The sequence below is a fragment of the Bradyrhizobium sp. CB1717 genome (assembly GCF_029714325.1).
In the GTDB taxonomy this organism is placed as follows: domain Bacteria; phylum Pseudomonadota; class Alphaproteobacteria; order Rhizobiales; family Xanthobacteraceae; genus Bradyrhizobium.
In genome coordinates this window covers 5,094,669-5,209,139 of record NZ_CP121666.1, presented here as the reverse complement: position 1 = coordinate 5,209,139, position 114,471 = coordinate 5,094,669, and the positions used below count along the sequence as shown (strand labels likewise).

104 protein-coding genes and 3 tRNA genes (2 of these 107 running past the window's edge) are annotated in these 114,471 nt (G+C 64.1%); 70 read left to right on the top strand and 37 right to left on the bottom strand.

The features are described from left to right. Positions 1-1,012 carry the 3' portion of an acetyl/propionyl/methylcrotonyl-CoA carboxylase subunit alpha gene (locus QA649_RS24735; RefSeq protein ID WP_283019484.1) on the top strand. 992 nt of this gene lie to the left of the window's left edge, so only the last 1,012 of its 2,004 coding nucleotides appear in the window; its start codon lies off the left edge, out of view; it ends in the stop codon at positions 1,010-1,012. Between the two features lies 1 nt (position 1,013). After that, positions 1,014-1,925, top strand: coding sequence for a hydroxymethylglutaryl-CoA lyase (locus QA649_RS24730; protein WP_283019483.1), 912 nt, complete (start codon positions 1,014-1,016; stop codon positions 1,923-1,925). Positions 1,926-2,131: 206 nt separating this feature from the next. Here the strand turns inward: QA649_RS24730 and QA649_RS24725 are convergent, their stop codons facing one another. The 4 genes from QA649_RS24725 to QA649_RS24710 all read right to left on the bottom strand — a co-directional run bounded on the left by QA649_RS24725 (position 2,132) and on the right by QA649_RS24710 (position 6,029). After that, positions 2,132-3,058, bottom strand: a complete 927-nt coding sequence (locus tag QA649_RS24725; RefSeq protein ID WP_283019482.1) for a dihydrodipicolinate synthase family protein — start codon at positions 3,056-3,058, stop codon at positions 2,132-2,134. A gap of 74 nt (positions 3,059-3,132) precedes the next feature. Beyond that, on the bottom strand, positions 3,133-4,116 hold the full coding sequence (locus QA649_RS24720) for a TRAP transporter substrate-binding protein (RefSeq protein ID WP_283019481.1): 984 nt from the start codon (positions 4,114-4,116) through the stop codon (positions 3,133-3,135). 24 nt (positions 4,117-4,140) lie between these two features. Continuing rightward, the gene (locus QA649_RS24715) at positions 4,141-5,406 is read right to left on the bottom strand and encodes a TRAP transporter large permease (RefSeq protein WP_283019480.1); all 1,266 of its coding nucleotides are present in this window, start codon (positions 5,404-5,406) and stop codon (positions 4,141-4,143) included. Continuing rightward, on the bottom strand, positions 5,406-6,029 hold the full coding sequence (locus QA649_RS24710; RefSeq protein ID WP_283019479.1) for a TRAP transporter small permease: 624 nt from the start codon (positions 6,027-6,029) through the stop codon (positions 5,406-5,408). The genes QA649_RS24715 and QA649_RS24710 overlap by 1 nt, the downstream gene beginning before the upstream one ends. Before the next feature lie 197 nt (positions 6,030-6,226). Between QA649_RS24710 and QA649_RS24705 the strand changes: the two genes are divergently transcribed. After that, positions 6,227-6,907 carry a GntR family transcriptional regulator gene (locus tag QA649_RS24705; protein WP_283019478.1) on the top strand — a complete coding sequence of 227 codons (681 nt, stop codon included), beginning with the start codon at positions 6,227-6,229 and terminating at the stop codon, positions 6,905-6,907. A 114-nt stretch (positions 6,908-7,021) separates the two neighbouring features. Here QA649_RS24705 and QA649_RS24700 read toward each other — a convergent pair whose 3' ends face one another. Genes QA649_RS24700 through dctP form a run of 3 tightly spaced genes read right to left on the bottom strand, consistent with a single transcriptional unit; the run spans position 7,022 to position 9,950 of the window. After that, complete coding sequence (locus QA649_RS24700; RefSeq protein WP_283019477.1) at positions 7,022-8,380, bottom strand: TRAP transporter large permease; 1,359 nt, start codon at positions 8,378-8,380, stop codon at positions 7,022-7,024. After that, positions 8,377-8,931, bottom strand: a complete 555-nt coding sequence (locus QA649_RS24695) for a TRAP transporter small permease (protein ID WP_283019476.1) — start codon at positions 8,929-8,931, stop codon at positions 8,377-8,379. Before QA649_RS24695 ends, QA649_RS24700 begins: the two co-directional genes overlap by 4 nt. Next, the gene (gene dctP / locus QA649_RS24690; RefSeq protein ID WP_283019475.1) at positions 8,928-9,950 is read right to left on the bottom strand and encodes a TRAP transporter substrate-binding protein DctP; all 1,023 of its coding nucleotides are present in this window, start codon (positions 9,948-9,950) and stop codon (positions 8,928-8,930) included. Before dctP ends, QA649_RS24695 begins: the two co-directional genes overlap by 4 nt. Positions 9,951-10,292: 342 nt before the next feature. Here dctP and QA649_RS24685 point away from each other — a divergent pair, with 342 nt between their 5' ends. Further along, complete coding sequence (locus tag QA649_RS24685; protein ID WP_130367076.1) at positions 10,293-10,535, top strand: pentapeptide MXKDX repeat protein; 243 nt, start codon at positions 10,293-10,295, stop codon at positions 10,533-10,535. Between the two features lie 124 nt (positions 10,536-10,659). On the opposite strand, the gene QA649_RS24680 is transcribed toward QA649_RS24685, so the two are convergent. Next, entirely contained in the window at positions 10,660-11,007 is a 348-nt protein-coding gene (locus QA649_RS24680; RefSeq protein ID WP_283019474.1) for a DUF6481 family protein, read from the bottom strand. Between the two features lie 267 nt (positions 11,008-11,274). Here QA649_RS24680 and QA649_RS24675 point away from each other — a divergent pair, with 267 nt between their 5' ends. The 3 genes from QA649_RS24675 to QA649_RS24665 all read left to right on the top strand — a co-directional run bounded on the left by QA649_RS24675 (position 11,275) and on the right by QA649_RS24665 (position 12,792). Beyond that, the gene (locus tag QA649_RS24675; RefSeq protein ID WP_283019473.1) at positions 11,275-11,511 is read left to right on the top strand and encodes a hypothetical protein; all 237 of its coding nucleotides are present in this window, start codon (positions 11,275-11,277) and stop codon (positions 11,509-11,511) included. A gap of 76 nt (positions 11,512-11,587) precedes the next feature. Beyond that, on the top strand, positions 11,588-11,812 hold the full coding sequence (locus QA649_RS24670) for a hypothetical protein (RefSeq protein ID WP_283019472.1): 225 nt from the start codon (positions 11,588-11,590) through the stop codon (positions 11,810-11,812). Positions 11,813-12,009: 197 nt separating this feature from the next. Further along, positions 12,010-12,792, top strand: coding sequence for a hypothetical protein (locus QA649_RS24665; protein ID WP_283019471.1), 783 nt, complete (start codon positions 12,010-12,012; stop codon positions 12,790-12,792). 103 nt (positions 12,793-12,895) lie between these two features. On the opposite strand, the gene QA649_RS24660 is transcribed toward QA649_RS24665, so the two are convergent. Both QA649_RS24660 and QA649_RS24655 read right to left on the bottom strand, forming a co-directional pair. Further along, positions 12,896-13,057: a hypothetical protein gene (locus tag QA649_RS24660; protein ID WP_283019470.1), complete on the bottom strand. Its 162-nt coding sequence runs from the start codon at positions 13,055-13,057 to the stop codon at positions 12,896-12,898. Positions 13,058-13,632: 575 nt separating this feature from the next. Next, positions 13,633-13,860, bottom strand: coding sequence for a DUF2171 domain-containing protein (locus QA649_RS24655; RefSeq protein ID WP_283019469.1), 228 nt, complete (start codon positions 13,858-13,860; stop codon positions 13,633-13,635). Positions 13,861-13,983: 123 nt separating this feature from the next. Between QA649_RS24655 and QA649_RS24650 the strand changes: the two genes are divergently transcribed. Continuing rightward, positions 13,984-15,267 (top strand): hypothetical protein, encoded by a 1,284-nt coding sequence (locus QA649_RS24650; RefSeq protein WP_283019468.1) that lies wholly within the window; start codon positions 13,984-13,986, stop codon positions 15,265-15,267. A gap of 23 nt (positions 15,268-15,290) precedes the next feature. On the opposite strand, the gene QA649_RS24645 is transcribed toward QA649_RS24650, so the two are convergent. Next, positions 15,291-15,527, bottom strand: coding sequence for a hypothetical protein (locus QA649_RS24645; RefSeq protein ID WP_283019467.1), 237 nt, complete (start codon positions 15,525-15,527; stop codon positions 15,291-15,293). 853 nt (positions 15,528-16,380) lie between these two features. On the opposite strand from QA649_RS24645, the gene QA649_RS24640 reads away from it, so the two are divergent. The 3 genes from QA649_RS24640 to QA649_RS24630 are packed head-to-tail and all read left to right on the top strand — an operon-like array spanning position 16,381 to position 17,952. Then, positions 16,381-16,632 (top strand): hypothetical protein, encoded by a 252-nt coding sequence (locus tag QA649_RS24640; protein WP_283019466.1) that lies wholly within the window; start codon positions 16,381-16,383, stop codon positions 16,630-16,632. A gap of 2 nt (positions 16,633-16,634) precedes the next feature. Next, positions 16,635-17,342: a hypothetical protein gene (locus QA649_RS24635; protein WP_283019465.1), complete on the top strand. Its 708-nt coding sequence runs from the start codon at positions 16,635-16,637 to the stop codon at positions 17,340-17,342. Positions 17,343-17,349: 7 nt separating this feature from the next. Further along, on the top strand, positions 17,350-17,952 hold the full coding sequence (locus QA649_RS24630) for a hypothetical protein (protein ID WP_283019464.1): 603 nt from the start codon (positions 17,350-17,352) through the stop codon (positions 17,950-17,952). Positions 17,953-17,984: 32 nt separating this feature from the next. On the opposite strand, the gene QA649_RS24625 is transcribed toward QA649_RS24630, so the two are convergent. The 5 genes from QA649_RS24625 to QA649_RS24605 form a co-directional block, all read right to left on the bottom strand. Next, positions 17,985-19,352 (bottom strand): hypothetical protein, encoded by a 1,368-nt coding sequence (locus QA649_RS24625; RefSeq protein WP_283019463.1) that lies wholly within the window; start codon positions 19,350-19,352, stop codon positions 17,985-17,987. A gap of 498 nt (positions 19,353-19,850) precedes the next feature. Then, entirely contained in the window at positions 19,851-20,249 is a 399-nt protein-coding gene (locus QA649_RS24620; RefSeq protein WP_283019462.1) for a hypothetical protein, read from the bottom strand. A 53-nt stretch (positions 20,250-20,302) separates the two neighbouring features. Next, positions 20,303-20,707, bottom strand: coding sequence for a hypothetical protein (locus tag QA649_RS24615; RefSeq protein ID WP_283019461.1), 405 nt, complete (start codon positions 20,705-20,707; stop codon positions 20,303-20,305). A 268-nt stretch (positions 20,708-20,975) separates the two neighbouring features. Then, complete coding sequence (locus QA649_RS24610) at positions 20,976-22,358, bottom strand: AAA family ATPase (protein ID WP_283019460.1); 1,383 nt, start codon at positions 22,356-22,358, stop codon at positions 20,976-20,978. Then, positions 22,355-22,780, bottom strand: coding sequence for a hypothetical protein (locus QA649_RS24605; RefSeq protein ID WP_283019459.1), 426 nt, complete (start codon positions 22,778-22,780; stop codon positions 22,355-22,357). Before QA649_RS24605 ends, QA649_RS24610 begins: the two co-directional genes overlap by 4 nt. A gap of 141 nt (positions 22,781-22,921) precedes the next feature. Here QA649_RS24605 and QA649_RS24600 point away from each other — a divergent pair, with 141 nt between their 5' ends. From QA649_RS24600 to QA649_RS24575, 6 genes are all read left to right on the top strand, one after another. Continuing rightward, positions 22,922-23,386, top strand: coding sequence for a hypothetical protein (locus QA649_RS24600; RefSeq protein ID WP_283019458.1), 465 nt, complete (start codon positions 22,922-22,924; stop codon positions 23,384-23,386). Next, entirely contained in the window at positions 23,386-24,801 is a 1,416-nt protein-coding gene (locus QA649_RS24595; protein ID WP_283019457.1) for a phage portal protein, read from the top strand. Before QA649_RS24600 ends, QA649_RS24595 begins: the two co-directional genes overlap by 1 nt. After that, the gene (locus QA649_RS24590; protein WP_283019456.1) at positions 24,794-26,563 is read left to right on the top strand and encodes an HK97 family phage prohead protease; all 1,770 of its coding nucleotides are present in this window, start codon (positions 24,794-24,796) and stop codon (positions 26,561-26,563) included. Before QA649_RS24595 ends, QA649_RS24590 begins: the two co-directional genes overlap by 8 nt. Beyond that, positions 26,563-26,781, top strand: coding sequence for a hypothetical protein (locus QA649_RS24585; protein ID WP_283019455.1), 219 nt, complete (start codon positions 26,563-26,565; stop codon positions 26,779-26,781). The genes QA649_RS24590 and QA649_RS24585 overlap by 1 nt, the downstream gene beginning before the upstream one ends. A gap of 139 nt (positions 26,782-26,920) precedes the next feature. Next, positions 26,921-27,181 (top strand): hypothetical protein, encoded by a 261-nt coding sequence (locus QA649_RS24580; protein ID WP_283019454.1) that lies wholly within the window; start codon positions 26,921-26,923, stop codon positions 27,179-27,181. After that, positions 27,178-28,206: a tyrosine-type recombinase/integrase gene (locus tag QA649_RS24575; RefSeq protein WP_283019453.1), complete on the top strand. Its 1,029-nt coding sequence runs from the start codon at positions 27,178-27,180 to the stop codon at positions 28,204-28,206. Before QA649_RS24580 ends, QA649_RS24575 begins: the two co-directional genes overlap by 4 nt. 64 nt (positions 28,207-28,270) lie before the next feature. Here QA649_RS24575 and QA649_RS24570 read toward each other — a convergent pair. Further along, positions 28,271-28,347 (bottom strand) — tRNA-Arg (locus tag QA649_RS24570). 404 nt (positions 28,348-28,751) lie between these two features. On the opposite strand from QA649_RS24570, the gene QA649_RS24565 reads away from it, so the two are divergent. The 6 genes from QA649_RS24565 (at position 28,752) to QA649_RS24540 (ending at position 39,924) form a co-directional block, all read left to right on the top strand. Then, positions 28,752-33,956: an alpha-2-macroglobulin gene (locus tag QA649_RS24565; RefSeq protein WP_283019452.1), complete on the top strand. Its 5,205-nt coding sequence runs from the start codon at positions 28,752-28,754 to the stop codon at positions 33,954-33,956. A 128-nt stretch (positions 33,957-34,084) separates the two neighbouring features. Next, complete coding sequence (pbpC, locus tag QA649_RS24560; RefSeq protein ID WP_283019451.1) at positions 34,085-36,145, top strand: penicillin-binding protein 1C; 2,061 nt, start codon at positions 34,085-34,087, stop codon at positions 36,143-36,145. Positions 36,146-36,195: 50 nt separating this feature from the next. Further along, positions 36,196-37,938: a glycosyltransferase family 39 protein gene (locus QA649_RS24555; protein ID WP_283019450.1), complete on the top strand. Its 1,743-nt coding sequence runs from the start codon at positions 36,196-36,198 to the stop codon at positions 37,936-37,938. A gap of 1 nt (position 37,939) precedes the next feature. Next, complete coding sequence (locus QA649_RS24550) at positions 37,940-38,785, top strand: phosphatase PAP2 family protein (protein ID WP_283019449.1); 846 nt, start codon at positions 37,940-37,942, stop codon at positions 38,783-38,785. Between the two features lie 66 nt (positions 38,786-38,851). Further along, positions 38,852-39,589 (top strand): glycosyltransferase family 2 protein, encoded by a 738-nt coding sequence (locus QA649_RS24545; protein ID WP_283019448.1) that lies wholly within the window; start codon positions 38,852-38,854, stop codon positions 39,587-39,589. After that, positions 39,586-39,924, top strand: coding sequence for a lipid-A-disaccharide synthase N-terminal domain-containing protein (locus tag QA649_RS24540; RefSeq protein ID WP_018641850.1), 339 nt, complete (start codon positions 39,586-39,588; stop codon positions 39,922-39,924). The genes QA649_RS24545 and QA649_RS24540 overlap by 4 nt, the downstream gene beginning before the upstream one ends. A gap of 9 nt (positions 39,925-39,933) precedes the next feature. Here QA649_RS24540 and QA649_RS24535 read toward each other — a convergent pair whose 3' ends face one another. Next, positions 39,934-41,625 carry a Na/Pi cotransporter family protein gene (locus QA649_RS24535; RefSeq protein WP_283019447.1) on the bottom strand — a complete coding sequence of 564 codons (1,692 nt, stop codon included), beginning with the start codon at positions 41,623-41,625 and terminating at the stop codon, positions 39,934-39,936. Positions 41,626-41,758: 133 nt separating this feature from the next. Next, entirely contained in the window at positions 41,759-42,943 is a 1,185-nt protein-coding gene (gene metC, locus QA649_RS24530; protein ID WP_283019446.1) for a cystathionine beta-lyase, read from the bottom strand. 380 nt (positions 42,944-43,323) lie between these two features. Between metC and QA649_RS24525 the strand changes: the two genes are divergently transcribed. From QA649_RS24525 to QA649_RS24490, 8 genes are all read left to right on the top strand, one after another. Further along, complete coding sequence (locus tag QA649_RS24525) at positions 43,324-44,340, top strand: amino acid ABC transporter substrate-binding protein (protein WP_283019445.1); 1,017 nt, start codon at positions 43,324-43,326, stop codon at positions 44,338-44,340. 21 nt (positions 44,341-44,361) lie between these two features. After that, entirely contained in the window at positions 44,362-45,567 is a 1,206-nt protein-coding gene (locus QA649_RS24520) for an ABC transporter permease subunit (RefSeq protein WP_283019444.1), read from the top strand. Beyond that, positions 45,564-47,084, top strand: a complete 1,521-nt coding sequence (locus QA649_RS24515; protein ID WP_283019443.1) for an amino acid ABC transporter permease — start codon at positions 45,564-45,566, stop codon at positions 47,082-47,084. The genes QA649_RS24520 and QA649_RS24515 overlap by 4 nt, the downstream gene beginning before the upstream one ends. An 11-nt stretch (positions 47,085-47,095) precedes the next feature. Further along, a complete protein-coding gene (locus QA649_RS24510; RefSeq protein ID WP_018641857.1) occupies positions 47,096-47,833 on the top strand; it encodes an amino acid ABC transporter ATP-binding protein in 738 nt (245 codons plus the stop codon). A gap of 100 nt (positions 47,834-47,933) precedes the next feature. Beyond that, positions 47,934-50,174, top strand: coding sequence for a tetratricopeptide repeat protein (locus QA649_RS24505; protein WP_283019442.1), 2,241 nt, complete (start codon positions 47,934-47,936; stop codon positions 50,172-50,174). Between the two features lie 131 nt (positions 50,175-50,305). Beyond that, positions 50,306-52,543, top strand: a complete 2,238-nt coding sequence (locus tag QA649_RS24500; RefSeq protein ID WP_283019441.1) for a tetratricopeptide repeat protein — start codon at positions 50,306-50,308, stop codon at positions 52,541-52,543. After that, the gene (locus QA649_RS24495) at positions 52,540-54,774 is read left to right on the top strand and encodes a tetratricopeptide repeat protein (protein ID WP_283019440.1); all 2,235 of its coding nucleotides are present in this window, start codon (positions 52,540-52,542) and stop codon (positions 54,772-54,774) included. Before QA649_RS24500 ends, QA649_RS24495 begins: the two co-directional genes overlap by 4 nt. Before the next feature lie 137 nt (positions 54,775-54,911). Next, on the top strand, positions 54,912-55,445 hold the full coding sequence (locus tag QA649_RS24490; RefSeq protein ID WP_283019439.1) for a DUF805 domain-containing protein: 534 nt from the start codon (positions 54,912-54,914) through the stop codon (positions 55,443-55,445). Positions 55,446-55,458: 13 nt separating this feature from the next. On the opposite strand, the gene QA649_RS24485 is transcribed toward QA649_RS24490, so the two are convergent. After that, positions 55,459-56,493: a cysteine synthase A gene (locus QA649_RS24485; RefSeq protein WP_283019438.1), complete on the bottom strand. Its 1,035-nt coding sequence runs from the start codon at positions 56,491-56,493 to the stop codon at positions 55,459-55,461. Positions 56,494-57,215: 722 nt separating this feature from the next. Here QA649_RS24485 and QA649_RS24480 point away from each other — a divergent pair. The 7 genes from QA649_RS24480 (at position 57,216) to QA649_RS24450 (ending at position 67,653) form a co-directional block, all read left to right on the top strand. After that, positions 57,216-58,700, top strand: coding sequence for an efflux transporter outer membrane subunit (locus QA649_RS24480; protein ID WP_283019437.1), 1,485 nt, complete (start codon positions 57,216-57,218; stop codon positions 58,698-58,700). After that, on the top strand, positions 58,690-60,093 hold the full coding sequence (locus tag QA649_RS24475) for an efflux RND transporter periplasmic adaptor subunit (protein WP_283019436.1): 1,404 nt from the start codon (positions 58,690-58,692) through the stop codon (positions 60,091-60,093). Before QA649_RS24480 ends, QA649_RS24475 begins: the two co-directional genes overlap by 11 nt. Positions 60,094-60,129: 36 nt before the next feature. Next, complete coding sequence (locus QA649_RS24470) at positions 60,130-63,279, top strand: efflux RND transporter permease subunit (protein WP_283019435.1); 3,150 nt, start codon at positions 60,130-60,132, stop codon at positions 63,277-63,279. Then, positions 63,279-66,386 carry an efflux RND transporter permease subunit gene (locus QA649_RS24465; protein ID WP_283019434.1) on the top strand — a complete coding sequence of 1,036 codons (3,108 nt, stop codon included), beginning with the start codon at positions 63,279-63,281 and terminating at the stop codon, positions 66,384-66,386. The genes QA649_RS24470 and QA649_RS24465 overlap by 1 nt, the downstream gene beginning before the upstream one ends. Positions 66,387-66,427: 41 nt before the next feature. Then, positions 66,428-67,162 (top strand): tRNA-uridine aminocarboxypropyltransferase, encoded by a 735-nt coding sequence (locus QA649_RS24460; RefSeq protein ID WP_283019433.1) that lies wholly within the window; start codon positions 66,428-66,430, stop codon positions 67,160-67,162. Between the two features lie 94 nt (positions 67,163-67,256). Beyond that, positions 67,257-67,330, top strand: a tRNA-Cys gene (locus QA649_RS24455). Between the two features lie 176 nt (positions 67,331-67,506). Then, positions 67,507-67,653, top strand: coding sequence for a hypothetical protein (locus QA649_RS24450; RefSeq protein ID WP_018641868.1), 147 nt, complete (start codon positions 67,507-67,509; stop codon positions 67,651-67,653). A gap of 81 nt (positions 67,654-67,734) precedes the next feature. Here the strand turns inward: QA649_RS24450 and QA649_RS24445 are convergent, their stop codons facing one another. Then, positions 67,735-67,929 carry a hypothetical protein gene (locus tag QA649_RS24445; RefSeq protein WP_018641869.1) on the bottom strand — a complete coding sequence of 65 codons (195 nt, stop codon included), beginning with the start codon at positions 67,927-67,929 and terminating at the stop codon, positions 67,735-67,737. A gap of 263 nt (positions 67,930-68,192) precedes the next feature. Between QA649_RS24445 and QA649_RS24440 the strand changes: the two genes are divergently transcribed. The 11 genes from QA649_RS24440 to QA649_RS24390 all read left to right on the top strand — a co-directional run bounded on the left by QA649_RS24440 (position 68,193) and on the right by QA649_RS24390 (position 80,286). Beyond that, positions 68,193-68,456: a hypothetical protein gene (locus QA649_RS24440; RefSeq protein WP_283019432.1), complete on the top strand. Its 264-nt coding sequence runs from the start codon at positions 68,193-68,195 to the stop codon at positions 68,454-68,456. A gap of 573 nt (positions 68,457-69,029) precedes the next feature. Further along, positions 69,030-70,193, top strand: coding sequence for a PspA/IM30 family protein (locus QA649_RS24435; RefSeq protein WP_283019431.1), 1,164 nt, complete (start codon positions 69,030-69,032; stop codon positions 70,191-70,193). A 10-nt stretch (positions 70,194-70,203) separates the two neighbouring features. Further along, positions 70,204-70,866 (top strand): OB-fold-containig protein, encoded by a 663-nt coding sequence (locus QA649_RS24430; RefSeq protein ID WP_283019430.1) that lies wholly within the window; start codon positions 70,204-70,206, stop codon positions 70,864-70,866. Between the two features lie 20 nt (positions 70,867-70,886). Continuing rightward, positions 70,887-72,581 (top strand): flotillin domain-containing protein, encoded by a 1,695-nt coding sequence (locus QA649_RS24425; RefSeq protein ID WP_018641877.1) that lies wholly within the window; start codon positions 70,887-70,889, stop codon positions 72,579-72,581. A gap of 213 nt (positions 72,582-72,794) precedes the next feature. Beyond that, on the top strand, positions 72,795-73,163 hold the full coding sequence (locus QA649_RS24420; RefSeq protein WP_283019429.1) for a hypothetical protein: 369 nt from the start codon (positions 72,795-72,797) through the stop codon (positions 73,161-73,163). A gap of 135 nt (positions 73,164-73,298) precedes the next feature. Continuing rightward, a tRNA-Asn gene (locus QA649_RS24415) sits at positions 73,299-73,373 on the top strand. A 224-nt stretch (positions 73,374-73,597) separates the two neighbouring features. After that, positions 73,598-73,777 carry a hypothetical protein gene (locus tag QA649_RS24410; RefSeq protein ID WP_018641879.1) on the top strand — a complete coding sequence of 60 codons (180 nt, stop codon included), beginning with the start codon at positions 73,598-73,600 and terminating at the stop codon, positions 73,775-73,777. A gap of 141 nt (positions 73,778-73,918) precedes the next feature. After that, positions 73,919-74,581 (top strand): protein-L-isoaspartate O-methyltransferase, encoded by a 663-nt coding sequence (locus tag QA649_RS24405; RefSeq protein ID WP_283019428.1) that lies wholly within the window; start codon positions 73,919-73,921, stop codon positions 74,579-74,581. Between the two features lie 207 nt (positions 74,582-74,788). After that, on the top strand, positions 74,789-76,174 hold the full coding sequence (locus tag QA649_RS24400; RefSeq protein ID WP_283019427.1) for a TolC family outer membrane protein: 1,386 nt from the start codon (positions 74,789-74,791) through the stop codon (positions 76,172-76,174). 302 nt (positions 76,175-76,476) lie between these two features. Next, on the top strand, positions 76,477-77,256 hold the full coding sequence (locus QA649_RS24395) for a DUF2497 domain-containing protein (RefSeq protein WP_283019426.1): 780 nt from the start codon (positions 76,477-76,479) through the stop codon (positions 77,254-77,256). 153 nt (positions 77,257-77,409) lie between these two features. Continuing rightward, positions 77,410-80,286 (top strand): valine--tRNA ligase, encoded by a 2,877-nt coding sequence (locus QA649_RS24390; protein ID WP_283019425.1) that lies wholly within the window; start codon positions 77,410-77,412, stop codon positions 80,284-80,286. An 89-nt stretch (positions 80,287-80,375) separates the two neighbouring features. Here the strand turns inward: QA649_RS24390 and QA649_RS24385 are convergent, their stop codons facing one another. After that, on the bottom strand, positions 80,376-80,978 hold the full coding sequence (locus QA649_RS24385; RefSeq protein WP_283019424.1) for a DNA-3-methyladenine glycosylase: 603 nt from the start codon (positions 80,976-80,978) through the stop codon (positions 80,376-80,378). Between the two features lie 130 nt (positions 80,979-81,108). Here QA649_RS24385 and lipA point away from each other — a divergent pair, with 130 nt between their 5' ends. After that, positions 81,109-82,065, top strand: a complete 957-nt coding sequence (gene lipA, locus QA649_RS24380; protein WP_283019423.1) for a lipoyl synthase — start codon at positions 81,109-81,111, stop codon at positions 82,063-82,065. 6 nt (positions 82,066-82,071) lie between these two features. Next, positions 82,072-82,554: an SRPBCC family protein gene (locus QA649_RS24375; RefSeq protein ID WP_283019422.1), complete on the top strand. Its 483-nt coding sequence runs from the start codon at positions 82,072-82,074 to the stop codon at positions 82,552-82,554. A gap of 129 nt (positions 82,555-82,683) precedes the next feature. On the opposite strand, the gene QA649_RS24370 is transcribed toward QA649_RS24375, so the two are convergent. The 6 genes from QA649_RS24370 to QA649_RS24345 are packed head-to-tail and all read right to left on the bottom strand — an operon-like array spanning position 82,684 to position 87,834. Then, positions 82,684-83,499, bottom strand: a complete 816-nt coding sequence (locus QA649_RS24370; protein WP_283019421.1) for a c-type cytochrome — start codon at positions 83,497-83,499, stop codon at positions 82,684-82,686. Further along, complete coding sequence (locus QA649_RS24365; RefSeq protein WP_283019420.1) at positions 83,499-85,121, bottom strand: b(o/a)3-type cytochrome-c oxidase subunit 1; 1,623 nt, start codon at positions 85,119-85,121, stop codon at positions 83,499-83,501. The genes QA649_RS24370 and QA649_RS24365 overlap by 1 nt, the downstream gene beginning before the upstream one ends. Then, positions 85,108-85,683 (bottom strand): cytochrome C oxidase subunit II, encoded by a 576-nt coding sequence (locus QA649_RS24360; protein WP_283019419.1) that lies wholly within the window; start codon positions 85,681-85,683, stop codon positions 85,108-85,110. Before QA649_RS24360 ends, QA649_RS24365 begins: the two co-directional genes overlap by 14 nt. Next, complete coding sequence (locus QA649_RS24355; RefSeq protein ID WP_198964245.1) at positions 85,680-85,856, bottom strand: hypothetical protein; 177 nt, start codon at positions 85,854-85,856, stop codon at positions 85,680-85,682. The genes QA649_RS24360 and QA649_RS24355 overlap by 4 nt, the downstream gene beginning before the upstream one ends. 8 nt (positions 85,857-85,864) lie before the next feature. After that, on the bottom strand, positions 85,865-87,115 hold the full coding sequence (locus QA649_RS24350) for a cytochrome c (protein WP_283019418.1): 1,251 nt from the start codon (positions 87,113-87,115) through the stop codon (positions 85,865-85,867). An 11-nt stretch (positions 87,116-87,126) separates the two neighbouring features. Next, complete coding sequence (locus QA649_RS24345; protein WP_283019417.1) at positions 87,127-87,834, bottom strand: c-type cytochrome; 708 nt, start codon at positions 87,832-87,834, stop codon at positions 87,127-87,129. Positions 87,835-88,821: 987 nt separating this feature from the next. Here QA649_RS24345 and QA649_RS24340 point away from each other — a divergent pair. Then, entirely contained in the window at positions 88,822-89,001 is a 180-nt protein-coding gene (locus QA649_RS24340; RefSeq protein ID WP_018641893.1) for a hypothetical protein, read from the top strand. 87 nt (positions 89,002-89,088) lie between these two features. On the opposite strand, the gene QA649_RS24335 is transcribed toward QA649_RS24340, so the two are convergent. Further along, on the bottom strand, positions 89,089-89,697 hold the full coding sequence (locus QA649_RS24335) for a CinA family protein (protein WP_018641894.1): 609 nt from the start codon (positions 89,695-89,697) through the stop codon (positions 89,089-89,091). Positions 89,698-89,700: 3 nt separating this feature from the next. Next, the gene (locus tag QA649_RS24330) at positions 89,701-90,882 is read right to left on the bottom strand and encodes a bifunctional 2-C-methyl-D-erythritol 4-phosphate cytidylyltransferase/2-C-methyl-D-erythritol 2,4-cyclodiphosphate synthase (RefSeq protein ID WP_283019416.1); all 1,182 of its coding nucleotides are present in this window, start codon (positions 90,880-90,882) and stop codon (positions 89,701-89,703) included. A gap of 277 nt (positions 90,883-91,159) precedes the next feature. On the opposite strand from QA649_RS24330, the gene dusB reads away from it, so the two are divergent. Genes dusB through ntrC form a run of 3 tightly spaced genes read left to right on the top strand, consistent with a single transcriptional unit; the run spans position 91,160 to position 94,785 of the window. Continuing rightward, the gene (gene dusB, locus QA649_RS24325; protein WP_283026090.1) at positions 91,160-92,161 is read left to right on the top strand and encodes a tRNA dihydrouridine synthase DusB; all 1,002 of its coding nucleotides are present in this window, start codon (positions 91,160-91,162) and stop codon (positions 92,159-92,161) included. After that, entirely contained in the window at positions 92,158-93,333 is a 1,176-nt protein-coding gene (locus QA649_RS24320; protein ID WP_283019415.1) for a nitrogen regulation protein NR(II), read from the top strand. The genes dusB and QA649_RS24320 overlap by 4 nt, the downstream gene beginning before the upstream one ends. Before the next feature lie 9 nt (positions 93,334-93,342). Next, positions 93,343-94,785 carry a nitrogen regulation protein NR(I) gene (gene ntrC, locus QA649_RS24315; RefSeq protein ID WP_283019414.1) on the top strand — a complete coding sequence of 481 codons (1,443 nt, stop codon included), beginning with the start codon at positions 93,343-93,345 and terminating at the stop codon, positions 94,783-94,785. A 169-nt stretch (positions 94,786-94,954) separates the two neighbouring features. On the opposite strand, the gene QA649_RS24310 is transcribed toward ntrC, so the two are convergent. Beyond that, a complete protein-coding gene (locus tag QA649_RS24310; RefSeq protein WP_260423979.1) occupies positions 94,955-95,101 on the bottom strand; it encodes a hypothetical protein in 147 nt (48 codons plus the stop codon). Between the two features lie 349 nt (positions 95,102-95,450). Here QA649_RS24310 and QA649_RS24305 point away from each other — a divergent pair, with 349 nt between their 5' ends. Beyond that, positions 95,451-96,524, top strand: coding sequence for an AI-2E family transporter (locus tag QA649_RS24305; RefSeq protein ID WP_283026089.1), 1,074 nt, complete (start codon positions 95,451-95,453; stop codon positions 96,522-96,524). Between the two features lie 26 nt (positions 96,525-96,550). Then, a complete protein-coding gene (locus QA649_RS24300) occupies positions 96,551-97,003 on the top strand; it encodes a potassium channel family protein (RefSeq protein ID WP_283019413.1) in 453 nt (150 codons plus the stop codon). Between the two features lie 9 nt (positions 97,004-97,012). On the opposite strand, the gene QA649_RS24295 is transcribed toward QA649_RS24300, so the two are convergent. Beyond that, positions 97,013-97,696: a helix-turn-helix domain-containing protein gene (locus tag QA649_RS24295; protein ID WP_283019412.1), complete on the bottom strand. Its 684-nt coding sequence runs from the start codon at positions 97,694-97,696 to the stop codon at positions 97,013-97,015. 304 nt (positions 97,697-98,000) lie between these two features. On the opposite strand from QA649_RS24295, the gene QA649_RS24290 reads away from it, so the two are divergent. Together QA649_RS24290 and QA649_RS24285 are read left to right on the top strand one after the other, a co-directional pair. Continuing rightward, positions 98,001-98,624 carry a response regulator transcription factor gene (locus tag QA649_RS24290; RefSeq protein WP_283019411.1) on the top strand — a complete coding sequence of 208 codons (624 nt, stop codon included), beginning with the start codon at positions 98,001-98,003 and terminating at the stop codon, positions 98,622-98,624. Positions 98,625-98,811: 187 nt separating this feature from the next. Then, positions 98,812-99,123 carry a response regulator gene (locus QA649_RS24285; protein ID WP_349254029.1) on the top strand — a complete coding sequence of 104 codons (312 nt, stop codon included), beginning with the start codon at positions 98,812-98,814 and terminating at the stop codon, positions 99,121-99,123. Between the two features lie 14 nt (positions 99,124-99,137). Here QA649_RS24285 and QA649_RS24280 read toward each other — a convergent pair whose 3' ends face one another. From QA649_RS24280 to QA649_RS24270, 3 genes are read right to left on the bottom strand one after another with little or no spacing between them, the layout of a single operon-like run. Further along, positions 99,138-99,722: an invasion associated locus B family protein gene (locus tag QA649_RS24280; protein ID WP_283019410.1), complete on the bottom strand. Its 585-nt coding sequence runs from the start codon at positions 99,720-99,722 to the stop codon at positions 99,138-99,140. A gap of 22 nt (positions 99,723-99,744) precedes the next feature. Then, positions 99,745-100,632: a dienelactone hydrolase family protein gene (locus tag QA649_RS24275; RefSeq protein ID WP_283019409.1), complete on the bottom strand. Its 888-nt coding sequence runs from the start codon at positions 100,630-100,632 to the stop codon at positions 99,745-99,747. A gap of 10 nt (positions 100,633-100,642) precedes the next feature. Then, positions 100,643-100,858, bottom strand: coding sequence for a hypothetical protein (locus QA649_RS24270; protein WP_283019408.1), 216 nt, complete (start codon positions 100,856-100,858; stop codon positions 100,643-100,645). A gap of 268 nt (positions 100,859-101,126) precedes the next feature. Between QA649_RS24270 and QA649_RS24265 the strand changes: the two genes are divergently transcribed. Further along, positions 101,127-101,561: a hypothetical protein gene (locus QA649_RS24265; RefSeq protein WP_283019407.1), complete on the top strand. Its 435-nt coding sequence runs from the start codon at positions 101,127-101,129 to the stop codon at positions 101,559-101,561. A 72-nt stretch (positions 101,562-101,633) separates the two neighbouring features. On the opposite strand, the gene ppk2 is transcribed toward QA649_RS24265, so the two are convergent. Beyond that, the gene (gene ppk2 / locus QA649_RS24260) at positions 101,634-102,434 is read right to left on the bottom strand and encodes a polyphosphate kinase 2 (RefSeq protein WP_283019406.1); all 801 of its coding nucleotides are present in this window, start codon (positions 102,432-102,434) and stop codon (positions 101,634-101,636) included. A 24-nt stretch (positions 102,435-102,458) separates the two neighbouring features. Then, positions 102,459-102,914, bottom strand: coding sequence for a hypothetical protein (locus QA649_RS24255; RefSeq protein ID WP_283019405.1), 456 nt, complete (start codon positions 102,912-102,914; stop codon positions 102,459-102,461). 160 nt (positions 102,915-103,074) lie between these two features. Between QA649_RS24255 and QA649_RS24250 the strand changes: the two genes are divergently transcribed. The 10 genes from QA649_RS24250 to QA649_RS24205 all read left to right on the top strand — a co-directional run. Beyond that, positions 103,075-103,497, top strand: a complete 423-nt coding sequence (locus QA649_RS24250; protein ID WP_283026087.1) for a hypothetical protein — start codon at positions 103,075-103,077, stop codon at positions 103,495-103,497. After that, positions 103,490-104,722, top strand: a complete 1,233-nt coding sequence (locus QA649_RS24245) for an HlyD family secretion protein (protein ID WP_283019404.1) — start codon at positions 103,490-103,492, stop codon at positions 104,720-104,722. The genes QA649_RS24250 and QA649_RS24245 overlap by 8 nt, the downstream gene beginning before the upstream one ends. Positions 104,723-104,745: 23 nt before the next feature. Next, positions 104,746-105,156 (top strand): hypothetical protein, encoded by a 411-nt coding sequence (locus tag QA649_RS24240; RefSeq protein ID WP_283019403.1) that lies wholly within the window; start codon positions 104,746-104,748, stop codon positions 105,154-105,156. A 237-nt stretch (positions 105,157-105,393) separates the two neighbouring features. Then, complete coding sequence (locus tag QA649_RS24235; RefSeq protein ID WP_283019402.1) at positions 105,394-107,271, top strand: HAMP domain-containing sensor histidine kinase; 1,878 nt, start codon at positions 105,394-105,396, stop codon at positions 107,269-107,271. A 109-nt stretch (positions 107,272-107,380) separates the two neighbouring features. Next, on the top strand, positions 107,381-108,376 hold the full coding sequence (locus QA649_RS24230) for an ABC transporter substrate-binding protein (protein ID WP_283019401.1): 996 nt from the start codon (positions 107,381-107,383) through the stop codon (positions 108,374-108,376). Between the two features lie 115 nt (positions 108,377-108,491). After that, complete coding sequence (locus tag QA649_RS24225; RefSeq protein WP_283019400.1) at positions 108,492-110,180, top strand: DUF3300 domain-containing protein; 1,689 nt, start codon at positions 108,492-108,494, stop codon at positions 110,178-110,180. Then, a complete protein-coding gene (locus QA649_RS24220; protein WP_283019399.1) occupies positions 110,177-111,097 on the top strand; it encodes a DUF2950 domain-containing protein in 921 nt (306 codons plus the stop codon). Before QA649_RS24225 ends, QA649_RS24220 begins: the two co-directional genes overlap by 4 nt. Next, positions 111,081-111,545, top strand: a complete 465-nt coding sequence (locus tag QA649_RS24215; RefSeq protein ID WP_283019398.1) for a hypothetical protein — start codon at positions 111,081-111,083, stop codon at positions 111,543-111,545. Before QA649_RS24220 ends, QA649_RS24215 begins: the two co-directional genes overlap by 17 nt. Before the next feature lie 198 nt (positions 111,546-111,743). After that, positions 111,744-114,176, top strand: a complete 2,433-nt coding sequence (locus QA649_RS24210; RefSeq protein ID WP_283019397.1) for a PAS domain-containing sensor histidine kinase — start codon at positions 111,744-111,746, stop codon at positions 114,174-114,176. A gap of 17 nt (positions 114,177-114,193) precedes the next feature. After that, on the top strand, positions 114,194-114,471 hold the 5' end (the start) of the coding sequence (locus tag QA649_RS24205) for a sigma-54 dependent transcriptional regulator (RefSeq protein ID WP_232957050.1). The gene runs 1,093 nt beyond the window's last position; 278 of the gene's 1,371 nt are visible here — the first part of the coding sequence; the start codon lies at positions 114,194-114,196; its stop codon lies beyond the right edge, outside the window.

Here is a 114,471-nt window from a genome sequence, read left to right as displayed (position 1 = left end):
GCAGGACGAGATCAAGCTCAACGGACACGCGATCGAAGCGCGCGTCTACGCGGAAAATCCCACCAAGAACTTCATGCCGTCGGTCGGAAAGATCTCGACCTGGCGCCTGCCGGCGGAGACCGGGGGCTTGCGCATCGATGCCGGCTATCGCGAGGGCGATATAGTCTCGCCTTACTACGATGCGATGCTGGCAAAGACGATTGCCTGGGCGCCGACCCGGGACGTTGCGATCGACCGCCTCAACCGCGGCCTCGAAGAGTCCGATGTCCGCGGCATCGTCACCAATATCCCGTTCCTGTCGGCGCTGATCACGCACCCGAAGGTGCGCGCGAATGCGATCGACACCGGCTTCATCGAGCGCGAGCTGGCGGTGCTGACCTCAGCGGCGCCTGCGCCCGGCGAGCTCGAGCTCTGCGCAGCGGTGGCAGCAATCGTCAACGAGGAGCGGCAAGCCGCGCAGGACGAGGCGAACTCTCCGTGGCAGACCTTTGGCTGGCAGCCGGTCGGCCGCCGCCAGCGCAACTTTGCCTTCCGCGTCGGCCATGGTCCGGAACAAAAGATTACGCTGAACTACGGCAGCGGGCCGTCCACCCTGATGATCGGCGAGCGCGAGCTGGCGTTCACGATCGCGGCGAAGGACGGCGGCTTCGATCTCACGCTCGACGGGGTGAAATCGAGCGTGGCGGCCGTGATCAGCGGCCATGAGCTGTATTTGCGTACACGCAACGGCCGCTTCGACCTGCACTGGGTCGATCAGTTCGGCGGCGAGAGCGAGGAGCATGTCGGCGAGGACAAGATCGCGGCACCCTTGCCGGGCACAGTCGTCGCCGTGCTGGCCGAGGAGGGCGCCAAGCTCGATAAGGGCGCGCCGATCCTCACGCTGGAAGTGATGAAGATGGAGCAGACGCTGCGGGCGCCCTATGCCGGCGTGCTCAAATCCATCAAGTGCAAGGTCGGCGATATCGTGCAGGAGGGCGTCGAGCTCGCCGTGGTCGAACCTTCGGGAGACTGACATGAGCGACCAGGTCCGCATCATCGAGATGGGGCCGCGCGACGGCCTCCAGAACGAGAAGACGCCCGTCAGCGTCGAGGCCCGCATCGCCTTCATCGAGGCGCTGGTCGGGGCTGGCCTCGATACTGTCGAGGTCGGCGCGTTTGTCTCGCCCAAGGCGATCCCGCAAATGGCGAGCTCCGATGCCGTGCTGCGGGGCGTCAACCACATCAAGGGCGCCGAATTCCACGTGCTGGTGCCGAACGAGAAGGGCTATGACGCCGCGCGCACCGCCGGCGCCAAAGTCGTTTCTGTATTCGCTGCTGCCTCGGAAGGCTTTTCGCGCGCCAATATCAACTGCACGGTCGCGGAGTCCATCGAACGGTTCAAGCCGGTGCTGGCGCGCGCCAAGGCCGATGGCGTGAAGGTGCGCGGCTATATCTCCTGCGTGCTGGGCTGCCCATTCGACGGTGAGATCAAGCCGAAGGCCGTCGCCGATCTCGCGAGCACGCTGTGGGATCTCGGCTGCTACGAGATCTCGCTCGGCGATACCATCGGCGTCGGCACGCCTGATAAGGCGAAAGACATGTTGCGTGCGGTCAGCGCCAACATCCCGCCCGCAAAACTCGCGATGCATTTCCACGACACCTACGGCCAGGCGCTCGCCAACCTCTACGCAGGGATGGAGGAGGGCGTCCGCGTCATCGACGCCGCCGCCGGCGGGCTCGGCGGCTGTCCCTACGCGCCGGGCGCGACCGGCAATGTCGCGACCGAGGATGTCGTCTACATGCTCGAAGGCATGGGCGTCAGGACCGGCGTGGATATGGCGAAGCTGCTGTCGGCGACGAACGCGATGAGCGGCGTGCTGGGCAAGCCGCCGGTGAGCCGCGTGGCGTCCGCGTTGAATGCGAAGAAGAAGCGGGCGGCCTCCTAGTTCTCCGTCATTGCGAGCGGAGCGAGGCAATCCAGAGTCTTCCCATTGAGGCAGTCTGGATTGCTTCGTCGCTGCGCTCCTCGCAATGACGGCTGGGGTAGCTCTCGTAGGGTGGGCAAAGGCGCGAAGCGCCGTGCCCACCATCTTTCGCAATCATTGGCAGGTGGTGGGCACGCTTCGCTTTGCCCACCCTACGAGACCTGCCGTCAGGCCGCCTTCAGCCCGACATCGGGCAGCTGCGGCCGGTTCTTCAGCGCCTTGGCCATCATGGCCTCGACCTCGGCCTTCTCCTGCGGCAGCAGTGCGAGGCGCGGCGGGCGGGTCAGCGCGGTGCCGCGGCCCATGATGTGCTCGCACAGCTTGATGCACTGGACGAGGTCCGGGCGGGCATCGAGATGCAAGAGCGGCATGAACCATTCGTAGAGCGGCATGGCCTCGGCCAGGCGGCCGGCCTTGGCCAGGCGGAACAGCGTCTCGCCCTCGCGCGGGAAGGCGTTCGACATGCCGGAGACCCAGCCCACGGCACCCATGGCGACGCTCTCGACGATGACGTCGTCGAGCCCTGCAAACAGCACGAAGCGGTCGCCGACCATGTTCCTGGTGTCGATGAAGCGGCGGGTGTCGCCAGAGGAGTCCTTGAAACAGACCACGGTCTCGACGTCGGCGAGCGAGGCCAGGATGTCGGGGGTGACGTCGTTCTTGTAGATCGGTGGATTGTTGTAGAGCATCACGGGCAGGTCGGTCGCGCTGGCAACGGCACGGAAATGCGCGGCGGTCTCGTGCGGCTTGGACGAATAGACCAGGGCCGGCATCACCATCACGCCGTCGATGCCGACACGTGCGGCTTCCTTCGCCGTCTCGACCGCGAAGGCCGTGGTGAACTCGGCGATGCCGCAAAGCACGGGCACGCGGCCGGCAGCGACCGACTTCGCGGCTTCCATGATCGCGACCTTCTCCTTGCGCTCGAGCGAGGTGTTCTCGCCGACCGAGCCGCAGACGATCAGGCCGGAGACGCCGTCGCGGATCAATCCGTCCATCACCTTGGCGGTTGCGTCGATATTGAGCGACAGGTCGTCGTTGAATTGCGTGGTGACGGCCGGGAAGACGCCTTCCCAGGAAACGCGGCGGCTCATTTATTTGACTCCAAGTGAATAGGCCGGCGGGGGGCTGGGGCCGCCGGCTGTGGTGAAGAGGATGGCTGATGAGGTCAGAGCGTGGCGCCGACCTTGCGCAGCTCGGCGAGAACCGGTGCCTTGGGCAGCCAGATCTTGTCGAACTCGGCGATGACGGCCTCGGTGTCGCCGGCTGGGACCTGACGGATCGGGATCGGCGCGTTCTTGAAGTTCTCGATCAGCGCCGGCTCGTTGCCGGCGAGCTCGTCGATCTGCGCGTCCAGCGTCGCCTTGATCGTCTTGGTGATCAGCTCGCGGTCGGCCGCGGGGAGCGACTGCCAGACCCGGCCGGAGACGACCGCGGCCATTGGCATGAAGACCGCGTTCATCTGGAGAATGACCTTGGACACCTTGTCGAAGCGCTGGTTCCAGGAGAATTCGAGATCGGCCTCGAGACCGTCAACCTGGCCGTTGGCCATAGCGTCGAACACCTGCGGCGTCGGGATCGGCGTCGGCGCTGCGCCCAGCGAGGAATAGAAATCGCGATAGACGGGGGTCGGGTTAATGCGCAGCTTCATGCCCTTGATGTCGGCGAGCGTATTCAGGTCCTTGGACGAGAACACCGCGCGCATGCCGGTGATGCCCCAGCCGAGGCCGATCGTGCCGGTCTCCTGCGGCAGCACCTCGAACAGTTTGACGGCGGCCGGATGCCGCACGAATTTCGCCACCGCCGGCGTCGAGCGGACGATGTAGGGCGCGTTGATCGCCGCGATGTGCGGCACGCGCGAACCGAGCTCGGCGGCCTGGATGAAGCCCATGTCGAGCGCACCGGACTGCAATTGCTGCATCATGGCGGGCTCGTTGCCGAGCTGGCCGGAGTGGAACACGGTCAGCGTCAGGCGGCCGTTGGTGGCGGCCTTGAGCTCATCGCCGAATTTAAGCGCGGCCTTGTTCCAGGAATGGCCGTTGGGCGTGATCAGTCCGAGGCGAAATTCCTTGGCCTGGGCAAGCGCCAGCGACGGCGCGAACACCGATGCGGCGGCACTGGCGGCGAGAAAGCGGCGGCGTGAAAGCGGCATGGTCGGGCTTCCTTTTGGATGGGCCTATTTGACGAGGATCAGCGAGAGCGAGGGGTAGAGCGAGAGCAGCACCAGGAGGACGCAGGAGATGACGAAGAACGGCAGCGTCACCATGAACATCTTGCCGGGCTTGGCGCCGGTGACCGCGGCCGCGACGAAGAAGCAGAGCCCGACCGGTGGCGACAAAAGCCCCAGCACGAGGTTGATCACCACCACGACGCCGAAATGGCGGGGATCGATGTGATAGACGTCGGTCGCAACCGGCAGCAGGATCGGCACCGTCATGATCAGGCCGGGAATGCCGTCGATGACAGTGCCGATGATCAGCAGGATGACGTTGCAGATCAGCATGAAGCTGATCGGGTCCTTGGCGGCGGACTGGATCCAGCCGGCGGTTTCCTGCGGCACCTTGCCGAAGATCAGGACCCAGGAGAACACAGCCGCAGCTGCGACCAGGAACAGCACGATCGCCGAATAGATGCCACTGCGCAGCATCATCTGCGGCAGCTGCGAGAACTCGAACTCCTTGGTCCAGTATTTTCCGACCAGTGCAGCAGCGACCGCGCCGACCGCTGCGGATTCGGTCGCGTTGGCGAGGCCGCTCAGGATCGTGCCGACGATGACGATCGGGATCAGCAGCGTCGGCGACGTCCGCAGGATCGTCATGATCCGCTGGCGCGGCGTCTGATAGTCCGCGCGAGGATAGTTGTAGACGTATCCCATCAGCGCGATGACGAGGCAGAACATCACGGTGAGGATGACGCCCGGCACGATGCCGGCGATCAGCATGTCGCTGACCGAGACCTGCGCCAGCACGCTGTAGACGACGAACATCACCGAGGGCGGGATGATCGGGCCGAGCATGCCGCCATAGGCGGTGAGGCCAGCCGCAAAGGTCTTGTCGTAGCCCTTCTTCTCCATTTCCGGCACCATGATCTGGGCCATGATCGCGACCTGCGCCGTGGCGGAGCCCAGGATCGAGGAGATGAACATGTTGGCGAGGATGTTGACGTAGGCGAGCCCGCCCTTGAGCGAGCCGATGAAGGCCATCGCCATGTCGACGATCCGCCGCGTGATGCCGCCGCCGTTCATGATCTCGCCGATCAGGATGAACAGCGGAATCGCGATCAGGCCGTAGCTGTCGACCCCGCCGAACAACTGGAGCGGATAGGACTGGAATAGCACGGGATTGCCTGAGGCGGCGATGTAGACGAGGCCGGCAAGGCACAGGCAGAGCCCGATCGGCACGCCGACCAGCATGATCGCGACGAAGGCGGCGGACGTGACCATCAGTTGACCCCGTCGAGCTCGGAGAGTTGAAAACCTTTCGGCGGCGTGCGCGGCACCAGCTCGAGATCTTCGAGGAGATTGGCGAGGCCGTGCACGGTCATCGAGACCGCGAAGATCGGCAGCGTCAGATAGAGGACCCAGGTCGGCCAGTTCAGCGTCTGGGTGTGCTCGGTGTAGAGGAAGTTGAAGGTTTCGGCCGCGAGCTTGCGCCCGTCGAACCCGGCGCGTGCAAGCCCGACCGGGTCCATCCAGAGCACGCAGGTGATGGTCAGGGCGACGCCGAACACGACGACCAGACTGGTCGAGATCACCTTGGCGACCTTCTGGTGCTGCGGCGAAAGCCGCTCCGTCAGCATCGTCACTGCGAAGTCGAGCCGCAGCCGCGTCATCGCGGAGGCACCGACGAAGGTCAGCCAGACCACGCAATAGACCGCGGATTCATCGATCCAGTAGATCGGGAAACGCGCGTAGCGGGTGACGACGTTCACCAGGATCAATCCGGTGAGCAGATACATCAGGCCCATCAGCGCGATGCGCTCGACGGCGAGCAGGGCGCTCGACATCCGGACGATCGCACGCCGGAGGCTGAGCGCGCGCGTGGCCGGCATCGTCTGCTCGATCATGAAGAGGCCCCAACCCCGAAGATTTGTCGTGCGATTGCCAAATGTATAATTTATACAATTTGGGAGTCAAACGAAGATTGCGGTCAAATCGGCGGCAGGACGCGCTTTCGCTGGGCACCGGCTTTTGCAGGACACGTCAACATGCAAGAGAGGGACCGATTCGGCCGAATGAGTCGGGAAGGATGACGGAAGGTCAGATGAAACAGCCTCTGAAGCATCGCACCCTGTCGGCGGCGATCGTCGACCAGCTCCGGCAGGCGATCCTCGACGGCACCTATCCGGCGGGATCGCAGCTGCGCCAGGACGCGCTTGGGGATGCCTATGGCGTCAGCCGCATCCCGGTGCGCGAGGCGTTGTTTCAGCTCGAGGCGGAAGGTCTGGTGCGGATCGTTCCGCAGAAGGGCGCCATCGTCTCCGAGCTGTCGCTGGACGAAATCAACGACGTGTTCGACCTGCGCCGCATTTTGGAGCCGCGCCTCCTGGCGCAATCGGCACCGCATTTCTCCGCGGACGATTTCGACGCACTCGACGACATCCACAGGCAATTCGAAAAGGCCATCAAGGCCAAGAATGTCAGCGACTGGGGCCAGCTCAACGCCGACTTCCATTTGGCGCTCTATATGCACGCCCCGCAGCCGCGCACCCGCGCGATTGTGCTGTCATTGCTCCAGACCAGCGACCGCTACACGCGCCTTCAGCTCTCCAACACCAAGGCGATGGGGACGGCCGAAAAGGAGCACGCCCATCTGATTGCGCTGTGCCGCGCGCAGAAGGTCGAGGAGGCCTGCCGCTTCCTGGAGCGGCACATCGAAGCCGTGCGCAAGGACCTGTTGCAGGTGGTGGCGATCGCGCCGAAGGGGCGGCGGAAGAGCGAGTAGGGTGGGTTAGTCCGTAGGATGGGTAGAGCGCAGCGAAACCCATCAATTCCGTCCGCGCGGGGAGACGATGGGTTTCGCTGCGCTCTACCCATCCTACGGCAGTTTTGATTGTCGCTACCTGCTCCCGTCCGGCCCCATCACGAGGTCCGGCAGCCAGGTTGAAATCCCCGGCACGAAGCACAGCAGCAGCACCGCGAGCATCATCAAGAGCACGAAAGGCAGCGTGCCCCAGATCACCTCGCGCAGGGGGATATCAGGCGCGACGTTGCGGATGACGAAGATGTTGAGGCCGACCGGCGGATGGATCAGGCCCATCTCCATCACGATGGTCATGACGACGCCGAACCAGATGATGTCGAAATTCGCCGCGCGGAGCGGCGGCAGGATGATCGGCGCCGTCATCAGGATGATCGAGACCGGCGGCAGGAAGAAGCCGAGCACGACCACCATGACGAGGATCGCGAACAAGAGCTCCCAGCGCGGCAGATGCATCGCGACGATGGATTCGGCGACCGATTGCGAGATGTGCAGATAGCTCATCACGTAGGAATAGAGCAGCGACATGCCGATGATCATCATCAGCATGGTCGATTCCCGGATCGTCGATTTCATGATGGGCGCAAGGTCGCTCGGCCGCCACACGCTGTAGATCGCGGCGATCAGCGCCAGCGCAAGCAGACCGCCGAGGCCCGCGGTTTCCGACGGCGTGGCATAGCCGCCATAGAGCGCGATCATGACGCCGGTGAGCAGCAGCACGAACGGGATCACCCGCGGCAGCACGCTGAAGCGTTCGGCCAGCGTGTACTCGTCGCGAGTCAGGATCGCAGCCTCGGGGCCGCCGTTCTTGTAGATCGCTTCAGCCGCCTTGTACTCCTGGCGGAAGCGGATCACGGCATAGGCGCCGAACAGGGTGACCAGCAGCAGGCCGGGTCCGATGCCGGCGAGGAACAGCCGTCCGAGCGACTTTTCCGCGGCGACCGCGAACAGGATCATGGTGATGGACGGCGGCAGCAGGATGCCGAGCGTGCCGCCGGCGGCGATGATCCCTGCGGCAAAGCCGCCGGAATAGCCGCGCTTGCGCATTTCGGGGATGCCGGCCGAACCGATCGCCGAGCAGGTCGCCGGCGAGGAGCCCGCCATCGCCGCGAACAGCGCGCAGGCAAACACATTGGCGACGCCGAGCCCGCCGGGGACGCGATGCAGCCAGGCATGCAGCGCCGAATAGAGATCCTGGCCGGCGCGCGACTTGCCGATCGCCGCGCCCTTCAGGATGAAGAGCGGGATCGACAGCAGCGTGATCGAGGCCATTTCCTCGTAGACGTTCTGCGTCACCGTATCGAGCGAGGCCGCGGGCATGTAGATGCCCATGAACACGACTGCGACGGCGCCCAAGGCAAAAGCTATGGGCATGCCCGAGAACATGATGACCAGTGTCGCGATGCCGTAGGCAAGGCCGATCCCGAACACGCTCATGGCCGCCGGCCTCCAGTAAAGGGCAGCGCGAGCTGCACGAGAATCTGGACGCAGAGCAGGCTCATGCCGAGCGCCATCAGCGAATAGGGAATGGCGAGCGGCGGCGACCACATCGAGTTCGAGACCTGACCATCGACATAGGCCTCGTGGGCCAGCGTCCAGGATTTCCAGGTGAAGAAAGCGCAGAACAGGAACGTCGCGGCGTCGACCAGCCAGAGCCGGACCCTGTTGGCGAGTGGCGAGAGCAGGCCGACAAAGGCCTCGATGCCGATATGGCCGCGGTTCTGCTGCACATAGGCGGCCGTCATGAAGGTGGCGCCGACCAAAAGGAACACGGCGGCCTCGTCCTGCCAGTAGTTCGCGGCCTTGAACAACGCGCGGCTGAGCACGCTGTAGCTCAGGATGGCGCAGGCTGCGACCAGCGCGATCGCGGCGAACACGACGATGATGCTGTTGAGGACAGCGAGACCGCGATCGATCGCCGCCGCGGGGCCCGACCCAGCGGCTGCGCTCGTCTGATCGTCACGATCCGGAAGCGGACCGTGGCTCATGCCGCAACGTCGGTGGCAAGCTTGAGCAGGTTGGCCGAGGTCGCGGTCTTGGCGCCGTAATCCTTCCAGGCGGTGTCACGAGCGATGTCGCGCCACTTGCCGACGGTCGCGGCATCGAGCACCGAGACCTTGGCGCCGGCCTTCTCGTAGACCTTGGCAACCTCGACGTCGTCATCCTGCGCGCCCTTGCGGCCGAAGGCCTCGAGTTCCTGACCCACGGCGAGCAGGACGTCCTGCTGGTTCTTCGGCAGCTTGTCGAAGATCGCCTTCGACATCATCAAGGGCTCGAGCATGAACCAGTAGGAGGCGCCGGCGCCCGATGTCAGCGACTTTGCGACCTCTTCGAGGCGGAACGAGATCAGGCTGGTCGAGGAGGTGATGCCGGCATCGCACGCGCCGGTCTGCATTGCCGCGTAGATTTCGTTCGAGGGCACCGAGAGCACCGAGGCGCCGGCGGTCTGCAACACCATGTCCATCTCGCGCGAGCCGCCGCGCACCTTCATGCCCTTGGCATCTTCCGGAGCGACGAGCGGCTTGGAGCGGCTGGCGACGCCGCCGGCCTGCCAGACCCAGGTGAGCAGGATGATGCCCTTGTCGGCGAGGAAGTCGGTCAGTGCCTTGCCGACCGGCTCTTTCTTCCAGCGCTGGCCCTGGTCGTAGGTGGTGACGAGGCCCGGCATCAGGCCGATATTGGTCTCCGGCAGTTCGCCGCCGGCGTAGGGCATCGGATAGAGCGAGATGTCGAGCGCGCCCTTGCGCATCGCGGAGAACTGCGCGTTGGTCTTGATCAGCGAGGAGTTCGGATAGATCTCGGCGGCGATGTCGCCATTGCTGCGTTTGCTGACTTCAGCGGCGAACATGCGGCAGAGACGGTCGCGGAAATCGCCCTTGTCGATGGTGCCTCCAGGGAATTGATGCGAGATCTTCAATGTGGTGGCGGCATGCGCGGTCCCGGTACCGAAGCGCAAGATGGCGGGTGCAGCGACGGCGGTCGCGATCAGATGGCGGCGCGTAATCATGGTGTGATCCCCTTGAACGTTTCTTTGGACGGTTTTTGTTGGTGTGATTTGGATCGGGTCTTGTCAGACCGGCTTCAGGCCCATCCTAGCCGGTCTTTCACCCAATGTTCTCTCATCTGATAGTTCGAGACCGAATGCCGCGGCAAGTGCCGGCCGTGCTGCGCTGCACACTTGCCGTCCTGCTGCTCCGGATGGAAGCCCGATACCGCAGACGCGATTGCGGCGAATGCGCGGCCTGGAGAAATTTATCGGCAAGGCCGTAACAACTCCGCTGCTCGATCCGTCGAGATCAATTAGCGGCGTTCGTCGCTGACAAACACCATCTCGAAGGGAAGATGATCCATGACCATTCGTACCCGTATCGCGCTCGGCGTCTCGGCTGCCGTTCTCTCGCTTGGCCTCGCGCTGTCGCCGGCCGCTTTTGCCCAGGACAAGATGGGCAAGGATGACGGCATGATGAAAAAGGACACGATGTCAAAGGACGGCATGAAGAAGGATGCCATGTCCAAGGACGACGGCATGAAGAAGGATCACATGTCGAAGGACGGGATGAAGAAAGACGACGGGATGATGAAGAAGAACTGATCTTCCGTCGTCACCGGCGCGCGTGCGAAAGGCAGACGCACGCTCGAACGTTCGGGGCGGTCATGCGTGCCGCCCCGAAAAGTGATGTCCCAGTTCAAATTCAAATGAACGTGAGCTGCGAAGGTTACTTCCGCTTGGCCTTGCGGGCCGCGTAGCGCGCGTCGCGCTTGGCCTTCTGCTCGGCTTCGAGTTCAGCCTGTCTGGCGACCGCTTCCTCAGCCTCGCGGGCGATGCGCGCGGCTTCGGCGGCCTTGGCTTCTTCCTCGATACGCTTCTGCTCGGCCTTTTCCGCCTCGCGCGCGGTCTTTGCCTCGGCGCGCTTGGCCGCGAGTGCCTCGCGCTCGGCGCGGCGAGCCGCGACCGCGGGATCATCGGGCCCCGGCTGCGACTTGAATTTGTTCAAAAGATTTTTGCGTGCGTCCTGCGCCGCCTTTTGCCGGTCTGCGAAGCCGGGTTCCCTGAATCCACTCATCGACGAGCCTTGTCTTCCTCGCTTTCGATCCTACATCACTGCCTGTTGGTACGTCGGCTGGGCATAGCAGGCGCAACGCGACGCAGAAGCGTGTACATCGGCGCGCGTCGCGAAGCCACCCATAATCGCAGCCGATCAGGTAGACGAAAAATCGCTCCCCCGACGATCTCTCGTAGCCCCGAAAAACTGCCGAATTGTGATGTCCCTCATAGTGGGCGCCCTGACGCAACGCCTAGCGTCCGCCCCAATACGAGACGGAGCACGGGCATGACCATCTTTCGGCTGGGCCTCAAGGCGCTCGCGCTCATCCTCGTGGTGGCAGCGCTGGCGGGTGCCGCATTGCTGTTTGCCCGTCCACAACCGGTTGAGAACGCAGTTCTGGGCGCCGACTGGGAATGCAGCCAGACCGCCTTCGTGCTCACGACCTGCGCACCGCGGGCCCGCGAGGCAATCCCGGCGGTCGAAACCTTGCGCAAGGATGCGATCCGCCAGACCCGGGGCTGAGCCGGAAGGGCTGGCCAGGATGTGACGCCACGTCGCAGAGGTGATAAAGCCGGCTCAACCGTGCGATCAGGTTGTCATGTCGAGCCCCACCTCCAAGCCCGAACCGGGCGAGAAGCCCAAATCCCCGCAAAGACCGCAACCGGGCGACAACCGCCGCGGCGCCATTGCCGGCCTGATCATCGCGCTTCTGATCCTCGGAATCGGCTGGTGGCTCGCCCGCGATCTCACCTCGGCCAGCAAGATGCAGGATTGCCTGATGTCGGGGCGGAGCAATTGCAACGTCATCGAACCGGCGCGCTAGCGGCGCTCCGGCACGACTCGTCGCAGCCCTTTGGGGCCGAAAAATTGCCGTGATCTTAACCATTTGTAACGGGACTTGGCCGATCACTTGGCCGATCAAGCAGGTCAGTTATGTCAGCCGGCATCACCCCGGCGCGAGGCGAATCGTCTATCGCGCGCGGGACCACGGCAAGCGAGAGAGTAGGGGGTCATGCACGCATGAGTGCGTCCAGCCGCAAGACAATCATCATTCCCTTGGTTTCGGCCATGTCTTTGCTCGCGCTCTCGGCGCAGGCACAGGAAGCCAGGCCGCCCAGGGACGCGAGCCCGCCACCGGCCGGGCAGGGCGCCGGCGCGCCGCCCCAGACCAATCAGAACATGCGCAAGGGCCCTCCGCCGCAGCAGGCGGCCCGGCCCGCGCAGCAGCCCGGCGGCCAGCCTCACGCTGGCGGCCCCGGTCCCGGCCCGTACCATGCCGGCGGACCGCCGCCCGGCCGCAGCTACGCGCGTGGCCCCGCACCGGCGCGCGACTGGGGCGGACATGCCTATCGCGGCAACCTCGCCTGGGATGGCGGGCGCTGGCGCCACGAAGTCCATAACGGCCGCTCCGGCTGGTGGTGGGACGTCGGCGGCGTCTGGTACTATTATCCGCAGCGGATGGCCGGTCCGCCCGGCTACATCTCGGAGGAGTATTACGACGATGTGCCGGTGGCCTATGCCCCGGCGCCGCCTCCGGTCGCTTACGAGCCGCCACCTCCGCCGCCGCCGGCCGATCCCGGCGCAAGCGCGCTGGGCGGTGCCATTGTCGGCGGCGTGCTCGGCGGCCTGATCTCGGGTAACGCCACGGGTGCAGCCGCAGGCGCGGTGATCGGCGGCGCCACCGGCGCGATCGCCGGCGCAACGGCAGCCTCGCGCCCCGGCTACTACGTGGCCGAGGGCAATTGCTACTACCGCTATCCAAACGGGCAGTATGTGCAGGCCGATCCGCGCGCGTGCTACTAAGCTTCTGCGCAGGATCTGAAACCGAAGAGGCGGGCGAAAGGCCCGCCTTTTTGTTTGCCGGTCGATCCAGTTGCGCGCGGACGAGGGCTGATCGCCTGCCGTGTCAGGACACCAGCCAATTGAAGAATGCCATCGCGCCCCAGACCAGGCCTGCGATCCAGGCCAGCGTCACGAGACCGATCGCCGCAAGGCACGCGATGCCGAACAGGTCGGACCTCTGTCGTTGTGTCGGAACCCTGGCCTCGGCGGTTGCTTCCTGTGTCATGACGACCTCCCACGCCGTCTCGCGCTCCCTTGGCAGCGCTCCCTTGGCAGCGCTGAAGTGCTGTTTAGCGCGAGAGGCCGTGCGCAGGCTGTGACGCAATTCACAGATCGGAATGAAGCCGCCTCCGTTGACTGGCGCCGGAGAGCGTCTGAAACCGCGAGTGCAACTTCTCTGGTGCCACAATCAAAGCGTGTTTGAATCGCTCATAGCAACGTCGGTCCTCCGCAATCATACGGACGAAATTGCCACGCACTTGTCCAGATCGAGCGGCTAAAATCGGACTCATGTGCAACAAGTACGACCCGCAGCACGAAGCCGAGGCCGCAATGAAGCGCGCCGCAGCGGCCGAAGGCGCCGATCGGCAACGACTGATCGAGCTCGCCATCGCCTGGCATCAGCTTGCCCGCGAGCGGCGCGACGATGAGCCGACGGAATAGCGGTCGCGCGATCAGCGCTACGGCAATTCCATATTAACAATTGCGCAGCGCTGATTTTCGCGGTCGCGATTCGTGCTTTGCGAACGAAGCGGAGTCGGACCGTGAACAAACAAAAGCTCCGAAGGCGCGTTGGTGCTGTCACGCAGCTTCCGACTTCGGGACCGCGTCGGCATTGACCGAAAGCTTGACGGTATCGCCCTCGACCGCGCCGATATATTTCGTATCGATGTAGTGGTGGTGGTCCTCGTGACCCGGCGGGCTGTCCTTGCGGGTCAGCTTGATCCGGTTGCCCTCGAGACGGTCGACGGTGCCGACATGCACACCGTCCTTGCCGATGATTTTCATGTGTTCCCTGATTTTCGGCATGATGTCCTCCTTTCGCAGTCTCAACGATGCAGACGGCTGTTCGTTGCTCCGCGTAGCGCGCCGCAGTTTGGACCCCAAAGGCGCGCCGGACGTTGAAGGAGAGTTGCAGCTGACAAGCGTGGTATGGAGACCATCGAGGCCTATCTGGAGCGCAAGCACAGGGAGATCGGGCTGCTGAATGGCTGCCTGAGCAACCCGCAGCGCCTGGCGTGCCCGCGCACGGCGGACGAGGTCATCAGGACCAAATTCCAGCTGACCGCCGCGCTGCGCGCCGAACATTCGTTGCAGGACTGGAAGGCGACGGAGACATCCTGGTCGGCCACGGCGTCTCCGACCAGCGGTCCGTTCACATTCAGCTACGACTATCAGCGCGCGGATCTGAAGGTGAACGGTCCCTCGTTCTATGATCGCGAGCCCGGATGCAGCAGCGAGACGATCTATACCGCCTCCGGCATGGCTGCGATCTCGGCGCTGCTGTTTGCCGCCACCCGGATCGTCGCCGGGGCTGAGATCCGGGTTTTGCCGGGCTCCTACGGCGAGACGCTGGAGCTGATCGAGCGCTTCGTCCCGGAACTGCGGCTCATCACGTTGAGCTTGCCGTCGTCCAATGTCTTGGCTGGCGCCGGCGCGCCACGAATCCTTCTGCTGGATTCCTGCGTCTCGGCCGGCGCGTTCGAAGCAGCGCTACGCTGCGATGGTTCTGGTCTCGATCTCCTGATCTTCGACACGACATGCTTTGCCGGCCGGTCCGGTCGTATCCGGCGTGTCTTGCGCTGGGCAAGGCGAAGCGGAATTCCCGTCGTGATGGTGCGAAGCCATACCAAGCTGGATTCGCTCGGGGCGGAATACGGCCGGCTCGGCTCCGCGGTGTTCGTCCGCTGGAGCGAGGAGGGCGCGCCGACGAATGGCGCAATGGCCGAACGCCTCGCAGCGGAGACGCGCGATGCCGTCCGCCTTCTCGGCGGCGCGGCGCTGCCGGCACATTTCCCTCCGTTTGTTGGTACGGCGGATTATTGGGCCTTAACGAAGCGGCGCGTCGCAGCCATCTTGCGCAATGGCCGCCATGCGGCCCGACTTTTCTCACGTGAGCTGGCCTCGCTCTCGGCCGAGCTCCACTTCACCCACGGCCTCTACGTCACGCTCCGCAGCAGGCGTCCCCTCGATGAAGCCGGCGCGCGGCAGGCCGCTGACGCGATGAGCCGCGATCTCGGCCGCGACGGCTTCCCGATCCGCCACGCCGGAAGCTTCGGCTTCGACTTCGCCGCGACCGAATGGTTTCACAATGCGACCACGGACGAGTACAGCGTCCGGGTTGCGGTGCCGGATCTGCCGACCGAGCTGTGGAATGATCTGGCGGCGGCGATTGCGGGGTGGTGGCGGACGCACCAGACACCGGGCCGGGGATGATGTGCGGGCCGCCGCAGCATGGATCAATCGATCGCCAGGCACTGCTCCAGGGGCTGCTTTTCCGGGAGCGGCCTGTCGTGATTGCCTCGCGACCACGCTTGAACGGCGAAGGCCAGCTCATGCTGGCGCGCCACCGCGTCCGTAATGGATGCCCGCGCCGTCTCGACGCGCTTTACGATCGCGCCAGTGTTCACGTCGACGCCAGCGTCAATTGCCAAAAATGATATCGCGATCACGGCCACCGCAGATGCGATGGCCATTCTCGTCCACTCGGACAGTGGCATCGGAGTCCTTCTCGGGCGCACGTCGCCCGGCGCATAGATAGGACCGATGCGCCCGGTTCAAAGGCCCGGTGCGGGGTTACCCACGCGTTCGTGATGAGAAGGAGCGAAAGGTTCTGACGCTCAGCTTAGCTCGTTGAGGATGGCGACGACGTCCAACGGCCGATCCGGGAAAAAGTGGCAATCGCCGAATCAACCTTGGTAAGATGCTGGGGGACTGCCACGCCGGTGTTGGGCTCCAGCTCAGCGGACAGGATCAACGAGAAGTAGTTTTGGAAGAAGTTTTTGAGGGATCTCGGATAGTGGATAACGAAAACCTTGAGGCGCGCGTCGCGCATCTGGAAGGGCAGCTATATCGGTTGTTGGTTGCCCTCTGCTGCGCGCTCAGCACCATTCTTGTACTCATCTTCTACAATAGGCACCCGTACTTCAGCGAAGAGGACCTCGGCGCCCTGGTAACGCGAGTAGTCGGCACTGCAACGTCAGCTTTCGTCGTGGGATGGCCGATCGTTAGATGGGTTGTCGGCAAGAAGTCTGAATAGACTTTGTGGCGCTTGCGAATGCACGCCGAGGCTGGAGATGCGAATGAAGACCTTCTCCTCATTGCGGAGAAGTATCTGCAAAGTGTGTGTGGCCCGTCTGACGCGGGGGTTGCAAGAGAAGAACGTCCATCTTTTTGAAAACACTGGCGATCCCGGCAGGACAAATACTGGCTGCAAATTCAATAGGATACAGTGGCTAACCTAGCTTATGGTGCCACTGGCCTAGTTTAAGTTTTCAGCCCAGTGGATAACCGTCTACTCTGAGATCGTCTGATGGGGGGAGGGACGAGATGTCGATCTATGACCCGTTGAGGGACAAGCTCGCGGCTAACACCTCCGCGTCCCTCAAGATGACCTTCGCCGAGATCGAAATGCTGATCGGCCGCTCGCTCCCGAAATCAGCCTATGAGTATGATGCATGGTGGGCGAACGAAGACCCCGACGATACCAATCATAGCCACAGCCGTGCGTGGACAGTTCCGGGGTATCGAGCCGAACCAAATCGGTTGCAGCGGACGGTAACCTTTCGACGCAGGGGATAACATTGTCCGCTGCGAACCCATATCGACGACATTTAATATTGTTGATCGCTTTAGCCGGTCTTGCGGGATTGGTAACTGCCACCGCGCTGATATTAAGCCTTGGCATTGGCGGGCCGATAAGCACGGCCTTGATTGGTCTGATAAGTACGATTGTGGGCAGTGCTATTAGCTTCGGCGCCGTGACGGTTCACGATGCTAGGCGTCAAGAGGAAGAGATCAAAGCTATGAGAGCAAGTCTCTACGCCGAAATCGTCGATCGAGTTGCACGCTGCGCGAATGACTACATCGAACCGTGGCGAGGTTGGGGAACGAGAAAGATCGTTGGTGAAGACGCCAAATTCCTTCCGTCGCTTCCGCTCGTGTTGCCCGCCGTGGCAGGAAAGGTTGGATTGCTCGATGCCGAGGTACTGCTGGCAGTGACGCAATTTTACTTCCGTCTCTCTGTCCTACGGGACGCAATCGAACTGGTTTCAAATGACCCCGATACCAGTGAAGCCATCCGATTGAACCGCGTTAATATGATCCAAAAGCGATTTCTCAGTTGCTTCGACCCTGCGCTGCGTTCACTGAAACTGCTTGAAGTACCTGGCTGGCAGCAATTCGATCTCGAAGCCGCCAAGGTATATCCTCATTTAAAGAAAGAGGCGGGCAGCTTCCGTGAAATCCTCGAACGATTTGCTGCTTTAGCGGCATCGGAAAACATCGTCTGAAAAGCCAATGATCTCTCAAAAAGGGTTGGATCAACGCCGCACTAGCTTTATCCCCACTTGGGCAAGCCTGCGGTCAATCGGTAACTCTCGTGCCGTACAGGCTTCTGTCGCCTTTCCGGTCATCGGCTATCTAGTTCTTCTCAGCTCACAATTCACGTCTATTTTTGATGGCGGGTTGATCGGCGGCGTGCAACACCATCAAGAGGCGGATTGGTGGAGCCGCATGTGGTCGCTCAAATTGTACTTCGTATATTTCGGGCTCTTGTTTCTAGGGGTCGGATCAGCGCTTTATCAATATCGCTGCCCGCGTCAGATAAAGAAACATGGCGACTGGGAGGACTATGTCCGCGTTGATGGGCCAGCAATGACCCGCTCCTATATCAAGGCAATCGGCGAGATGATGGGCCTCGAATTGATTGGTGCTCAGAGCTTGAGTTGGGAGGAGGCAGAAAAAGCCCAAACCTTGCGTCTGCACTATGCAATGCTGTCCGCCGAAGCCAAATACAGTCGCCTAGCCGTGGCATTTTTCTTTTTCTACGGACTGGGTCTGCTTACCGTTCCATCACTTATGACCGTCATTAAGATCACGGCTCAATTCTTTCGCAACTAAGCGGATCACGTCCCCACCTTGTTCGACTATTCTCATGAAGCGGGTGCTACGATCAGTTCTGCGATGTCTTGCAGCGAACCCATCTCGAATTTGAACGGCTGCAAAGGTGGAGGCGAAGACCGCGTGATGACAACCCGAAATTCCCACTGATACGCAAAACGGAAGTGCTTTGCGCATTGAATAGCCAAATCTTTAACGGTAGCGAATTCGGCTGGATCGTCTAGGACTGAAAGCGGATCGTAATAGTACGCCGGCACAAGACGTACGCTCTGCGCACCTGACACCTGCGCCGCCACACCTTTCGCAAATCTCTTAATGAAGCTGTCTGGATCGTTTATCGCAAGGCAAGCATCACTCTCGAAGTCCATAAATAACCGATAATCGTAGACGGAAGCGCAGCGCCAACAATAATAATCGCTGGTAGAAAACTCGATCTTTTGCCCGTCACGATACCAACTCATTATGAGTTCGTTATCCTGACGCGCCGCGCCATCCGCGCTTGCGAAATACGATGCTGGCCTGACCAGCAGTTCACCTCGTTCATATAACGCGCGCATATGTTCGGCTCTGCCAAACTTGAAGAGCATCTTGGGTTGGTTGAAATAGCTCTCACGTGAGTGCTGCGAAGCATTCACCCAGTCGGGGCGACGGCACCAACTTTCATCAGCCAAGCGCTTTATTTTTTCCACCGGAGTTGCAGATTTTTCATTTAGCAATCCCCTGATATGCAGTTCTTCGCCCAACTCAACATAGAGGCGCACAAAGTCGATGTTTCGCGTTGCAACGTGCATTCCATTTCGTCTCGGCAGTATTAAGGTGTACTTGCCGTCATCGCGAAGCGTTATGACATTCGCCATCACGTCCTTCACTCGTTGATCGAGCTCGTCTTTGCTCAATCCTTGCATGTAGCGGTTGGTGCGGTAGTTATATCTCTGTATCTCCAATATCGCGCTCACGCTTACTCCATGAGGAAAGTGGAGTAAGCGGTCGGGCTTTCCCATACTTATGGGCGTGAACAATCTCAGTAACGTTGCAAGCTGCCCACGCAGTTTCAGCGCTTCTTCGACTGGGATTACTAAGTCGGCCCATTCCACCACGCTCGTGGCGCACTGGATCATGAGGTGCTTTCCGTCCAACACCATTCCATGCGCCTTGGTCAACTGAGCGAGCAGGGGCAAGGGTTCGTAGACCACTGGATGTTCATTCGAGCTCGGCGAGATCGAATGATGAGGTATGCGAGAAAGCCAATCCGTGACCTTCAACGCCTCGACGACAGGCATTCTCAGGTCGGCATGGTCGATTGTGTCGGTGGCACACTGAATGACAAGGTCGTTAGCGTTCAACGTTACACCGTGGACCTTGGTCAGTTGGGCCAGTCGGGGCATTAGTTGGTAGGCCATGAAGTGTCCTAACAGCGTAGAGGTGACCCGACGCGCAAACTACCAGTTGCCTGCGTTACTTCGTTCAGCGAAGCTAATAGTTGATGGCTGGAGGAAACGATTATGCACAACTTTGCGAGCTACATGGCGAAGAGCCAATTGCTGACGCTGGCAACGCTCGTTCTGATGGCCGTACCTTTTTTCTACCAGCCTTGGTACTTTGCTGTGGCTATCGCGATTGGAGTGCTAGTCGCATCTTGGATCGTACGCGCCGTATTCATGTCTATCGAGGCGAGAGGGACGCATCGCGGCTCGGGTCCTGCCAACTAGGCCAGTGCGGATCGCGCCTGCGCCCCCGCTGTGAACAGACCCAGCTTCCCCCTAGGAGTTGGTATAAAATTACAAAAATTCAGGCAATGCGATAATTATGTTGCTGCGGGTCTAAGCCGTTATCGGACGTGCTGATACCCAGCGCGCAAGGCGACCCCGCATTGCTCCCCCCTACAGGACCCACGATGATCACACCCACGTCCCGATCAACTGAAATAAGAACCCTGCCAGCAGCAAGTAAAAGCCCGTCCTCCCCTCGAAGAAGAGTTGGGTTCGTATCCACATCCGGATCGGAGTGTCCGGATTGTCGATTATCCGCCGCGTAATGTGGGATGGCGGACCGAAGGGGTACTTTTCGTCGTCACCGTACCGGCTAAGGATTTCGTCGAACAGGCCGCTGATATGAAGCTGCACGACGCCGCTAACGTCAAACAAAAGCCCCGCGCTGTTGACCCATTTTCCGCGAATATCTGGCAATGCAAGACCAAATCCGATCGCCAAACAAACGAACGCAGATAACAGCAGAATAACAAGCAGGACGCGGTACTCAAATCGGAGCACGTCTCGCGTCCGATATTGATACTCCACCCACAACTTCCTAAGCATACACGGCCCCCGAATGAGTTCACGCTTGCGGTGTACTAGCGAGGCAGAAGTCGTCTGATCTTCGCGACGTTCGCCTTGATGGCGGCATTCTGTTCACGTGGGCTAGCGAGCTTTTTGGTGCGAATGAGATGGAGGACGGCCTTTGCCTTGTTTGCAAAGCGCTCGACTTCCTGAATGGTCTTTCCCTCAGATCGACTGGCGACAATCATGGCCTTAAGGCCAAAGTACCGGGTCAGGAACTTCCGGTGCTGGATGATGAAATCGAGTTGGTCCCCAGTCCCGCTCACACCGACTGCATAGCGCGGTCCCGGCATCGGAAAAACACCGAGGATGTCGCCCTTGGCTTTTACGTATTTGAGGTGCTTCGAGGTGAACTCGCGAATGGTGCCGCTCTTGCCGGTAGAGCCCGGTCCGGTCACGCAGATGATGGTCAAAGCCATGGTCAGGTTTCCAAAATAGCTAAAATAGAGGGGCAAGCGTATCAAAGCCGCTGGTACGTGCAAGCCGCAGGCTGATGTGGCGCGAGCACGCGTCTAATGCTGACCTTCATCCCGACGCCCCCAATCTGCTCCAGTCATTCCGACCCCCGATCTGCTGCTCCAGCTCCAGTTATCCCTAAAGGGATATAACTGGAGCAGAGCAGGTCAGGTGTTCCAGTTGCTCCACTGCTGCTCCAGTCAACTGGAGCAACTGGAGCAGCCAGCCTAGTCAATCGTCGGCCACCTCGATGAACTTCTTCATCTGCCGGTTCTCGGCCTGCTTCTCGACCTCGATCAAAGCGCCAGTCTCCCGCCAAGTCTTGATCAGCGCGACAACCTTGGCCCGGTCTTTCTTGTCGGCAAGGCTGAGGCCCAACGTCTTCGCAATCGAAATGCCGACCCAGCTATTCGCCCGTTGATTGGCCCGCCATTGGCTTGCTCTGATCGCCTGAGCGCACCGCTCGAAGTCCGACGCCGTGACGCCGGCCAGCAAGTCAGGCCACTCCCAGCGGGTCGCCACGCCGATGTCATCGCCCTTGAGATCGCCGAACGAGTTACCGCCGAGCCGGCTCAGAGGGTTGTTGTCCACATCGGTCGAAACCAGCTTGAACCAGTCCCGCTTGTCGGCCGGCTTGGTCAGGTTGGCCTTGTCGGCATAGGACGAGAAGTAGGATCGATGATGATCGACGCCCGCGTTTTTCGCCTCGGCCTCGGTCATCCGGTTGAGCACGCGGACCGAGCGGCAACCGTCCGTCAGCGCGACGCCGCCCCGCGCGCTCTGCACCGTGACCTCTTGCTCGCCCTTCCGAACATGGTGGACAAGCTCAACGGCACAATTGGCTCGATCGGCGACCTTGCCCCATTCCTTCACGACCAGATCGATGGCGTTGTTGTCATTTTCCGGGACCTTGTGAGACGAGATGAACGGATCGACGATCACAACGTCGATGCCGCGTTCCTTGATCTCGGCGATCAGGGCGTCAACGACGGGCGTGCAGATCACGGTGTCGCGGCCTTCCGTCTTGGCGATCACAAGAGGCCGGTCACGGCCATGATTAACGAACAGCCGGTCGCCGATATCATTTTCCGTCAATTCGAAGTGCTTGGCGGTGGCTTGAATGCGACGCGTCGTCTCCATGGCGGGGTCTTCGAGGTTGAAATACCAGACCCGGAGCTGTTCGGAAGTAGTGCCGAGCAACGCCTGACCTGAGACCATCGCGAGCGCGTCAGTGATGATGAGCGATGATTTGCCGAGCCCGCCCGGCGCAACCGTCGCGCTGACATATTCGCGGATGAGGTGCTTGCCATAGAGAAATTCGCGCATCGGAATGTGCTCCGGTTGCGTCCACTTGTACGGCGTCGCACGCATCTGGCCGCGCGACATCACCTCCGAAATCTCAAGCGTGATGCGCGCGTCGGCGATCATCTTGCGGATTTCGGCTGGCGTGTTGCGGCGAAACGACATGCAGAACTTCAGAATGTCGTCATCAGTTTCATGCTCTTGAATAAGCTCTTCGATCACACGTGCCATTTCGTTTCCCCGGATGATCATTGTCATCCGACGATTGAGTTGAGCTAGAAACTTCTTGTCTGCGGTGACGATCTCGCTCATTTGCGGACCTCGCGCAGCAAGCGCTCCACGTCGCGATAGTTGATGCCGATGTACGCGCTGATCGGCGCGTGGCCTTTGTCAACCAGACCATACTCATCGAAGATGGGAACGATGTTGAAGCCCATCTCGGACGCCGCGACCAGAACCGCGCCGCGCGAGATATAGCCACGGCGGCCCAAGCGCTCGATATCATGCTTGAGCCAGCAAATAGTCAGGCGCTGGTCGGGCGGCACAGTGCGGATCGGGCGGCAACGAGCAAAGATCGATTTGACGATCTCCACTTGGCTGCGCTGGACGTCGTCGGGGATGGGGTCGCCGAAGTCCTCGGTCGAAAACCCAGCCGAACAAGCCCAGTAGTCGCCGATTTTCACCGGCCCGGTGGTGGACAGGGTCGCGCTACGGACATAAGCTGTTGTTTCCACTTTGATTTCCCTTCAATCGCTCCCGCCCGTTCGGTCTGCCAACCGAGCGGGCGCTCGTTTACGTGTACTTGACACGTATTCGAATATCCGGTTACGTGTCAACTAAACGTATTAAATTCTAGGCAGGCCATGAAAATCAAAATGCACGACAAGCGCTTCACATCGGCCGAAGTGACGGCCGCTGCTGGCTGCTCGGAAGCCGCGCTGCGCCAGTGGCGCAATCGCTACAACTTCCTCGGCGGTACTGTGTCCGGCGACATGAAGGTCAAGAAGTTTTCCATTTTGGACGCCTGCGTCGTGCGCGGCGTGAAGCTTTTGACTGACTGTGGCGTCACCGCCCCCATTGCAATTGAGATTGCCCATCATCCGATGATGGGGGTGGGCGTCTTGCTTCGCTCTCACTTGGAGAAGATGGAGAACATCCCGGCGCTTCTCGTCGTCAAGCGGGGCAAAACTACGTCAGAGGTTGAGCAATTCACGTTCGCGCTTAGCAATCCCAACAAGCTGGCTGCTCAGATTGCTGACAGCAACGGCATCATGATCGTGTTCGATTTGAAGGCGATCAACCAGCATGTGCTCGACTTCTTTAACGTGGAAATCGAGTGATGCGAAAAGCGAGCATCATCACCCGCGCCCGCAAGGCCTTCCGCGCCCTCATCCGCAGCGCGTCCGGCTATGACGCGGCCAGCGGCAGCGGTCGCTGGCCGCACAGCTATGCGCTATCCGCGCCGATCTCGCAGCAGCTCGCGGCGAGCCGCGTTGCCGCCCGCAAGATCGGCCATCAGTCTCAGAACAATGCCCTGATCGCGAGCATCATCCAGCACGCGGTGACAGCCATCGTCGGTGATGGCCCGTCCGTTCGCTCGGTGCATCCCGATCCCGAGATCGCGGCGCAGCTCCATGCGGCTTGGAACAAATTTTTCGCCGATTGCTCAGTCGAAGGCGGGATGTCTCTCGGTGGCTACCTGTCTCGCAAGGCGCGCGCCTTCTTTGTCGATGGTGAGAGCTTTACGAAGCTGATCGTCGATCCCGACGCCATGCGTTTGAAGTTGCAGCTCTTGTCGGCTGATCAGGTGGACAGCGCGAAAACGCTCCCGTCGTTCGGCATGACGGGCGACACGCCCAACATTGTTGCGGGCGTGGAATTCGACGACGCCGGCCGTCGCGCGGCTTACTGGGTTCTCCCGACGCCGCCCGACAGCCCGTGGGCGTCCGTGGCGCCTCCGGTCCGCGTGCTGACGCAGGACATTTGTCACGTTTTTGAACCGCAGTGGCCGGGCGTCCCGCGCGGTATCAGCCCGCTGACGGCCGTGGCTGGCCTCGCGCGCGAACTCGACGACGCTCTCGATGCGTCGATCGTGAAGCTGAAGACGACTGCCGTGCTGACCGCGTTCATCCGCGATCCCGAAGGCTACATGCTGAAAGATCACCCGCTGCTTCCGATGCTGGAGCCCGGCGCGATCATGCGCTTGCCGGAAGGCGCGGACGTCCAGTTTTCACCGACCTCGGACATGGCGTCGCTCAGCGAGGTGTTGACCCATATCGAGCGCATGATCTGTAGCGGCGCTGGCGTCCCCGCCTTCTTTGCGACGGGCGATTACGGCAGCGTGAACTACTCGGCCGGCAAGCTCGCGCTGGCGTCGTTCCAGCGTCGTATCAAGGCCATTCAACAAAATCATCTGGTCGCGCAATTGCTGATCCCGATCTGGGATCGCATCGTGTTGTTGGAAGTGTTGTCCGGCCGCATGCGCGCGCCGGACTATGAGAGCAATCCCGAACGCTATGCCGCGTCGTTCTTGTTCCCCGGCTGGCCTGCCATCGACGAATTGAAGGCCGCCAAGGCCAACACGCTGGCCGTCGCGGCAAAGCTGCGCTCTCGCGCCGACATCATCGCCGAGCAGGGCCGCGACATCGCCGATGTCGATGCCGAGATCGCGGCCGATCCCTACGCCGATGACGATCTGTCTTCGGATGCCACCAACATCGCTAATCAACCTGACACGGAGACGCAGAATGCGTAACTCGACTGCCCTTCTGCTGCGCGAGAGCGCAGTTGACCTTACCCGCCGCGACGCGATCCCGCGTCCGCGCACTTTTGACCCCGAGGCGTTGACCATCGACGCCGTCATCGCATCGACCACGCCGGTTCGGCGCCGTGATGCGCGTGGCGACTTCATGGAAATTCTCGATCCGTCGGGCCTCGACCTCGGGGTCACCCGTGGTGCGTCGGTTCTCGATAGCCACCAGCAGGGCGGCATCGACAACGTGCTCGGCACGATTGACGACGTCTGGATCGAAGGCAGCGAGGTGATTGCGCGCCTTCGCTTCTCGTCGCGTCCGGAAGTCGCGCCCGTGGTGACGGACGTGCGCAACGGCATCCTGCGCAATCTCTCGGTCGGCTATCAGGTCGATGAGTGGCGTGCCGGCAAGGACGCCAGCGGCCAGCGCACCATGACGGCGGTCCGGTGGTCCGTCCGGGAAGCGAGCTTCGTCGCCGTGCCGGCCGATCCTACTGCTCGCACCCGTGCCGCCAACGATGACCGCGCCATTGTGGAGCTTGGCCGCCGCGCTGGTATCGCGACGGACCGGGTCAATGCTCTGATCGAATGCGGCGCGAGCATCGACGATGCACGCCGCGCTTTTCTCAATGACATGCTCGACCGTTCTGTGACGGTTCGCAGCGTTGGAACCATGAACATGCACAACGCCAATACACTCGATAACCCGGAAATCTTCCAGCGCGCCGCCGCTGAAGCCATGTACGCGCGGATCGCGCCGAATTTCACTCCGGCGCCGCAGGCGCGGCCGTACGTCGGCATGTCCTGTGCCGATATCGCGCGCGAATGCCTGCATCGCGCTGGCATCTCGACCATGGGCATGACTGCCCCTTCGCTGATTACCCGCGCGTTGCAGACGACCTCGGATTATCCGGCCTTGCTGGCGAACCTGATGAACAAGTCGCTCCGGGATGCCTACGCGGTCGCCCCGAGCGGCATTCGCCGCATTGCCCGTGAGACGACGGCGCCTGATTTCCGGGCGAAGTCTCGCATTCAGATCGACCATTCCGGCTTCACGCTGGCGCCGGTTCTCGAAGGCGGCGAATTCCAGCGCGGTTACTTTGTTGACACTGCCGAAAGCTATGCCGTCTCGACCTATGGCAAGGTTTTCGCGATCAGCCGTCAGGCGCTGATCAATGACGATCTCGGCGGTCTCGGCGACGTGACCCGCCGTCTCGGTCTTGCGGCAGCGGAATTCGAGAATGAAAAGCTCGCCAACCTGTTGCAGGCGAACTCCGGCAACGGTCCGACCATGTCGGACAACGTCGCTCTGTTCAATGCGGCACACGGCAACGTCGCCAGCGTCGCGGCTGCTCCCAACGTGACCTCGCTGTCGGCCGCGCGGCTGCTGATGCGTTCGCAGACCGGCCCCGGCGGCGGCATCATCTCGGCCGTACCTGCCTTCCTGCTTGTGCCGAGCGCTCTTGAGACGGTTGCCGACCAGTTGGCCGTTACGACTAACCCGATCACGTTCGACGATGTGAACCCGTTCACGAAGCTGACGCCGATTGTCGAGCCGCGCCTGACGAGTGCTACGCGCTGGTATCTCGCCGCCGATCCGGCGCTGCTGCCGTGCATCGAGTACGCTTATCTGGCTGGCGCGCCCGGTCCGCAGATCGAAACCCGCGTCGGCTTCGATGTGGATGGCGTCGAGACCAAGGTTCGCTTGGACTTTGGCTGCGGCATCATCGAGCACCGTGGTCTGGTCACCAACGCGGGCGCCTGATGATGGCTGATTTCGCGACATTGCGGGCGCAGCTCGATACACTCAAACGGGCGTATCGCTCCGGCGTGCGTACCGTCGAGTTCGACGGTCGGGCGACAACATACGTCAGCGGCGAGGAAATGCGCGCGGCGATCTCGTCTCTGCGCGAAGAGATTTCGCAGATCATGGGCACGGCGGCACCGACTGTCGCCGTCGTGCGGTCATCGAAAGGTTATTGAGGACGGACACAGCGATCATTTGAGGGCGATGCGGCCAGCCCAATAGCGACAAGCCAATACCTCCCCGCTGTGCCCGGTAATGCTTTGGGGTCAAGGTCGGCGAGGCCGCAGATACAACTATTTAGATGGCGTGCGCTTCATGAATTGGAACAATCCTTGGGTCGGAATTGTCCGGTTTCATGATCTTCCCGATCACGAGCCGTGGGATATCGAGACCCACCCGCCGAAGCTGAAACGCACTCGCAAGCGTCGTATGACGTTGGCGCGCGCGATGCGGCAGGCAGGTGAGGCGGGAATTGAAGTGAGCGGCGCGACGCTCGACGCGGACGGCAGTGTAACGTTACTGTTCGGCAGCCCGAACGTCTCCGAGGAGACCAACGAATGGGACACGGTCCAATGAAGCCTCGCAAATTGCCCCGTTATGTTCATGGCTACGTGGATCGTCACGGCGCGCCTCGGTTTTACTTCCGCAAGGCGGGGTGGAAATCTGTGGCCTTGCCGGGATTACCATGGTCGCCGCAATTCATGGAGGTTTATGAGCGCGCGTTAAAGCGCGGAGAGGGTATCGAACTCGGCTCCAAACGTACCGTGCACGGCACCATTAGTGCTGCTCTGATCAGCTACTATCAATCCGCCGCATTCAGTGAGGCTCTTGCGAAAGTCACTCAGCAGAACCGCCGGGCAATTCTGGAAGCATTCCGTGCTGATCACGGCGACAAACGCGTCTCACTGATGCACGCTAAGGCGCTCCAGAACATCATCAACAAGAAACGTCCTGCCGCTCAGCGCAATTTCAAAAAGGCTATGCGCGGGTTCATCGACTATTGCATCTCTCACAATCTGATGAAGGTTGATGCACTTGAAGGCACGAAGCTTTCGAAGATGAAGACCAAAGGCCACCACACTTGGACCGAGGAAGAGATCGCGCAATATCGGACGCGCCATGCACCGGGAACAAAGGCGCGTCTTGCCCTTGAATTGTTGCTGCAAACCGGCCATGCGCGCGCCGACGTGGTTAGGATGGGCCGCCAGCACGTCAGGAACGGTAAGCTGTCAATGCGTCGGCAGAAGACTGACGTGCAATTTGACATCCCGCTGTTGCCCGACCTCGTCGCTGAAATTGAGCTGCACCCGAAGGTCGGTCTCGCCTATCTGCTCACGGAGCATGGCAAGCCGTTTACGGCGGCGGGGTTCGGCAACAAATTTCGCGAGTGGTGCGATCAAGCCCAGCTCGATCACTGTGCCGCCCACGGCCTGCGGAAAGCTTCCGCAGTTCGCCACGCACTGAACGGCGCGAGCGCCTTTGAACTGATGGCGTGGCACGGCTGGAAGACAATCGGCGAGGCTCAGCGCTACGTCGATGAGGCGAACCGGATGCTTTTGGCCGAGAGTGCAGGGGCCAAAATGCGAACAACGAGTGGCTAACCTGCCAGCCCGGTTAGCCAATTCGGTCGAATAAGTGAATGAAATCAAGCTCCGGTTTGGAGGCTGGCGATCCCGGCAGGACTCGAACCTGCAACCCGCGGAGTAGAAATCCGCTACTCTATCCAGTTGAGCTACGGGACCGTCTTGAGCCGCCCGGTTTGGGCGGCTGGCCGTTCATCTAGCATGCCAATATGAAAAATCTGGTCTTTCGCCAAGCCTGAACCGAACCGTTTTCCTCATTGCCGCGACAAAGCGGAACGGTGGGGTGTCAGGGTGCCGGGTTGAGCGGCAGCGGACCGGACGATGGATCACATCGCCGGGAACGCTGAACAGCTTCCGGGACACGGCCGCCGATCGACTGGCTAGGTGTTGCTGCGCCATCAGGACGGCGTGCGCGGCGGTATCTGGACTGGTCTCCTCTGGGCCTGCCTTGTCATGGCGAATGCGACGTTTTGCACCTCTGGTTCCATCGCCTTGAGTCCGTCACCTTTCCGCGCATTTCTTGCGACAAGCGGCGTTTGTCCGCGATTTCCGGGAGTCCATCCATGATCGGTCTTGTTCGCGCCGTCACAATCTGCGCCGCGCTGGCGCTCGGCCTTTCGGCAGCGCATGCCGCCGACAAGGCGTTCAAACGCGACGATCTCGCCGATTCCGCGATCAAGCTGGAGGCGCAGATCAAGAGCGAGGCGGGCCCGGTCGCCAAAACCAACGCGACGCTGCGCACGGATGCCGACGCCGCCTTCCGGCGCAACGATTACCGCACGGGACTGGCGGTGCTCGGCCAGATTGCGGTCACCACCCCTGACGATGCCGGCAACTGGCTGCGGCTCGCCAAGGTGATCTTCCAGATCTGGCCGAAGAACTCGAGCGAGCAGACCTTCCTGCTGGAGCGCGCCTCGACCGCGGCCTATATCGCTTACATGCGGGCCGGCAATCCGGGCGAGGAGGCCGACGCGCTCGCCGTGCTCGGCAAGTCGCTGGCCGAACGCAAGCTGTGGCGGCCGGCACTGGACTCGCTGCGGCTGTCGCTCGACCTGCGCGAGGTCGCCGATGTCCGCGGCCAATATGAGAAGCTGCGCGACGAGCACGGCTTCCGGCTGCTCGACTACACCGTGGACTCGGATTCGGCGAGCCCGCGCGCCTGCTTCCAGTTTTCGGAGGAGCTCGCCAAGCGCACCGACTTCGCGCCGTTCCTGGCCCTCGCAGGGCAGGACAAGCCGGCGCTGTCGGCCGAGGGCAAGCAGCTCTGCGTCGACGGTCTGAAGCACGGCGAACGCTACAACATCAACTTGCGCGCCGGCCTGCCGTCCACGGTGAAGGAGGGGCTGCCGAAATCGGCCGAGTTCAACATCTATGTGCGCGACCGCAAGCCCTTCGTGCGCTTCACCAGCCGGGCCTATGTGCTGCCCCGGACCGGCCAGCGCGGCATTCCCGTGGTCAGCGTCAACACGCCCGCGGTCAACATCAACGTCTTCCGCATCGGCGACCGCAACCTCATCAACACGGTGGTCGACAGCGATTTCCAGAAGACGCTGACCAAATATCAGCTCAGCGATCTCGGCGACGAGCGCGGCGTCAAGGTCTGGTCGGGCGAGCTTTCGACCGCGATGACGCTGAACCAGGACGTGACCACGGCGTTCCCGGTCGATCAGGCGCTCGGCGAGCTCCAGCCCGGCGTCTACGTCATGACCGCCGCGGCCAAGGGCCCGGGCTCGGACGACGAGTACCAGCTCGCCACGCAATGGTTCATCGTCTCCGACCTCGGCGTCACCGCGTATTCCGGCAATGACGGCATCCACGTTTTCGTCAACTCGCTGGCTTCGACCGATCCGGTCGGCAAGGCCGAGGTGCGGCTGGTTGCCCGCAACAACGAGATCCTGGCGACGCGCAAGACCGACGAGACCGGCCACGTGCTGTTCGAGGCCGGCCTTGCGCGCGGCGAGGGCGGCCTGTCGCCGGCGATGCTCACCGTCACAGGCGAGAAGGCCGACTACGCCTTCCTGAGCCTGAAGACGTCCGCCTTCGACCTCTCCGACCGCGGCGTTGCCGGCCGGGCGGTGCCCGCCGGCGCCGATGCCTTCGTCTATGCAGAGCGCGGCGTCTATCGCTCCAGCGAGACCGTCTTCCTCACCGCGCTGCTGCGCGACGGGCAAGGCAATGCCGTGACCGGCGGGCCGATGACGCTGGTGGTCGAACGCCCTGACGGCGTCGAATACCGCCGTGCGGTGCTGCCCGACCAGGGCGCCGGCGGCCGAACGCTGTCCGTGCCGCTCAACTCGGCTGTGCCGACCGGCACCTGGCGCGTGCGCGCCTTCACCGATCCGAAGGGCGCTTCGGTCGGCGAGACCACCTTCATGGTCGAGGACTACGTCCCCGATCGGATCGAATTCGACTTGTCTGCCAAGGACAAGCTGATCAAAGCTAACGCTCCAGTGGAGCTTAAGGCGGACGGCCATTTCCTCTATGGCGCGCCGGCCTCGGGCCTCGCACTCGAAGGCGACATGCTGGTCGCGCCGGCGGCTGAGCGGCCCGGCTTTGCCGGCTACCAGTTCGGCGTTGCCGACGAGGAGACCACTTCGAACGAGCGCACGCCATTGGAGAACCTGCCCGAGGCGGACGCCAATGGCGTTGCGACCTTCCCGGTGACGCTCGACAAGCAGCCCGCCTCGACGCGTCCGCAGGAGGCGCAGATCTTCGTCCGCATGGTCGAGACCGGCGGCCGCGCCGTCGAGCGCAAGATCGTGCTGCCGGTAGCGCCCACTGCTGCGCAGATCGGCATCAAGCCGCTGTTCGGAGACAAGAATGTCGCCGAGAGCGACAAGGCCGAGTTCGACGTCGTGTTCGTCTCGCCCGAGGGCCAGAGGCTGCGCCGCGACGGCCTGCGCTACGAGCTGCTGAAGATGGAGTCGCGCTACCAGTGGTACCGCCAGAACAATTACTGGGAGTACGAGCCGGTCAAGTCGACCTCGCGCGTCGCCGACGGTGACGTCACGATCGCGGCCGACAAGCCGGCGCGCATCTCGCTGGCGCCCCAGCCCGGCCGCTACAGGCTCGACGTCAAGTCGAATGACGCCGACGGCCCGGTAACCTCGGTACAGTTCGACGTCGGCTGGTACTCCGACGGCAGCGCCGACACGCCGGACCTCTTGGAGACCTCGATCGACAAGCCGCAATACGCCTCCGGCGACACCATGACGGTGTCGGTCAACGTCCGCAGCGCCGGCAAGCTCACCATCAACGTGCTCGGCGACCGCCTGCTGACGACGCAGACCATCGACGTTAGGGAAGGCACCGCTCAGGTGAAGCTCCCGGTCGGCAAGGACTGGGGCACCGGCGCCTATGTGGTGGCAACGCTGCGCCGTCCGCTCGATGCCGCGGCCCAGCGCATGCCGGGCAGGGCGATCGGCCTGAAATGGTTCGGCATCGACAAGCAGACCCGCACGCTTGCCGTGAAGCTGGCGCCGCCTTCGCTGATCCGGCCCAACGCGATGCTGAAGATCCCGGTCAAGCTCGACGGGCTCAATCCGGGCGAAGACGCCAAGATCGTCATCGCTGCGGTCGATGTCGGCATCCTCAACCTCACCAATTACAAGCCGCCGGCGCCGGATGATTACTATCTCGGCCAGCGCCGCCTCAGCGCGGAGATCCGCGATCTCTACGGCCAGCTCATCGACGGCATGTCGGGCACGCGCGGCCAGATCAAGTCCGGCGGTGACGCAGGTGCAGCCGAGCTCCAGGGCTCGCCGCCCTCGCAAAAGCCGCTGGCGCTCTATTCGGGCATCGTAACGGTTGGTGCCGACGGCACCGCGGAGGTGAGCTTCGACATTCCGGAGTTCGCCGGAACCGCGCGCGTCATGGCGGTGGCGTGGACCGCCACAAAACTGGGCCGCGCCAACACCGATGTCGTGATCCGCGACCCCGTCGTGCTGACCACGACCCTTCCGCGCTTCCTGCTCAATGGCGACCACGGCACGGTCAATCTGGAGATCGACAATGTCGAGGGCCAGGCCGGCGACTACGTCATCAACGTCAAGACTGGCGGCCCGGTGAAGATGACCGGTAATCCTGCAACCACGGTCAAGCTCGCCGCCAAGCAGCGCAATTCGTTCTCGCTCGCGCTCGATGCGACCGCGGCGGGGCAGGCGACGCTCGACGTCGACATCAAGGGACCGAATGGCCTCGCACTGGCGCGTCACTATGCGTTCGACGTCAAGGCGGCAACGCAGGTGCTGGCGCGGCGCTCGATCCGGACTCTAGCGAAGGGCGAGAGCCTGACGCTGACCTCGGACATGTTCTCCGACCTCGTGCCGGGCACCGGCAGCGTCTCGGTCTCGGCGAGCCTGTCGACCGCCCTCGATGCGGCGACGATCCTGAAGGCGCTCGACCGCTATCCCTATGGCTGCTCGGAACAGATCACGAGCCGGGCCATGCCGCTGCTCTATGTCAACGAGCTCGCGGCCGGCGCGCATCTCGCCATGGACACCGAGGTCGACCAGCGCATTCGCGATGCGATCGAACGGCTTTTGGCCCGTCAGGGCTCGAACGGTTCGTTCGGCCTATGGTCGGCGGGTGGAGACGATGCGTGGCTTGATGCGTACGTCACGGACTTCCTCACCCGCGCCCGCGAGAAGGGCTTTGCGGTGCCGGACGTGCTGTTCAAGAACGCGCTCGACCGTATCAGAAACTCGGTCGTCAACGGCAACGAGCCGGAGAAGGACGGCGGCCGCGATCTCGCTTATGGCCTCTACGTGCTCGCGCGCAACGGCGCAGCGCCGATCGGCGATCTGCGCTATCTCGCGGACACCAAGCTGAACAACCTCGCGACGCCGATCGCGAAGTCGCAGCTTGCCGCAGCGCTGGCCCTGGTCGGCGACCGCAACCGCGCCGAACGCGTCTACGGTGCCGCGCTCGACAGCCTCGCGCCAAAACCGGCGCTGGAGTTCGGCCGCACCGACTACGGCTCGCAGCTCCGCGATGCCGCAGCGCTGGTCTCGCTCGCCAGCGAAGGCAACGCGCCGAGGGCGACGCTGACGCAGGCGGTGTCGCGGGTCGAGACCGCGCGCGGGCTGACGCCCTACACCTCTACGCAGGAGAATGCGTGGCTGGTGCTGGCGGCGCGGGCGCTGGCCAAGGAGAACCTCTCGATCGAGGTCGACGGCCAGCCGGTGAAGACCGCGCTCTATCGCAGCTACAAGGCGGACACGCTGAGCGGCAAGCCGCTGAAGATCACCAACACCGGCGATGCGCCGGTGCAGGCGGTGGTCTCGGTGTCGGGCTCGCCGGTGACGCCCGAGCCGGCGGCGTCGAACGGCTTCAAGATCGAGCGCAGCTACTACACGCTCGACGGCAAGCCCGCCGACATCAGCAAGGTCAAGCAGAACCAGCGCTTTGCCGTGGTGCTGAAGATCACCGAGGCGAAGCCCGAGTACGGCCACATCATGGTGTCCGACTATCTGCCGGCGGGCCTGGAGATCGACAATCCGAAGCTGGTCTCGTCGGGCGACAGCGGCACGCTGGACTGGATCGAGGACGGCGAGGAGCCTGAAGACACCGAGTTCCGCGACGACCGCTTCACCGCGGCTGTTGATCGCGCCTCGGATTCCAAGTCGGTCTTCACCGTCGCCTATGTCGTGCGCGTGGTCTCGCCCGGCAAATACGTGCTGCCGCAGGCCTATGTCGAGGACATGTACAATCCCTCGCGCTATGGGCGGACGGGCACGGGCACGGTTGAGGTGCGGGCGGCGAAGTGAGTGGTGAGATGAGCGAAGGCCACAACAGCTCTCGTCATTCCGGGGCGGCTCGAAGAGCCGAACCCGGAATCTCGAGGTTCCGGGTCTGGTCCTTCGGACCATCCCGGAACGACGGAGGGCGCACCATCATGCACATCCTCTCCGCCCTCGCTCTCACCTTCATCCTCGCCATCATCGGTTTCGTCGCCTGGGTCTACTCCCTCGGGCCGCTCCCGCTCGACGAGGCGCGGCAGGTCTCCACCACCATCGTCGATCGCAACGGCAAGCTGCTGCGCGTCTACGCGATGGCGGACGGGCGCTGGCGGCTGCCGGTCGATGCCAAGACCAATGTCGATCCGACCTATCTGAAACTGCTGTTCGCCTATGAGGACCAGCGCTTCTACGCCCATGACGGCATCGACCCGCTCGCGCTCGGGCGCGCTGCATTGCAGCTTGGAACGCGCGGCCACATCGTCTCGGGCGGCTCGACCATCACGATGCAGCTTGCCCGTCTGATGGAGCCGCGGCGGCAGCGCTCGCTCTACGCAAAGCTGCGGCAGATGGTGCGCGCGATCGAGATCGAGCGCAGCATGAGCAAGGAGCAGATCCTCGATCTCTATCTGGCGCTCGCGCCCTACGGCGGCAATCTCGAAGGCATCCGGGCTGCCTCGATTGCCTATCTCGGCAAGGAGCCGAAGCGGCTGTCGCTGGCCGAGGCCGCATTGCTGGTCGCGCTGCCGCAATCGCCGGAGACGCGCCGGCTCGACCGCTATCCCGAGGCGGCGCGCAAGGCGCGCGATCGCGTGCTCGATCGCATGGTCGCCGAGCATGTGGTCAGCGCTGATGACGCCAGGCAGGCCAAGGCCGCGCCGGTGCCGATACTGCGGAAGCCGATGCCGATCCTGGCGCCGCATGCCTCCGACACCGCGCTGTCGACCGTGAAAGACAACCCGATCATCAAGCTGACGCTGGATGCGAACTTGCAGAAGGTGCTGGAGCCGTTGGCGCGCGACCGCGCCGTTGCGCTCGGGCCCAACATCTCGGTCGGCATCATCGTGGTCGACAATGAGAGCGGCGACGTGCTCGCACGCGTCGGCTCGGCGGATTATTTCGACGAGACCCGGGCAGGGCAGGTCGACATGACCCGCGCCATCCGCTCGCCGGGCTCGACGCTGAAACCCTTCATCTACGGGCTCGCCTTCGAGGACGGCTTTGTCCATCCCGACAGCCTGATCGACGACCGTCCGGTCCGCTTCGGCTCCTACGCGCCGGAAAATTTCGACATGACCTTCCAGGGCACGGTGCCGGTGAGAAAGGCGCTGCAATTGTCGCTGAACGTTCCGGCTATCGTGCTGCTCGACCGCGTCGGCTCGAGCCGGCTGGCTTCGCGGCTGCGGCAAGCCGGCGGCAATCTAATCCTGCCCAAAGACGAGGCGCCCGGGCTTGCCATGGGCCTCGGCGGCGTCGGCGTAACGCTGCAGGATCTCGCGCAGCTCTATGCCGGGTTTGCTCGTCTTGGAACCACCAAGCCGCTGCGCGAGGTCGTCGCGACCAAGGACGACCGCGAGCCGTTGCGGTTGCTGGATCAGGTCGCGGCCTGGCAGGTCGGCAACGTGCTGCTCGGCACGCCGCCGCCGGAGAACGCGGCCCACAACCGGATCGCGTTCAAGACCGGCACATCCTACGGCTATCGCGACGCCTGGTCGGTCGGCTTCGACGGCCGCATGACCATCGGCGTCTGGGCCGGCCGGCCCGACGGCGCGCCGGTTCCCGGTCTGATCGGACGTGTCGCCGCGGCCCCCATCCTGTTCGACGCGTTTGCCCGGAGCGGCAAGACGCTGGCACCCTTGCCGAAGCCGCCGAAGGGAACCCTGGTCGCCAGCAACGCAAAGTTGCCGTTGCCGCTCAAGCGGTTCCGCCCAGTCGGAGAGCTGGTGCGGACTGGCGGCGAGCAGGCGCTGCACATCCAGTTCCCGTTGAACGGCTCGCGGATCGACGTCGATCGCTCGGGCGGGCCCGAGAGCGCGGCCATGCCCGTAAAAGTCGCCGGCGGGGTTCTGCCGATGACCGTCATGGTTAACGGAACCGCGCGCGGCGAGATCGACGGCCGCCGCCAGCGCCTGATCGATCCGCCCGGCCCGGGCTTTGCACGGCTTACCGTGATCGATGCCACGGGCGCCGCGGACACAGTTGTCATTCGAATTCAATGACCCTGCCTTAAGCGGTTGTGGCGATGGCGGTTTCAGCGTAAGCGGAACCAATGGCCGAGACCTACCCAAGCCCCCGTTTTGGAGCGCCCCGTGAGCCGAAATCGCCCGTGAATCCGGGCAGCCGGCTCGTGTCCATGTTCGATATCGCCACGGCCAGTCACGCCCGCGCGGTCGCCTTTCTGGTGCTTTGCGCGCTGCTGCTGTTCCTACCCGGCTTCTTCACCATCCCGCCCGTCGACCGCGACGAGGCACGCTTCGCCCAGGCCACCAAGCAGATGGTCGAGAGCGGCGACTATGTCGACATCCGCTTCCAGGAGGACGTCCGCTACAAGAAGCCGGTCGGCATCTACTGGTTGCAATCGGCCGCCGTCGAAATCGCATCGGCACTCAAGCTGCCGAAGGCCGAGTTGCGCATCTGGGTCTACCGTCTGCCGTCGCTGATAGGCGCGATCGGCGCCGTGCTGATGACCTATTGGGCCGCGCTCGCGTTCGTCACGCGGCGCGCTGCCGTGCTCGCGGCGCTCCTGATGTGCGCTTCCGTTCTGCTCGGCGTCGAGGCGCGGCTCGCCAAGACAGACGCGATGCTGCTGTTCTGCGTCACGGCGACGATGGGCGCGATGGCGCGGGCTTACCTGTCCTGGCAGCGCGCCGAGGACGAGACCCATCCGCCCTGGAGCTGGCCCGCAGTGTTCTGGACCGCGCTCGCGGTCGGCATCCTGATCAAGGGCCCGCTGATCTTGATGTTCGCCGGCCTCACCATCGTCGCGCTCGCGATCCTGGATCGCGACGCCTCATGGCTGTGGAAGCTCCGCCCGGTCTGGGGCCTGATGTGGATGCTGGTGCTGGTGCTGCCCTGGTTCGTCGCAATCTTCTGGCGCGCGGGCGAGGCCTTCTTCGCCGATTCCGTCGGCGGCGACATGCTCAGCAAGATCGGTGCCCAGGAATCCCATGGCGCACCGCCCGGCATGTACCTCGCGCTGTTCTGGATCACATTCTGGCCGGGCGCGCCGCTGGCGGCGATGGCGGCGCCTGCGGTGTGGCGGGCGCGGCGCGAGCCCGGTGCGCAATTCCTGCTGGCCTGGCTGATCCCGTCCTGGATCGTGTTCGAGGCGGTGCTGACCAAGCTGCCGCATTACGTGCTGCCGCTGTATCCGGCGATCGCGATCCTCACGGTCGGCGCGGTGGAGCGGCGCGTGCTGTCGCGGTCCTGGCTGGCGCGGGGCTCGGCCTGGTGGTTCGCGATCCCCGCGGCGGCCTCGATCATCGCGGTGGTGGGCGCGGTCGTGCTGACCCGCCAGCCGGCCTTCGTGGCCTGGCCGTTCATCGCGGCTTCGCTGATCTTCGGCCTGTTCGCCTGGTGGCTGTTCGACACCAACCGCGCCGAGCGCTCGGTGCTGAACGCGCTGGTCGCAGCCCTGATGCTGGCGGTCGTGGTCTGGGGCATCGTGCTGCCGTCGCTGACCCCGCTGTTTCCGAGCATCGAGATCGCGCGGGCGCTTCGCAACGTCACCTGCGTCGGGCCGAAGGCGGCTGCCGCCGGCTATCACGAGCCGAGCCTCGTGTTCCTCACCGGCACGCAGACGCTGCTGACCGACGGCTCGGGCGCGGCGGACTTCCTGCGGCAGGGCAGCTGCCGCTTCGCACTGATCGAGCAGCGTTCCGAGCGCAGCTTCGTACAGCGCGCCGAGGCGATCGGGCTGCGCTACAAGGTCGGCGCGCGTATCGACGGCTATAATTTCTCGCAAGGCCGCGCGATCTCGATCTCGATCTTCCGTTCGGAAGGCACCGAGTAAGATGTCGGCCCCGACAAATATCGCACCGCGCCCGGGCTATCCCGCGCAACTACTCACGGTGTCGGGACGTGCGCTGGCACAACTCGTGCGCTCGCCGTCGCATTCGCGCCGCGCCGAGGCCGCACGCAAGCTGGCACGGCACTCGCTGTGGCTCAGCATGGCGGGCGCGGCCCTGGTCATCGCGCTGATGCTGGCGTTCGACTTGACCGAGATCCAGTTGATGCCGGTGCGCGGCACGCCAAGCCTGTGGCCGATCCGCATCCTCACCGATTTCGGCAAGGACGAGTACGTGCTTTCGGTGCTGGGCGTCGCGCTCGTGGCCGTGGCGCTCGTCGCGGCGGGGCTTCACGGCACTCGACGCACATTGCTGCTGGGGTTGGGCACGCGGCTCCAGTTTTTGTTTCTGTCCGTTGCCGTCTCCGTGTTCGTCGGCGAAATCCTGAAATATCTCATCGGCCGAGGACGTCCGTTCGTCGGCGGCAAGGCCGATCCGTTCAATTTCATCCCGTTCGAGGGGACGGGAGCCTATGCCAGCCTGCCGTCGGGCCATGCAATCACGGCGTTCGCGCTGGCGTTTGCGGTCTCCGCACTCTGGCCGCGGCTGCGGGTGTTCATGTTCACTTACGCAATCGTGATCCTGCTGACTCGGCTCGTGCTACTCGCGCATCACCCGAGCGACGTCACGGCCGGTGCCTTGGTGGGCATCGTCGGCGCCATGACCGTGCGCTACTGGTTTGCGGCGCGCCGGCTCGCCTTTGCCATCCGTGCCGACGGCACCATCGTGCCGCTTCCGGGGCCGGCCACAGGGCGCCTCAAAAGGGTTGCCCGCGGGGCATCCGCCCCATAAAAGCGGCTGCCTGCCGGGGCCGCCGGTTCCCCGAGGGGCAGGCCAATTCCAACCACGAGTCTCGATTTGTCGACGTCCCAGCCATCGGTTTCCATCGTCGTTCCCGTGCGCAACGAAGCCGACAACATCGCGCCCCTGATCGAGGAGATCACGACGGCGCTCGACGGCCGCTGGGATTACGAGATCATCTACGTCAATGACGGCTCGACGGATGTGACCGGCGAGCGGCTCAAGGCCATCATGGCGCAGCGGAGCAATCTGCGTCAGCTCCGCCACAGCAGATCGGGCGGCCAGTCGGCTGCGGTGCGCAGCGGCGTACGCGCCGCGCGTGGGGTGATCGTGGCAACCCTCGACGGCGACGGCCAGAACAATCCGGCCTTCCTGCCGGACCTGATCGCTGCAGTGGAAAAAGGGGCGGGGCGGGTCGGTCTTGCCGCGGGCCAGCGCGTCGGGCGCAAGGATACCGGCTTCAAGAAATTCCAGTCGCGCGTGGCGAACAGGGTCCGCAACGCGATCCTGAAGGACGGCACGCGCGACACCGGCTGCGGACTGAAGGCGTTCCGCCGCGATGTGTTCCTGATGATGCCTTATTTCGATGGACTACATCGCTTCCTGCCGGCGCTGGTCCGCCGCGAGGGCTACGACATCGCCTATGTCGACGTGATCGACCGTCCGCGCCGTTCCGGCGTGTCCAACTACGGTTTCTTTGACCGGCTCTGGATCGGCATCATGGATCTCGCCGGCGTGTGGTGGCTGATCCGCCGCAAGAAGCCGACACCAGATGTGACTGAGGTGAACGCATGATCATTCAATACGGTCAGGCGCTGAGCAACTATCTCTACGACGTCTTCGTCGCCAAGTTCGACTTTTGGCTCGCGTTCGGTCTCGTCGCTCAGCTGTTCTTCACCGCGCGCTTTCTGGTGCAGTGGATCGCGAGCGAGCGCGCCGGCAACAGCGTGGTGCCGATGGCGTTCTGGTTCTGCTCGATGGGCGGCGGGCTGATGACGCTGGTCTATGGCGTCGTCAAGCGCGAGCCCGTGATCATCCTCGGCCAGTCGCTCGCGACCATCATCTACATCCGCAACATCATGCTGATCGTCAAGAACCGCGGCCGCGCCTCGAAGACGCTGGAGCGCTGACCGCGGATGCTAGCGCGGCAGCACTGATGCCGCGCCTGAGGCGGGCAGGGCGGCCGTCTCCGCCTCGGTCCTGCGATAGGGCTCGCCGGCCGCATCCAGCACGGGATAGGCGACCGAGCAGATGTGCGAGTGAATGCGGCGCAGATCGCGCAGCACGTCGAGATGCAGCGAGGTCGTCTCGATGGTCTCGGGGCGACCCTCGCGCAGGCGGTCGAGATGGCGCTCGACGGCGGCGAGCTCGGTGTTCTTCAGCGTGGTCTTCTCCACCAGCAGCTTGCGCGCTTCGTTGGCATCGCCCGACATGAAGACGCCGAAGGCGATCCGCAGCGATTCCATTGTGCGCTTGTGGAAGGCGGCGAGCTCCTCGGCGCCCTCGGCCGAGAACTGGAAGCGGCGCTTGATCTTCTTGGTCGCGAGCTCGCTCAGGCTCTTGTCGATGATGTCGCCGATATGCTCGAGGTTGATGGCGAAGGAGACGATCTCCATCGCGCGCCGTCCCTCGCTCTCGTCGAGGCTGCCGCGCATGAGCTTGGTCACGTAGAGCTTGATGGCCTCGTCGAGACCGTCGACGGCATTGTCCATCTTCGAGACCTGGTCGACCAGTGCGCGGTCGCCGGTCATCATCGCGGCCATCACCTTGCGCAGCATGATCTCGACGAGATCGCCCATGCGCAGCACTTCGCGGGCGGCGTCGGTCAGCGCCAGCGACGGCGTCTCAAGCGCGCTCTCGTCGAGATAACGCGGCCGGGCCGGGTCGGTCTCCTGCACGCGATCGGGCAGCAGCCGCGTCAGCAGGCGCGACATGGTGTCGAGCAATCCGATGAAGATGATGGCTGTGCCGGCGTTGAAGGCGATGTGAAAGGCCGCCGTCATCTTCGCAAGATCCGGCTGCCAGGCATGCATGTGCGCGGCGATGACGTTCAGGAACGGCAGGACGAGCGCGATCCCGACCACGCGATTGACGAGATTGCCGACCGGCAGGCGATAGCTCGCGGGATCGTCGCGCCTGGCACCTTCGAACACGGGATTGATGGCGCTGCCGAGATTGGCGCCCAGCACCAGGGCCAGCGCGGCATAAGGCGTGATGAACTGCGAATAGGCCAGCGACATGATCAGCAGCACGCTGGCGACGCTCGAATGCACCGCCCAGGTGACGAGCGCCGCGATGACGATGCACAGGACAGGATCGCTCGTGATCGCCGACATCATGACGCGGACGCCGGGCGCGCTCTCAGCCGGAGCCAGCGTGTCGAGCAGGATGTGCAGCGATAGCAGCATCAAGCCGAGGCCGATGCAGACGCGGCCGATGTCCTTGATCCGCGAGCGCGGTCCCGAGCGGAAGGCCACGAGGCCGAGCACGAACAGGACGGGTGCGACGGCGGCGATGTTGAACGAAAGCACCTGCACGATCAGCGTCGTGCCGACATTGGCGCCCAGCATGATCGCGAGCGCCGCGGCGAGGCTGACGAGGCCCTCGGCCGCGAACGAAGAGGTGATCAGCGCGGTCGCCGTGCTGCTCTGGAGCAGCGCGGTGAGCCCGAGGCCGGCCGCAAATGCGCTGATGCGGTTGCCCAGCGCCCTGCCGAGCAGCCGCCGCAGGTCGGGGCCGAACGCGCGCAAAATCCCGCTGTGGACCATGTGCAGGCCCCACAGCAACAGCGCCACGCCGCCCATCAGATCGAGCAGAACCAACGTACCCATGCTCCGTGTCCGGATTGGAGTCGATTGGTGAGGCTAGCGCCAAATGCTTGAGGATCAAACCATTTGTTGGCGCATCGGCGTTAACGTTTGCGCCGGTTGCTCGTTCCCGCGCCGCAATGCCTTGTGAGCAGGCTCACATTGCCGTCGTGAGGGCAGCGAAGCCGCGATCGAGATCGGCCTTGAGGTCGTCGGTGCTCTCGAGGCCGATGTGGAGTCGCAGAGTCGGGCCGCCCGGCGCCCACTTGGTCGCGGTGCGATAGGCGTCGCAGTCGAAGGGAATCGCGAGGCTCTCGAAGCCGCCCCAGGAAAAGCCCATGCCGAACAGTTTGAGCGTATTGAGCATGGTGTCGACGGCCTTCTGCGGCGCCGGCTTCAGCACGATGCTGAACAGGCCCGAAGCGCCGGTGAAGTCGCGCTTCCAGATCGCATGACCGGGATCGGTTTCGAGCGCCGGATGCAGCACGCGCGCGACCTCCGGTCTTGCAGCGAGCCAACGCGCCATATCGAGGCCCGAACGATGATGCTGCGCGAGACGCACTGACAGCGTACGCAGGCCGCGCAGCGCCAGAAAGACGTCATCGGGTCCGGCGCAGACGCCGAGCAGGCGGATGCCCTCGGCGATCTGCGGCCAAGCCTTGGCGTTGGCCGAGATGGTGCCGAACATGATGTCGGAGTGACCGCCGATATATTTGGTGGCGGCCTGCATGGAGATGTCGACACCCTGCTCGAGCGAGCGGTGATAGAGCGGCGTCGCCCAGGTGTTGTCGTCGATGACGAGCGCGCCGCGCGCATGCGCGACCTCGGCGATGGCGCGAATGTCGGGCATCTCGAACGATTGCGAGCCAGGCGCCTCCACCAGCACCGCGCGGGTGTTGGGCTTGAACAGCTTGTCGATGCCGGCGCCGATTAGCGGATCGAAATAGGTGGTCTCGACCCCATAGCGGGTCAGCATGCCGTTGCAGAAATTGCGCGAGGGCCGATAGACGTTGTCGCAGACCAGGATGTGGTCGCCGGTCTTCAGCACCGAGAGCAGGGTGGTGGAGATCGCCGCCAGGCCGGACGGCACGATGCCGACGCCGGCGCATTGCGGCCCCTCCAGCGCCATCAGCGTCTCCTGGAACGCCTTGGTGGTGGGGGAACCGTGGCGGCCATAGGTGAACTCGCCGCGATGGGCATGCAGATCCTCGGCGGTCGGATAAAGCACGGTCGAGCCGTGGAAGACCGGCGGATTGACGAACCCCTTCTGCGCCTTGGTGTCGCGGCCGGAGGTGACCAGCCGGGTCTCGGCCTGTTGCTGGGAGGGGTGCGAGGAATCCATGCGTCTGCTTTCAAAACCGCGTTTCCGCCGGGCGCCTTGCGCCGTGCGGGCCGGCCGAAAGGCCGCTGTCGTTAATAACAGAACACAGAAGAGTCCCGTCAACCCCTTGACCCGGCTCGCCAGTCGTTCTGTGATGCGCAGGTGCTATTCAGTCGCCGCATGTTGAGGGGCCTGCCGCGACCTTCGATCCATCGTCTGACCGGACCTGGCGCCACGGCCATCATGGCGGGCGCGTGCGGCGGGGATTAAGGTATGGCCTCCCGGGATCGGCGAGTGTTCGGCAAGGTTTCCCAGCATGACTCTTGCAAGGCTACCCCTGGCAGAGACGATCCTGAGACAACATTCCTGACCTTGAGACGACCTTGAAAGGCCTATAGCCCATGAAACGCGTACCCCTGGCTCTCACTCTCGCTCTTGCCGCCGGCCTGTCTGCCCAGGCTGCCGATGCGCAAACGCTCAAGACCATCAAGGACCGGGGCACGCTGTCCTGCGGCGTCAGCCAGGGCCTGCCGGGTTTCTCCTCGCCCGACGACAAGGGCAACTGGACCGGGATCGACGTGGACCTCTGCCGCGCCGTCGCTGCCGCCATCTTCAACGATCCGACCAAGATCAAGTTCGTGCCGCTGTCCGCCAAGGATCGCTTCACGGCGTTGCAATCCGGCGAAGTCGACGTGCTCTCGCGCAACACGACATGGACCATCTCGCGCGACACCTCGCTCGGCGCCAATTTCACCGGCGTGACCTATTATGACGGGCAGGGCTTCATGGTGAAGAAGTCGCTCAAGGTGAATTCGGCGCTCGAACTCAACAGCGCCTCGGTCTGCGTCCAGACCGGCACCACGACCGAGCAAAATCTGGCCGACTACTTCAAGGCCAACAACATGAAGTACGAGGTGATCGCGTTCGCCACCAACGACGAAACGGTCAAGGCCTATGAAGCCGGCCGCTGTGACGTCTTCACCACCGACCAGTCGGGCCTCTACGCCAACCGCCTCAAGCTCGCCAATCCCAACGACCACATGGTGCTCCCCGAAATCATCTCGAAGGAGCCGCTCGGCCCGATGGTGCGCCACGGCGACGACCAGTGGTTCGACATCGTGAAATGGACGCTGTTCGCGCTCGTCACCGCCGAAGAGCTCGGCATCACCTCGAAGAATGTCGACGAGAAGGCCAAGCTGGAAAATCCGGAGCTGAAGCGCGTGCTCGGCAGCGACGGCAATTTCGGCGAGCAGCTCGGCCTGACCAAGGACTGGGTGGTGCGGATCGTGAAGGCTACCGGCAATTACGGCGAGGTGTTCGACCGCAACGTCGGCGCGGGCTCGCCGCTCGCGATCAATCGCGGCCTCAACAATCTCTGGAACAAGGGCGGTCTTCAGTACGCGCCGCCGATCCGCTGATCTGCACGATCCGCGGCGGCGATGAGCACCGAGGCCCGTAAACCGCCACCCCAGATCGCGCTGAAGATCAGGCGCGCTCTGGGGGGCAAGTCCGGCTGGAACGGCATCGTCGTCCAGTTTGCCTTCGCGGCGATCCTCGGCTGGATTGCCTATGAAATCGTCTCCAACACCCGCGCCAACCTCGAGAACCAGCACATCGCCGCCGGCTTTGGCTTCCTGCGGAACAATGCCGGCTTCGACGTCAACCAGACCCTGATCTCCTACACCGGCTCGGATACGTTCCTGCGCGTGTTCGTGGTCGGGCTGTTGAACACGCTCGTAGTCTCGGTGGTCGGCATCGTCATCGCCACCGTGCTCGGTTTCATCGTCGCGCTGTGCCGGCTGTCGCCCAACTGGCTGCTGTCGCGCGTCGGAGAGATCTATGTCGAGATCATCCGCAACCTGCCGCTGCTGTTCCAGATCCTGTTCTGGTACCTGGCGGTGCTTGCGGCCCTGCCCAATCCGCGGCAGAGCATTTCGCTGCTCGGCATCGCCTTCATCAGCAATCGCGGCCTCGTCATTCCCCGTCCGATCGGCGAGAGCGGGTTCGAGCCGTTCCTGGCGATTCTGGCCCTCGGTATCGTCGCCTCGCTGGGCTTGCGCTTTTACGCCCGGCGAGCGCTGTTTGAGCGGGGGCAGGTGATCCGCATCTGGCCCTCTGTGCTGGCCTTGCTGTTCGGGCTTCCGCTGGCCACGATGCTGGTGTTCGGTCTGCCCTTCACCTTCGAGCTGCCGCAGCTCAAGGGGTTCAATTTCGCCGGCGGCTCGCGGATCATCCCGGAATTCGTCGCGCTGACCGTGGCGCTGTCGACCTATACCGCCGCCTTCATCGCGGAGATCGTGCGTGCCGGCATCCTGTCGGTGCACAAGGGGCAGATGGAGGCGGGCTCCTCGCTCGGCCTCAGCCGCGGCGCCACACTCCGGCTGATCGTCGTGCCGCAGGCCATGCGCGTCATCGTGCCGCCGCTGACCAACCAATATCTCAATCTTACAAAGAACTCCTCGCTGGCGGTCGCGATCGGCTATCCTGACCTCGTCTCCGTGTTCGCCGGCACCTCGCTGAGCCAGACCGGGCAGGCGATCGAGATCATCGCGATGACGATGGGCGTCTATCTCCTGATCTCCCTGGTCACCAGCGCCGTCATGAGCGTCTACGGTTGGCGCGTCAGCCGGAGCCTTGGCGCATGACCGATATCCCCTCATCCTCCTTCGTCCGGCACGATCTGGTGAACGAGCGTCCCGCGCCGGTGAAGACGACCGGCTTCGTCGGCTGGGTGCGGACCCGCCTGTTCAACTCGCCGACCAACATCCTGCTCACGATCCTCGGCGCCTTGCTGCTCTGGTTCACCATCGTTCCCAGCGTGAGATTCCTGATGGTCGATGCGGTCTGGAGCGGCAATGACCGCACGGCCTGCCTGACCGAGAACGCCGGCTTCGCGGTCGGTGCCTGCTGGCCCTATATCCAGGCCAAGCTGCCGCAACTGATCTACGGCTTCTATCCCGAAGCCGAGCGCTGGCGGGTCAACCTCACATTCGTCCTGGCGGCGCTCCTGCTGGTGCCGCTGCTCGTTCCGCGCCTGCCGGCGAAGGGCCTCAGCGCCGGCCTGTTCTTCTTCGCGTTTCCGGTCGTCGCATTCTTCCTGCTGCGTGGCGGCGGCATCTCCGGCTTCGGCCTGAGCTGGACGGCCGGCCTGCTGCAATTGTTCGACGAGAGCATCATCGGCGCCGGTCAGGTGCTGCTCAATCTCAGCAAGACCTCGGCCATCGCGCCGCTGTTGTGGGTCGTCGGCAATCTCATCGTGCTGGTCGGCACTGCCATTCATTGGCTGATCTTTCCGCTCACCTGGTTGCGTGACCAGATCCAGGCCTCGGGGCAGGCGGTCTGGACCGATTTCGCTGTTACCACTGTGGTCATTTGTCTGATCGCCTTCTTTCTCGGAGGCGGCCTGCGGACTGGCTGGCGCGCTCTCGCGTCGAGCTTCGCAACCTTCGTCGCCATTGCCATCGTCATCAAGCTGATGGGGCTCGACCATGGCGGGCTGCCGATTGTGTTGACGAATCTGTGGGGCGGGCTCTTGGTGACGCTGGTGGTCTCCGTCACCGGCATCGTCACCTCGCTGCCGATCGGCATCGCGCTCGCGCTCGGCCGCCGCTCGACCATTCCGCTGATCCGGATCTTCTCGATCGCCTTCATCGAGTTCTGGCGCGGCGTGCCGCTGATCACGGTGCTGTTCTTCGCCACCTACATGCTGCCGCTGTTCCTTCCCGGCAATTTCACCGTCGACGGCCTGGTGCGCGCGCTGATCGGGATCGCGCTGTTCACGGGAGCCTACCAGGCCGAGAACGTCCGCGGCGGACTTGCCGCGATCCCGCGCGGGCAGGGCGAGGCCGCCGCGGCGCTCGGACTGTCCTGGTGGAAGACGACCTCGCTGATCGTGCTGCCGCAGGCGCTGCGCCACGTCATTCCGAACCTCGTCAACAGCTTCATCTCGCTGTTCAAGGACACCTCGCTGGTCTCGATCGTGGCGCTGTTCGACCTCCTGGGCTCGCTTCGCGCCTCGTTCTCGGATCCGAAATGGTCGACGCCATCCACGGCGTTCACCGGATTTGCCTTCGCCGGGATCGTCTACTTCATCTTCTGCTTTGGAATGTCGCGCTACTCGCTGTTCGTCGAGCATCGCCTCAACGCCCACCGCCGCAACTGATCGAGGCCATCATGTCCGACCCCATCGTCAAGATTTCCGGCCTGAACAAATGGTACGGTGAATTCCACGTGCTGCGCGACATCGACCTCGAGGTCAAGAAGGGCGAGCGCATCGTGATCTGCGGTCCCTCAGGCTCCGGCAAGTCGACGCTTATTCGCTGCATCAATGCGCTGGAGGAATTCCAGGAGGGCGAGATCGTCGTCGACGGCATCGAGCTCGGGCCCAACCTCAAGCACATCGACGCCGTGCGCCGCGAGGTCGGCATGGTGTTCCAGAGCTTTAATCTGTTCCCGCATCTCACAGTGCTCGACAACTGCACGCTGGCGCCGATCTGGGTGCGCAACATCCCCAAGAAGGACGCCGAGGAGACCGCGATGAAATTCCTGGAGCGGGTCAAGATCCCGCACCAGGCCAACAAGTTTCCGGGCCAGATGTCCGGCGGCCAGCAGCAGCGCGTCGCCATCGCCCGGGCCCTGACCATGAACCCCAAGGTGATGCTGTTCGACGAGCCGACCTCGGCGCTCGATCCCGAGATGGTCAAGGAGGTGCTCGACACCATGGTCGACCTCGCCGAGGAAGGCATGACCATGCTGGTCGTCACCCACGAGATGGGGTTTGCCCGCGAGGTCGCCAACCGCGTCGTGTTCATGGACGCCGGCCAGATCATCGAGGCCAACACTCCGAACGAGTTCTTCGCCAGTCCCCAGCACGCCCGCACAAAGCTGTTCCTGAGCCAAATTCTGCGGTGAGCGGCTGCAGTCCGGCGGCCGCGCCGGCCTGACCGGCACGCAAGCTTGGCACCATGCGAATCGGCTTGGCTCTTTTCGGACCATCCTCCGGAGAGAAACCTTGCAGAGCAGTCTCGGCGCGCGCGCCTACCAGAACGCGCGATTGCAGAAGAAGTTGAGGAAGCAGGCGGACGCCGTCATGTCCTTCGCCATCGAGGCGTTGGGGCAGGGCAGGCTTGACGAGGCCGAGACACTTTGCCGCGAGATCCTGAAAGAGGTTCCGGATCATTTCCACGCCACGCACCTGCTCGGCCTGCGCGCGTTCGACGGCGGGTGGCTTGAGGACGCGCAATTCCTGCTCGAGCGCGCGACCATGCTGGATCCGCGTTCGCCCGATGCGCACAGCAATCTCGGGGCTGTGTATTTCGCGCTCGAGAAATTCAAGGACGCCCGCGCGTGCCAGGAGAAGGCAATTGCGCTGAAGCCGAATTGTACGATCACCCTGACGAATCTCGGCAATACGATGCTGCACCTCGGCCAGGCCAAGGAGGCGATCGAACTGCACGAGCGCGCCATCAGGCTGAAGCCGGACTATGCCGACGCATTCTGCAACCGCGGCATGGCGGAACTGATGATCGGCCAGTTCGAGCGCGCCGGGAGGAACTTCGATCGCGCCCTGTCGCTTCAGCCGGCTCATGCGGAAGCGATCGCCGGCAAGGCCATGGTGAGCCTCGAGCTCAGGCACTTCGAGGCGGCGGAAGCCGCCTTCGACGCTGCGCTCGCGCTCAAGCCGGGGTCGCCGAGAATTCTGGTGCAGCGCGGACGGCTCCACATGACCCTGTACCGGCTGGAGCAGGCGGCCGCGGATTTCGACGCCGCCCTGGCGCAATCGCCGCGGAACGAGCTCGCGCTGTGCTGGAGAGCGCAAGTCGACCTTTTCGTGAGGAACACGGCGGGGGCGATGGCGCGCATCAAGACCCTGCTCGAGGTCAATCCGCAATCCGAGGCAGGCATGTCGCTCCTGGCCTCTTGCTATGCGAACCAGGGAGACGTCCCGACGGCGCTCGAATATCTCGATGCGGCCCTGGCGATCGCGCCGGACTTTCCCGAGGCCATCGGATACAAGATTTTCGTGCTGGATTACCTGCCGGAGGCCGATTTCGTGGTCCAGCAGGCGGCGCGAAAATATTGGTGGGATCAGATCGGCGCCAAGCTTCCGCAAAGGACTCTGGCACCGCGCGATCTCGATCCGGACAGACAGATCGTGATCGGGTATGTCGCTTCCGAATTCAGGCAGCATTCGGCGGCGTACACCCTGTTGCCGGTGCTGCGCCATCACGATCACGCCAAGTTCAAGATCGTCTGCTATTCCTGCTGGCCGTTGCAGGACGGGATGACCGAGAGATTCAAGCCTTTCGCAGACGACTGGGTCGATGTCGCACAGCTGTCCGACGACGAACTGGCCGACCGGATCCAGGCCGACGGCATCGATATCCTGATCGACGTGTCCGGGCATACGACCGGCAGCCGGCTCCACGTGTTCTCGCGGAAGCCGGCTCCCATCCAGGTCACGGGCTTCGGGCACGCCACCGGTACGGGCCTGCAGACCATGGACTATGTGCTGGCGGACCCGGTCTTCATTCCGCAATCGGCGCGCCATCTGCTGGCCGAAAAGGTGTATGACCTGCCGTGCCTGATCACGATCGATCCGATCCTGGACGTGCCGCCTTCGGAGCTTCCGATGCTCCGCAACGGCTATGTGACCTTCGGTGTGTTCAACCGCATCCTCAAGATCTCGGACGAGGCGATCCGGGTGTGGTCGAAGGTGATGCGCGAGGTGAGGGGATCGAAGATCGTCATCAAGAACGGGCTGCTCGACGATCCCTTGCTGCGTGACGGCCTGATCGCGCGGTTCGTGGCACAGGGCATTGCCGAAGAGAACATCATCTGCATGGGCTCGACGACGCGCAACGTGCACTTGCGCGCCTTTGCCGAGGTCGACATTTCGCTCGATACCTTTCCGCAAAACGGCGGCATCAGCACCTGGGAATCCCTCTATGCGGGCGTGCCTGTTGTCGCCAAGCTCGGCAGCGGCTCCTCGGCGCGGGCCGGCGGGTCGATCGTGGCGGCCATCGGTCTCGACGACTGGGTCGCCGAGGACGACGAGGGCTATGCCGCGATCGCGATCAAATATGCCGGCCAGCCAGCCCATCTGGCCAAGCTGCGCGCGGAATTGCCGGCCCAGATTGCAAATTCTGCCGCCGGCAATGTCGAGATCTACACGCGCAGGGTCGAGGCGGGGTATCGCCAGTTCTGGCGCGACTATTGTGCGTCTGCCTCGGGGAGCGGTGAGGTTGCGTAGGCAGATCGGCTGCGCCGCATGACCATAGGTGAACACCGGGAAATCCCGGGGGCATTGCCGGTCGAGCCGGCCGGATGGCCAGGCTTGCGAATCAGCTAGACTCTCAGCGGGCCATCCTCCGGAGAGCAACCTTGCAGAGCAGCGGCGCCGGCGCGCGCGCATTCCAGAACGCGCGATTGCAGAAGAAATTGAAGAAGCAGGTGGACGCCGTGCTCTCCGCCGCGGCGAGCGCCTATGGCCAGGGCAAATATGCCGAGACCGAGGCGCTCTGCCGTGAGATCCTGAAGGCGCTTCCGGATCATGTCGACGCCATGCACCTGCTCGGCATGTGCGCGCATGACGGCCGGCGCCTGGAGGAGGCGAAGGAGCTGCTCGAGGGCGTGATTGCACTCGATCCGCGTCTGCACGATGCCCACAACAACCTCGCAACCGTGCATTTCGACCTCGGCAATTTAGAGGAGGCGCGGCGGTGCCAGGAGAAGGCCATCGCGCTGAAGCCGAATTTCGCGGTGGCGCTGACCAACCTCGGCAATACGCTGATGCATCTGGGGCAGTACCAACAGGCGCTCGAGCTGCACGAGCGCGCAATCAAGATCAAGCCGGACTATGCCGATGCGTTCTGCAATCGCGGCATGGTCGAGATCGTGCTTGGACAGATCATGCGCGCCAAGGAGAGTTTCGATCGCGCCCTGCTGTTTCAGCCGCGTCACGCCGAGGCCATCGTCGGCAGCAGCATGGTCTGCACGGAACTGCGGCACCACGAGGAGGCGGCAGCCAAGCTTGCCATGGCGCTGGCGATCAAGCCGGGCGCGCCGAGGATCCTCGCCCAGCGTGGGCGGCTCAGTTACGAGCTGCAGCACCTGGAGCCGGCGCTTGCGGATTTCGAGGCGGCGCTTGCGATTTCGCCCAAGCTCGAACTGGCTCTCCGGGGCAAGGCACAGGCGTGCCTCGTGATGGGAAAGACCGCGCAGGCGATGGCGGCCGCAACGGCCTTGATCGAGCAAAATCCGCGCTCCGAGATGGGGTTGGCGCTGATGGGCTTCGCTTATTCGAACCAGGGAGAGATGGACGCCGCGATCGAGTATCTCGATCGCGCGCTGGCGATCCGCCCGGACTATGGGGATGCGATCCGCGGAAAGATCTTCCTGCAGGACTACCGCGCCGAAGCCGATTTCGCGCTCCAGCAGGCGGTGCGACGAGATTGGTGGGACTTGATCGGCTCCAAGCTGCCGCGGCGGAAGCTGCCGAAGCGGCCACTCGATCCGGACAAGCAGATTGTGGTCGGCTATGTCGCTGCCGAATTCCGGCAACACTCAGCGGGCCTCACCCTGCTGCCGGTGCTGCGCCACCATGACCATGCCAACTTCAAGATCATCTGCTACTACTCCTGGCCGGGAGCAGACGAGTACACCGCCCGGTTCAAGGAACTGGCAGACGTCTGGGTCGACGCCTGGCAGCTTTCGGACGACGAACTCGCCGATCGCATCGAGGCCGACAACGTCGACATCCTGATCGACGTTTCGGGCCACACGACCGGAAACAGGCTGCCGGTGTTCGCGCGGAAGCCGGCTCCCATCCAGGCCACCGGATTCGGACACGCGACGGGCACGGGCATGCAGACCATGGACTATGTGCTCGCGGACCCCATTTTCATTCCGCCACCGGCTCGGCATCTGTTTGCCGAAAAGATCCACGATCTGCCGTGCCTGATCACGATGGAGCCAGTCTCCGATATTCAGCCGTCCGAGCTGCCGATGCTCCGCAACGGCTACGTCACCTTCGGCGCGTTCAACCGCATCTACAAGATATCGGATCACGCGATCAGCGTGTGGTCGCGCCTGATGCGGGAGCTGCCGGGATCGAGGATCGTCCTGAAACATGGCTTGCTCGATGATCCCTTGCTACGCGACGGCCTCGTCGCACGCTTCGTGGCGCAGGGCATCGCCGAGGAGAATATCACCTGCCTCGGCACCACCTCGCGCAACGACCACCTGCTGGCCTTCGGCCAGGTCGATATTTCCCTCGATACGTTCCCGCAAAATGGCGGCATCAGCACCTGGGAGTCGCTCTACACGGGTGTTCCCGTCGTGGCCAAGCTCGGCAACGGCGCCTCCTCGCGCGCCGGCGCCTCGATCGTGGCCTCCGTCGGTCTCGGCGATTGGGTCGCCGAGCATGACGAGGGCTATATCGAGATCGCCAAGACATTTGCCGCGCAGCCCGCGCTTCTGGCGAAGTTGCGCGCGGATTTGCCGGCCCGGATCGCAGCGTCGCCCGCCGGCAATGTCGAGATCTACACGCGCGAGCTCGAAGCTGGCTATCGCAAGTTCTGGCGCGAATATTGTGCCGCAGCCTCCGGAGAGACGTCTTGAGCAGCGCCGGCGCACGCGCATTCCAGAATGCGCGATTGCAAAAGAAGTTGAAGAAGCAGGCGGACGCCGTCATCTCCGCCGCGGCAAGCGCCTACGACCAGGGCAGGTATGCGGAGACCGACGCGCTCTGCCGCCAGATCCTGCAGGCCATTCCGGACCATTTCGACGCCACGCATTTCCTGGGCCTGTGCCTGCAACAGGGCGGCCGTCTGGAGGAGGCGCAGCAACTGCTCGAACGCGCGATCGCGATCGATCCACGCTCGCATGAGGCCCATAGCAATCTTGCGGGTGTGTACTTCGCCCTGCAGAAATATGATGCGGCCCGCGCCTGCCAGGAGAAGGCAATCGCGCTCAAGCCGAATTTTGCCCCGGCGCTGGCCGGCCTTGGCAACACCTTGCTGCAGATGAACCTGCCCGAGCAGGCCATCGAGATGTACGATCGCGCCGTCGGGCTGAAGCCCGACTATGCCGATGCGCTCTGCAATCGCGGCCTGGCGGAGCTGGCGCTGGGCCGGTTCGACCGCGCCAGGCAAAGCTTCGAGCGCACGCTGCTGTTTCAGCCGCGTCACGCGGAAGCGCTCGTCGGCAAGGGCGTGGTCAGTCTCGAGCTCAAGCACTACGACGAGGCGGAAGCCGCGCTCGCAGCGGCGCTGGCGATCAGGCCCGGTTCGCCGAAGGTCCTGGCGCACCGCGGACGGCTCAATCTTGCACGGTTGCGGCCGGCACAGGCGGCGGCGGATTTCGACGCAGCGCTTGCGCTCGCGCCGAAGCTCGAAGTGGCCTTGCGCGGCAAGGCCGAAGTCGCGCTGGGCATGGGGCAAACCGCGCAGGCGATCCTGGCCTGCAAGACGTTGCTCGAGGAAAATCCGCGCTCTGCGATCGCGCTCGCGCTGCTGAGCGCCTGTTTCGCCAACCAGGGCGAGATCGCCGCCGCGATCGAGCATCTCGACGCCGCGCTGGCCATTGCACCGGATCCGGACTTGATCGCGCGGAAGATCTACTTTCTCGACTTCCTCCCCGATGCCGATTTCGCGGTCCAGCAGGCCGCGCGAAAATATTGGGGCGAAACGGTCGCCGCCAGGGTGCCGCAAAGGCTGCTGTCATCCCGGCAGCTCGATCCCGACAGGCGGATCGTGATCGGCTATGTCGCTGCCGAGTTCTGGTACCATTCGGCGGCGTTCGCGCTGCTTCCGGTGCTGAGCCGTCATGACCACGCCAAGTTCGAGATCATCTGTTATTCGTGCTCGCCGTCGCGCGACGAGATGACCGCTAAATTCATGGCGTTGGCGGACGTCTGGGTCGACGCCTGGCAGCTTTCGGACGACGAGCTGGCCGATCGCATCGAGGCCGACAAGGTCGATATCCTGATCGACGTGTCCGGGCACTCGACCGGCAACCGGCTTCCCGTCTTCGCACGGAAGCCGGCCCCCATCCAGGTCACGGGCTTCGGGCACGCGACCGGCACGGGCCTTCGGACCATGGACTATGTGCTCGCGGATCCCGTCTTCGTTCCGCAATCGGCGCGGCATCTGCTGGCCGAGAAAGTCCATGACCTGCCGTGCCTGATCACGGTCGATCCCATCCTGGATGTGCCGTCTTCGGAGCTTCCGATGCTCCGCAACGGCCATGTGACCTTCGGCGTGTTCAACCGCGTCAACAAGATCTCGGACGCGGCCATCCGCGTCTGGTCGAATCTGATGCGCGAGGTGGCGGGATCGAAGATCATGATCAAGCATACCCTGCTCGACGATGCCCTGGTGCGCGATGGCCTCCTTGCACGTTTCGTGGCGCAGGGCATTGCCGAGGACAACGTCATCTGCCTGGGCTCGACCCCGCGCCAGGAACATCTGCAGACCTTTGCGAAAGTCGACATCTCCCTCGATACGTTCCCGCAAAACGGTGGCGTCAGCACCTGGGAATCTCTCTATGCGGGCGTTCCTGTCGTCGCCAAGCTCGGCCATGGCGCCTCGTCCCGCGCCGGCGGCTCCATCGTGGCCGCCGTCGGTCTCAATGACTGGGTCGCCGAGGACGACGAGGGTTATGCCGCGATCGCGCGCAAATTCGCGGCGCAGCCTGCTGCTTTGGCGAAGCTGCGCGCGGATTTGCCGGCTCGGATCGCGGCGTCGTCCGCCGGCAATGTCGAGGTCTATACGCGCGAGGTTGAAGCGGCTTACCGCCGGTTCTGGCGCGACTATTGTGCCGCAGCCGCGCAGGGCGGCGAGGGCGCCTGACCCGGGCGAGCCAAAGCGAACGCCTCAAACTGCGCGGACCGCTTTAGTTCTCGGGAAACCATGGACCGCCGCGCGGTCGCGCCGCTTCACGGCTCCGAAAGCTATTTCTGCGCATATGGCGCCAAAAAGGTGCGCCAATGCTCGGTTTCCTGTTCGGCTTCAATGCCCGCCTCGGGCGCTTGCATTTCTTCCTGGCGACGGTCGCGCTTGCGGTCCTGATGACCGCGATCTGCTTTGCGATCGCGATGGCCGTCCTCCGCGACACCTCGCCTGGCATGATCCGGCCGGACGAGCTCGTGAAGAACCGGGCGATCATCGCTGCGATGGTGTTGTTCGGAGCCGCGACCTTCATGCTGCAATCGATGCGCATCCGCGACATCGGCTGGGACCCGGTCTGTGTGGTCCCCGCCTGGATCGCGCTGATGGTCGTCGATCACGTCGTCGCGGGCCGGTTTCCGGCCTGGGCCATCGGCCAGGAGCACCAGGGCACGGCCGTCGGCGCGCTGGTCAATCTCGTGCTGATGCTCGTGCTGACGTTCTGGCCGGGCGCCGACAGTGAAGGTTCTTGTGCCAGAGCTTTCCAATCGCGCACGCACGCGGCCTCGCCGTCACTGACGAACGAGCGCCTGGCGCGCGTGTCGCAGGGCGCCTCGCGCCCGACCTGGAGTTGATGCAGCTCGAGAGCTAAACGAACGGCGGCTTGATGTTGCTGCGCTTCTCCAGCCATTCCGGCACCGGAAGGTTCTTGGCGCGCATGAAATCCGCGTTGAACAGCTTGGACTGATAGCGGCTGCCGGAATCGCACAGCACGGTGACGATGGTCTTGCCCGGCCCGAGCTGCTTGGCGAGGCGCATCGCGCCGGCAATGTTGATGCCGGTGGAGCCGCCGAGGCACAGGCCTTCGTGCAGGAGCAGGTCGTAGATCACCGACACGGCTTCGGTGTCCGGAATCAGGAAGGCATCGTCGACCTTGGCGGTTTCGATCACGGGCGTGACGCGGCCGAGGCCGATACCCTCGGTGATGGAGTCGCCCGGGGTCGATTTGGCCTGGCCGTTCTTGAACAGCTCGTACATCGCAAATCCTTGCGGATCGGCGCAGGCATTGACGATTCCGGGGTGCTTCTCCTTGAGATAGCGGCTGGTGCCGGCCAGCGTGCCGCCGGTGCCGACCGAGCAGATGAAGCCGTCGATCTTGCCGCCGGTCTGCTCCCAGATCTCCGGTCCAGTCGACTCGTAATGCGCCTTGGCGTTGTCGAGGTTGTTCCACTGGTCGGCGAACAGCACGCCGTTCGGCTCGGTCTTGCGCAACTCGTCAGCGAGCCTGCGGCCGACATGCTGGTAGTTGTTCGGGTTGGCGTAGGGCAGGGCCGGCACTTCGATCAGCTCTGCGCCGCACAGCTTGAGAAAATCCTTCTTCTCCTGGCTCTGCGTCTCCGGGATCACGATCAGCGTGCGGTAGCCGCGAGCGCTGGCGACGACCGCGAGCCCGATGCCGGTATTGCCGGCTGTCGCTTCCACCACGAGGCCGCCGGGCTTGAGCTCGCCGCGCTTCTCGGCCTCCAGGATCATCCATTTGCCGGCCCGATCCTTCACCGACTGGCCGGGATTCATGAACTCCGCCTTGCCCAGGATGGTGCAGCCGGTCAATTCCGAGGCGCGCTTGAGCTTGATCAGCGGGGTGTTGCCGATGGCTTCGACAACGTTGGTTCGAAAGGTCATGTCGGGGGAAATCACTGGCAAAGGGTTGATCTGATTGAGCAGAACCTAGTGCCTGGAAGCCCAAAGGGGAAGGCTTTTGCGCTGCGGCGAAAGTCCCGACGCAGCTCGCGGAGCGGCGATATTTCCGCGCAAAGAACCGCGCGAATGATGCCGGGATGCGATCCCGGATATCGGCGGAACGAATATGCCCGGCGACCGTCGGGGGATGGGAGAGATCAATCGTCGCAAGCAGCTCTGATAGCCAATCTCTATCGTGTGCGAGCCGGACCGTGATCGGGTGCAAGCCGGCTTGGCTGTACGCAGTTCCTGGCATGCGGAACGCGGACATGAACCCGCGGTGGCCGGCTGCTTCTCGAGACTGAGCCGAGGGCCGCGTGCAGCTCGTTGCTGACCGATGCAGCCGGATCAAGCCAGCTCATCTGGGTGTGGCGCCAATATCACATGAAATCTTGGTAAGCTTGAACGCTCTTTCCGATGCTGTGAAAAGTCGAAAAGTCTCTGCAAGACAGGCATATTTCGTATTTGCTTGATCGCGTTGGGGAGGCGCGGGGGCAGCCATCTCGCGCCTGCGGGACTGTCCCGCTGTTCCGCGCCCGGCTAGTATGGATTCAGGTTCCGCAGAAAGCATTAGCTGTGAACGAGTTGCCAAAAGCCCCCCGACCGTCAGGCCGCGAATCGGTTAATCCGGCTGCGCGGTGGCGGCTCGATCTGCCCGGCGGGGGGTGGATGTGACACAGCTTGTTCCGGTGATCGCCGACTGGCGGTCTCTAGGGTCTACGTCCCGGACGCGTCGTGCAGCGCGCTGGCTCGTGGTTGTATGCCTCGCTGCAAGTTCAGGCGCATGCGTGCTGACGCAGGATCTTCCGGATCCCGCGCTCGATGTTCCCACACAATACAAATATGCCGGAAAGGGCGATGCGCCGCCGTCGCTGGATTGGTGGCGTGGCTTTCGGTCCGGCGAGCTGACGCAGCTGATGGAGGAGGCGCAGACCGTCAATCTCGATATCGCCGCCGCCGTCGCACGCATCATCCAGGCTGACGCCCAGGCGCGGCAGGCCGGCGCGGCGTTGTTGCCGAGCCTGTCCGGCACCGGCCAAGAAACCTATTCGCGCACCTCCGGCTCCTCGGCCTCGGGGCTCACCAATGGCGGCCGTGAGGTCGTCAACTATCAGGCTTCGCTCAGCGCCAGCTACCAGCTCGATTTCTGGGGCCAGAACCGCGATGCGCTGCAAACAGCGGAAGAGACGGCGAATGCCAACCGTTTCGATCGTGACGTCGTCGCCCTGACGACGCTCGCCGCCGTCGCCAACGCCTATTTCCAGGTGCTGGCCTCGCAGGACCGCCTGCGTACCGCCCAGAGCAACATCGCCAGCGCACAGCGCGTTCTCGATGCCATCCGCGAGCGCCGCAAGGCCGGCACCGGCACCGATCTCGACGTCGCCCAGCAGGAGAGCCTGCTCGCCAACCAGAAGGCGCTGGTGCCGCCGCTGCGCCAGACCCTCGACCAAAACAGAAATGCGCTCGCCGTGCTGGTGTCGCGTCCGCCGGAAAGCGTGCGCATCGCCGGCGGTTCGCTGAACAACATCGCGATTCCGCGTGTCACGCCCGGCCTGCCGTCGGAGATTTTGACGCAGCGGCCCGACATCCGCCGCCAGGAGGCCCAGCTTGCGTCGGCGACCGCGAACATCGGCAATGCCCGCGCGCAGTTCTTTCCGACCATCCAGCTCACCGGCAATGGCGGCTACCAGAGCTCGGCGCTGGTCTCGCTGTTCCAGCCGCATGCGGCGTTCTTCCAGCTCGTCGGCAGTGCGACGCAGCCGATCTTCGACGGCGGCAAGATCCTCGGCAATTTCGAATTTGCCAAAGCGCGGCAGGACGAGCTGCTCCAGACCTATCGCAAGACCATCGTCCAGTCCTTTGCCGACGTCGACAACGCGCTGTTCTCGATCAAGCAGACTACGATCAAGCTGCAATTGCAGCGCGATGTGGTCAGCTCTTCGCGCCGCGCCTTCGAGCTCGCCGAGCAGCAATTGCGGGCCGGCACCGCCGACATCGTGACCGTGCTCAACGTGCAACAGACCCTGTTCCAGGCGCTAGACGCGCTGTCGCAGGCCCAACTCGCACGGCTTCTTGCCATCGTCAGCCTGTATCAGGCGCTCGGCGGCGGCTGGGAGCCGAGGATGGAGAAACCGGTCAATGCTCTTTAAGCCGGATACGAAGGACGGCGTGAAAGAGGGGATGGCGAAGAAGTCGCGCGGCCGCGGCTTCGTCATGACCCTGATCACGCTCGCGATCCTCGGCGGCCTTAGTTACATCGGCTGGACCGTCATGCACCAGCAGCAGGCGAACAACCGCAACCAGCGGCCCGATCTGCCGGTGCCCGTGCTGGCAGCGACCCCGCGCATCCAGGACGTGCCGGTCTATCTCGACGGCGTCGGCGCGATCCGCGCACTCAACACCGTGACCGTGCGCTCGCAGGTCGACGGCAAGCTGATCGCAGTCAACTTCACCGAAGGCCAGGACGTCAAGAAGGGGGACGTGCTCGGCGAGATCGATCCCGCGCTCTACCAGGCGACGTACGATCAGGCGGTCGCCAAGAAGGCGCAGGATCTGGCCCAGCTCGCCAACCAGCGCATCGACCTTGCGCGCTACGAGCAGCTCGCTGCCTCCAATGCCGGCTCCAAGCAGCAGGCCGACACCCAGCGCGCGCTGGTCGCGCAGACCGAGGCGCTGGTCAAGGCCGACCAGGCCGCGATCGACAATGCGGCGGCAACGCTGAGTTACACCAAGATCGTGGCGCCGCTGTCGGGGCGCGCCGGCCTGCGCCAGGTCGACCAGGGCAACATCATCCACGCCTCCGACACCACGGGCCTCGTGGTGATCACGCAATTGCAGCCGATCGCAGTGTGGTTCAGCCTGCCGCAGCAGCAGATCATGCGGGTCAACGCGGCTGCGGCGAAGGGCACGCTCGCGGTCGACGTGTTCGGCAATGACGGCATCACCGTGATCGATACCGGCAAGCTGACCGGCATCGACAACCAGGTCGACCAGACGACCGGCACGCTCAGGCTCAAGGCGGAATTCCCCAACGCCAATTACCAACTCTGGCCCGGCCAGTTCGTCAATGTCCGCCTCAAGGTCGAGACCTTGACGCAGGCGCTGGTGGTGCCGACCTCTGCGGTGCAGCGCGGCCCGATCGGCACCTTCAGCTATGTCATCGGCGAGGACAATGTCGTCTCGGCCAAGCCCGTGACGGTGACGCAGCAGAACGAGCATGACGCCGTGATCGCCAGCGGCCTGTCGGCGAACGACAAGGTCGTCACCACCGGCTTTGCCAATCTGTCCGACGGCTCCAAGGTGATCGTTGGCCGCGACGACCAGACCCCGTCGGCTGATCTCGCCCCGCGCAAGCGCTCGCGCGGACCAGACGCCCAGAAGAAGGATGGCGCCAAGGACGGCGTCAAGGAAGGCCAGAAGGATTCGCAAGGTAAGGACGGCGAGTTCCGCGCCAGGCGAAACAGTAGTGAAGGCGACCAGAAGGGACAGACCGGTCCGGCACCGGGGCCGGGGGCATCGGGATCTGGGGCCAAGCAGCCATGATCCCGACAACAGCCGCCTAGGCGGCAGGCGTAATCCATGGGAGTCTCCGAACCCTTCATCCGCCGGCCCATCGCGACCTCGCTGCTCGGCATCGCGCTCTTGATCGGCGGGCTGCTCGGCTATTTCTCGCTGCCGGTCTCGGCGCTGCCGCAGGTCGACTTTCCGACCGTGCAGGTGACGACGCAGCTGCCGGGCGCGAGCCCCGACGTGATCGCCTCGCTGATCACGGCGCCGCTGGAGCGGCAGCTCGGCCAGATCCCGTCGCTGTCGGCGATGAACTCGACGAGCTCGTACGGCGTCAGCCAGATCTCGCTGCAGTTCGACCTCAACCGCGACATCGACGGCGCGACGCAGGACGTGCAGGCCGCGATCAACGCGGCCGCCGGCGTGCTGCCCAAGACGCTGCCTTACCCGCCGACCTACGCCAAGGTGAACCCGGCGGATGCGCCGGTGATGACGCTGGCGCTGCGCTCCGACACGATCTCGCTGCGGGCGATGAGCGACATCGCCGATACACTCCTGGCGCAACGCTTGAGCCAGATCTCCGGCGTCGGCCGCGTCTCCGTGCTCGGCGGGCTGAAGCCGGCCGTGCGCATCCAGGCCGATCTCGCGCGGCTCGCCGCCTATGGCATCGCCATGGAAGACCTGCGCACCGCGATCGCCAATGCCAACGTATCAGGACCGAAGGGCTCGCTCGACGGCGCGCAGCAATCCTACATCATCGCCGCCAACGACCAGATCGCCGCCGCCGAGGCCTACAAGCCCGTCATCATTGCCTACCGCAACGGCTCGCCGGTCACAATCGCCGACGTCGCTCAGATCGTCGACGGCCTGGAGAACGACCGCACCGGCGGCTGGTACCAGGGCACGCCGGCCGTCATCATCGACATCCAGCGCCAGCCCGGCGCCAACGTCATCGACGTCGTCAGCCAGATCCGCGCCGAAATCCCAAAAGTCCAGCGCGCCATTCCAGCCGGCGTCAACCTCACCATCGTCTCCGACCGCACCGTCACCATCCGCGCCTCGGTGCGCGACGTGCAATTCACGCTGATCCTCAGCGTGGTGCTGGTGACGCTGGTGGTGCTGCTGTTCCTGCGCTCGCTGCGGGCAACGCTGATCGCGGGCGTTGCGCTGCCGCTGTCGCTGATCACCAGCTTTGGCATCATGTATTTCGCCGGCTTCAGCCTCGACAATCTGTCGCTGATGGCGCTGACGATCGGCACCGGCTTCGTGGTCGACGACGCCATCGTCATGATCGAGAACATCGTCCGTCACATGGAGAACGGCGACGGGCCGATGGAGGCCTCGCTCAAGGGCGCCAGCGAAATCGGCTTCACGGTGATCTCGCTGACGGTGTCGCTGATCGCGGTGTTCATCCCGCTTCTGTTCATGTCAGGCCTCGTCGGCCGCATGTTCCGCGAATTCGCGCTGACGCTGACCATCGCGGTCGTGACCTCCGCCGTGGTCTCGCTGACGCTGACGCCGATGATGTGCTCGCGGCTGCTGAAACACGCCCATGAGGAACTGGCGGTGCCGGGCCTTGCTGCCATCAGCCGCTTCATCGACCGCACCGTCGAGTTCTATCATCGCACGCTGCTTGTGGTGTTGCAGCACCAGCGCCTCACGCTGGTCGTGACCTTCGCGACGCTGATTGCGACCCTGGTCCTCTACGTCGTGGCGCCAAAAGGCTTCCTGCCGCTCCAGGACACCGCCTCGATCACGGCGGTGACGGAGGCGGGGCCCGACGTCTCGTTCGCGGAGATGCAGAAACGGCAGGCCGAGGCGGCCGACGCCATCAAGGCCGATCCTGACGTGGTCGGCGTGGTCTCGGTGATCGGCGCAGGCTCGGTCAACCCGACCACCAATGTCGGCCGGCTCGTCATGACCCTGAAGCCGCGCGGCGAGCGGCGTGACGATGTCGGCGTGGTCGTGACGCGGCTGAAGGAGCGGGTGGCGGGCATTGCCGGCATGACCGTCTATTTCCAGCCGGTACAGGACGTGCAGATATCGACCCAGTCGAGCCGCTCGCAATACCAGTACACGCTGACCGGCACCGATGCGGCGCTGGTGTCGGAATGGGCGCGCAAGCTGGTTGCGGAGATGCGGCGCGATCCCCTGTTCCGCGACGTCTCCTCCGAGGCGCAGGAAGGCGGCCTGCGGGCGCAGCTCGATGTCGACCGCACCCGCGCCGGGCAACTCGGCGTCAGCCTCCAGGCCATCACCGATACGCTCAACGATGCTTTCGCACAGCGGCAGATCTCGACCATCTACGGCCAGGCCAACCAGTACCGAGTGGTGCTGGAGGCGCTGCCGATGTATCAGCGCGACCCCTCGATCCTGTCAAAGCTGTATCTGCCGGGCGCGGCGAGCACGACCGCCGGCGCGCCCAGCGCCCAGGTGCCGCTGTCGGCTGTGGCGACGCTGAAGCGGACCACGGCGCCGCTCGCGATCTCGCACCAGGCGCAATTTCCGTCGATCTCGCTCAGCTTCAACCTCGCGCCGGGCGCGGCCCTCGGCGACGCCGTCGAAGCCGTGAAGGCGATCGAGACCCGCATCGAAATGCCCAACAGCATTGTCGGCGTCTATGCCGGCGATGCCGCCGAATTCGCCAAGGCGCTCGCCGGGCAGCCCTGGCTGCTGCTGGCCGCCGTGATCACGATCTACATCGTGCTGGGCGTGCTCTATGAGAGTTACATCCACCCGATCACGATCCTGTCGACGCTGCCCTCGGCCGGCGTCGGCGCCATCCTGGCGCTGGTGCTATGCGGGCAGGACCTGTCGGTCATCGGCCTGATCGGCATCATCCTCCTGATGGGCATCGTCAAGAAGAACGCGATCATGATGATCGACTTCGCGCTCGAGGCCGAGCGCGGGCAGGGGATGTCGCCCAACGAGGCGATCGTGCAGGCGTGCCTGTTGCGCTTCCGCCCGATCATGATGACGACGCTGGCGGCGCTGTTCGGCGCGCTGCCGCTGGCGATCGAGAGCGGCACCGGTGCCGAGCTGCGCTTTCCGCTCGGCATCTCCATCATCGGCGGCCTTTTGCTGAGCCAGCTGCTGACGCTCTACACCACCCCCGTGATCTATCTCGCGCTCGACCGCATCAACCGCCGCCTCGAGCAGGCGCTGCCGCCGGCGCAATCCGGCGGCCCGCCGGTCGCGGGCGCGACCGAGGGGATGCAGTGATGGCATCGATCTCGGAGCCCTTCATCCGCCGTCCGGTCGCGACCACGCTTCTGTCGATCGGGTTGTTCCTGCTGGGTGTCGTCGCCTACGAGTTCCTGCCCGTCGCCTCGGTCCCGAACGTCGACTTCCCCGCGATCTTCGTCTCGGCCAGCCGGCCGGGCGCCGACCCTTCCGTGATGGCGGCGACCGTGGCCTCGCCGCTGGAGCGGCGCCTCGGCGAAATATCGGGCATCAACCAGATCACCTCGACAAGCTCGCTCGGCGTCACCAACATCCAGCTCCAGTTCGATATCGGCCGCAACATCGACAAGGCCGCGCGCGACGTGCAGGCGGCCATCAACGCCTCGCTGGTTGACCTGCCGAGCGACCTGCCGACGCTGCCGCGCTTCCGCAAGGCCAACACGGCGGGCGCGCCGGTGTTCGTGCTGGCGCTGACCTCGAAGACGCTGTCGGCGAGCGCGATCTACGACGTCGCCGACACGGTGCTGGCGCAGCGCATCTCGCAGGTGCCGGGTGTGGGCGACGTCACCGTCTCCGGAGCCGACCAGCCGGCGGTGCGGGTGCAGCTCAACCCCGTGGCGCTGTCGAACGCCGGCATTGCCACCGACGACGTCCGGACCGCGATCGTCAACGCCAACCCGCTCGGCCCCGTCGGCATCTTCAACGGCGAGCGCCAGAGCGAGACGCTGTCGCTGAACAAGCAGATGCGCACGGCGAAGGAGTTCCGCGACATCGTCATCAAGAGCTCCAACGGCAATTTCGTCCGGCTCTCCGACGTCGCCGACATCGAGGATTCCGTCCGCAACGCCCGCTCCATCGCCTGGTTCAACAAGCAACCGGCGGTGCTGATCCAGATCACCAAGCAGGGCGATGCCAACGTCATCGATACCGTCGACCGGGTGAAGGCGCTGATCCCCGAACTGAAGCAGTGGATTCCGGCCGGCGTCGAGATCTCCACCCTGGTCGACCGCACCGGCACGATCCGCGCCAGCGTGCTGGACTTGCAATGGACGCTGCTGGCGACTGCGTTCCTCGTGATGGTCGTCGTGTTCGTGTTCCTGCGGCGGCTGACGCCAACGATCGCGGCCGGCATCTCGGTGCCGTTGGCTTTGGCCGGCACCTGCGCTGGCATGTGGGTCGCGGGCTTCTCGATCGACAATCTGTCGCTGATGGCGCTCGCCATCTCCGTCGGCTTCGTGGTCGACGATGCCATCGTCATGATCGAGAACATGTTCCGCAATCTCGAGCACGGCATGCGGCCGTTCCAGGCAGCCCAGGAGGGGGCAAAGCAGATCGGCTTCACCGTGGTCTCGATCAGCCTGTCGCTGATCGCGGCGTTCACGCCGCTGATCTTCATGGACGGCATCGTCGGGCGCCTGCTGCGCGAATTCTCGCTGACGTTGACCTTCGCGATCCTGGTCTCGACGCTGGTGTCGCTGACGGTCACGCCGATGATCTGCGCGCATTACATCCGGCAGACAACCTCCGGCACCGCGACGCTGTTCGACCGGATCATCGAGGGCTCGCTGTCGCGCATCGTTGCCTTCTACGCGCGGACCTTACGGACCGTGCTGGAATATCCGATGCTGACGCTGCTGGTGTTCTTCGCCACCATCGGTCTCACGGTGACGCTCTACATCAAGGTCCCCAAGGGTTACTTTCCGACCGACGATTCCGGCTTCGTCATCGGCGCGACGCGCGCCTCGGCCGACATCTCGTTCCAGTCGATGCTTGGCCTGCAGCAGCGGCTCGCCGACATCGTGATGCAGGATCCGGCCGTGGCCGGCATCGGCTCGACCGTCGGCAGCGGTGGCGGAGGGCCGGGAGCTGCAACCTCGAACCGCGGCACCATGTTCATCAGCCTGAAGCCGCCGGAGGAGCGCGACCACGTCTCGACGCAGGTGGTGATCGACCGCCTCCGGCGTGCATTGTATCCGGTGCCCGGCATCCGTCTCTTCATGTTCGCCGCCCAGGACGTGCGCGCCGGCGGACGGCAAAGCGATTCCGACTACCAGTACACGCTCTCCTCGACCGATCTTAACCTGTTGCAGAAATGGGCGCCGATCGTCGCCAAGCGCATGGAAAGCGTCGAAGGCATCACCGATATTTCCAGCGACCGCGATCCCGGCGGGCTGCAACTGACCTTGTCCATCGACCGCCAGAAAGCTTCGGCGCTCGGCGTCAAGGTCCAGGACATCGACAACGCGCTCAACAACGCGTTCTCGCAGCGGCAGATCTCGATCATCTACACCCAGCGCAACCAGTACATGACCGTGCTCGAGATCGACCCGAAATTCCAGGTCGATCCCTCCAACCTCGACCGCATCTACGTCGCCGGCGCCGGAGATACGCAGGTGCCGCTGTCGGCGGTCGTGCGGGCGACGCGTGGGCTCGCCGCGCTCGCGGTCTATCATTCGCAGTCGTTTCCTTCGACCACGGTGTCGTTCAACCTGCTGCCCGGTGTGCCGCTCCAGGCTGCCACGCAAAACATCCAGCGCGCGGTCGAGGAGCTGCACATGCCCGAAGGCATCCGCGGCAGCTTTGACGGCAATGCCGGCGATTTCGCCAGGACCAGCGGCCGCCAGCCGCTCTTGATCCTCGGCGCGCTGGTGGCGATGTATATCGTGCTGGGGGTGCTCTACGAGAGCCTTGCCCATCCGCTCACGATCATCTCGACGCTGCCTTCGGCCGGCCTCGGCGCGCTGCTGGCCTTGCAGGTGACCAACACACCGCTGACGGTGATCGCCTTCGTCGGCATCATCCTCTTGATCGGCATCGTCAAGAAGAACGGCATCATGATGGTCGACTTCGCGCTCGACGCCGAGCGCCAGCGCGGCCTGTCCTCGGCGGAGGCGATCTTCGAGGCCTGCCAGGCGCGCTTCCGGCCCATCCTGATGACGACCATGGCGGCGCTGTTCGCCGGCATCCCGCTGGTGGTCGCAACCGGCCCGGGCACGGAGCTGCGGCGGCCGCTCGGCATCACCATCATCGGCGGCCTGTTCGTCTCGCAGATCCTGACGCTCTACACGACCCCCGTGATCTACCTGCTGATCGACCGCCTGCGGCGCCGATCCGAGCCGCGCCCGGTCCCTGCGCCGGCGGAATAGGCAGGTTGTTGAGGAGCCGCTTCGGGCGTATAGCGGCGACCATGTCGAACCCCACCGCCGCCGCGCCGGCCGAGCCGATCCCCGAATGCCCACACTGCCAGAAGCCGATGCCGCTGTGCATCTGCGACAGTGTCACGCCGATTGAGAACCGGCTGTCGCTGCTGATCCTGCAGCATCCGCAGGAGCAGGACAGGGCGCTCGGCACCGCGCGGCTGCTGGCGAAGCATTTTGCCGATGCAACGGTGCGCGTCGGCTTGTCCTGGCCGAGCCTGTCCAAGGCGCTGGGGAGGCCCATCGAGAACGCTTCGCACTGGGCCGTGCTCTATCTCGGCTCGGCGCGCGCGGCCGATCTCGAAGCCGAGGCCGAGATCGTGGCGCTGAATCGCAAGGGGGAGGTTGCGGACAACCAGCGCGCGCTCCTTGGCAAGCTCGAAGGCGTGGTGCTGCTTGACGGCACCTGGAGCCAGGCCAAGGCGCTGTGGTGGCGCAATCCCTGGATGCTGAAATGCCAGCGCGTGATCCTCAACCCGGCGCATCCCTCGCGCTACGGGCGCCTCCGCAAGGAGCCGCGCAAGGACGGTCTCTCGACCATCGAGGCGGCCGCGTCGATCCTGTCCAGCCTCGAGCGGCGCCCCGACATCGCCGAGACCCTGCATGCCAGTTTCGAACGGATGCTGACCCGCTACCGCGAGGTCCAGGCCGAGATGCCGGAGCTGGCGCCAAAGCCCGCCGCAAAGGGCCGCCGGCGTGACTTCCGGCGCGGCAAGCGCGCCTGAGCTTGGTCCACATCGGAAAGAGGCTGTCGCCGCCAAAGTCGGACGAAGGCGGTTGCCTAAGCCATTGATCCCCTATATTGGTCCGCCCTTACGGGGCCACGTGGCGGAGTGGTTACGCAACGGTCTGCAAAACCGTGTACACCAGTTCAATTCTGGTCGTGGCCTCCATCACAAATCTCTGATCTTCCAGCAAAAATCTGATTTCTGCGCGGTTCCGCCGGGCTGCGCGCGCCTCGCGCCCACCGGGTTTGCCCGGGGCTTGGCGGAAACCCGGATTCAGGCCCTCTGGCATAGACTTCGCATCTGCGAAGTGACGCATTCCCAACCCTGGAGCTGGAGAGCACGTGGGCGACGTCGTTCGATTTGTCCCGAAATCCGAGCTGGAGCGGGCCCGCCTCATTGCCGAGGCGCGCGCGATCTATGACAGCATCTTCCCGCCGGCTGCACCCGACCGGGCGCCGCAGGACGGCGAGGAGCGCGTCAAGACTTGATCGGGGCTGCGCCGGTCCCCGGCGCTCGGTGATGCCGAACCGCCCGCAAGGCGGGCGCATCAGGTCACGGCAAGGCGGACCTCAGCAGGCCGCGTACCAGCCGTCCGGAAACGGCAGCAGGGGCCAGGCGCCCTCATTGTCGTTGGCGGCTTTGGGTGTTGCGGCGTACGACCAAGAGCGGGGCACGAAATTCTCCTCCGGCTCAGGCGCGAAATCTTCGTTGATCATGGCGTCCCGGACGGCATCCAGCAGCAAGTTGAATTCGGCTTCGCTCATCACACCCTCGCAGAACGCGGATGGCGCAATGTCGCAAAGCCGGTTTGTTACCCGATTGAGCCGATCGTTCGCATTTTAACGATCCGGCGATCGGGTCCCGATTGGTTAGCGATTCCTGAAAAAATCCCCGCGGGAACATAGGCGTCCTTGGCCCGCCGCTAGTGTGAAAGAGATCACATTCTCGGCGATTTATTTCTCCTACCCCTTCGCAACGACCGGCCAACGCAGGCCGGGAGCGGGCGGGCAGAGCGGGAGACTTGGTCATGAAGACGAGGTTCTTGCGGTTTGCGGGCGTGAAGAGCCGGGCGCGCCGCGCCTCGACTGTCGGGCTGTTCCTGACGCTGTTTGCTTCCGCCGCTCAGGCGCAGCAGGGGACACCTGAACAGCGCCGGGCCTGCACTCCCGACGTCTATCGGCTCTGCGCCGGCGAGATCCCCAACGTCCGCGCCATTACCGCGTGCCTGCGCCGTAACCGATCAAGCTTGAGCGAGGCTTGCCGCACCGTGTTCGATCAGGCTCGTGGCTGACATGGCTGTCCTGTGGGTTTGTGCGCAGCAAGTGGCTCGTGCGGGCTGGCGAATCCGGCATAGTCGGGCTGTGGATATGCTGCGGACAGCCTGTGGAATGCCGGTTGATTTGCTGCGGATATCCCCGCAGATGCTTCGGCCCGGCGGCGTATTTCCGGTGGTGACCGTCATATCTCCGTCAAATCTCTTTATCGAATGATTCCCTGATCGGCATTGATGATTTTTTGGCCGGCCAGATTGTGCCATCAACTTTGATCATTTCGTTCTTCCGAATTCGAAATGCCGCACCAGGTGGCAAGGCAAAGATGCTCTGGCGAGATAAGCCGCGAGGGCGGGGGCATGTCGACGAGCGCGTAAGAGGGAAACGGCGATTACCGCTTGCTCGTCATTGCGCGACTCTGGATTGCTTCGTCGCAAGAGCGCCGCGCAACGACGATTGATCCGCCGTGAACCAGGGGTGATCACCGGCCTTGAACGTGCCGCCTGCCGGCAGCGACTAAACCCATAGAGTGCACAAGGATCAGTGGAACGTGATCGAGCTTCCCCTTCCTAAAGCACCAAAATGGTGCTTTAGTGCTTTCCATGAGCCAGTCGCCCCGAAACGCGCCGTCCGCGCTGCGTTACAGGCTTGCCCCTGACCCGGCCGCCAAGGCCGCCATCGAGGCGACATTCCAGGCCTATGACCGCATGATGGAGATCCTCGACGAGGTGGCGCGGACCCATAACGTGGGTTCCAACGTCGTCCTGCTCCACGCCCACGCCTATGAGCCGATCCGGAAAGAAACCGCGCTGCCCTCGCGCCTGGTGACGCTGGGCCTGCGCGACCGCACGGAATATCGCGCGGCGCAAGGCCGCCGCCTGCCGCTCGACGACAAGCTCGCCAAGATCAAGGGCCCCGCCACCATTTCGATTGCGACCGTGCAAGGGCGCTTCAGCGTGCCCTTCGACTACGCCGGCTATGCCGAGGGCTGGGGGCAGAGCGTGCCCGCGCGCCTCATCCGCAGCGACGACGGCTTCGAAGTTCACTACGGCGTCACGCCGAACAGTCTGCCAGAGGAGGAGAACGCCATGGATACCATCGCTGCCGCCCCCGACAACTTCCTGTCCCGGGTCGGGCGCCTGATCGCCGGGATCGCCTATGACGCGATCGAGCAGGCGGAGGGCAAGAACAAGCTCAAGGTGGTTGGACAGGCCATCCGCGAGATCGAGCGCGCCGAAAGCGAGGCGCGCGACGCGCTCGCGGCCGCACGCGCCGAGGAATACCGCCTCAACGCGCGCCGCACCGAGATCGAGCGCGAGATGACCGATCTCGCCCCCAAGATCGAGGGCGCGATCACCGATGGCCGCGACGACCTCGCCCGCGCCGGCATCGCGCGGCAGATGGACCTTGAGGCGCAGTTCGAGGTGCTCTCCCGTGCCATCGACGAGAACAACGAGAAGATCGAGCAATGCGTGACCTCGCTGCGCGCGGTGCTGTCGGCACTCCAGGATGCCGAGCAGCGCCGCGCCGATCTTGAAAAGAGCGAGGCACATGCCGGCCATCAGGCCGCGACGTCGCCCCGGAAGTCCGGCGGGGCTTTCGCTACAGCCAAGGCCTTGCGGGCGGGCAGGGCGGTGGCACGCGCGACCGGCGTGCCGCAGGGCATCCCGTATTCGAGCGACATCGATGAACTGAGCGCGCTTCATCGCGACAAGGAGATTGCGGCGAGGCTCGCACGGTTGAAGTCGCGCTCCTGAGTGCCGTGTCATGAGCGCATTGCTCGAACACGTGATGTCGCCCGAGGTCAGGCCGTTCGCGATCGCGGCGGCCATGATCGTCATCGTCGGCACGCTCGAGGTGATCACGATGCTGGTCGGGGCTTCCCTCAGCGAGATGCTCGGCACCAGCATCGATTTCAGCCACCCCAGCGACAACGGCGTGCTCAACGCCATCTCCTGGATCAATGTCGGCGGCGTACCGCTCTTGATCTTCCTGTTGCTGGCGCTCGGCGCCTTTTCCATCACCGGCTTCCTGATCCAGGACGTCGCACGGATGGTCGCCGGTCCCTTGCCGGCGACGGTCGCCTCGCTGGGGGCCGTCGCGGTGTCGGTACCGCTGGTACGCGCCGCCAGCGGCGCCATCGCGCGGATCATTCCCAAGGACGAGAGCTATGTCGTCGGCCTCGGCGATCTCGTCGGCCGCGTCGGTGAGGTCGTCATCGGTCCGCTCGACCAGGGGCCGCCCGGCCGGGTCAGCGTCGCCGACGTCCACGGCAACCGCCACTTCGTCCTGGCGGTCGCGGCACCTACGTCGTCGCCCCTGCCGCAGGGAACTCTGGTCCTGCTGGTCGATCGCGATGGGACCCGCTTCGTGGCGGTGAAGGCCGAGGATGAACTCAAACCGTCCAAGCCACCTCTAAGCAGCAGCTAAGTCATTCATTGGAGAAAGTCATGTTCGACATCGCAGTCCCGGCCATGATCGGCGTCGCGCTGATCGTCGTCCTGGGGATCGTCTTCACCATTCTCTACAAGCGCGCCACGCGTGACGAGGCGTTCGTGCGCACCGGCCTCGGCGGCAAGAAGGTCGTGCTCGACGGCGGCGCCATGATCCTGCCGATCTTCCACTCCTATGCCAGCGTCAACCTGAAGACGCTGCGGCTCACCGTGGAGCGCAAGGAGCGGGAATCCCTGATCACCAAGGACCGCCTGCGCGTCGACATCGTCGCCGAGTTCTACGTGCGCGTCCGCCCCGATGAGGAAAGCATCGCGTTGGCGAGCCAGACGCTGGGCGCGCTGACCAACGATGCCGAGGCGCTGCGCAACCAAGTCGAGGCGAAGTTCGTCGACGGCCTGCGCTCGGTTGCCGCGACCATGAGCATCCTGGAGCTTCAGGAGAAGCGCTCGGACTTCGTCAAGCACGTGCAGTCCACGGTCGAGTCCGACGTGAAGTCGAACGGGCTCGAGCTTGAATCGGTGTCGCTGACCAAGCTCGACCAGACCGACGTCAAATTCTTCAACCCAGAGAATTTCTTCGACGCCGAAGGTCTGACCCAGCTCAAGACCGTCACGGAGACCCGCCGGCGCGACCGCAACGCCATCGTGCGCGACAACGAGGTGGCGATTGCGCAAAAGGACCTCGAGGCGCGGCAGCAAACCCTCGGCATCGAGCGGACCAAGAAGGAGGCCGAGCTGTCGCAGGAGCGCGACATCGCCAACAAGACCGCCAGCACCCGCGCCGAGGTCGCAACCGCGACCCAGACCGCGCGCCTCACCGAGGAGAACGCCCGCATCGACACCGACCGGGCCGTTGCCGAGAAGGAGGCTGGTGCCAAGCAAGTCAAGGAAACCGCTGTCATCGAGTCGGATCTGGCGATCAACAAGCGCAAGACCGACGCCCAGCGCGAGATCCAGATCGCAACGCAAGAGAACGAGATCCAGATCGCGGCCAAGAGCAAGCAGACCTCCGAAGCCGTGGCCGAAGCCAAGACGGCTGAAGCAGTTGCCGTCTCGGCAGAGGAAAAGGTTCTGACCGCACGCGCGGTCGAGGTCGCCGATCGCGCCCGTCTCACCCAGGTGCTGGCTGCACGGACCGAGGCCGAGCGCAAGTCGACCGAATTGATCGTCGCGGCCGAAGCCGAGAAGAAGGCCTCGCTCGACCGTGCCGAGGCCGTCAAGACGCTCGCCACGGCCGAAGCCGAATCCAACAAGATCAAGGCGGTCGGCGTGCGGAACATCGGTGAGGCCGAGGCCGCCGTCATCACGATGAAGAACGAGGCGCAGAACAAGCTCGGCAGCAACGTCATCGATTTCGAGATCGCCAAGAAGCGGATCGAGACCATGCCCTCGGCGCTGGCCGAGATGGTGAAGCCGATCGCCAACCTCAAGGATGTCCGCATCCTCCACACCGGCGGTGCGTTCGGCGGCAATGGCGCAGGTAGCGGCAACGTCGGTTTCGGTGAAGGCCTTGCCGGCGAGCTGCTCAAGGTGCACGCGCTGCGTCCGATGATCGACGAGATCCTGCGCCAGAGCGGCTTTGCGCCGGGGGACGATCCGGTGAAGGCGCTGGTCGGCGCCGTGACCGGCAAGAGCAACGGCGCCGCTGTGCCGGCTCCCGCGCCTGAGAAAACAAACAGCGCTGATCTATGAATGCCGGTTCATTGCTGCTGAGAATTCGAAACGATAAGAACAGGCCCGTTGCGCGTCTCGCGTCGCGCAACGCGCCGGAGTGCGGATCGATCGCGTATTGAATCCGTCGATCGCACTCCGGACGACTCCTCGAGGCAACGCCATTTGTTGCCGCGGCGCCTGCGCCGATCGACGTCAGGCGCTTACAGCCTGTTTCGATCGGGAGCATTTCACATGAAGTATTTTCTGTCCGGACTGATCGCGATCGGTCTTTCGATCGCGGCCACGGGGTCGTTCGCTGCCGATGCCCGCAACGTCACCGTCGTCAACGAGACCGGCTATGCCATCAAATTCCTCGGCTTCAATGCGCCGGACGATGGTCTGGACGAATGGGAGAACGAGCTCGACAAGGTCTTGCAGAACCAGGCGAGCACCTATGTCGAGTTCGACGAGGACGACGAGGGCTGTGTCTGGAACATCCGCGTCGATTGGCAGAACTATGACGAGTCGGTGCTCTGGAAGAACGTCAACCTCTGCAAGTTCACCGCGCTCCGCCTGCGCTACGATTCCGGCACCAAGACCACCTCGTTCGTCGCGGAGTAGTTTCGCCTGACAGATGGGGAGGGGGGCCGGCCCAGCCCCTTCCTCGGATGCGTTGCGGAAGATGACGAATTCGTCCTTTGCAAGCGCAACCGGCTTTGTTATACGCACCCGCGCGCGGACGACAGTTCGCCCTTTTCCTCGGTAGCTCAGCGGTAGAGCATCCGACTGTTAATCGGATGGTCGCTGGTTCGAATCCAGCCCGGGGAGCCAAATTCCGCTGTAAGTTCATTGACTTGTGAGCGCTCGCTGATGCGACGCGCGATGCCGCTTGAGTCATCGCTCAACACTTGTCTCAACACTTGGCGGCCCGATACACGCAGAATCGCGTTCAAGCAGTTGTGTCCGGCAGCGCCATCGCTGCCGCCGGGATGGCACCAAATCGACTTAATTCAAATCGAGCTTCGCTGAGCCGGACTCTTACGGAGCTGATTCCTATGCCCGACATCCAGATCGACCGCGCCCAGCTGGCTCCCTCGATTCTGCCGGCCGACGTTCCCGAGCTCAGCGACGACGAATGCCTCGCCTGTCTTGCACGTGCGGTCGAGACCCCCGATTCGGCGCGGCTGGATGAGGTGGCCGCCCTGATCGGCCGCCTCGCGGTGACGATCGAATAATCCGTCCTGTTCCCTGATGCGCGTGAGTTGCGGGAGCCTTGGCCGGCTCACGTCAACGGCCATGTTGCGTTTTCGCCGAGCATGTTCCAAAGATGCCGCCAACTTCCGTCCGCGGCATCGTCCGCATTTCAGGGTCCGCAAATGTCCGGTTTCTCGACCGCGCGCCTCAAAATGGTCGATGGCCAGGTGCGCACCAATGACGTCACCGATCGTCGTATTCTCGATGCCATGCTCACGGTTCCGCGCGAGGCCTTCGTGCCGGCGAGCCGGCAGGCCTTGGCCTATCTCGACCTCGACCTCGATGTGAGCGAGGGCGCCGCCAAGCGGTTTCTGATCAAGCCGCAGCTGACCGGCAAGCTGCTCCAGGCCGCCGAGATTGACGAGGGCGACAGCGTCCTGGTCGTCGGCTGCGCGACGGGCTACCTCGCCGCGCTGGCGGCCAAGCTGGCGCGTCAGGTCACCGCGACGGAGTGCGATTCGGCTCTGGCCGCGAAGGCCAGGGAGGCCTTTGCCACCCTCGGCCTCGCCAACGTCACCTGCAAGGCCGCTGCCTGCACCGAAGGCGATCCGTCTGCCGCACCCTATGATGTGATCATCCTCAACGGCGCCGCCGAGGTGACCCCGGAAGGGCTGCTCGGGCAGCTCAGGGAAGGCGGGCGTCTGGTGGGCGTGTCGGCCGAATCGCGGCCGCCGCGGGCGGTGATCGTGACCCGGACCCACGGCGAATTCGGCCATCGGGCGCTGTTCGACGCCACAGCTCCGGTCCTTCCCGGGCTGGAACGGGCCGCCGCCTTCGTCTTCTGACGGCCGAAATCCCGTTAAAATCCCGTTCTGAATCAGAAGTGTGGCCGGGATGCTGCACGTGAAGAGTTTCCACCGAGAACTACCTTGAGGTAGTTCCGTCGCGGCAATCCGCGTCCTATGTTGCGGCGGGGCAACGACTCCACTCGGTAGACGGTAACCCGGCTCGCGGGCACGAGCCGGGCGTTAAAATGAAACGGAAATTTTGGGATGCATGGGGTGAAGCTCTTCACCGGAGCTGCGGTTTCGGTCCTGCTGCTGGCGCTGGCCGGGCCGACGCCTGCCTTGGCGGACACGATCGAGGCCGCCTTGGTGCGCGCCTATCAGAACAATCCGCAGCTCAACGCACAGCGCGCGCAGGTGCGCTCGACGGACGAGAACGTGCCGCAGGCTTTGTCCGGGTATCGCCCCAAGGTCGCACTGACCGCGAGCGGCGGCTATCAATATACGGATTTGCAGAGCGGCGTGGGGAGTAGCGCAATCCACGGATCGGTATTGCCTCGCAGCGTTGGCGTTACCGCTACGCAGACGCTCTACAATGGCAACCAGACTGCCAACAGGACGCGCGCCGCGGAGAGTCAGGTTTCAGGCTCCCGCGAAGCGCTGCGCAGCCTCGATCAAACCGTGCTGCTCCAGGCCGCGACGACCTACATGGATTATCTGCGCGATGCCGCCACGCTGGAAGTCCAGCGCAGCAACGTGCGCGTGCTCGAGCAGACGCTGAAGCAGACCCGTGATCGTTTCAACGTCGGCGAAGTGACGCGCACCGACGTTGCGCAATCGGAAGCGCAACTTGCGGCCGGCAAAACGCAGGCGCTCACCGCGGAGGCGAACCTCACCACGACGCGGGCGAACTTCCGCCGCATCATCGGCAACGAGCCGACGAACCTCGCGCCGGGCTCGCCGGTCGACCGGTTCCTGCCGTCAACGCTCGCTTCGGCGGTCGAGCTCGGTCTGATCGAGCATCCCAACGTCACTGCCGCAATGTATGGCATCGACGTCAATTTCCTGCAGGTCAAAGTCGCCGAAGGTGCGTTGCTGCCGACGGTTACGATCCAGGCAGCGGCCACGCAGTCCAACGAACAGTCCTTGATTCAGTTGCGCTCGTTCAACGCATCCGCGATCGCGCAGGTCTCGGTGCCGATTTATCAGGGCGGTAGCGAATATTCGCTGATCCGCCAATCCAAGGAAAACCTGGCGCAGCAGCGTCTTAACCTCGAAACCACGCGCGACCAGACTCGTGCGAACGTGGTGCAGTTCTGGGGGACGTTGCAGGCCGGCAAGGCGCAGGTGCAGTCTGCGCAGGCGCAGGTGACGGCGTCCGAGATCGCACTCAACGGTGTGCGCGAGGAAGCCAAGGCCGGTCAGCGCACCACGCTCGACGTGCTCAACGCGCAGCAGGCGCTGGTCAATGCGCGCGTCGCGCTGGTGACCGCGCAGCACGACCGCGTGGTGGCATCGTATAACGTCCTTGCCGCCGTCGGCCGTCTGTCGCCGCAGGTGCTCGGCCTTGCGACCACGGTCTACGATGCCAGCGTTCACTACCATCAGGTCCGTGACAGCTGGGGTGGCGTGCGTACGCCTGACGGGCGCTAATTCCCGTAAGTATCCGGTCGGCCTCGCGAACAATTGCGGCCGACCGGTGCTTTGCTTGCAATCATCAAAATCCCTGACATAGCCTTGCCAAGAAGATGCGGATCGATTCGCTCCGCAGCCGATGTCGTATGCGTAGAGCTTGAGTGCCGAGGGCAGGGCGCCGCCGCACGTTGAGCCGTGATCTGGGGACAAGTCGGGCTGCCGCGGCGAAAATGTCGGGGCGCTCGTTGCGGAACCGGCCAATCCTGTCGTGCTTGGTGTAAAACAACGCATGCGAGGGCGTTGATGATGTGGAGTCGGAGATGACGCAGCCTGCAAAGGTCACAGAACCCTCCATGGAGGAGATTCTGGCCTCGATCCGGCGCATCATTGCCGACGACGAGGCCAAGCCGCCGCCGGCCGAAGCTGCGAAGCCCGAGAAGGCTGCGGCACCCGCCGCGCCGCCGAAGCCGATGAACGACATTCCGCCATCCAAGGTCGCTCCGCCCAAACCTGCCGCCGAAAAGCCCGCACCGCCGCCGGCCCCAAAGCCGGCTCCGGCACCGCCGCCACCCGCGCCCGCTGCGGATGCCGGACCGAACAGCCAGGACGATATCGACGCGCTGCTGGCCGGGCTCGACGCGGCCACGCCTGCGCCCGAGGTCCGTGCTCCAGAACCGGAGCCCGAGCCTGAACCCGACGTGCTCGAATTGACCGACGAAATGGCGATGGACCCGGCGCCGACACCGCCCCCGCCGCCGCCAAGCTTCCGCAAGGTCGAGCCGCGCGACGATCTCGAATTCGCCGAATCGCCACCGCCGCCGCGTCCGGCGCCTCCGCCCTCCTACGCGCCGGTGGATTTCGAGGCGCCACCGCTGCCGCTGCAACAGCCGATCCTGGCGCAATCGACCGTCTCCGCGGTCGAGTCCGCCTTCAACTCCCTGGCCCATACGGTCCTCAGCAGCAATGCGCGGACGCTGGAGGATCTGGTCAAGGAGATGCTGCGTCCGATGCTGAAGTCCTGGCTCGACGACAACCTGCCGGGCCTGGTTGAACGCATCGTGAAGGCCGAAATCGAGCGGGTCTCGCGCGGCGGCCGGTAGAGGCACAGCCGGGGCCCTCTTTAAGCCCCGCTTAAGTATTATATTGAGCGTTCCGGACGGGCCACGAAGCCGCGTTGCCGCCGCGGCTTTCGCTGACCGTTTCCGTTGACCTTTTCGTTGACTTGCCCCCCGTGCGCGGCTTTCTAGCAGCCCATGATCGAGAAAAATTACCAGCCCGCCGATATCGAAGCCCGCATGTCCGTCGTGTGGGAGGACAGCCTTGCCTTCAAGGCCGGCCGTCCCGACCGCCGCGACGCGGTGCCCTTCACCATCGTGATCCCGCCGCCGAACGTGACGGGCTCGCTGCACATGGGCCACGCCCTCAACAACACGCTCCAGGACATCCTGTGCCGGTTCGAGCGCATGCGCGGCCGCGACGTGCTGTGGCAGCCCGGCACCGACCATGCCGGCATCGCCACCCAGATGGTGGTCGAGCGGCAGCTGATGGAGCGCCAGCAGCCCGGCCGCCGCGAGATGGGCCGCGAGAAGTTTCTCGAGCGGGTCTGGCAGTGGAAGGCCGAGAGCGGCGACACCATCATCAACCAGCTCAAGCGGCTCGGTGCGTCCTGCGACTGGTCGCGCGAGCGCTTCACCATGGACGAGGGCCTGTCGAAGGCCGTCGTGAAGGTGTTCGTCGAGCTGCATCGCGACGGATTGATCTACAAGGACAAGCGGCTGGTGAACTGGGACACCAAGCTCCTGACCGCGATCTCCGATCTCGAAGTGCAGCAGACCGAGGTCAAGGGTAGCCTCTGGTATCTGCGCTATCCGATCGAGGGCAAGACCTTCAGCCCCGAGGATCCCACGACCTTCATCGTGGTCGCCACCACGCGTCCTGAGACCATGCTCGGCGACACCGGCGTTGCCGTGCACCCCGAGGACGAGCGCTACCAGAAGCTGATCGGCAAGAACGTGATCCTGCCGCTGGTCGGCCGCAAGATCAAAATCGTCGCCGACGAATATTCCGATCCCGAGAAGGGCTCGGGCGCGGTCAAGGTGACGCCGGCGCACGACTTCAACGATTTCGAGGTCGGCAATCGCCACGGCCTGCGCCGCATCAGCGTGCTCGACAAGGAAGGCTGCCTCGATCTCCTCGACAACGAGGATTACCTGCGCGACCTGCCGGAAGGCGCCGCGCAATTCGCCGAGGAGTTCAACAAGGTCGATCGCTTCGCGGCGCGCAAGCGCATTGTCGAGCGTTTGGAGTCGTTCGGCTTCGTCGAGCGGATCGAGCCTCACACCCACATGGTGCCGCATGGCGACCGCTCCAACAGCGTGATCGAGCCATACCTGACTGACCAGTGGTATGTCGACGCGAAGACGCTGGCAAAACCGGCGATCGCGGCGGTGCGCTCGGGCGAAACGACCTTCGTGCCGAAGAACTGGGAGAAGACTTATTTCGAGTGGATGGAAAACATCCAGCCTTGGTGCATCTCGCGCCAGCTGTGGTGGGGCCATCAGATCCCGGCCTGGTATGGGCCCGACGGCAAGGTGTTCGTCGCCGAAACCGAGGAAGAGGCGATCAGCCACGCGCTCGGCTATTACGTCGAGCAGGAGGTCATCACGGTCGAGCAGGGCCGCGAGATGGCGCTCGACCGCAACAAGCGCGAAGGCTTCATCACGCGTGACGAGGACGTGCTCGACACCTGGTTCTCCTCGGCGCTATGGCCGTTCTCGACGCTCGGCTGGCCCGACGATACGCCCGAGGTGCAGCGCTATTACCCGACCAATGCGCTGGTCACCGGCTTCGACATCATCTTCTTCTGGGTTGCCCGCATGATGATGATGGGCATGCACTTCATGAAGGAGATCCCGTTCTCGACGATCTACATCCACGCCCTCGTCCGCGACGAGAAGGGCGCCAAGATGTCGAAGTCGAAGGGCAACGTCATCGATCCGCTCAACCTGATCGACGAATATGGCGCGGACGCGCTGCGCTTCACGCTGGCCGCGATGGCGGCGCAGGGCCGCGACATCAAGCTCGCAACCAGCCGCGTCGAGGGCTACCGCAACTTCGCGACCAAGCTCTGGAACGCGTCCCGCTTTGCCGAGATGAACCATTGCGCCGAGCCCGACGGCTTCGAGCCGGCCAAGGCGAAGGAGACGCTGAACCGCTGGATCGCGCATGAGAGCGCGCACACCACGCGCGAGGTGACCGAGGCGATCGAGGCCTATCGCTTCAACGATGCCGCCGGTGCGATCTACCGCTTCGTCTGGAACGTCTATTGCGACTGGTATGTCGAGCTCGCCAAGCCCGTGCTGCTCGGCCCGGACAGCCCCGCCAAGGACGAAACCCGCGCCATGGTGGCCTGGGCACGCGACGAGATCCTGAAGCTGCTGCACCCCTTCATGCCCTTCATCACCGAAGAGCTGTGGGAGGTGACGGCCAAGCGCGACGGCTTGCTCGCGCTGGCGCCGTGGCCGCTGAAGCCGTCCGAACCGACGCCGGAGCAGCTCGCGATGCTCGCTGCGGCGGCCGGCCCGACCGATCCGCTGATCTCGCCGGCCCTGGTCTTGCCGATCTTCGACCATGCCGACTTCACCGATCCCAAGGCGGAAGCCGAGATCGGCTGGGTCATCGACCTGGTCACGCAAATCCGCTCCGTGCGCGCCGAGATGAACATCGCGCCGGCGACGCTGACGGCGCTGGTGCTCGCGGGCGCCTCGGCTGAAACGAAGGAGCGCGCGCCGCGCTGGACCGACGTCATCAAGCGCATGGCGCGGCTGTCCGACATCTCCTTCGCCGACCGTGCCCCCGACGGTGCCGTTCAGCTCCTGGTGCGCGGCGAAGTGGCCGCGCTGCCGCTCAAGGGCGTGATCGACGTTGCCGCCGAGCGCACGCGCCTCGACAAGGAGATCGGCAAGGCCGACGCCGACATCAAGCGCGCCGAATCCAAGCTGGCGAACGAAAAGTTCGTCGCCAACGCGGCCGAGGAGGTCGTCGAGGAGGAGCGCGAGAAGCGCGAGGCGGCGCTGGCCCGCAAGGCCAAGCTGCTGGAGGCGCTGGAGCGGCTGAAGCAGGCTTCGTGACCCCAGCGTCATTCCGGAGCGATGCGCAGCATCGAATCCGGAATCTCGAGGTTCCGGGTTCGCGTCTTCGACGCGCCCCGGAACGACAACTACTTCGGAAACGGCTTGCTGAGAAACTTCGAGCCCCTGACGCCATAGCGCCAGGGCAGCTCGACGGCCTTGGTAATGCCGATCCGGATGCCTGTTGCGACCTCCAAATCCTCCGTCCGCGCATGCAGCGCGATCGGCGGCCGGTCCAGGGGCAGCGTGTTGTGCGCGATGGTGATGCCGAGCGCCTCGGTCAGCTTGCCCGGGCCCGAGCACAGCGCGTGTAGGTCCTGGAGATGGCGGCGGCGGCGCATCGCAGCCAAGCCATGTGTCGGCTCCAGTGCGCGGATCAGGACGGCGCTGGCCGAGCCCTCCTCCTCGCAGACGAAGTTCACGCACCAGTGGATGCCGTAGGAACGGTAGACATAGGCATAGCCGGGCGGCCCGAACATCACCTGGTTCCGCGGCGTCGGGCCATTATAGGAGTGCGCCGCCGGCTCGGTATGATGATAGGCCTCGACCTCGACGATGATCCCGCCGACGCCGTCGACCAGCATGGTCGCACCGATCAGGTCGTGGGCGACCTCGCGGACGTTGCGCGCGAAAAAGGCACGCTTCAGGGCCTTGCCAAGCCGAGGTGTGGAAGGTTTCGAGACTGGAGCCATTCGAGGTGAGAATCGCCTGAGAACAGAGCAGGATATTGCCCATATCTGCCATGTTCCCTGAAGTGGTGCGAGCCGGGTTGCGATGCCGGGCCAGACCGACTAGGTAGGACCTGAACAGACCGGATACCCTATGGTCGTTATTGTCGATACCATCTCGAACCCGCTGCGCCCGCGCCACCCTGAAAAGGTGAATCGTCCTGATTCCGCTTCGCCGCCGAAGCCGGACTGGATCCGCGTACGCGCGCCCAATACCCGCGGCTATGCCGACACCCGCAACATCGTGCGCGCCAACGGCCTGCACACGGTGTGCGAGGAGGCGGGCTGCCCGAACATCGGCGAGTGCTGGGACAAGAAGCACGCGACCTTCATGATCATGGGTGACACCTGCACCCGGGCCTGCGCCTTCTGCAACGTCAAGACCGGCCTGCCCAACGCGCTGGATGCTTCCGAGCCGCGGAACGTCGCGGAGGCCGTGGCCAAGCTCGGTCTCGCCCACGTCGTCATCACCTCGGTCGACCGTGACGACCTCACTGACGGCGGCGCCGAGCATTTTGCCCAGACCATCCGAGCGATCCGCGCCGCGTGCCCCTCGACCACGATCGAGATTCTGACGCCGGACTTCCTGCGCAAGGATGGCGCGCTCGAGGTTGTTGTCGCGGCGAGGCCCGACGTGTTCAACCACAATCTCGAGACCGTGCCGTCGCGCTATCTCACGGTGCGGCCCGGCGCGCGCTACTTCCATTCGATCCGGCTGCTGCAACGGGTCAAGGAGCTCGATCCCACCATCTTCACCAAGTCCGGCATCATGGTCGGCCTCGGCGAGGAGCGCCACGAGGTGCAGCAGGTGATGGACGATCTGCGCTCGGCCGACGTCGACTTCCTGACGATCGGGCAATATCTGCAGCCGACCCGCAAGCATCACGCGGTGATGCGCTACGTGCCGCCGGACGAGTTTTCGTCCTATGAGAAGATCGCCTACACCAAGGGCTTCCTGATGGTGTCGGCGAGCCCGCTCACCCGTTCCTCGCATCATGCCGGCGAGGATTTTGCGAGACTGAAGGCCGCGCGGGCAGCTAGCGCCCGCTGAACCGATATGCCCAAATTTTCGAGCAAGCGCCGTGTCAATCACAGCGCATCCGAGATGTTTGATCTGGTCGCCGACGTCGAGCGCTACCCGGAATTCGTGCCCCTGTGCAGCGCACTGAAGGTGCGCCAGCGCATGGCGAAGCCCGACGGCACCGAGGTGCTGATCGCGGACATGACGGTGTCGTTCAAGCTGGTCAAGGAATCCTTCACCAGCCGCGTGACGCTCGACCGCGCCAATTTGAAAATCCTCGTCGAATATCTGCAAGGTCCGTTCAGTAAGCTCGAAAATCGCTGGACGTTCGAGCCCAAAGGCCAAGAGGGGGGTGAGGGCGTCTGCGACGTCGGTTTCTTCCTCGCCTACGAGTTCAGGAGCCGCATGCTGGCGATGCTGATGGGCTCGATGTTCGATGCGGCCTTCGCGCGGTTCTCGGCCGCGTTCGAGAAGCGGGCGGATGCGATCTACGGGCGGCCGAAGCTGGCGCCGACGTAGAGCGTTACCCTCTTCACCGTCATTGCGAGGAGCGAAGCGACGAAGCAATCCAGAGTCTTTCCGCGGAGGGATTCTGGATTGCTTCGCTACGCTCGCAATGACGATGTGGCTGCAGGCGAGCCAATTACTTCAATCCACTGCCTTCACCACATCAGGCGGCTGCGAGGCGTAATACGCCGCGGCCTGCTCGATCTCCTGCGGCGTCATTGCGCGGGCGATGTTGCGCATCTGCTGGCTGATGTCGTTGCGGCGCTCGCCGGATGCGAAGGCCTGGAGCTGCGCCTTCATATAGGCCTCGGACTGGCCTTCCAGCCACGGGCTGCCGGTCTTGTTGTCGAGACTGCCGTGACAGGAGCCGCAGGGCGCGATGCCGCGCATCGGGGCGCCGTAGATGACGATGTTGGGTTTGGGAAGCTGCGGCGTCGGGTGATAGGCGGGCAGCCGCGGCAGGTAGGCGTAGTAGAGCGAGAGATCGGCGATCTCCTGATCGGTCAGATTGACGGCGAACGGCGACATCACGGCATTGGTGCGAGCACCGGAGCGGAAATCGTGCAGCTCCTTGTAGATCACGGCCGCGTACTGGCCAGCGAGGTTTGGCGAATCCGCGCGGCTGATGCCAGTCGGGCCGTGGCAGATGGCACAGCGCTGCGCCAGCGTCGCGCCGCGGCCGATCGCCTCCTGGCTCGGGCGCGACAGCGTTTTTGACGTGAGCACGACCTCCGACAGGCGCTTTGCCTGTTCAGGCGCCGTGACGTTCGCCGCGCGCTGGGGCACACCGGCAGCGCTGCAGATCGCGTCCCAGACGTTGGCGAACTGGACCCAGGGCTGGGCGAAGGGTAGCACGATGAAGCCCACAATCGCCGTCACGATCAGAATCGCAACGGTAATGCCGACGCCGCGTGTGAAATGCGGATTGCTGAAGGTGAAGAGGTCGCGCGCGCTCATCACTGCGCTCCCACATAGACGGCCGGCACCGACGTGCCCTCGGTCATCGCCAGCGTCAGGATCGGGTAGCCGTAGTTGGTGAGGGTGAGCGCGATCATCAGCGCCACCCAGAGCGCGTGGGTGTTCAGCGCGATCGGCACGGTCGCGGGCTGGTGCACGGCCAGCGCAAAGCGATAGGGTCCGGCCTCGGCCTGAGGTGCGCGCATGCCGCGGGCGAGGATGACCAGGAACAGGATGCCCGAGGCCAGCAGGATGAAGCCGCCGATCGCGGAGAAGGTGACCGAGAGCGCCTGCGGCGCGATCGCGGGATCGCCGAAGTCGAAATAGGCCATGCGGCGCGGCATGCCGAGGATGCCGACCCAGTGCCACGGGAACGTGGTGACGATCATGCCGATGAACCACAGCCAGAGCTGGGTGCGGATCAGGCGGAGGTCGATGAGCTCGCGCCCGGTCAGATGCGGCCACAGATCATAGGCGATCGCGAAATACATGATCACGATGGCGCCGCCGAAAATCAGGTGGAAATGGCCGGTGATCCACTGCGTGTTGTGGATCGACGCATCGAGCTGATAGCCCATGTTGATGAGGCCGCCGGCGCCGCCGAAGCCGAGCATGACGAAGGAGAAGGCCAGCGCCAGCATCATCGGATTGTCCCAGGGCAGGGTCCTGATCCAGCCGAACATTCCGCGCCCGCCACGCAACCGCGCCGCGATCTCGACCGAGGCGCAGATCGTGAACACCGTCAGCAGCGTCGGCAGCGCGACCAGCGCGGTGAAGGCCGAATGGATGAACTTGAAGCCGGCGCCGACCATCGGATCGGCAAAGGTGTGGTGCATGCCGATCGGCATCGCCACCACCAGGAACAGGATGAACGAGATCCGCGCCATGCTGTCGGAATAGACGCGGCCGCCGATCGCCCGCGGCACGATGGTGTAGTAGGCGATGTAGGTCGGCATCAGCCAGAAATAGACGATGGCGTGCAGCGTCCAGGAGAAGAAGACGCGGGCGAGGCCAGCGTCGATCGTGGCCTTCAGTCCCGCCGCGACGGGAATGATCTGAAGCAGCAGCTCGAGCGCGGCGCCAACGGCGGTCCAGGCCCAGAGGTAAGCACCCGCGACATTGGCGAACATCGCGAGCGGCACCGGCGCGCCGGGATGGGCCTTGCGCCAGACGCGCAAATTGATCGACATCAGCGCGACCCAGATCCAGGAGCCGACCACGACCAGCACGACGCCGAGATAGTAGAAGACGTTGCCGATCAGCGGCGGATAGAAGGTGTAGAGCACCGAGGCGCGCCCCAACGCGACCGGAATCACCGCCATGACGCTGCCGATGACGATCAGCCAGAAGCCGGTCCAGGCCCAGCGCACGCCGACCAGGCGCTGCTCCAGCGCGGACTCGCTGATGGCATAGCCAAAACCCATCGCGACCAGCGTCGGGAAGACGTAGCCCATCACCGTGCCGTGGGCGGTGAGCGAGCGGTAGTAGAGCTCGGGATTGGACAGCCAGGTCCCGATCGGACTGCGGATGAACATCTGCCAGGCGCCAAGCGTCAGCGCGATGCCGAACACCGCGAAGGCGAGCCAGAAATGGGCGAGGATGAGCTTCCTATTGACCAACACAGCTCAGCCTCCCGCCGCCTTTCGCACGACCCGCGAATTCGATCTTGTCGATCACCTTGACCTTGCCCCACATGCCCTCATGACCGAAGGAACAAAACTCCTGGCAGGGCATCAGATAGTCGCCGGTCCTCGCAAAGCGCATCAGCTGCTCGGAGATGTAGCCCGGCACCAGCATGGTATTGATGTTGGTGCCCTGGATCAGGATGCCGTGCACGACGTCGGCGCTGGTGGCACGCAGCGTGATCGGCGTGTCCACGGGCACCACGATGCAGGCCGGCGTGAAGGAATATTGCTGGCCGATCGCGCGCACGGTGACATTGCCGTTGGCCTCCAGCACGCTGCCGAGATTGCTCTCGACGAATTCGCCGGACAGATGAATCCGCGAGGGATCGGTGGTCTCGACGCGTGGCTGCGGCATGGTCGCGCGGTGGATGCCGGCGAAGGCCGCGAGCAGCGCCATCATCACGATGATGATCACGGCAATGGTCGCCCAGCGCCGCTCGACGCGGGCCGCGACCTCGGCGCTGGCGCTGCCGTTTCCATGGGTTTCCTCAGTGCTCATTGCAGCGGCCCGCGCGGCAGGAAGACGAACAGATAGAAGGCGAGCCACATCGCGACCACGCAGGCGGTGGCGATACCGGCGAGCAGAAGCGCGCCGGAGGGACCTTGTGCCACAACCTCCTCGACGGCCTGATCGGCGGCGGCTGGGCTGGTCGGCGGATCGGAATTGATCATGACGGATCTCAGTTCAGCGGTGCGGAGCGCAGCTCGTTGGCCTCGCGCGCCGAGACCGGCGTACCGCGATTGCCCCAGGCGGTGCGGATGTAGGAGACAACGGCGGCGACCTCATTGTCGGAGAGGAGGCCGGCGAAAGGCGGCATGCCGTAGGGCATCGGGTTGCCCTTGGTGCCGGGTGGATAGCCGCCATTGAGCACCATGCGGATCGGGTTGACCGCCGACTGCATCTCGATCGACTGGTTGTTGGCGAGCGGCGGCCAGTGCGGCGGCTTGCCTTCGCCCTGCGTGCCGTGACAACTCGCGCAGTTCTTGTCGTAGACGGTCTTGCCGAGGCTGATCAGCAGGCTACTCTCGGTGGTCGGCAACGCCGAGCTTGCCGGCGGCGGCGGCGAGGGTTCAGAGATGCCCTTGAGGTACACCGCCATCGCGCGCGTGTCCTCGTCGCTGAGATATTGCAGGCTGTTGTGCACGACCTCGGCCATCGGGCCGTAGACGACGCCCCGCGCCGAAACGCCGGTCTGGAGCAGATCAGTAATGTCCTTGATGCTCCAGTCACCCAGTCCCGCCTCGCGGTTGGAGGTGAGGGACGGCGCGTACCAGTTCTGCATCGGGATCAGGCCGCCCTTGAAGGCGTCCGATTGCGAGGTGCCGCCGAGTGCGTTGATCGGCGAATGGCACATGCCGCAATGGCCGAGGCCTTCGACCAGATAGGCGCCGCGATTCCATTCCGCCGACTTGGTCGGGTCGGGCTTGAACTCGCCCTCGCGGAAGAACAGCGTGCGCCAGCCGAGGATGAGCTGGCGGTTGTCATAGGGGAAGCGGAGGTCGTGCGGCCGGTTCTTCTGATTCACCGGCGGGATCGAGCGCAAATAGGCGAAGATCGCGTCGCTGTCGGCGCGCGTGACCTTGGTGTAGGAGGCGAACGGCATCGCCGGATAGATCAGCCCGCCGTCGGGGTAGCGGCCGCTGTGCATGGTCTTGTAGAAATCGTCAGCGCTCCACTTGCCGATCCCGGTCTCCGGATCGGGCGTGATGTTGGAGGTGTAGAGCGTGCCGAACGGGGTCGGCATGGCGCGACCGCCGGCGAACAGGCGTCCTTCGGGCGCGGTGTGACAGGCGGTGCAGTCGCCGGCGCGCGCGAGATATTCGCCGCGCGCGATGATGTCGCTGGATTTGTCGCCTGTTTTTTCTTGCGCCTGCGCAACCGTCGTGAGCGCGGCGAAGGTGAGGATTGCGATCGACAGTTTCGAGCCCATCATCCGCCTCGTCAGTTGGGCTGGCTGCCGCAGCCGAACGGCAGCGCGTAGGTGCCTTTCGGCACGGGAGCCGGGTTGGCAGGCGCGGGACGCGTCGCGAGCCAGGCTGCGACGGCGGTAACATCTGCTTCCGTCAGGTGTCCGGCGACGAGCTGCATGCAGTCGGGCGACTTCGCCGTGCGCGTGCCGTATCGCCAGGCTCCGAGCTGCGCGCTGATATAGGGGGCACGGAGGCCAAGCAGGCCGGGGATGCCGGGCTGCATGCCCGTGAGGCCCGGGCCGTGACAGCTCACGCACGCCGGTATGTTACGACCGGCATCGCCGCTGGTCGCGAGCAATTCGCCCTGCGCCAAGACGTCCTTGCTGACCTCACTCGGCGCCGGCTGGGGCAGCGGCGGATGCTCGCTGGCGAAATACTCCGCCATCGCTTCGAGATAGGGATCCGGCAAAAACTCCAAGAGATAGTTCATCGGCGGATATTTGCGCCGGCCGCTGCGGAAGGCGAGGAGCTGGTTATAGAGATAGCCGGCGGGCTTGCCGGCGAGCCGCGGGAAATAGACGTCGCTGGTGCCTTCGCCCTTGTTGCCGTGACAGGGCGTGCAGGCCTCCACCCGCGCCGCCATCGTATCCGGCGGCTGGTTGGCCGTTTGTGCGGCCGCACCATCAAACGCGGCCAAAGTGACAATGACGGCGGCCGAGGCCGCGGTGCGAGCGAACACTTGCGTCGCCCTCCACAAGACTGGTCCGGTTGATTCCGGATCACAAAGTAGGGCGGCATTATTGCGCCAATATTTTCCTGCGCAAGATCAGGCACGTGTCACGACGTTTGGTCGCGCCTGCACATTTATGATCCCGATCGTTTTCGACAAAAATTGCGTGCTTTTTGGAAAGCAGGCATGACGCTTTAATCTCGCGACGCGTTTCGTCCGAGCTTTGCTTCGTCGTGTCGCGCTCTCTTTGTCAGAGGGCGCAGGGAAGGCCGGGTGCCGGCCGGGCACCCACGGTCCACTGTGCGAAGGTTGCGCTACAAGAGGCTGCACAGCGGCATACAGGTGAAGCCCAACACACGGCCTTCCCTGCGCAGTGGTTTGACGGCTTATGCCGCGCTCTCCCCGGGGAGCGATGCACTATTGCCCCCGTCGCCTTGCCGATGGCTGATGCACGTGCCCGGTCGGGCCGCCGCATCACCGCAAGACTTGGCGCTCAGACCCCGGGCGCCAGGACGACACGGTTTTGCCGTACGCAAATCACACCGGTCGTGTGCGCGATGGCGTCCGCTCACGGTTGCCCGCCCCGCGATGCCTTCTCGCGCCGATGTGACGAACGTCCACCGCCGCTCACCCCACGTTTCGTGACGATCGCGATACGCCCCTCTGACCGGGATGAGGTGACGCACGAATACGCCAAAGCCGAATTTCGGTAAAGTGGAATATTTTCGCGCGCGGCGGTTGACCCGCCGGATGGGTGTTTTGCCCGACCAGCAGCACAAGGGCTTGTAGATATGGGCGGACACCGGCGAGCCGGGCGCACAATCCGAAATCAAGACTTCGCGCGGCCGAAGCTGACAAGTGCAGTTTGTGCCAAAAGGCGGCGCAATGACGGAACACCCCTTGCCGCGAGCGGTACACCTGCAAGGGCTGTATTTCATGGGATGTTCAACTAAAATCTGAGTCGGGCGCGGGGGCTTGTGGAGTGGGACTGGAGATATGGCGCGCTGGAAGCAATCGTGGAGCGAGGACGATCTCAACCGGCTCAGGAAGCTCGCAGGCACCAAGCCAATCACGACGATCGCGAAAGAGCTCGGACGGACCACGGGAACGGTGCTCGCGAAGGCGATCGAGCAAAAGCTTCCCGTCATTTATCGGACCGAGCGAACGGCGCAATGACAGGACATGCGGGGCAGCGGATGTCCCGGCTTCCGCCTTCGCTCGTTGAGCTTCGGCGGACAAGTCGCTCACCCGAGCGAGGGGGCGTCAGCCCCTTGGCGAGCGTGGCGGCCGGCGCTTCACCGCATGCCGGCGCGGCGAGCGGGTGACGCGCGGGCGCAGGCGGCTGGCGGCGGTGCGTTGCGGCTTGGCCGCGACTTGCGGGCCGCGGGCGAGATCCATCAGCATGCGCAGCGCCTCGACCACCGAGCGCGCGCGCACCGCACTGCGGCCGATCGCGCCAAAACGGTGCTCGCGGTGGATGATGCGGCCGTCGCGCGCGGCAGCGGCAAAGTGCACGAGGCCGACCGGCTTGCCCGGCGTGGCGCCACCGGGGCCGGCGATGCCGGTGATGGCGACGGCGAGATCGACATCCGCACGCTCGAGCGCGCCGATAGCCATCGCGGTTGCGGTCTCCTTGCTCACCGCGCCGAAATTCGTCAGCGTGCCGGCTTCGACGCCAAGCATCGCGCGCTTGGCGTCATTGGAATAGGTGACGAAGCCGCGGTCGATGACGTCGGACGAGCCGGGGATGTCGGTCAGTGCGCCGGCAACCAGGCCGCCGGTGCAGGACTCCGCGGTCGCGATCGTCAGCTTGCGCATCCGGCACAAATCCAGCAGCGAGCGGGAGAGGGCGCGTGCGTCGCTGCCGCCCATGGCTTACGCGCTCCAGGGAAGGCGGATGGTGGCGCTCGCGGTGGCCGCGATGCCTTCCTCACGGCCGGTGAAGCCGAGCCGCTCGCTGGTCGTCGCCTTCACCGCGACGCGGGAGATGTCGACGCCGGAGATCTCGGCGATGCGCGCGCGCATGGCGTCGCGCAAGGGGCCGATCTTCGGCCGCTCGCAGATCATGGTGACCTCGAGATTGGCAACGCGGCCGCCGCGCGCCGTGACGCGTTCGATGGCGTATTTCAGGAACTGGTCGGAGGAGGCGCCCTTCCACTTGGCGTCGCTCGGCGGGAAGTGCGAGCCGATGTCGCCGTCGGCGAGCGCGCCGAGAATGGCATCGACCAGCGCATGCAGGCCGACATCGCCGTCGGAATGCGCCAGGAAACCCTTGCTGTGCGGCACACGCACGCCGCAGATCATGACATGGTCGCCTTCGCCGAAGGCATGCACGTCGTAGCCGGTACCGGTCCTGATGTCGCCGAGCTGGGCAGCCAGGCGCGCTTCCTCGCGCACGAAATCCTCGGGAGTGGTGAGCTTCATATTGGCAACATCGCCTTCAAAGGTCGCAACCGTCAATCCCGCCCATTCGGCAATCGCGGCATCGTCGGTGAAATCGGAGCGTCCGTCCTTCGCGGCGCGACGATGCGCCTCGAGGATGACATCGAAACGAAAGGATTGCGGCGTCTGCGCGATCCGCAGGCGCGACCGGTCCGGCGTGTCCTCGACATTGCCGCTCTCGCCGGTGAGCTTGATGGTATCGGTGACGGCAACGACGGGGATCGCAGCGCCGGTGCGGCTTGCCGCCTCGATCGCGCGCGAGATCACGCCTTCAGAGACGAACGGGCGCGCGGCGTCATGGATCAGGACGATGTCCGGCTTGTGCTTGGCCAGCGCCTCGAGACCGGCGAGCACCGAAGCCTGACGGGTGGCGCCGCCATCGGCCGGCGGCTCGTGCTTCAACCCCGCGACAGCTGCCGTGAACATGGCGCTGTCGTCGGGGTTCACCACCGGCTGCACCGCAAACACATCAGCGTGGCGGCTGAAGGCTTCCATGGCGCGATAGATCACAGGCACGCCGCCGATCTCGCGATATTGCTTGGGCCCGCCGGCGCCGGCGCGCAGGCCGCGTCCGGCCGCCACGAGGACGACAGCGGTGCGTTGTGATTTCGCCATAGGACTCAAATACTCAGTTGCTAATGAAAGAGCAGGGGGTGATTTGCCGGCATGCCTCTAGCACGGCAGGCCCGCAAAAAAAGGGGGTTTCCCCGGATTGTGGGAAACAGCATTTTGCTGCACTGCACTTGAAAGATCTGCAGAACTGTCTAAACTGTAGGCATGACGCTTGACTGCACAAGAATTGTGCGCAAGATAGGTCATGGCCAGCGCGATGAGGCGCTGCTGAGTTGACGAGACCCCTGTGACCGGCCCGGCAGTATCCGGCTCTAAGCCGTTGAAAATAGGCGATATTGAAGTCGCCACCCCGGTCTTCCTGGCGCCGATGTCGGGGGTGACTGACTCGCCCGTTCGGCGGTTGGTGGCCGAGCTCGGGGCCGGTCTGGTTGTGTCCGAGATGACCGCGAGCGATGAGCTTGCCAACGGCCATCGGATGTCGCGGTTGCGTTGCGAAGCGACGGGAATCGGTCCGCACGTGGTCCAGCTCGCAGGTTGCGAGGCGCACTGGATGGCCGAAGGCGCCCGGATCGCGGAGGTCGAAGGCGCCGACATCATCGATATCAACATGGGCTGTCCGGCCCGCCACGTCACCGGCGGCCAGTCCGGCTCCGCCCTGATGCGCGATCTCGACCACGCCGTCAGCCTGATCGATGCGACGATTGCGGCGGTGAAGGTGCCGGTGACGCTGAAGATGCGGCTCGGCTGGGACGACCGCAGCCGCAATGCACCGGAGCTGGCGCGACGCGCGGAAGCCGCCGGCGTCAAGCTCGTCACCGTTCACGGCCGCACCCGCTGCCAGTTCTACAAGGGCGAGGCCGACTGGGATGCGATCCGCGCCGTACGCGAAGCGATCTCGATTCCACTCATCGTCAATGGCGACATCACGTCATACGAAAAAGCGCGCGCGGCGCTCGAGGCCTCCGGCGCCGATGCCGTGATGATCGGCCGCGGCGCGCAGGGCCAGCCCTGGCTGCCGGGCCAGATCGGTCGCCGCCTCATGGGCGGGGCGGCAGAAGCCGCGCCGTCGCTGCAGACGCAGCTCCATTATGTCCGCACGCTCTATGATGGCGTCTGCGCACTCTATGGAATGCGCGTCGGCCTCAGACACGCGCGCAAGCATCTGGGCTGGGCGCTCGACGTCGCGGCCGATGCGAGCCGCGCGCCGGCTGCGAAGCTGAAAACCTGGCGCCAGAAGATCCTCACCTCCGAGGATCCGCGCCTCGTTCACAGTTCACTGCAAGATGCCTTCGACGACTTCGCATGGAGCGCTGCTGCATGAGCTCAGCCGTTGAACATCGTCGGCCGCTTGCGTCCGACAGCGATGCCATCCTGGACGCGCTTCCCAACCCCGTGCTCATGATCGGGCCGGACGGCAAGATCGTCGCCGCCAACATCGCGACCGAAGCCTTCTTCGAGATCTCGACGCAGTTCCTGAAGCGGCAGTCGCTGAAAGAGCTGGTGCCGTTCGGCAGCCCCTTGCTGGCGCTGATCGACCAGGTGCGCTCCTCGAATTCGCCGGTCAACGAATACAAGGTCGATCTCGGCACGCCGCGCATGGGCGGCGACCGCCAGGTCGATCTGCATGTCGCCCCGCTCACCGAGCGGCCCGGCCATATCGTGGTGATGCTGCAGGAGCGCACCATCGCCGACAAGATGGACCGCCAGCTCACCCACCGTAGCGCGGCGCGCTCGGTGATAGCGCTAGCAGCCATGCTCGCGCACGAGATCAAGAATCCGCTTTCGGGCATCCGCGGCGCGGCGCAGCTTTTGGAGCAGCAGGCCTCGTCCGAGGACCGCATGCTGACGCGGCTGATCTGCGATGAGGCCGACCGCATCGTGACGCTGGTCGACCGCATGGAGGTGTTCGGCGACGAGCGTCCCGTGGTGCGCGGCCCCGTCAACATCCATTCGGTGCTCGATCACGTGAAGCGGCTGGCGCAGTCGGGCTTTGCCCGCAACATCCGCTTCATCGAGGATTACGATCCCTCGCTGCCGCCGGTGCTGGCGAACCAGGATCAACTGATCCAGGTGTTCCTCAACCTCGTGAAGAATGCCGCCGAAGCGCTGATCGACGTGCCCGACGCCGAGATCCAGCTCACCACCGCGTTCCGCCCCGGCGTGCGCCTGTCAGTCCCCGGTCAAAAATCCCGGGTATCCCTGCCGCTCGAATTCTGCGTGAAGGACAATGGACCGGGCGTGCCGGATGATCTTCTGCCCAACCTGTTCGATCCCTTCGTGACCACCAAGCAGACCGGTTCCGGCCTCGGCTTGGCGCTGGTCGCAAAAATCGTCGGCGATCACGGGGGCATCATCGAATGCGAATCTCAGCCGCGCAAGACCACCTTCCGCGTGCTGATGCCGATGTATTCCACATCGGTGAAACATGCCGATCAAAGCAGTCGCGACGGCTCTGCCGGGAAGTCGTCGTCTGCGTCACAGGGGGCAAAATGAGGATTAACGATGCCCGCAGGTAGCATTCTCGTTGCTGATGACGACACCGCCATCCGCACGGTTCTCAATCAGGCACTTTCCCGCGCCGGCTATGAAGTCAGGCTCACGGGCAACGCCGCAACGCTGTGGCGCTGGGTCAGCCAGGGGGAGGGCGATCTCGTCATCACCGACGTGGTGATGCCGGACGAGAACGCCTTCGACCTGTTGCCGCGGATCAAGAAGATGCGGCCGAACTTGCCCGTCATCGTCATGAGCGCGCAAAACACCTTCATGACGGCGATCCGCGCTTCCGAGCGCGGGGCGTATGAATATCTGCCAAAGCCCTTCGACCTGAAGGAGCTGATCGCCATCGTCGGCCGCGCGCTGGCCGAGCCGAAGGAGCGGGTCTCGACGCCGGACGAGGACGCCGAGATGGAGGCGATCCCGCTGGTCGGCCGCTCGCCGGCGATGCAGGAAATCTACCGTGTGCTGGCGCGCCTGATGCAGACCGACCTCACCGTGATGATCACGGGCGAGTCCGGCACCGGCAAGGAGCTGGTGGCGCGCGCGCTGCACGATTACGGCAAGCGCCGCAACGGCCCGTTCGTCGCCGTCAACATGGCGGCGATCCCGCGCGACCTCATCGAATCCGAGCTGTTCGGCCACGAGCGCGGTGCCTTCACCGGCGCCAACACCCGCGCCTCGGGCCGGTTCGAGCAGGCCGAGGGCGGCACGCTGTTCCTCGACGAGATCGGCGACATGCCGATGGAGGCGCAGACCCGCTTGCTGCGCGTGTTGCAGCAGGGCGAATACACCACCGTCGGCGGCCGCACGCCGATCAAGACCGACGTGCGCATCGTCGCGGCCTCCAACAAGGATCTGCGCGTCCTGATCCAGCAGGGCCTGTTCCGCGAAGACCTGTTCTTCCGCCTCAACGTCGTGCCGCTGCGGCTGCCGCCGCTGCGCGAGCGCATCGAGGACCTGCCGGATCTCGTACGTCACTTCTTCGCGCTCGCCGAGAAGGACGGTCTGCCGCCGAAGAAGCTCGACACGCTGGCGCTGGAGCGGCTGAAGCAGCACCGCTGGCCCGGCAACGTCCGCGAGCTCGAGAACCTCGCCCGGCGCCTTGCCGCGCTTTATCCGCAGGACGTGATCACGGCCTCCGTCATCGACGGCGAGCTGGCGCCGCCCTCGGTCAGTCCGGGGGCCGTGGTCCAGCAGGGCGTGGACAATCTCGGCGGCGCGGTCGAGGCCTATCTGTCCTCGCACTTCCAGGGCTTCCCGAACGGCATGCCGCCGCCGGGCCTCTATCACCGCATCCTCAAGGAGATCGAGGTGCCGCTGCTCACGGCGGCGCTCGCCGCCACCCGCGGCAACCAGATCCGCGCCGCCGACCTGCTCGGCCTCAACCGCAACACGCTGCGGAAGAAGATCCGCGATCTCGATATCCAGGTCTATCGGAGCGGGGGCTAGACTTCATGAAGCCGACGGTGGCTCAGCTCCCCCTACCACAGCGGAGCTGAGCCTGTCCGGATCGCGCTGGCCGTTGTGGCTGGCGCGGTGAGCAGAAGTCCTGATGGGGCCGAAATGTTCCGTGGGAACCGTTCAAATTGGTCATTCGGCCGCGAGACGCGGCTTCGCACTATCTGACCGGGCGTGCAGGTACCGGCACCACATTGGCCAGTTGCGTCGGCGGCGGCTGCAGCCCGACGCCGTTGACCAGGAGGTCGGCGGCCACAATCAGCAGCAGCACGGCTGAAACCATCGTCGCAAGAAAGACTCTATCCATCCTGGTCAATCCGGAGATGAGGGAATCCGTTCCCGCGAGAGAGTGCCGATCAGCTGACTCCTGTCGATTTCGCCACCAGGGCGCCATAAAAAATATAATCGCAATTACAATATCTTACAAATATTGCCTTTCGCCGGCGCGGCATGTCCTAGGCACGGCGATCGGTATGATCCGCGCAGGCCGCATGAGATCGGGGACGAAGGACGCGTCTCCCGCGGCCGCTTGATCTGGATCAAGAATGCCGCGCGGCGGAGGCCGCTACGTCCATCGGGTATCCGCACCTCCCGGAAGGACGGTCGTCTTGACCACACTTCGCAAGCTTCTCTCCGCGGAGCAGATCGTCCAGCTGGTGATCCGACTCGGATTGCTGGCGCTCCTGATCGTATGGACGTTTCTGATCATCCGCCCCTTCGTGCCGATCCTGACCTGGAGCGCGGTGCTTGCGGTCGCGTTCTATCCAGCCTTCAGCTGGCTCGCCAAACGTCTGGGCGGTCGCCCCCGGACGGCCGCGGTCCTCCTCACGCTGATGATGCTTGGCATCGTCATCGGTCCGGCGGCATGGCTCGGGCTGAGCGCGGCCGAGGGCATCAAGGACCTCGCGACCCAGATCGGCACCGGCGATGTCGTGCTCCAGGCGGCGCCTGAATGGCTCAAGGACTGGCCGCTGGTCGGCCCCCAGCTGTTCGATCTCTGGACACTGGCCTATACCAACATTCGCGCCGTTCTGCGCGAAGTGGCGCCGTATCTGAAACCACTGGCGGGGGTGATGCTGTCGTTCGCCGGCAGCGCCGGCGTCGGCACGCTGCAGTTCCTGCTGTCGGTACTGGTCGCCGGCTTCCTGTTCCCGTACGGACCGCAGCTCGTTGGCGCGGTCCGCGCTTTCCTGTTCCGCATCGTGCCGGAGCAAAGCGAGCATTTTCTCGAGCTGGCCGGCGCGACGATCCGGGCGGTGTCGCAAGGCGTGATCGGCGTTGCGATCATCCAGGCGCTGCTCGCCGGCATCGGCCTCAAGCTTGCGGGCATCCCGAGCGCAGGCTTGCTGGCCATCGTCGTTTTGCTGCTGTCGATCGTGCAGATCGGGGCCGCGATCGTGCTCATACCCGTGGTGATCTGGATCTGGATGGACAAGGACGTCGCGACGGCAGTGCCTCTGACGATCTTCCTCGTCGTCGTCGGCCTGCTCGACAATATCCTCAAGCCATTGGTCATGGGCCGCGGCCTGAGCACGCCGACGCTCGTCATCCTGATCGGGGTCATCGGCGGCACATTGGCGCACGGCATCCTCGGCCTCTTCATCGGCCCGATCATTCTGGCGGTCGCCTGGGAGCTCGCGGCGGCCTGGATCCAGATCGACCGTTCCGCAGCGCTACGGGAGCAGAACGAGTCCGCCATTGTTGAACAGCCTTCCGTCGCGCCGAGATAGGTTCGAAAGGCAAGAGGTCGGTCCTGATGCTGCTTCAAGTCCTCGTCAGCGCGCTGGTCAGCGCGATCAATATCGGGATCCACGCGCTAGCGACCGTCGGTGCCGTATCGATCGCGCGAACGGCCGGCCTGAGGCTGACCGATGGTCCGCGACTGCATTTGATGGGGGTGATGGTCGCAACGGCCACAGCGCTGAGTGTTGCGCACACCTTGGAGGTCCTGGTCTGGGCCTGCACGTATTGGTTCGTCCAGGCCGCGCCGGCGGGAAGTGACCTCTTGTATTTCGCCTTCGTGAACTACACCACGCTCGGCTATGGCGACATCACGCCGGTGCCCGAATGGCGGCTGATCGGGCCGTTGACGGCCATGAACGGCATCCTGCTGTTCGGCTGGTCGGCGGCCATCCTGTTCGAGGTCCTGCGCAAAACGATGGAGCATCTCGAAGCGATCGCGCGGTTCCCGGGCAAGACAGGACAATGAGCCTGTCGCTCAGGGCTGAAGATCGAGGCTGGCGAGCTGGTTCCGGTCCAGGAGCACGATCTGGCGCTGGGTGTTGCCGATGAAGCCGAGGATGCCGAGCTCATGCAGCCGCGAGAGCGCGCGCGAGACGGTTTCCAGCGTCAGGCCGAGATAATCGGCGATATCGCGCCGTGACATCGGCAGCGCGAGGACACCCGCAGCGGTCAGCCTCTTGTCCATTTCCAGCAGGAAAGCCGCGACCCGTTCCAGCGAGGTCTTGCGGCCGAGCAGCAGCATGTGATCTTCGGCGTGCTGGAGATTGGTCGTGGTCATGCTGAGCAGGTTTCTTGCAACCATGGCATCGCTCTCGGCCACCATCTCGAGGCTCTCCCGCCTCACGAGGCGCACCGTGGTGTCGACGATCGCCTCCGTGGTGAAGCGGTGCTCGTATCCGTTCTCCAACCCGAAAATATCGCTGGTCAGGTGAAACGCGCCGATCTGCCTGCGGCCATCCGACAGCAGCTTGTAGCTCCGCACCGCACCAGACTTGACCTGGTAGACATATTCGGCGGGTTCTTTCTCGCCATAGATCTCGGTGCCCTTCTTGTAGGAAAATTCGATTAAACTGACGAGCGCATTTGAATCGCTTGTCATGCCGAGGTCGCGAAGGGAGTTGGGGCGCAGCGCGGAATCAGTGGTGATGCGAACGAACATGGGCCAGCTCCTCAGCTTGCCGTCGAATTTGGTCTTTGAGACAAAAATCTCTTGCACTGGAATACGCCGCGCAATCGCACTCCCGCCGAGGTTGATTTACGACTAACGAGGTATTCCAATCCATTGTCCCAAGGGTCAATGTCCCAAGGGACAGCGGGGGGCGTTCGCTGCGCGGACTGAGAAAGACTTCAATGGAAGCCCAAAAGTATTCTGTTGCGAAGCATATGTTTCGGTTTTTGAACCGTTGGCAACCACGCGGCCTCGGTTAAAAGATTGCTTTACTGAATTTTACGCGAGGTAAATGGTGCCCGGCCTTGTCCACGTGGTCGATGACGACGCATCGTTCCGGACGGCGATCGAGCGCCGGCTGAAGCTTGCCGGTTATGACGTCAAAACCTACGCATCGGCGCAGGATCTCCTGGACGCGGCGCCAGACGACGAGCAGCCGGGATGCATCCTGCTCGACGTGCGCATACCGGGCTTGAGCGGTCCTGAACTGCAAAGTCGCCTGATCGCCGCGGGCTCGAATTTGCCGATCATATTCCTGACGGGGCACGCCGACACGCCGACGACCGTGCAGGCCATCAAGGCGGGAGCGGAAGACTTCCTGACCAAACCGGTTTCGTCGGAGCTGTTGCTCGATGCGATCGCGCGTGCACTGGCGAGGCAAGATGCCGCGCGCAGCCAACGCGGCAAGCTCGAAGCATTTCGCGCGCACCTTGCAACGCTGACGCAGCGCGAACGGCAGGTGTTCGATCTCATCGTCCGCGGCAAGATCAACAAGCAGATCGCTTACGAGCTGGGGACGACCGAGCGGACCGTGAAAGCGCATCGCCATCAGGTGATGGAGAAGATGCGGGTTCATTCGCTTGCCGAGCTCGTTTCGATCGCGGAGCGGCTTGGAATGCTGGATTCGAATAGCGGTTAGCCATTCCGTCGCTTCGAATCCAGTTCCCGCCATGTCACTGCCCCAAAGGACAATATGAAGCGCATCGACGGCACGCGTACTGATTGCAGCCACCGCATCACCATCGTGCCGAGCCCGAAAGGTCGCTTTCCTGCCGATGCGCGAATCAGTCTTCATCGTTGACGACGATCCCTCCATGCGAGTCAGCATGAACAGGCTGCTGCGCGCGCACGGATTCGCCGTGACGCTGTTCGATTCCGCGGAGGCCCTGCTTGAACACGGCGGCTTCGACAAGGCGATCTGCATCGTCATCGACATCAATCTCGACGGCAAGTCGGGCGTCGAGCTGCGCCGCAAGCTGGCGGAGGAGGGCGTCACGGCGCCAGTGATCTACGTTACCGGCAATGACAGCCCGGTGAACCGTAGTGCCGCGGTTGCGTCGGGCTGCGTCGCCTATCTGACAAAGCCGTTCACGGCGCAGTCATTGATCGATTCGGTCACGCGCGCGGCTGCGGCCTAGCGTGGAAACGCCGATCATTCGTCGACATACTGTTCCAGCATTTTCGTGGGCGCACCTTTGTGGACCGAGCCGAACTGCGCCAGCGGCACGAGGGTCGTCAGCGCCAGCAGGTTCGAATCGACAACCTCGAGCGCCATTGTCTTTGCCGACTCCATTTCCTCGACGATCCCGGATGGGACGACGTCAGCCGCGATGCAGATGTTGGTCAGGCACCAGTTGTAGGGGACGCTAAAGCTGCTGCCGGGGTCGACGGACAGCTTGGGCGGCCGCTGCAGGTACATTCCGATAGGCACGAAAAGTTGCAGCCGGGCCGTCGGGGTGCCCTCGCGTTCGATCAGGTCGACGCGCACAGCTACCTGCCCGGTCGGGAATGTCCCGGTGATGGTCGTCCGGCACAGCATCGGCGCGCCGCCGGCCTTGAAGCAGAGCTTCTGCCAGTCACCGTAGCTGATGTCCTTGGCTTCGCGCTGGCCGCGTGTGGCCACCTCGGGTGGTTTATCGGCCGGTGTGGCTTTCGGCGAGGCGATGGCAGGATATGTCGCAAGCCCGACGAGGGCGCTAACCAGCACGCCACAGATATGATCACGGATGGTGAACATGGTTGCGCCTCCAGGGCAGGCTCTACTTCTGTGCCTCGAGAAATTTTGTCACCAGCGGCGACCAGAGCGGGATCGCATCCGGCGAGCCGATGAAGAAATGCCCTTCGCTGCCGAATGGCGGCATCAGATGATATTCGGCGCGGCCGCCGGCGGCGGTGAACGCCGCATGCATGCGCTTCGACAGGTCGGGCCCGAAGAACGTGTCGTTCTCGATGTAGATCCACAGCATCGGCACCCGCGAGGTACGGCCGAAATCCGCGGTCGCCTCGACCAGCTTGTCCGGCGCGCAATTGTTGTTGGGCTTGCCGCCGACCCGGCCGCCTCGGCCGGCAGCGAAGGTGATGATGGCCTTCACTTGCGGTGGATTGACGCTCGACAGGGCGATGGAAGCCCAGCCGCCGGCGGACTGTCCGACCACGATCACGTCCTTTGGAATGATGCGCTTCTCGGCCGCCAGGTGGTCGATGATCCACAGATCGACCTGCGCGACCGCTAGGCCCGCATCATGAAAGTTCGGATTGGTGCACTTGCCGACTTTGGAGAAGAACGGCCCATAGATCGCACGTTCGGGAATGTCGATCGCCTGCGCGCCATACCCGCTGCCGACCGGTGCCACCACGAGATGGCCGCGTTTTGCGAACCATTTGGCGGCGTCACGGAATTCGACCAGCGGAAAAAAGCTCCTGTCGGTCGGGTTGAGTGAGACACCGTGATTCATGATCACTAGCGGGAAGGGGCCGTCACCGACGGGGCGCACCAGATAAGCGAACATTGGCAGCGGCAGCGGCAGCGCCCAGATCTCCTCCTGGATGCGGATGTCGTCCTCGGCACGGGCAGGTGCCACGAGCCCGGCGAGAAGGAGCAGGACGCCTGCAAGGAGGCGACGGAGTGCGGGGAGATCAAAGCGCATCCTGGCCTCCTCAACCCGTGAACGTGGCGGCCACCACGATCGGACCGAGCACGGTGAGGGCGACCTTGCCGACAGCGTAGGGAACGGCGACGCCGAGCACAGGGACAATCAGGACGCAGGCCCTGGTCACGATTGAGAAGCCACGGCCGAGCATGGCGCCAGGCGCGATCGCCAGCAGCGGGAAGATTTCCGATGCGGTAGTGATGATCCATGTGACAGTGACCATGGCTGCTTTTCCCCAACGGATCGCAACGGATTCGATCTGGCGCGCGAGAACATTGCTTGATCCAGATCAAGTCTAGCTAGAGCCAAGGCGCCCCAATGCAGTCTTGTGGGATAGGTGACCGCCCGGCATTGCCGACATGAATTCTCTGGACATTGCCTCCGGCGCGATCCGACGCGACGATACAGCCGAAATCGCTCTGCTGCTCATCCTGCTCACCGTGTTTGGCTACTTCGCCATGATCCTGGCTCAATAGGGGGAAGAAAACGTCATGAGAAAGTTCACCATCGGCGCCGTCCTGATCGCCTCGCTCGCAGCCATTGCCGGCTTCAGCACGCCTACGCGTGCCGAGACCGGCGACGTTGCGGTCGTCTTCACCAAGGGCGGATTCATCGTCGGCGTCGGCGGCGGGGAGGGCGTCCTGCTTCTGAGGGGCAAGAAATACCCCTTCACGGTCTCCGGCATGAGCGTCGGCTTCACCATCGGCGCATCGACCACCAAGTTCGTGGGCAAGGCCATCAATCTGAAGGGCCCCGCGTCCATCGAAGGATCCTACGCGGTGGGCGGAGCCGGCGGTGCGGTCGCAGCCGGCGCCGGTGCCGTCCAGTTGCAGAACGGCAATGGCGTGATCCTTCAGCTCACCGGTCCCAAGATCGGCGCGGAGGTGTCGGCCGCGGTCGGCGGCGTGACGATCCGACTAAAATAGGGCCCCGCAAAGGGCCTCTAAGCAAACGGGCTGTGTCGCCGCAGCCCGTTTCGCTTTTCAATATCGCTGGGTTCAGTACCGTTCCTCGACGAACTTCAATCCGCGCAGGCTTGCCTGGTCGTTGTAGCGTCCCTTGTTCGACCGCGACGGCAGCTTGACCTTATCGCGCTTGACCTTCTTGTAAGGGATCGTTCTCAGGATGTGCGAGATGACGTTGAGCCGCGCGCGCCGCTTGTCGTCGGAGCGGATCAGTCGCCAAGGCGCATGTTTGGTATCGGTCGCCTCGAACATCATGTCGCGCGCGCGCGAATAATCGTACCAGCGTCCGAACGATTCCGTGTCCATCGGGCTCAGCTTCCACTGCCGCAGCGGATCCTCGATCCGCGCCATGAAGCGGCGTTCCTGCTCCTCCATCCCGACCTCGAGCCAGAGCTTGATCAGGATGATGCCGGCGTCGACGGCGAATTTCTCGACCGTCGGACACAATTCCAGGAAACGCTTGTGCTCGGCCGGCGAGCAGAAGCCCATGACATATTCGACGCCGGCGCGGTTGTACCAGCTGCGGTCGAAGATCACGATTTCGCCGCCCGCCGGGTATTGCTCGATATAGCGCTGCAGGAACAGCTGGGATTTCTGCCGGTCGGATGGCGCGGGCAGGGCGCAGACGCGGAAGACGCGCGGGCTGACCTTTTCGGTCAATGCCTTGATGGTGCCGCCCTTGCCGGCGGCGTCGCGGCCCTCGAAGATGATGATCACCTTCAGCTTCTGGGCTCTGACCCAGTCCTGGAGATGGCACAGCTCGACCTGGAGCTTTTCGAGCTCCTTCTCGTAGTCCTTCCGCTTCATCCGCCCGGCAGAATCGTCCTTGGCCATGCCCGTCCTTCCGCTGCTACGGCGCTACTCGTCGCCCCATGAAATGGTCACGCCGATGTCGCCGGGCACGCCGCCCGGAAATTCGATGACCTGATAGGCGATGCGATAGCCGCGGGGCTTCAGATAGTCGGTCCAGAGCTGAAAGATCTCCTTGGGGATGCCGGTCAGCGTATTCTCCCAGCCCTTTTCCATCTGGTTGATGGCGCGTCCCTTGTCGGTGCAGAGCGTGTTGGGGAAGCGATAGACCAGGACCTCGGTGAGCCCGTTTCGCACCGCACGCTGGATGATCGTCGAGGCGAGCTTGATCTTCTCCTCCTCGGTCTTGCCGGAAGGCTTGCTCAGCCGCTCGATCAGGGCCTGTTTCTCGGCCTCGGCGGCCGCGGCGAGGCGGACGTACTCTTCCGCCTTCTCGGCCTCCTTGAGCGCGGCCTCTTTGCGGATCTGTGTGGCACTGGGAATGAGTTCGTCGAGGCCGGGCATGGCGGCGGCTCCCCTGGATTGTGCATTCAGTTCCCGGGACGCTATGTCCGGCAACGGGCGTTCTCTTGATTCAAATCAAGCAAATCGGGAAGCTCCCTGAACAGAGTGCAAGAGCACGTTCACTGACCGGGAGAGACGTTTGAGCGACCAGCTTCATCCGATGGCTCCGCACCACCTGCCGTTCTATCTCGCGCCGGGAAGCGGCACCGATACGCTCATGGTGGTGATGGGCGTGTTCCTGATCGGCACCATCCTCTGGGTCGGCACGCTCTATTGGAAGCTACACAGCTTGCCAGAACGGATGGCGCACAAGTCGCAGAAGCTGCAATTCGAATTGGTTGCGGTGCTCGGCCTGATCTCGCTGTTCACGCACATGCATATCTTCTGGGTCGCAGGTCTCCTGCTCGCGTTGATCGATCTGCCCGACTTCGGCACGCCATTGCGCAGCATAGCCGGGTCCGTCGAGAAGATTGCCGACGCGACGCCGGCGGCCGATGGCGGCGACGTCCCGGCCGAGGCTGCCGCGCCGCCTCCGGCAGACAGGCCGGTGTCCGCCAAGGAGAAGGAGCACAGCCATGTTTGAGCTCCTGATCTGCTCCCTCGTGACGATCCTGCCCGACTACCTCTACCGCCGTTACGTCCAGGGCAAGCGCTTCGGCAAGGAGATCACCTTCTTCTCGGTCTGGTACGAGCTGCGCTGGGGCATCACCGGCTGCCTGATGCTGACGGTGTCGCTGATCACGATGATCTTCTACTTCCACCCGTCGACGTCGTCGGCGACGCTGTACTTCCGCACGGTGCCCATCCTTCCCGAAGGCTCGGGGCGTGTTGCCGAGGTCAAGGTCGGCTTCAGCGCGCCGGTCAAGAAGGGCGACGTACTGTTTACGCTCGACAGCTCGAAGCAGCAGGCCGCGGTTGAAACCGCCAAGCGCAAGGTTGCCGAGGTCGATGCCACCATGCAGACGGCGCAGGCCGACGTGGTCAAGGCCGAGGCGCAGATCGGGGAGGCGAAGGCCAACTACCAGCAGGCCAAGGACGAGCTCGAGGTCAAGAGCGAGCTGCAGCGCCGCAACCCCGGCATCGTGCCGCAGCGTGACATCGAAAAGCTCCAGGTCCTGGTCGATCAGCGCCAGGCCGGAGTCGATGCCGCAAATGCCGCGAAGCAATCCGCGTCCTTGCAGATATCCACGCTGCTGCCGGCGCAGAAATCCAGCGCCGAGGCCGCGCTCGACCAGGCCCAGGTCGATCTCGACAAGACTCTCGTCCGGGCCGGTGTTGACGGGCGGGTCGAGCAGTTCCTGGTTCGCCCCGGCGACGTCGTCAACCAGCTGATGCGCCCGGCCGGCGTCCTGATTCCGGAAGAGGCTGGCCGAAAGGTTCTCCAGGCCGGCTTCGGCCAGATCGAGGCGCAGGTGATGCAGACCGGCATGGTGGCGGAGGCGACCTGCATTTCCAAACCGTGGGTGATCATCCCGATGGTGATCACGACCGTGCAGGACTACATCGCAGCCGGGCAATTCCGGTCCGGCGAGCAATTGCTGGAAGCGCAGAACGCGGTGAAGCCCGGCACCATCTTGGTGTTCATGGAGCCGCTCTACAAGGGCGGGCTCGAGGGCGTGACGCCGGGCTCGAGCTGCATCGTCAATGCCTACACCAGCAACCACGAGGAAATCTCCGCCAAGGATACGCCGACCAGCCGGAAGATCGTGCTGCACGTCGTGGACGGGGTCGGCCTCGTGCATGCGCTGCTGCTGCGCATCCAGGCGCTGTTGCTGCCGATCCAGACACTCGTGCTGAGTGGCCATTGAACGGCGAGAAAAGGACGGATCACATGGCTTCACGGAAACTGGTCACGCTCGGCGCGACGTTGATCTCACTGGTCGTTGCAGCCGCCAGCGCCAGGGCGCTCGACCTCAACGGCGCCTGGGCCGGCGATGCCGACAATTGCAGCAAGGTGTTTGCCCGCAAGGGCGCGCAGCTCGGCTTCACCGACATGTCGGACGTCTATGGCGGCGGCTTCATCGTCGACGGCGATCAGATCGTCGGAAAATTCGCGCGCTGCCGGATCAAGGCGAGGAAGGACAACGGTCCGAACGTCAACCTGGTTGCGGCCTGCGCGACCGACATGATGCTCTCCAGCATCCAGTTCAGCCTGAAGGAGGTGGATGCAAACAGCATCACCCGGCTGTTCCCGGGCATGGAGGACATGGAGATCCGCTATTTCCGTTGCCCGGCCTCTTAGCGACGCGTTGCACATTTGCCGCGGGATTGTCCTGGAATGGCACGACCCGCCTCGGCCTCCTCGCAGAGGCGCAGGCGAGGGCGGGACGTGCTTTCGCGCCGATGAGCTATGCCTACGGACGCGTCACCACACGCTGCTGAGGCGTGCTCTCACGGGCTGTCCGAGCGCGACAATTGCCGCTAGAATTGTCCGGAAAGCAGCCGCCGGAAGCTGCGGGAATTGGAGCTGAGCGGACGCATGTCCTCTGACCCGGTCAGGTCGTGGCCTGCCGTGCTGTTCTGCCTGGGCCTGTTCGTCGCCGCGTGCATGTCGCCAGATCAGGCAAGTGGCGTCGAGCGAAGCCTGCGCGGCGAGCTCAAGCGCGTGCTTTTGCTGCATTCGTTTGGCCGCGAGTTTCGGCCGTGGAGCGAATACGCACGCGACATCAAGGCCGAGCTCGAGCGGCAATCGCCGTGGGCACTCGACATACAGGAGCATGCGCTGCTCACGGCGCGGTTCAATAATCCTGGTCCCGAGGCGCCCTTCGTCGAGTATCTGCAATCGCTCTACCAGGGAGCGTTGCCCGATATCGTGTTGACCATTGGCGCACCTGCCGCCCGGTTCGCGCAGAGATACCGCGCAAGATTGTTCCCCAACACGCCGTTGATTCTTTCCGCGGTCGAGTACCGGCTGATCGACCGTGCCGATCTCACCGACAACGACGTGGTCGTGGCGATCCGCAACGATTTCACGGCCGCATTCGCCAACATCCTTCAGCTGCTGCCGGACACCAGGGCGGTCGCGATCGTGATCGGTGCCTCGCCGCTGGAGAAATTCTGGATGGAGGAGGTGAAACGCGAGCTGAAGCCCATGGGCGAGCGGCTGGAGCTGATCTGGTATTCTAACCTGTCATTCGAGGAAATCCTGAAACGTGCATCGAGTCTTCCCCCGCACACGGTGCTGTTCTGGGGGCTGATGTCGGTCGACGCAGCCGGGATCGTCCACGAGAGCGACATCGCCCTGCGCAGCCTGCACGCGGTTGCGAATGCGCCGATCTTTTCCTACCAGGACCCGTTCTTCGGGGGCAGCACCGTCGGCGGCCCCATGCATTCGGTCGCGGAAACGAGTTCGAGGACCGTCAGCGTCGCACTGCGCGTTCTCGGAGGCGCAAAACCTTCGAGCATTAATTATGAGCCGCTCGGCTTCGCGGCGCCGCGCTATGATTGGCGCGAATTGCAGCGCTGGGGCATCAGCGAGAGCCGCTTGCCTCCCGGCAGCGAAATCCTGTTTCGCGAACCGAACATCTGGGAGCGCTATCGCTGGCAGATGCTGATGATCTCGGCCGTATTCCTGGTGCAGGCCGGGCTCATCAGCGGGCTGCTGCATGAGCGTCGCCGCCGCCGGCTCGCCGAAGTGGAATCGCGCCAGCGGCTGGCGGAACTCGCCCACGTGAACCGGTACTCGGCCGTCGGCGAGCTGACGACCTCCATTGCGCATGAATTGAACCAGCCGCTCGGATCCATCCTGACCAACGCCGAGACGGCGGAGCTCATGCTCAGGGCCGCTCCGCCCGATATCGACGAGATCCGGCAGATCCTCGCCGACATCAGACGGGATGACCAGCGGGCGAGCGAGGTGATCCGCAGGCTGCGCAGCGTCCTGAAGAAGACCCCGTTCGAGGTCAGGGATATCGAGCTGAACGACACGGTGCGGGAGGCGATCGGGCTGGTGAGCGCCGTCGCCGATGGACGCCGCATCGCCCTGGCCTACATGCCCTTGCTCGCGGATTTGCACGTCAAGGGCGATCCCGTGCAGCTTCAGCAGGTCGTGCTCAATTTGATCATCAATGCGATGGATGCAGTCTCGGACGCCGACATGAAAAAGCGCGACATCGCCGTGTCGACCATGCGGGCCGGCAACCAGGCCGAGATCAGGATTTCCGACACCGGTCCAGGCATTGCTTCCGCGGATCTCGCAAACGTCTTCAATCCGTTCTTCACGACCAAGCCGCAAGGAATGGGAATGGGACTTGCGATCGTGAAGACCATCATCGAGGCCCATCACGGCACGATCGCCGCTGAGAACCAGCCGTCGGGCGGAGCCCTGTTCACGATCAGGCTGCCGCTCATTCGCTGACAGCAGTATCTTGATCTCGATCAAACCTTCAGCCCGCTGAGGCCGTTTCCTTTCGCGGTTGCGTCATGGCCGGGCTGGACGCGGGCATGGTGGGGGTGGTGGTTTGATCATGAGACGCCGTGAGTTCATGGCTCTGCTTGGCGCTGCGGCTGTGTTTCCAGTCACCGCGCAAGGGCAGGAAAGGGCACCGTGGCAGTCGATGCCTTCGGTGGGGGTGTTGACCGGCAATGTTGCGGGCGATCCCGGTGCCCAGATGCGGGTCGATGCGTTCCAGCAGGGGCTGGCCGATCGCGGCTGGATTGCCAACCAGAATTATCGGCTCGAAATACGCTGGCCGGGTCCCGATCCGGCGCGGCAGAAACTGGAGGCGCTCGAGCTCGTCGCCACCACGCCGGACGTCTTGTTTGCGACCAGCACGGGCACGACCCGGGCACTGCGCGAGGCGACCCAGCGGATTCCGATCGTCTTCGTCGGGCTCTCCGATCCGGTCGGGACCGGTCTGGTCGCCAATCTGGCGCGACCGACCGGCAACCTGACCGGCTTCTCGCTCTACGAGCACTCGATGAGCGGGAAGTGGCTCAGCCTGCTCAAGGACATGGTGCCGGGCATGAGTCATGCCGCGGTTCTGTTCAATCCGGACTCGGCACCCTATGCGCCATTCTACATCGAGGCCGCGCACCAGATGGAAAGCCGTCTCGGCATGAAGATTACTGGGGCGAGCGTTCGGACCGGAGCCGACATCGCGGGAGTGATCGAGGCGGCGGCACGCAATGGAGCCGGCCTTGTCGTGTTGCCGGACGGCGGCTTCTTCGGCGCACAGAGCGCGATGACGATTCCCTTGCTGGCACAGCGCCGGGTGCCGGCGATTTTCGCGGTCCGCTTCTACGCCGCCAATGGCGGCCTGATGTCATACGGTGCCGATCTGACCCAGCAGTTTCGCGATGGTGCCGGTTATGTCGATCGCATCCTGCGAGGGGCAGACATCCGCACACTCCCGGTGCAATTCGCCAGCAAGTTCGAGCTCGTCATCAACATGAAAGCCGCCAATGCGCTTGGGTTGGCGATACCAAGCCGGCTCCTGATGGAGGCCGAGCTGATCGAGTGAGGCCTTGGTCTCGCGTTGCAACAGAAACGGCGGCTCCCGTTTCGTTGATCTCGATCAACAAACGCCCATGCCGCGGCCCCGATCTTTGCGGTCGGAAAGTTGGATGGAGGCTGGAATGTCTCGCTGCGGCAAGACCCTGATGGCAATTGCGCTGATGCTGGCGATGCCGGCTGCGGCAATTGCGCAGACGGCGGACAAGCCGGCGACGCCGAGCACGCAGGCGCAGCCTGCAACCGCGCAAGCACCGGCCGCCGAGCTGTTGAAGCCGGAACAGCTCGAAGCCTTGGTTGCACCGATTGCGCTCTATCCCGACGAGCTGCTCGCCAACGTTTTGGCCGCTTCGACCTATCCGCTCGAAGTGGTGCAGGCCGACCGCTGGCTGAAGGAACGCAAGACGCTGAAGGGGGATGCGCTGAAGACCGAGGTCGACAAGCAGGGCTGGGACGACAGCGTCAAGGCGCTCGCGAGCACGGCCGAAATTCTTTCCATGATGAGCGACAAGCTCGACTGGACCCAGAAGCTGGGTGACGCCTTTCTCGCCCAGCAGCCCGACGTGATGGATGCGATCCAGCGCCTGCGCAACAAGGCCTACGACAACAAGAAGCTGGTCACCACCAAGCAGCAGAAGGTCAGCGTCCAGTCGCAGGAAGGCAAGCAGGTGGTCGTCATCCAGCAGGCCGATCCTGCGGAGTTGTACGTGCCGTATTACGATCCCGCGACGGTCTACGGCACCTGGCCTTACGCAGAATATCCGCCGTATTACTGGGGCTATCCCTCGTACATCGGCGCCGGCGTGGTTGCCGCCGGGCTCGCCTTCGGCACGGCGTGGGCGATCGGACGCTGGGGCAATTACTGGGGCGGCGGCTTCAACTGGGGCAACCGCAACGTCTACGTCAATCATCGCACCACCAACATCGGCAATGGCTGGCAGCACAATCCGGCGCATCGCCAGGGCGTACGCTACAACAACACCAATGTTCAGCAGCGCTTCGGCAACAACAATCTGAAGGCCGGCGTATCGGACCGGATGGATTTCCGCGGCCGCGACGGCAACCAGGTGCTGCGTCCGAACCAGGGTGCCGGAGACCGCGCGGGCGATCGTGCAGGCGATCGCGGCGATCGTGGCGGACCCGGCGATCGCGCCGGCAATCGCGGCGATCGTCCGGGTGCCGGGGATCGCCCCAGTGCAGGGACGCGCGACCGGCCCGGCGGCGGCGATCGTGCCGGTGCCGGTGACCGCGCCAAAGGCGGGGGTGACCGCGCCAAGGGTGGCGGAGATCGTGCAAAGGCTGCGAACCGTGCCGGCGGCGGTGCGGCCAATCGTGGCGGCGGCAATCGCGGCGGCGCGATGAACGTCTCCTCCGGTCGGTCGGCGGCCGCGGCGTCGGCGCGCGGTCGCTCCAGCATGGCGAGCATGCCGCGCGGTGGCGGCGGCGGGCCGAGCTTTGCCGGACGCGGCGGCGGAGGCGGAATGGCGATGCGTGGTGGTGGAGGTGGCGGCTTTGGAGGAGGCGGACGCGGCGGCGGCGGTGGCCGGCGCTCGGATATCGCACTGAAGCACGACATCGCGCTGCTCGGCCATCTCGGCAACGGCCTCGGCTATTATCGCTTCAGCTATATCGGTAGCGACAAGGCCTATGTCGGCGTCATGGCGCAGGAGGTCGAAAGCGTGATGCCGGCGGCGGTGACCCGCGGCAGCGACGGCTATCTGCGCGTCCATTACGAAAAGCTTGGTCTGAAATTCCGCACCTACAGCGATTGGCTCGCCGGCGGCGCGAAGGTCCCCGCGGAGATCGTGCCATGATCGGTCTGATGTCGCTTTGTCGCGCGGTTCTGCTGGGCATGATGGTGCTGGCGCTTCTGGGATCGGCGTCCCAGGCGCAGGAATCCTACAAGACGCCTGAGGACGCGGCCGCCGCACTGGCTGCGGCCGCCAAGAGCGGCCCGCGCGACCTCCTGAAGGTGCTGGGCAGGGCGGCGGACGACATCGTCTCGTCCGGCGACGAGGTCGCCGACGCCGACATCCGCGCGCGGTTCGTCTCGATGTATGAGGCCAAGCACGCGATCAAGGCCGAAGGCAACAAGAAGGCCACGCTGCTGCTCGGACCGGACGACTTCCCGTTCCCGATTCCGCTTGTCAACGCCAGGAACGGCTGGGAGTTCGACACCGACGAAGGCCGCATCGAAGTGCTTCGCCGCCGCATCGGCCGCAACGAGCTCGACGCGATCCAGACCGCGCTGGCCTATGTCGACGCGCAGAACGAATATGCCGACAAGGATCGCGGCGAGGGCGCAGGCGTCTACGCGCAGCGCTTCATCTCCACGGCCGGCAAGAAGGACGGCCTGTTCTGGCGAGATGATGCCGATCCGAGTCCACTCGGCGCGCTGGTCGCGGAGGCTGCGGCCGAGGGCTACAAGCAAGGAGCGGGCGACGAGCCGGCGCCCTATCACGGCTATTTCTTCCACATCCTGAAGGGCCAGGGCCCCAATGCGCCCGGCGGCGCGCTCAACTACGTCGTCAAGGGCAAGATGATCGGCGGCTTCGCGCTGATCGCATGGCCCGCGGAGTACGGCAATTCCGGCGTGATGACCTTTCTGGTCAACCATGACGGCACCGTCTACCAGAAGGATCTCGGCACGCGGACCAGCTTCCTGGCGCAGCGCATGACGCAGTTCGATCCCGACCAGACGTGGAAGAAGGTCGATGCCGAGAAGCCCTAGGCTGAAACGCGTCCTACGCGCCGTCGCAAGCGGCCTTGCGGCGCTGATGCTCGTCCTGCTCGCGATCCCGGCCACGCCATCCCTGGCACAGGCGACCGGCCAGGTCCGCGTCAAGTTCGTCAAGGCCGGCCTTCTGGTCGGCGGCGGTGCGGGCAGCGGCGTGTTGAACTATCGCGGCCGGAACTATCCCTTCACCGTCGGCGGCCTGAGCTTGGGCATCACGGCTGGCGCGAGCGTTGGCCGGTTCGAGGGACGGGCGTCGGGTATCCGGGACGTCGCCGACTTCGCCGGGACGTACAGTTCCGTCGGCGGCGGCTTCGCCCTCGTTGGCGGCATCAATGGCGTCCAGCTGCGCAACGAAAAAGGCGTGACGCTCGTGCTGCAGGGCCCGAAGGCGGGCCTGGAGCTCGCGGCCAACATCAGCCAGATCACGATTTCACTGAAGTGAGACAGTCGCCGAACTCGGTCGACGACTTATCGAATCCCGACTGCTCCATTTTGGTAAATCGTGGCCAAAAGAAGAAGTTGAATTCGGTAAGCTACTGAGATTACGTGGCTAATTGACACTGTAGTGTCTCGGCAACAATGTGGTACGAATACATCAGTCTCCGCCCGCCGCGGACCCGTTTTCAGCACCATTGTCGGAATGACCAGCGCAGATACCTCGGCCGCATCCTTTGACACGGCCCCAGCCGAAGAGCCGCGGCGCTGGTCGCCGCGACGCTGGCTGGCGCCCTTTGCCGTGGCGCTCGCACTGCTCTCGGGCCTGCTGACCTTCCTGGTCCTGACCGGCCTGACGCGGATAGACCCGACGCCGGAGGTGGTCCGCTCGTTCTACCTGATCAATGCCGGCACGATCCTGCTGCTGGTCGGGATTATCGTCCGCGAGCTCTGGCAGCTGATCCTGGCACGGCGGCGGGGCAGGGCGGCAGCGCGCCTGCATGTCCAGATCGTCAGCCTGTTCTCGATCGTGGCGGTGCTGCCGGCGGTGCTGGTCTCCGTGGTCGCCAATGTCACCCTCGAGCGCGGCCTCGACCGGCTGTTCTCGGGGCCGACCAAGGAGGTCATCCAGAACTCGCTGAACATCGCGCGCGCCTACATGCAGGACCATGCGCAGCTGATCCGCGGCGACATTCTCGGCATGGCCAACGACATCGCGCATGCGAGGCCGCTCTACGACCAGGACCGGCGCTCGTTCCGCGAGATGCTGACCGCCAGCGCCAGCTCCCGCAATCTGCCGGGCGCGATGATCATCGACAAGAACACCAACATCCTGGAATCCGCCGACACCGGCATGCGGCTCGCCTACTCGCCGCCGGCACCGGACTTCCTCAGCAACGTCAACGAGAACGAGCCCGAGATCGCGGTGCTGCCCGATGCGAGCTTCGTCGCCGCGGTGATCCGCCTGCGTGCCTTCAACGACACCTTCCTCTACGTCGCGCGGCCGCTCGACCCGAATGTGGTGAACCAGCTCAAGCAGACCGAGGTCAGCGTCGCCGAATATGCCCAGATCGAGTCGCGGCGGCTCGGCATCCAGGTCGCCTTCGCGCTGATGTTCGCGGTGATCGCGCTGACCATCCTGATGGCATCGGTGCTGATCGGGCTGAACTTCGCCAACTCGCTGGTGGCGCCGATCCGGCGGCTGATGAACGCGGCCCATACGGTTTCGACCGGCGATCTTCATGTGAAGGTGCCGGTAGACCAGTCGGAAGGCGACCTCGCCCAGCTGGGCGAGACCTTCAACAAGATGACGCAGGAATTGCGCAGCCAGCGCGACGAGCTCGTCAATGCCAGCGATCTCATCGACAGCCGTCGCCGCTTCATCGAGGCCGTGCTGTCCTCGGCGAGCGCCGGCATCATCGGCGTCGATACCTCCGGCAGCGTCGGCATTCTCAACCGCTCCGCCGAGAAGCTGATCGGGCACTCCGAAGCCGAGACGCTCGGCCATCCGCTCTCCGACGTGCTCCCCGAGCTCGACGAGATGATGAAGACGGCGCGGGAAGGGACCCAGCGCCTGGTGCAGGGCCAGATCACGATCACCCGCGACGGCACCGAGCGCAACCTCTCGGTCCGCGTCAGCGCCGAGAAGAACCAGCCGCACGACAGCTACATCATCACCCTCGACGACATCACCGAGCTGGTCTCGGCACAGCGTACTTCGGCCTGGGGCGACGTGGCGCGCCGCATCGCCCACGAGATCAAGAACCCGTTGACGCCGATCCAGCTCTCCGCCGAGCGCATCCGCCGCAAGTTCGGCAAGGACATCACCGAGGCCAAGGACAAACAGATCTTCGACCAGTGCACCGACACCATCGTGCGCCAGGTCGACGACATCAGGCGCATGGTCGACGAGTTCTCGCGCTTTGCTCGAATGCCGAAGCCCGTGATGGAGGGCGAGGATGTCGCCGACACCGTGCGGCAGGCGGTGTTCCTGATGAAGGTCGCCCATCCCGAGCTCGATATCGAAGCCGAGTTCAAGGAGGATCCGCTCCGGGCCCAGTTCGACCGGCGGCTGATCTCGCAGGCGGTCACCAACATCGTCAAGAACGCCACCGAGGCGATCGAGCAGGTCCCGCCGGAGGAGCTCGGCAAAGGCCGCATCGACGTCGTGGTGTCGCGCGAGGGCGACGACGTGCTGATCGACGTGATCGACAACGGCATCGGCCTGCCCAAGGTCGCGCGCTCGCGGCTGCTCGAGCCCTATGTGACCACGCGCGCCAAGGGCACCGGCCTTGGCCTTGCGATCGTCGGCCGCGTGCTGGAAGACCATGGCGGGCGCATCGAGCTGAAGGACGCCTCCGACTTCCGCGAAGGCCAGCGCGGCGCCTGGATGCGCATGCGCTTTGCGATTTCCGGCCAGGCCAAGAAGGCCGAGGGAGCCGAGCAGGCGCCGGCGGCCAAGGAAGAGGCGAAGGACGCGGCCGAGGCACCCGCCAAGGACGCAACCGCCCCGGATACCAAGGAAACGCCTGCGGATTCCATCAAGGCGCAGGAAACAAAAGAGCCGGCGGCCGGAACCAAAGAGCCGGAAGAAAAGACCAATGATTCAACGAAAATCGAAGCCTCAACAGGCAGCTGACAAGACAGGCGCGACCCATGGCTAGTGAAATTCTGATTGTCGATGACGAAGCCGATATTCGGGATCTCGTCGCGGGCATTCTCGAAGACGAGGGGTTCGTCACAAGGACCGCACGCGACAGCGACTCGGCGCTCGCCGAGATCGCCAATCGCAGGCCGCATTTGGTGTTCCTCGACATCTGGCTGCAGGGCTCCAAGCTCGACGGCCTGCAGCTCTTGGAGCAGGTCAAGAAGGACAATGCCGACCTGCCGGTCGTGATGATCTCGGGCCACGGCAACATCGAGACCGCGGTCGC

What these genes read in the sequence shown, in the direction of transcription:
- QA649_RS24370 (WP_283019421.1), bottom strand. Translation starts at nt 83,499, where the DNA reads ATGAGCGCGCGCGACCTCTTCACCTTCAGCAATCCGCATTTCACACGC.
- QA649_RS24385 (WP_283019424.1), bottom strand. Translation starts at nt 80,978, where the DNA reads ATGGCTCCAGTCTCGAAACCTTCCACACCTCGGCTTGGCAAGGCCCTG.
- QA649_RS24410 (WP_018641879.1), top strand. Translation starts at nt 73,598, where the DNA reads ATGCCCGACATCCAGATCGACCGCGCCCAGCTGGCTCCCTCGATTCTG.
- QA649_RS24405 (WP_283019428.1), top strand. Translation starts at nt 73,919, where the DNA reads ATGTCCGGTTTCTCGACCGCGCGCCTCAAAATGGTCGATGGCCAGGTG.
- QA649_RS24490 (WP_283019439.1), top strand. Translation starts at nt 54,912, where the DNA reads ATGCTCGGTTTCCTGTTCGGCTTCAATGCCCGCCTCGGGCGCTTGCAT.
- QA649_RS24430 (WP_283019430.1), top strand. Translation starts at nt 70,204, where the DNA reads ATGAGCGCATTGCTCGAACACGTGATGTCGCCCGAGGTCAGGCCGTTC.
- QA649_RS24540 (WP_018641850.1), top strand. Translation starts at nt 39,586, where the DNA reads ATGATCATTCAATACGGTCAGGCGCTGAGCAACTATCTCTACGACGTC.
- QA649_RS24355 (WP_198964245.1), bottom strand. Translation starts at nt 85,856, where the DNA reads ATGATCAATTCCGATCCGCCGACCAGCCCAGCCGCCGCCGATCAGGCC.
- QA649_RS24550 (WP_283019449.1), top strand. Translation starts at nt 37,940, where the DNA reads ATGTCGGCCCCGACAAATATCGCACCGCGCCCGGGCTATCCCGCGCAA.
- QA649_RS24520 (WP_283019444.1), top strand. Translation starts at nt 44,362, where the DNA reads ATGAGCACCGAGGCCCGTAAACCGCCACCCCAGATCGCGCTGAAGATC.
- QA649_RS24250 (WP_283026087.1), top strand. Translation starts at nt 103,075, where the DNA reads ATGGCTCCGCACCACCTGCCGTTCTATCTCGCGCCGGGAAGCGGCACC.
- QA649_RS24295 (WP_283019412.1), bottom strand. Translation starts at nt 97,696, where the DNA reads ATGTTCGTTCGCATCACCACTGATTCCGCGCTGCGCCCCAACTCCCTT.
- QA649_RS24655 (WP_283019469.1), bottom strand. Translation starts at nt 13,860, where the DNA reads ATGCCGAAAATCAGGGAACACATGAAAATCATCGGCAAGGACGGTGTG.
- QA649_RS24585 (WP_283019455.1), top strand. Translation starts at nt 26,563, where the DNA reads ATGATGGCTGATTTCGCGACATTGCGGGCGCAGCTCGATACACTCAAA.
- QA649_RS24340 (WP_018641893.1), top strand. Translation starts at nt 88,822, where the DNA reads ATGGCGCGCTGGAAGCAATCGTGGAGCGAGGACGATCTCAACCGGCTC.
- ppk2 (WP_283019406.1), bottom strand. Translation starts at nt 102,434, where the DNA reads ATGGCCAAGGACGATTCTGCCGGGCGGATGAAGCGGAAGGACTACGAG.
- QA649_RS24670 (WP_283019472.1), top strand. Translation starts at nt 11,588, where the DNA reads ATGTCGAGCCCCACCTCCAAGCCCGAACCGGGCGAGAAGCCCAAATCC.
- QA649_RS24230 (WP_283019401.1), top strand. Translation starts at nt 107,381, where the DNA reads ATGAGACGCCGTGAGTTCATGGCTCTGCTTGGCGCTGCGGCTGTGTTT.
- QA649_RS24235 (WP_283019402.1), top strand. Translation starts at nt 105,394, where the DNA reads ATGTCCTCTGACCCGGTCAGGTCGTGGCCTGCCGTGCTGTTCTGCCTG.
- QA649_RS24425 (WP_018641877.1), top strand. Translation starts at nt 70,887, where the DNA reads ATGTTCGACATCGCAGTCCCGGCCATGATCGGCGTCGCGCTGATCGTC.
- QA649_RS24475 (WP_283019436.1), top strand. Translation starts at nt 58,690, where the DNA reads ATGCTCTTTAAGCCGGATACGAAGGACGGCGTGAAAGAGGGGATGGCG.
- QA649_RS24460 (WP_283019433.1), top strand. Translation starts at nt 66,428, where the DNA reads ATGTCGAACCCCACCGCCGCCGCGCCGGCCGAGCCGATCCCCGAATGC.
- QA649_RS24680 (WP_283019474.1), bottom strand. Translation starts at nt 11,007, where the DNA reads ATGAGTGGATTCAGGGAACCCGGCTTCGCAGACCGGCAAAAGGCGGCG.
- QA649_RS24730 (WP_283019483.1), top strand. Translation starts at nt 1,014, where the DNA reads ATGAGCGACCAGGTCCGCATCATCGAGATGGGGCCGCGCGACGGCCTC.
- QA649_RS24360 (WP_283019419.1), bottom strand. Translation starts at nt 85,683, where the DNA reads ATGAGCACTGAGGAAACCCATGGAAACGGCAGCGCCAGCGCCGAGGTC.
- QA649_RS24610 (WP_283019460.1), bottom strand. Translation starts at nt 22,358, where the DNA reads ATGAGCGAGATCGTCACCGCAGACAAGAAGTTTCTAGCTCAACTCAAT.
- QA649_RS24335 (WP_018641894.1), bottom strand. Translation starts at nt 89,697, where the DNA reads ATGGGCGGCAGCGACGCACGCGCCCTCTCCCGCTCGCTGCTGGATTTG.
- QA649_RS24665 (WP_283019471.1), top strand. Translation starts at nt 12,010, where the DNA reads ATGAGTGCGTCCAGCCGCAAGACAATCATCATTCCCTTGGTTTCGGCC.
- QA649_RS24510 (WP_018641857.1), top strand. Translation starts at nt 47,096, where the DNA reads ATGTCCGACCCCATCGTCAAGATTTCCGGCCTGAACAAATGGTACGGT.
- metC (WP_283019446.1), bottom strand. Translation starts at nt 42,943, where the DNA reads ATGGATTCCTCGCACCCCTCCCAGCAACAGGCCGAGACCCGGCTGGTC.
- QA649_RS24470 (WP_283019435.1), top strand. Translation starts at nt 60,130, where the DNA reads ATGGGAGTCTCCGAACCCTTCATCCGCCGGCCCATCGCGACCTCGCTG.
- QA649_RS24390 (WP_283019425.1), top strand. Translation starts at nt 77,410, where the DNA reads ATGATCGAGAAAAATTACCAGCCCGCCGATATCGAAGCCCGCATGTCC.
- QA649_RS24400 (WP_283019427.1), top strand. Translation starts at nt 74,789, where the DNA reads ATGCATGGGGTGAAGCTCTTCACCGGAGCTGCGGTTTCGGTCCTGCTG.
- QA649_RS24715 (WP_283019480.1), bottom strand. Translation starts at nt 5,406, where the DNA reads ATGGTCACGTCCGCCGCCTTCGTCGCGATCATGCTGGTCGGCGTGCCG.
- QA649_RS24700 (WP_283019477.1), bottom strand. Translation starts at nt 8,380, where the DNA reads ATGAGCGTGTTCGGGATCGGCCTTGCCTACGGCATCGCGACACTGGTC.
- QA649_RS24310 (WP_260423979.1), bottom strand. Translation starts at nt 95,101, where the DNA reads ATGGATAGAGTCTTTCTTGCGACGATGGTTTCAGCCGTGCTGCTGCTG.
- QA649_RS24630 (WP_283019464.1), top strand. Translation starts at nt 17,350, where the DNA reads ATGATCTCTCAAAAAGGGTTGGATCAACGCCGCACTAGCTTTATCCCC.
- QA649_RS24275 (WP_283019409.1), bottom strand. Translation starts at nt 100,632, where the DNA reads ATGCGCTTTGATCTCCCCGCACTCCGTCGCCTCCTTGCAGGCGTCCTG.
- QA649_RS24300 (WP_283019413.1), top strand. Translation starts at nt 96,551, where the DNA reads ATGCTGCTTCAAGTCCTCGTCAGCGCGCTGGTCAGCGCGATCAATATC.
- QA649_RS24555 (WP_283019450.1), top strand. Translation starts at nt 36,196, where the DNA reads ATGGCCGAGACCTACCCAAGCCCCCGTTTTGGAGCGCCCCGTGAGCCG.
- QA649_RS24255 (WP_283019405.1), bottom strand. Translation starts at nt 102,914, where the DNA reads ATGCCCGGCCTCGACGAACTCATTCCCAGTGCCACACAGATCCGCAAA.
- QA649_RS24245 (WP_283019404.1), top strand. Translation starts at nt 103,490, where the DNA reads ATGTTTGAGCTCCTGATCTGCTCCCTCGTGACGATCCTGCCCGACTAC.
- QA649_RS24445 (WP_018641869.1), bottom strand. Translation starts at nt 67,929, where the DNA reads ATGAGCGAAGCCGAATTCAACTTGCTGCTGGATGCCGTCCGGGACGCC.
- QA649_RS24350 (WP_283019418.1), bottom strand. Translation starts at nt 87,115, where the DNA reads ATGGGCTCGAAACTGTCGATCGCAATCCTCACCTTCGCCGCGCTCACG.
- QA649_RS24685 (WP_130367076.1), top strand. Translation starts at nt 10,293, where the DNA reads ATGACCATTCGTACCCGTATCGCGCTCGGCGTCTCGGCTGCCGTTCTC.
- QA649_RS24675 (WP_283019473.1), top strand. Translation starts at nt 11,275, where the DNA reads ATGACCATCTTTCGGCTGGGCCTCAAGGCGCTCGCGCTCATCCTCGTG.
- QA649_RS24265 (WP_283019407.1), top strand. Translation starts at nt 101,127, where the DNA reads ATGAGAAAGTTCACCATCGGCGCCGTCCTGATCGCCTCGCTCGCAGCC.
- QA649_RS24440 (WP_283019432.1), top strand. Translation starts at nt 68,193, where the DNA reads ATGAAGACGAGGTTCTTGCGGTTTGCGGGCGTGAAGAGCCGGGCGCGC.
- QA649_RS24600 (WP_283019458.1), top strand. Translation starts at nt 22,922, where the DNA reads ATGCACGACAAGCGCTTCACATCGGCCGAAGTGACGGCCGCTGCTGGC.
- QA649_RS24660 (WP_283019470.1), bottom strand. Translation starts at nt 13,057, where the DNA reads ATGACACAGGAAGCAACCGCCGAGGCCAGGGTTCCGACACAACGACAG.
- QA649_RS24725 (WP_283019482.1), bottom strand. Translation starts at nt 3,058, where the DNA reads ATGAGCCGCCGCGTTTCCTGGGAAGGCGTCTTCCCGGCCGTCACCACG.
- QA649_RS24645 (WP_283019467.1), bottom strand. Translation starts at nt 15,527, where the DNA reads ATGGCCATCGCATCTGCGGTGGCCGTGATCGCGATATCATTTTTGGCA.
- QA649_RS24225 (WP_283019400.1), top strand. Translation starts at nt 108,492, where the DNA reads ATGTCTCGCTGCGGCAAGACCCTGATGGCAATTGCGCTGATGCTGGCG.
- QA649_RS24330 (WP_283019416.1), bottom strand. Translation starts at nt 90,882, where the DNA reads ATGGCGAAATCACAACGCACCGCTGTCGTCCTCGTGGCGGCCGGACGC.
- pbpC (WP_283019451.1), top strand. Translation starts at nt 34,085, where the DNA reads ATGCACATCCTCTCCGCCCTCGCTCTCACCTTCATCCTCGCCATCATC.
- QA649_RS24580 (WP_283019454.1), top strand. Translation starts at nt 26,921, where the DNA reads ATGAATTGGAACAATCCTTGGGTCGGAATTGTCCGGTTTCATGATCTT.
- QA649_RS24525 (WP_283019445.1), top strand. Translation starts at nt 43,324, where the DNA reads ATGAAACGCGTACCCCTGGCTCTCACTCTCGCTCTTGCCGCCGGCCTG.
- QA649_RS24705 (WP_283019478.1), top strand. Translation starts at nt 6,227, where the DNA reads ATGAAACAGCCTCTGAAGCATCGCACCCTGTCGGCGGCGATCGTCGAC.
- dctP (WP_283019475.1), bottom strand. Translation starts at nt 9,950, where the DNA reads ATGATTACGCGCCGCCATCTGATCGCGACCGCCGTCGCTGCACCCGCC.
- QA649_RS24720 (WP_283019481.1), bottom strand. Translation starts at nt 4,116, where the DNA reads ATGCCGCTTTCACGCCGCCGCTTTCTCGCCGCCAGTGCCGCCGCATCG.
- QA649_RS24215 (WP_283019398.1), top strand. Translation starts at nt 111,081, where the DNA reads ATGCCGAGAAGCCCTAGGCTGAAACGCGTCCTACGCGCCGTCGCAAGC.
- QA649_RS24710 (WP_283019479.1), bottom strand. Translation starts at nt 6,029, where the DNA reads ATGATCGAGCAGACGATGCCGGCCACGCGCGCGCTCAGCCTCCGGCGT.
- QA649_RS24625 (WP_283019463.1), bottom strand. Translation starts at nt 19,352, where the DNA reads ATGGCCTACCAACTAATGCCCCGACTGGCCCAACTGACCAAGGTCCAC.
- QA649_RS24650 (WP_283019468.1), top strand. Translation starts at nt 13,984, where the DNA reads ATGGAGACCATCGAGGCCTATCTGGAGCGCAAGCACAGGGAGATCGGG.
- QA649_RS24695 (WP_283019476.1), bottom strand. Translation starts at nt 8,931, where the DNA reads ATGAGCCACGGTCCGCTTCCGGATCGTGACGATCAGACGAGCGCAGCC.
- QA649_RS24485 (WP_283019438.1), bottom strand. Translation starts at nt 56,493, where the DNA reads ATGACCTTTCGAACCAACGTTGTCGAAGCCATCGGCAACACCCCGCTG.
- QA649_RS24320 (WP_283019415.1), top strand. Translation starts at nt 92,158, where the DNA reads ATGAGCTCAGCCGTTGAACATCGTCGGCCGCTTGCGTCCGACAGCGAT.
- QA649_RS24395 (WP_283019426.1), top strand. Translation starts at nt 76,477, where the DNA reads ATGACGCAGCCTGCAAAGGTCACAGAACCCTCCATGGAGGAGATTCTG.
- QA649_RS24285 (WP_349254029.1), top strand. Translation starts at nt 98,812, where the DNA reads ATGAACAGGCTGCTGCGCGCGCACGGATTCGCCGTGACGCTGTTCGAT.
- QA649_RS24640 (WP_283019466.1), top strand. Translation starts at nt 16,381, where the DNA reads ATGTCGATCTATGACCCGTTGAGGGACAAGCTCGCGGCTAACACCTCC.
- QA649_RS24420 (WP_283019429.1), top strand. Translation starts at nt 72,795, where the DNA reads ATGAAGTATTTTCTGTCCGGACTGATCGCGATCGGTCTTTCGATCGCG.
- QA649_RS24465 (WP_283019434.1), top strand. Translation starts at nt 63,279, where the DNA reads ATGGCATCGATCTCGGAGCCCTTCATCCGCCGTCCGGTCGCGACCACG.
- QA649_RS24280 (WP_283019410.1), bottom strand. Translation starts at nt 99,722, where the DNA reads ATGTTCACCATCCGTGATCATATCTGTGGCGTGCTGGTTAGCGCCCTC.
- QA649_RS24210 (WP_283019397.1), top strand. Translation starts at nt 111,744, where the DNA reads ATGACCAGCGCAGATACCTCGGCCGCATCCTTTGACACGGCCCCAGCC.
- QA649_RS24575 (WP_283019453.1), top strand. Translation starts at nt 27,178, where the DNA reads ATGAAGCCTCGCAAATTGCCCCGTTATGTTCATGGCTACGTGGATCGT.
- QA649_RS24565 (WP_283019452.1), top strand. Translation starts at nt 28,752, where the DNA reads ATGATCGGTCTTGTTCGCGCCGTCACAATCTGCGCCGCGCTGGCGCTC.
- QA649_RS24240 (WP_283019403.1), top strand. Translation starts at nt 104,746, where the DNA reads ATGGCTTCACGGAAACTGGTCACGCTCGGCGCGACGTTGATCTCACTG.
- QA649_RS24590 (WP_283019456.1), top strand. Translation starts at nt 24,794, where the DNA reads ATGCGTAACTCGACTGCCCTTCTGCTGCGCGAGAGCGCAGTTGACCTT.
- QA649_RS24270 (WP_283019408.1), bottom strand. Translation starts at nt 100,858, where the DNA reads ATGGTCACTGTCACATGGATCATCACTACCGCATCGGAAATCTTCCCG.
- QA649_RS24535 (WP_283019447.1), bottom strand. Translation starts at nt 41,625, where the DNA reads ATGGGTACGTTGGTTCTGCTCGATCTGATGGGCGGCGTGGCGCTGTTG.
- lipA (WP_283019423.1), top strand. Translation starts at nt 81,109, where the DNA reads ATGGTCGTTATTGTCGATACCATCTCGAACCCGCTGCGCCCGCGCCAC.
- ntrC (WP_283019414.1), top strand. Translation starts at nt 93,343, where the DNA reads ATGCCCGCAGGTAGCATTCTCGTTGCTGATGACGACACCGCCATCCGC.
- QA649_RS24220 (WP_283019399.1), top strand. Translation starts at nt 110,177, where the DNA reads ATGATCGGTCTGATGTCGCTTTGTCGCGCGGTTCTGCTGGGCATGATG.
- QA649_RS24375 (WP_283019422.1), top strand. Translation starts at nt 82,072, where the DNA reads ATGCCCAAATTTTCGAGCAAGCGCCGTGTCAATCACAGCGCATCCGAG.
- QA649_RS24515 (WP_283019443.1), top strand. Translation starts at nt 45,564, where the DNA reads ATGACCGATATCCCCTCATCCTCCTTCGTCCGGCACGATCTGGTGAAC.
- QA649_RS24615 (WP_283019461.1), bottom strand. Translation starts at nt 20,707, where the DNA reads ATGGCTTTGACCATCATCTGCGTGACCGGACCGGGCTCTACCGGCAAG.
- QA649_RS24595 (WP_283019457.1), top strand. Translation starts at nt 23,386, where the DNA reads ATGCGAAAAGCGAGCATCATCACCCGCGCCCGCAAGGCCTTCCGCGCC.